This window comes from Hymenobacter oligotrophus (assembly GCF_003574965.1).
Classification (GTDB): Bacteria; Bacteroidota; Bacteroidia; order Cytophagales; family Hymenobacteraceae; genus Solirubrum; species Solirubrum oligotrophum.
Genome location: NZ_CP032317.1, coordinates 1,030,495 through 1,144,518 on the forward strand (window position 1 = coordinate 1,030,495; position 114,024 = coordinate 1,144,518).

Here is a 114,024-nt window from a genome sequence, read left to right on the forward strand (position 1 = left end):
CGGGCAAAGCGGAGGTGCGCCGTTTCGGGTAGAGCTTCGGGCGTGGCGTGCAAAGGAGCGGCGCGCGCAATCATGCTCCACTGCGGCAGGCCGGCTTGGTTTACCTCATGGTTTACCAGCTTGGCTGCCAAGGCCAGGTCGCGAAGCAATTGCGAAAACTCCCCGGTGGCGGCCGGGAATTCGCCTTGCTTCTGCATAATGTAACGTTCGAGGGTAAGTCCTACGGGCAGGTCGAGGTCGTCGTCGTTCAGCATAAGCTGCAGCAAATCAGCGTGAGTAGTGGTAATACGGGGCCGGCGTGGCCGAAGATGAAGGCAGCCGCGAATTGGCCGATGGCAGCCGCGTTGGTCGCAAAAAACGTAAAAAAACTCCGCAAGTAATTGCCGGTGAAGTCGCACTGACCGGGCAGCGGCCATTGACTATGCCTGTGCCAGCTGCCTGGGGCCAAACCAGGCCGACTCACCTAGGGCAAGGGGCGGGGCTGAAGCCGGTTATCATAGGTGCGGGCTGCCTGTGCGGCGGGTCTGCTGTACCGTGGCCGGAGGGTTGTACGCCGCTGCGAATTTGAGCCCTTGCGCAACTCGCAGGCTGCAAGCGCAGTACTATGTTGATTGTTCAACCAAAACACATTCCCACCATGGCTAATTACGATCGGCACCGTGATGAAGACCGCGACAACCGCGGCCGCAATCAGTACTCGGATTACCAGAATCGGGACCGCAGCCGCTTCGGCGACGACCAATACCAGCGTGGCCAGAACCAGCAAGGCAGCGGGCGCTACAACCAGTCGGATGACGACGACAACACCCGCGGCGTAAGCGGCCGCTACGGCTACAGCTCGGGCTCGTCATCGTCGTCGTACGAGGGGCAGCGTGGCGGTGGCTACGGCCAAGGCCAGCCCCGCGACCTAGGGCGCTACGGCAACCAAAGCGGCATGCAAGGCAGCCAAGGCTACTCGGGCCGCAACAGCATGAGCAACTACGACCGCGACGACTACGGCCGCGGCATGAGCAACCGCCACGACGATTACAACCGCGGCAGCATGGGCGGCTACGACAACGACCGGCGGAGCGGAAACGCCTCGTCGTACGGCAGCTCGTCGGGCTATGACCGCTCCAACTACGGTTCGTCGCAGAGCTACGGCTCGGGCAGCAATTACGCGGGCGGCTACGGCAACCAGAACCGTTACGGCAACTCGGGCAGCATGCAGCAGGGGGGCTATGACAACCAAAGCGGCATGGACCAAGGCAGGAGGAATTATGGCTCGGCCGACGACTACAACCGCGGCAATATGAGCAACCGCGGCATGGGCAACTACGGCAGCAGCAACACCGGCGGCATGGGCTCGGGCCGCTCCAACTACGGCAACGACTACATCGATTCGAACTACGACGAAAACAGCCGTTACCGCACCAACCGCGACCACGACAACTACGACCGCGACAACGACCGGGGCGAACACCGCGGTTTTTTTGGGCGCATCGCCGATTGGTTTGAGAGCGACGACGACCGCAACCGCCGCTAAGCCGCCGGTCGCAAGCCAAATAAAGAAAGGCCCGGGCAATTGCCCGGGCCTTTTTGCGTGTTGCTGAGCTAAGAGCTAGGTATCACCTAGGGGCCTGGTGCGGCGGCGCATCAAACCCCGTAAAATTCAACGCCCCATCGGCCGAAGCCGACAGGGCGCGAAAGAATAGTTTTGGTGCCGTAAAGGTAAGCAAAGATTCGGAAGCCGCAACCCGGCCTTGTGCGGCGCTTTGTACGGCGGGTTTTGCGTTACTTCGTGCTTCCGATCATTGTTCGGCACACGTGCATGCAGCTTGTTGAAGTAAGTACGCCGGCCCACGCCCGCGAATTTTTGGAGTTTCCGCCCCGCGTTATCTACGCCCACGACCCGAACTACATCCGCCCGCTCGATCAGGATGTAAACGCGGTGTTCGACCCGGCCAAAAACAAGCTGCTGCGCAACGGCGAATGCCAGCGCTGGTTGCTGCTCAACCACGCCGGCCAGACCATCGGCCGGGTGGCGGCCTTTATCAACCGCGAGGCCGCTTTTCCGGCCGAGCCGGAGCCCAGCGCACCCGATTCTGCCGACCAGGCACCGGCTTCTTCTACAAAAGGCATCTTCCGCAAGATGGGCGGCATGGGCTTCTTCGAATGCATCGACGACCAGGCCGCGGCCAATGTGCTGCTCGATGCCTGCCGCGACTGGTTGGCCGCCCGCGGCATCGAGGGCATGGATGGCCCCATCAACTTCGGCGACCGGGACAAGTGGTGGGGGGTGCTCACGCAGAACTTCGGCTCGCCCATTTACGGAGCTAGCTACAACCCCGCCTACTACGAGCCGCTGCTGCGCACCTACGGGTTCCAGACGTTTTACAAGCAGGTAACGTATTCTCGCTCCGTGGCAGGCGAGCTGCACCCCTCCATCATGAAACGGGCCGAGCGCATTGCCCACGACCCGCGCTACGAGTTTCGGCACATGCGCCGGCGCGAGTGGCGCAAGTACGCGGCCGACTTCCGCGACGTGTACAACAAAGCCTGGGTAAAGCACGGCGTCAAGCCCATGTCGGAGGAAGCCTCGGTAAAGATCATGAAGAGCATGCTCGGCATTCTCGACGAGAAGCTGGTGTGGTTTGGCTACTACGACAAACAACCGATTTCCTTTTTCATCAGCCTGCCCGAAATCAACGAGGTTTTGCGCCGCTTCAACGGCAAGCTGGGGTGGTGGCAGAAAATCCAGTTCAAATACCACCAGCTGCGCAAAACCGTGAAGACCATGTTTGGGGTGGTGTTTGGGGTAGTGCCCGAACACCAACGCAAGGGCGTGGAGGCCGCTATGGTCTACGAATCGGCGCTGGTGATTCAGAAGCCCGGCGGCTTGCCCTACACCCACACTGTGCTGAATTGGATCGGCGACTTCAACCCAAAAATGATGTCGGTAGTGGAGCTGCTCGGCGCCACGCCCTGGCGCGAGCACCACACCTTGCGTTACTACTTCGACCGCACCCGTCCCTTTGAGCGGCACCCTGTCATCGACTAAGCCCTAGGTGCCCGGTGCATGCGGCGGCCTGGCCACCTAGGCCGGCCGGTGCCACCGGTGCCCCCACAACTGTTACTTGCATGCACGCACTTGCTCCCGATGAGCTGATTACGCGCACCGCCGCGTTTGTCGAAGAGAAATTTGCCTTCGAGGGCTCCGGCCACGATTGGGCGCACATCCGCCGGGTATGGCTGGGCGCGCGCGCATTTGCCCGGGCCGAAGGGGCCGATACCCTCGTAACCGAACTAGCCGCCCTGCTCCACGACATTGCCGATTGGAAGTTCCACGGCGGCGACGAAGAAGCCGGACCTAGGGCCGCGCACGCTTGGCTTAGCAGCCTAGGTGCCGATGAGGCGTTGATAGCCCGCGTCGAGCAGATCATTCGGGAGGTTTCGTTTAAGGGCGCCGGCGTGGCCACGCCCGCCAGCACCCCCGAGGCTGCCTGCGTGCAGGATGCCGACCGCCTCGATGCCATCGGGGCCATTGGCGTGGCGCGGGCGTTTGCCTACGGCGGGCACAAGGGCCGCGCCCTGCACGACCCCAGCGTACCGCCCGTGCAGCACGGGACATTCGCCGAGTACAAAAACAACGGCGGCCCCACCATCAACCATTTCTACGAAAAGCTCTTGCACCTGCGCGAGCGGCTTCATACCGCCGCGGCCCGCCGCGTGGCGGATGAGCGGCATGCTTTCATGGAGCAGTTCCTGGCGCAGTTTCTGCGGGAGTGGGAGGGAAGCGACTTGGAACGTGAATAAAAAGCCTGTTTATATCCAATTAACCGGCACAAAACCGGGTGTTTTTGCGTTGTTTTGTCGCAAGATGAAAATGGACTTTCGTTTGATTCGGCTTGGCTTGGTGCCCGGTATGTTGCTGCTTGCGCTGCTGGCCGGCTGCCGCACTTGCCCCATGGTTTCGTGCCACGTGCGCAAGGTGCACTACCACAACCAAGTGAAGTACCGCGGGCAACCGATCTACAAAAAGCAAAACCCCTCGATCGGTGAAAAGATCAAAGTGCACAACCAGCCCGACGGTAAAATGCACAACAACCGTAGCAAGCCAAAACCGTGATTACGCTAGGAAAAACGGCTTTTTTTCGGTATCTTGCCCTCTTAAATCCAACTTTAAACCGGGCGCCGCAACCTCAACAGTAAGAGGCGCGGTGGCCTTTCGTTTTGTCTAATGGCTGAAGGCGAAAAGATTATTCCCATCAACATTGAGGACGAGATGCGCGGCGCGTACATCGACTACTCGATGTCCGTTATCATCTCGCGTGCCTTGCCCGATGTGCGCGACGGCCTGAAGCCGGTGCACCGCCGTGTGCTTTACGGCATGAGCGAGCTGGGCGTATCCTACAACAAGGCATACAAGAAAAGCGCCCGTATCGTAGGGGAGGTGCTGGGTAAGTATCACCCGCACGGCGACTCCTCGGTATACGACACCATGGTGCGCATGGCGCAGGATTGGTCGTTGCGCTACCCGCTCGTCGATGGCCAGGGCAACTTCGGCTCCATCGACGGCGACTCGCCGGCGGCCATGCGTTACACCGAAGCCCGCCTCAAGCGCTTGGCCGATGAGCTGCTCGGCGACTTGGACAAGGACACGGTTGATTTCCAGGCTAACTTCGACGACTCGCTCGAGGAGCCCTCGGTAATGCCCGCCAAATTCCCGAACCTGCTGGTCAACGGCTCGTCGGGTATTGCCGTGGGTATGGCCACCAACATGGCGCCGCACAACCTCACGGAGGTAGTGGACGGCATCGTGGCTTACTTGGCCAACCCCGAGATTACCGTGCAGGAGCTGATGGAGTACGTGAAGGCTCCGGACTTCCCTACGGGTGGTGTCATTTACGGTTACGAAGGCGTACGCCAGGCCCTGGAAACGGGCCGGGGCCGCATCGTAATGCGCGCCAAAACGCACTTCGAAACCACGCCCACCGGCAAGGAGCAAATCATCGTTACCGAGGTTCCCTATATGGTGAACAAGGCGGCAATGATTCAGCGCACGGCCGAGCTGATCAACGAGAAAAAGATCGAGGGCATTTCGGACCTGCGCGACGAGTCGGACCGCGACGGTTTGCGCGTGGTGTACGACCTTAAGCGCGATGCTGTGCCACAGGTGGTGTTGAACAACCTGTTCAAGTACACCCAGCTGCAGTCGACGTTCGGCGTGAACAACGTGGCCCTGGTAAAAGGCCGCCCCATGACGCTGAACCTGCGCGATTTGATCGTGCACTTCGTGGAGCACCGCAGCGAGGTTATCATCCGCCGCACCAAGTTTGAGCTGGCCGAAGCCCAGAAGCGTGCCCACATCCTGGAGGGCCTGCTGATTGCGCTCGACCACCTCGACGAGGTTATTGCTCTCATTCGTTCGTCGCGCGACCCGGAACTGGCCCGTGCGCAGCTCATCGAGCGGTTTGCCTTGAGCGACGTGCAGGCCCGCGCGATTCTGGACATGCGTTTGCAGCGCCTCACCGGCCTCGAGCGCGACAAGATCGTGAACGAGTACCAGGAGCTGATGAAGCTCATCGACCACCTGAAGGCCGTGCTGGACTCGCCCGAAATGCAGCGCGACATTATCCGGACCGAGCTGAGCGACATTCGCGACCGGTACGGCGACTCGCGCCGCACCGAAATCGAGTACGCCGGCGGCGACATCGACTTTGAGTCGCTGATTGCCGAGGAATCGATGGTAATCACCATCTCCAACGAAGGCTACATCAAGCGCACCTCGCTCGATGAGTACCGTGCCCAGGGCCGCGGTGGCCTAGGTTCGCGCGGCGCTTCATCGAAGGAGGCCGACTTCACCGAGCACCTGTTTGTGGCATCCACCCACGACTTCCTGTTGCTCTTCACCGAAGGCGGCCGCTTGTACTGGATCAAAGCCTACGAACTGCCCGAGGGCGGTAAAGCAGCCAAAGGTCGTCCGATTCAGAACCTGATTCCGGAGTTGGCCAACGACCCGGTGCGTTCGGTACTGAACGTGCGCGATTTGCGCGACCCCGACTACGCCCAGAACAACTACCTGATGTTCTGCACGGAGCAGGGCACCGTGAAGAAAACCACGCTCGAGGCATACTCGCGCCCTCGTGCGGCCGGCATCAACGCCATCACCATCAACGAAGGCGACCGTCTGCTCGACGTGCAGCTCACGACGGGCAGCAGCGAGGTTATCCTGGCCTCCAAGCAAGGTCGAGCTGTTCGTTTTAACGAAGCCAATGTGCGCCCGATGGGCCGGACGGCGGCCGGTGTACGGGGTATCACCCTAGCCGAAGACGCGGACGACCGTGTGGTGGGTATGGTGTGCCTGGCCGACCCGAACAAGGAACTGCTGGTGGTATCGGAAACGGGTTACGGCAAGCGCAGCCCCATCGACGACTACCGCATTACCAACCGCGGCGCCAAAGGGGTAAGCACCCTGAAGGTGACCGAGAAAACCGGCGCGCTTGTTGCCATTAAAGATGTCAACGACGACGACGATCTGATGATCATCAACCGCTCGGGCATTACCATCCGTTTGCGCGTGGCTGATGTTCGCTCGATTGGCCGCGCCACGCAGGGCGTACGTCTGATCAAGATCAACGAAGGCGACGAGATTTCGTCGGTGGCGAAAGTAGCCGCCGAAGACAAAGAGCTGGAAGAGGCCGAGTTGGCCGTCGAACAGCAGGAGGGAAGCCCGCTGGAGCTGGCCTCCGAGCAACCCAACGATGTGGAAACCCTAGGTGCCGAGTAACCCTCGGCACTTGGGGCAACCCACAACCGCACTAAACTTTCACCACAGTATTCTCTTCTTCCAACTGCTATGAAGAAAACACTTCTGACGGTTCTGGCCGCGCTGGCTATTCAAGTGGCTTCGGCACAGAACTCGGCCGTTACCAATGCCATCCTCATGCAAAAGCAGGGCACGCTCGACAAGGCGCGCACTGAAATTGACAAGGCCATTACCCACGAAAAAACCAAGGACAAGGCCAAAACCTGGTACACCCGTGGCGAAATCTACGAGGGCATGGCCCAGAGCCCGATTTACGGCAAGGCGCTGCAACCCGGCGAAGGCACCAAAGTAGCGTTCGAATCGTATCAGAAAGCCATTGCGCTGGAAGGCAAAGACAGCGACTACGGCAAGCAGGCCACGCAGCGCCTCGAAAATATCTACGGCATCGCGTTGAACTCCGGCGTGGAAAGCTACAACGCGCAGAAGTACGACGACGCGTTGGCTTCGTACCGCATGGCGCAGCAGATTAAGCCGCAAGACACCACCGCTTTGCTGTACGCTGCCTACGCCGCCGAGGCCAAGCAAGACCTAGGGCAGGCCAAGGAAAACTACGGCAAGCTGATGGCCATCAACTACAAGTCGCCGCAGATGTACGGCCGCTTGCTGCAAATTGCTCGCCAAGAGAAGAACGAAGCGGAAGCCAACAAAGTCATTCAGCAAGCTTTGGTTGCTTACCCGAACAACAAGCAGTTCTTGCTCGAAGATCTAAACATCGCTCTGAGCTCGGGCCGCGGGCCGCAGGCAATCGAGAAAATTCAGAAGGCCATTGCCGCCGATCCGAACAACTCGAACTTGTACTCGGTGCTCGGCTCGGTACACGAGCAGAACAAGCAGCCGGAGCAAGCCTTGGCGGCTCACAAAAAAGCCGTTGAGCTAGACCCGAAGAACTTCGACTCGCAGTTCAACATCGGTGTTTATTACTTCAACAAAGGCGCCGATATCTTCAAAACCGTTAACAAGATGGATTTGAAGACTTACCAGGCCAAAGGCAAGACCATGGAAGCCAACGGCAAGAAGTTTATGGAACAGGCTATTCCGTACTTCGAAACCGCCATGCAGCTCAACCCGAACGAAGCAGGCGTGCGCAACGCGCTTCAGAAAGCTTACACTAGCGTTGGCCGCAAAGCCGATGCTGAGAAGTTGATGAAATAGGGCCTAGGCCCGAAGCAGCCCAGTCGGTAAATTGGGCTGCTTTTTAAAAGCATTACTTAACATAATATAAATTATAACACTAATGTTATTTAGTTCATCTGGGGCTACTATTCGCTGTTTTACATGTCATTGGCATGTGTCGCTGCTCGTGCAGCTACTATGTTCATTGGTGTTGGATTCACTTTACACCTAATCTGTATCTATCTAGTCGCATTCTTTGGTTCGTTTCACCCTTGTTGTGTGTTGGAATTTGCGCTGGTCACTCAAGCCACGTTGGCTGGGCTCTTCTTTGAATTAATTGGCTAATCGCCATACGTTTTGTCTGTTAGATGAATACTCACGGCTTTTGACACCCGTGCTTGATGGAGTAGTTTGACACCCACCTGCAAGTCTGTTTAATCTGAGCTTACTTGTTTTTCAACCTTACTGAGCTAATTACCAATTTACGTTCGGTTTCTTCAGGCTATTGTGACTTGATTTCTGCTTGGTCTGTGTGTCAAGCGGAGCATGGCCCCTTTTATTTAAGGCATTTTGCGCTTGTCTACATCGATTACTTATTAGCAGGCATTAAAACGTATGCAGCAACCAATTGACTTAATAGACGGCGTTTATTCCTTATTAGACGGGCTGTGGTGCTAATCTCCCTCCTGCTTCCCGCCCTACGTTAGATAGATTTTTATTCTGTTACATGTATTCCTTTTGGGTATATATCATTTCTATACCCTATTAGCATATGAAAGTATAAAAAGCAAAAAATAGCATATAATTTTTATTACTTTTAGTGCTTTTTATTACTAATTTCCTTATATTTACTACCACACTATATAATATGCCTAAGACCATAGACTACCCCCGAACTACATACCTTTCAGCTTGGGAGGTCTCAGAAATCGTTGATGACACTGGTGGCAAGTGCTCTATTGACGCATGTGCCCGTAAGCTCAACCGAAAAGTGAGCGGTAGCTTCAAGGCTATCCTGGGTTCGGCTGTTAAGTTTGGTTTACTTACCAGCAAACGAGAGATGCTTACAACCACCAATTTGTTTAGGCGGATAAAACACGCCTACGACAAACAGGAGGAGAAAATCTTTCATCGCGAGGCATTCTTGCATCCGCCGCTGTTCGCGCACATATGCCGCAAGTTTCGTAACCGCGAATTGCCCGTGCATATGTTTGATGTGATGCTGGTAAGGGAGTTTGGCGTAGAAGAAATCAACGCCCAAAACGTTGCACGAGCCTTCGTTGAAGGCGCTCGAATGGTTGATGTGCTAGACGAACGCAACATTATAGCCGACATCGACCAGATGGCCCAGGCCGTTCCGCGCAGGGATATTGCCAGCCCGGAGATGAATTTGAATCTCTTCCGTCCGGATGAAGATAAACCGGCGTTGAGCCCGGCTGTTACTTCCGGCTACTCGAATGCTACCAGCACCGACGCGGTTTCAAGTTTGTTTGGACTAAGCCCGGGGGTAACTCCCGTGGCGCCGGCAGTACCGCCGCAGGTTGGAACAAGCAATGGCGTACCATATATGACGCCGTCGACGCATGCGCAGGCTGCCTCCGCGAATGTCCGCGTGGGCAATACAATGGCAGCGGCACCTGCTACACAGACCGAGGCCCCAGTATATAATGCAGTGCCTGTAGCAAACGCCGCTGTACCGCCCCAGCATGAACACGTACCTGCGATTGATACCGCGCCAGCAGAAACCCATTCCGCCTCTTATGCCATTCGGATTACGGGGCCTGGGTTGGACAGCCAGTTATCGGTGCAAGACGAAGCCGACTTAGCGATTGTGCATGCGCTCTTGGAAAAGATACGCAAGCACTTGCCTAGGTAGCCTACAGGGACGTGAATAACCGGGGCGGCATGAATGGGCACTACCTACCCTACCGCCGCTCCATTCATTTACTCCTGGAACATTATTATGTTAAGCAGGGCGTTGCTAACGCTCCATTACTAAGTTCAGGTACCACTTGCCGTCGGAATGGCGGTTCCCTAGGTTAAAGCTGTCGAGGGTACAAACCCGGAAGCGTTGCTGCCACGATTTCGGTACTGCCGCTTCGGCGCGCTGAGCGGCGTATACCATGACGGGCAAACGCCGGAACGGAATGGTGTCGGGTGACGCAGAAATGAGCGGCACTGCCCTACCGGCTCCCCAAACCCATTTCACCTGCATGGGACTCAGCGCGTACACCGGCAGGTTGCGGAGCTCTGGATGCTCGGCCACCACTACCGCTTGCGGGCGAAGACCAGCCTCCTGCCGGCGGGCGCGCCATTCGGTATAGGCAGGCAACAGCAAAGCGGTTACGGTTACCACTGCTGCAACACTGGCCACCACAGCGCCGGCTGCCATACGCCTAGGTAGTGCCAGCGCAAGCCCGGCAAACAGGGCCATACAAACCCCACCCACAGCCCAGAACCGGACCGACGCAGGTTCGAAGGAGGGTAATTTTGCCCAGGCCAAGGCAAGCGGCGTACACAGGCAAGCCAAGGCCAACACCCCTACCCATGCCCGCAGCAACCATGTGTCGGGGCGCCGGAGCTGTAGCTGGCTCACGGAAAGCCAATGGCGCAAGAGCCCGGCCACCAACAAAGCCAGCGGCGGCAGCACCGGCAACAGGTACCGTTCTTTCTTCTCGGGCACCACCGAGAGCAACGCAACCGTCAGCAGTGCCCAGGCCACGGCGAAGGCATACGGCACGTAGGGTTGGCACCGGGGCCGGGCGTACGGCCAAACCAACGCCCCTAGGGCCGCCAACGCCCACAGCCCCATAAAAACCGGAAAATTCAGGTAGTACCAAAGCGGCTGCACGTGCCGGCTGGCCCACGAGCTGCTTTCGGTTTGCGCTACCTGCGCCGCCTCGGCGGCGTGGTGCAAGTACACATACAAGGGCCACGCCCCCGCTACCAGCACGCCCACGGCCGCCATAACCAACAGGCCCGCTTTACAACGGCGCAGGTTGGCTGAATCGAATTTCCAGAGGTAAGCCAACGCAAAGGGCAGCACCATGCCGTAGAGGGCCACCGGGCCCTTGCTGAGCGCTGATAAACCTAACAGCACACCCGCCAGCCCAAACCACCCCCACCCGTAGGCGGGTTGCTCGAGCCCCCGTGCAAAGGCCGCCAGAGCGCCGGTGGCAAAGCAGTACGCATACACGTCCCACCCGTTGCCGTCGCGGCCTACGGTGAGCAGCAGCAACGAGCTGGCCAACACCAGCGCCGCCAGCCAAGCGGTGCGGCCTGCGTCGGCGGGCGGGGTAAGCTGGCGGGCCAGGGCCCAGAAAAACAACACCAGCAGGCAGGCCCCCACAGCCGAAGGCAAACGCAGCAGCCCTAGGTCGGTGGTGTTGCCGGTAAGCTGCATCACCCCTGCCACCAGCCAGGTTGGCAACGGCGGCTTGGCAAGGCGAAGCTCCCCATTAAGGGTTGGCAGGAGCCACGAGCCGCCAGCGTGCATCTCGCGGGCGGCCACAAAATTGCGCGCCTCCATCAGGCCTATTTCGGGCGCGCCTAGCTCGGCAAACAACCCAAACCCAAGCACCAGCCCCAACACAACCCACTGCACCCAGCGGCGCGGCCAGCCCGCCGCCGCAAACAAAGTGTTGCCCATAGTTATTTAGCTGCCTGCCGTTAGTACGAAACTCGTGCGTAAAAGCTGCGCAGTGCCCACGCTAGGCGGCCTGTCATTTCTTATACCTTTGCTGGCCTCATGCTTACCCCTGTTTCTGCTCCCAACTACATGCCCACGGTTCTGGTTACCGGCTGCGCAGGCTTTATCGGTTCGCACCTTTGCGAGCGGTTGCTAGCCGACGGATTTCGCGTGTACGGGCTCGACAATTTCGACCCGTTCTACCGTCGCGAAACGAAAGAGCAAAACCTGACCGGCTTGTTGGGCCACCCAAACTTTGGGTTTGCCGAGTTGGACTTGCGCCACGGCGTAGAAACCCTGAACGCAGCGTTTCCCGACGAAACACCCGACGTGGTAGTGCACCTGGCGGCCAAAGCCGGCGTAGGGCCATCGGTAAACGAGCCCGCCGCTTACCTCGATAACAATGTGGTGGGCACCACCCACCTGCTCGAATGGATGCGCTTACGCGGGGTGCAGCGCTTGCTATTTGCTTCGTCGTCGTCGGTATACGGCAACACGCCGCGCCGGCCATTCCGCGAAGATGAACCCCTGCTGGCTTCGTGTATTTCGCCCTATGCGGCCTCCAAACTGGCCGGCGAGCAGCTAACCTACACCTACCACCACCTCTACCAGCTGAGCGTACTGAACGCGCGCTTCTTTACCGTGTACGGGCCGCGCCAACGGCCCGATTTGGCTATCCACAAGTTCATTCGGCTGCTGCGCGCTGGCCAACCCATTCCGGTATTTGGGGATGGCACCACGGCCCGCGATTATACCTACGTAACCGATACAGTAGATGGCATTGTGCGCGGGGTGCGTTACCTCATGGCGCAGGCGCGGGTGTACGAAACCATCAACCTGGGCAATAACCGCCCAATACCCTTGCTCGAGCTGGTTGCCGCCGCGGGCAAAGCCGTTGGCGTAACTCCCGAGTTGCAGTTTCAGCCCATGCAAGCCGGCGACGTTGAGGTAACCTTTGCCGACATCAGCAAAGCGCAACAGCTGCTCGGCTATAACCCGGCTACCTCGCTCGAAACGGGGCTGCAGGCGTTTGTGCACTGGCTTGATGCCGTACCCGAGCCCGCGCAAGCCTAAGGCAAGCAGCTACGCTTAAACTTTCCCCCTAGGTACCACTCACGCCGTGCGCTATCTGGCCTGCACTTCCGGTTCCTCGATGGGCGCTGCATTGGCAGCCGCTTCGGTGGTGGGCTGCTGAAGTTCGCGGCGGAGCAACACGATGTTGCGGGCATACACCACCGTACCGAAAACGTTGCCCAGTATCAGCACCGCATCGTGGCGCAGCGCAGCGTACACCAGAATCATCACGGAGCCGACGAAGCTAACCAGCCAGAAACCCAACGGCAACACCGACTCTCCTTTGCGCTCCGAGTAGAGCCACTGGTACACAAAACGCAGCAGGAACACCGTTTGCCCCACCGCCCCGAGCAGCAACCACCCCCCCGGAATGCGCGAGGAAAGCATGGCTTGCAGGCTGAAATGCGGCGTGCCGGCCACAAACCAACCTAGGGCTGCCAACGGAAACGCGTAGGCCGCAAACCGAAACACCGGCGTGAGCTTGCCCCACTCGCCCAGCAGCTGCAGGTTGCGGATGTAAATGGCATAGCTGATGACTTGCGCCCCCAGAATGATGGGGTCGTGGCGCAGCATGCCGTAAATGATCATCAGAAACGACGACACCAGGCTGATTTGCCAGAACACACTGGGCACCAGTACCCGCTTGGCCCGCTCGCTCTGAACCCATTGCACCACAATGCGGCTCGAGAAGAGCAGCTGCGACGCAAGCCCGATCAGCAGGGCAACGGTTTCGGTTTTCATGCCAGCGGGTGCCACCTAGGCGGCGTGGTGGTGCTTCTCTCCGATTTCGTAGTTCTTCCAGCGCGAGCGAATCCAGCGGTAGCCGAAGGTATCCACCAGGGGCTTCCACAACCGGTTCCAGAGGTTATACTTGGCCGTGCCGGCAAAGCGCGGAAAGTGCCGCACCGGCAGCTGCTTTACCTTGCCGCCTTGCAACTGCACCAACGCACCCAGGAAACGGTGCATGCCATGGAACAGCGGAATGCGCCGGGCGTATTCCGTTTTGAGGATCTTGAGCGGGCAGCCCGTATCCACAATCCCATCGTTAATCATTAACCGCCGAAAATTGTTCGCGATTTTCGACGAAAGCAGCTTCACCGGCGAATCCTGCCGCTTGGCCCGAATGCCCGTTGCCATATCGTACTCGGGCAAAAACGGCAGCAGCTCCAGGAAGTCCATGGGCGTGGTCTGGATGTCCGAATCGATGTAGCCCACCAGGGTGCCCCGGGCATGGTCGATGCCGGCTTTGATGGCCGTGCTTAGCCCGCGGTTTTGGGCCAGCGAAACGAACTCGTAGCGGGTGTCTTGGCGGCAGATGTTGCGCATCAGCGCCAAGGAGCCGTCGGTGGAGCCGTCGTTGACAAACAGCACGGTAGTAGCCACCGGGGTTACTTCCAGAAACTTGTTCATCTCGGCCACAAACTGCTGCAGGCTTTCTTCTTCGTTGTAAACCGGCACCAAAACGGTAAACGACTGCGTGGCGAGGTAGCGGGAGTTATCGGGCATAACTTAGAAAACGGCCTGCAAGGTAGGCAGGAAATCGGGCTGCATTGCGTGCGCAGCCGCTCACCCGATGCCGGGTGCGGCATTGCGCCACGCTGGCATTTATTTTAACGCTGCTATATAGCAAGGCCGAAGCAGGCGTTGATGGAATGCTATACACCTAACAAATTTGATGAAGCACGTTTTAATCGCATCTGTTGCGGTCCTGTTCGGCCTTGCACCGGTTGTCGGGCAGGCACAATCCGAACCAAGCGTCGGGCCAGTTCAAACCACGCCTGCGGGCAAAGCGCATGCCCTTAAGCTGGGGCTGCTGGGAAACTGGAACCGGGGTGTGATGCTCAGCTACGAACGCCAGTTGGGGGCACATTCGAGCCTACAAGGCGGGGTGGCCTATTGGAAGAGTTCGTACCGTGGCTTTACCCGAACAAACTTGCATGAGATTTCCGTTGAGCTAACCTACCGGCGTTACTTGCAGTCGAGCAAACCTGTTCTTATTGGTTGGTACGCCGCCGGCGGAGTTGTTTACCTAGGCAACAGCTTCAGCCGCGGTAGCGCGAGCAGCTCGGAGGATTGGTACCACGATGGCCAAGCCCTTAAGCTGAACATCGGCCGGCAATTTCAGCTTGGCCAGCGTTTCACGTTTGATATAAACCTAGGGCCGAGCATGGCCTTTGCGGTAATTCGCCCTTACAAGTACGATCCGCAACTGCAGAGCTACCAACCTGCCGAGCGCAAAAAGCTTGTTACCAACACCGGCCTGGCCGCGGCGCTGCAGTTTGGTTATCGTTTATAGGCCTGGATAAACCAGTTGGCAAAGACAAAGCCCGGCCGGAAGTGTTCCGGCCGGGCTTTTCTCTGCCGGTTTCCATCCGTCTTAATCGCGGCGAGTTCCGGCCGATATTGTGCTGTGGCGTTGGCGCAGCACCTCCACCACATCTTCAATGCCTAGGTTCGAGGCGCGGAGCAGCACCAGCAGGTGGTACAGCAAATCAGCGGCTTCGCCTTTCAGGCCTTCGCGGTTGCCTGCTACCGCGTCGATGACCGTTTCTACGGCCTCCTCGCCTACTTTCTGGGCAATCTTCGGCATACCCTTCTGAAAGAGCTTTACCGTGTACGAATTGGGTTCTTCGTCGGGGTGTTGCTGACGCCGGGAAACCAAGCGCTCCAGCTCGGCCAAAAAGCTTACCGGGGCCGTGGGCAACGCTGCTTGCTCCTCCTGCTCGAAACAGCTAACGGTGCCGCGGTGGCACGTAGGGCCGTCGGGCCGGGCCCGGATGAGCAGCGCGTCGTTGTCGCAGTCGGGGTGCAGGCTTACCACGGTTAGGTAGTGGCCGCTGGTTTCGCCTTTCGTCCAGAGGCGATTCTTGGAGCGCGAGAAAAAGGTAACGCGTCCCTCCTGCTCGGTTTTGCTCAGCGCCTCCTCGTTCACGTAGCCCAGCATCAACACCTGCCCGGTGTCGGCGTCCTGCACTACGGCCGGAATCAGCCCGCCCATTTTTTCGAAGTCTAAAGTCATTTGAGTTATCAGTTGTCCGTTGCCGGTTGCCAGTGACCGGATTTGAGTTGTCCGATGTCAGTGCCCATGCAAGTCAGGATAAACTGACAACTGGCAACCGACAACCGACAACTCATAATCTTACCGGCAGGCCGGCGGCCCGCAAGTGCTGCTTTAAATCAGGAATGCCGATTTCGCCGAAGTGGAAGATGCTGGCCGCCAAGCCAGCATCAGCCTGGGCTTGCTGAAACACGTCGGTAAAGTGCTCCATTTTGCCCGCCCCGCCCGAGGCAATTACGGGTACGCTCACGGCCTGGCACACGGCACCGGTTACATCCAGCGCAAAACCATCCTTGGTGCCGTCGTGGCTCATGGAGGTAAGCAGCAGCTCGCCGGCCCCGCGCTCGGCGGCTTCGCGGCACCACGCCACGGCATCGAGGCCCGTAGCTACGGTACCGGCGCGGGTATACACCTGCCACCCGGCTTCGGGCGTGTGGCGGGCATCCACGGCCACCACAATGCACTGCGAACCGAAGCGGCGGGCCAGCTCATCAATCAGCTCGGGGCGCTGCAAGGCGGCCGAGTTAATCGAAACTTTATCGGCCCCGTTGAGCAACAGCGCTTCCACATCGGCCACGGCGCCAATGCCGCCGCCTACGGTGAACGGGATGTCCAGCTCGCGGGCTACGTCGCGCACCAGGGCCACCAGCGTTTGCCGCTTCTGGTTGGTGGCGGTTATATCGAGGAACACCAGCTCGTCGGCGCCCTGCTTCGCGTATTGCGACGCCAGGGCTACCGGGTCGCCGGCGTCGCGCAAACCCTCGAAACGGATGCCCTTCACGGTGCGGCCGTCCTTTACATCGAGGCACGGAATGATGCGTTTGGTCAGCATCTTCTTTAGGTTGAAAGTACAGAAAGGAACCTAGGCTACGAACCGGCTGAGGTCTTCGAGCCGAATGGTGCCCTCGTATATAGCCTTGCCGATGATGGCGCCGTACATGCCTACTTCGGCCAGGGCCTCCACATCGGCAATGGTGGTTACGCCACCGCTGGCTACCAGCTGCGCTTGCGGCAGTTCGGCGCGTAAGGCTTTGTAAGCACCAAGGGACGGGCCTTGCAGCTTGCCATCCTTGCTGACGTCGGTGCACACAAAGGTGGCGGCGCCGGCGCCTAGGTACGCGGCCACAAACTCGGCCAGGGTCCGCTCCGATTGCTCGGCCCAGGCGTTGATGGAAATGTGGTTGTCGCGGAAGTCGGCACCGACGATGATGCGCTCGGCCCCGAAGCTGCGCAGCCAAGCCTGCACGGTGTCGGGCTCGCGCACGGCAATGCTGCCCGCCGTGATTTGCGCCGCGCCGGCATCGAAGGCTTGCCGTACGGCTTCCTCTTGCTGCAAGCCGCCCCCAAAGTCGATGATCAGGTTGGTGTGGCGGGCAATGCGCTCGAGCACGGGCAGGTTTACGGGCCGCTTAGCGCGGGCGCCATCAAGGTCGACGAGGTGCAGGCGGCGCATGCCGTGCTGCTCGAAACGCTGAGCTACGGCCAACGGGTCGGAGTCGTACGTGGTTTGCTGCGCAAAGTCGCCCTCGGTGAGGCGTACGCATTGGCCACCGATGAGGTCGATGGCGGGAATGATTTCCATCATGCTGGTATGGTGTTCTGGCGGCCCTAGGTTAGAGCGCCAAAAAGTTCTGAAGGATGCGGGTACCTACTGGGCCGCTTTTCTCGGTGTGGAACTGCACCGCGTAGAAGTTGCGGTGCTGCACCGCGGCACTAAATGGCGCCGGGTAAACTGCTTCCGCAATGGTGTACTCGCCTACCGGGGCATAGTAGCTGTGCACGAAATACACGAAGTCTTCCTCGCGCAAGCCTTCGAACAACGGCGTGCGCAGCCGTTGCAGGTTGTTCCAGCCCATGTGCGGCACTTTGTGCTGGGCATCGGGTGCGAAGCGCTTTACCTCAAAGGGCAAAATGCCGAGTAGCTGCGTGTCGCCTTCTTCGCTGTGCTGCCCCAGCAACTGCATCCCCAGGCATATACCCAGGAATGGCTGCTCGAGCGTAGGCAAGAGTTTGTCGAGGCCTTGGGCGCGGAGCTCGTGCATGGCCGAAGCTGCCTCGCCTTCCCCCGGAAACAAGATCTTGTCGGCCCGTCGGATGACGTCATGATCAGCGGTCAGGGTTGCTTGTACGCCTAGGCGCTCCAAGGCAAACAACACCGACTGAACATTGCCGCCTTTGTAGTCAATTACTGCTATTTCCATTTCGTTATACCAAATGTTTATACAAATGAGAAGGCGGTAATGAATCCGTGTTATGCTACACAAGTAAGTCTCTTAGGCAGCTTTCCCATTTGTATAAACATATGTTTAAGCCCTACAGAACGCCTTTGGTGCTAGGTATTTCCATCTTAGCAGCATCACGCTGCAGTGCAGCTTTCGTTGCTTTGGCTACTGCCTTAAAGATGGCCTCAATCTTATGGTGCTCGTTGTCGCCCTCGCACTTTATATTGAGGTTGCAGCGGGCTGCGTCGGAGAAGCTTTTAAAGAAATGGTAAAACATTTCGGTAGGCATGTCTCCTACTTTTTCGCGCTTGAACGTGGCATCCCACACCAGCCATGGGCGGCCCGAAAAATCGATAGCCGCTTGCGCCAACGAGTCATCCATGGGTAGCAAGAAGCCGTACCGAGCTACTCCACGCTTGTCGCCGATGGCTTGGTTGAACGCTTCGCCGATGGCAATGGCAGTGTCTTCAATCGTGTGGTGTTCGTCGATGTGCAAGTCGCCTTGTACCTCTACCAGCATATCGACGCCGCTGTGCTTGGCCAGCTGATCAATCATGTGGTCAAAAAATCCGAGGCCCGTTTTTATGCTGTGCTTCCCGCTGCCGTCGAGGTTCAGCTCCACCCGAATTTTCGTTTCGTTCGTGTCGCGTTGTACCACGGCCTTGCGAGCGGGCAAACGCAGAAACTGGTATATCGCATCCCAGCTAGTTGTCGTCAGTGCCGCGCGGTCGTCGCGGAGTTCGTCGCTGATCAGGATGGATTGGCAACCTAGGTTCTCGGCTAGCTGCACGTCGGTAATCCGGTCGCCGAGCACGTAGGAGTTCGGCAGGTCGTAACCGTTGGCCGCATCGAGGTACTCCGTAAGCATGCCAATGCCGGGCTTGCGCGTCGGCAGGTTTTCGTGCGCGAAGCTGCGGTCGATGTGGCTACGCACAAACTCCACCCCTTCGCCGCGCAAAATGTCGAGCATCAGGTTTTGGCAAGGCCAGAAGGTGTCCTCCGGGAACGACGCCGTGCCCAGGCCATCTTGGTTTGTTACGAGCACCAACTCGTAGTCAAGCTCGCGAGCGATGCGCGCCAGGTTGCTGATGGCCCCCGGCAAAAACTGAAACTTATCGAAACTATCGACCTGCTGGTTGGGCTGCGGCTCTACCAAAATGGTACCGTCGCGGTCGATGAAAAGCACTTTTTTCATGTGAAAGTCGCAAGACCTAGGGCCTCGCGTTGGGAAGTAGTTGAACAAACAAAGCCGCCCCGCTGCCAATGAGAGGGGCGGCTTATCTTACCTAGGCAAACTGCTGCAGGGCTTCGAGCAGTTGCTCATTCTCGGCGGGCGTGCCCACCGTCAGGCGCAGGCAACCCGCGCAGCCTGGCTGGGTAGTGCGGTTGCGCACCACGATGCCTTTGCCGAGCAGGTACTCATACACGGCAGTGGCATCGGGCCGGAAGCGGACGAGCAAGAAGTTGGCATCGGATGGAAACACTTCTTCCACAATGCCTACTGCAGGCAGCTGCTGCTGCAACCACGCGCGGCCGGTCAGGAGTTCTTGCCGCATTTGCTCAAAGCGGGCCGCGTCGCGCAGGCCAGCAAACGCATGCTGTTGCGTAGCCTCCGAGATATTGTAAGGAGGCTTGATCTTGTTGAGGTAGCCAATCAGCTCGGCCGATGCGAAAGCCATACCCAGGCGCAGGCCAGCCATGCCCCAGGCCTTCGAAAACGTCTGCAGCACCACCAGGTTGGCAAACTCGTCGAGGCGAGTGGTCCAGCTCGGAGCGTCGGCAAAATCTACGTAAGCCTCGTCAACCACAACAATACCACGGAAGCCGCGCAGGATTTGCTCGATGGCATCCTGGTGCAGCAGGTTGCCGGTGGGGTTGTTGGGCGAGCACAGAAAAACAACTTTCGCATCCGAGGCCAACACCTTATTAATAACCTCGGCCGAAAGCTGAAAATCGCCCGTGAGCGGGATACGCTCAATGGCCACGTCGTTGAGGTTTGCGGCCACCTCGTACATGCCGTAGGTGGGCGGCAGAATGGCAATGCTATCCTGGCCGGGCACGCAAGTAAGGCGCAGCAGCAAGTCGATGGCTTCGTCGGAGCCGTTGCCCAGGAAGATTTGCTCCGGACGGACGTGCTTGAGCTTGGCTACTTCGGCTTTCACGGCGCGCTGCAGCGGATCGGGGTACCGGTTGAACGCCTGCGGCCCCACCGAGCCCAGGCTGTTTTCGTTGGCATCCAGCATTACCTGCGCCGTGCCCTGAAATTCGTCGCGGGCCGAAGCGTAGGGTTTCATGGCCCGGATGTTGGGCCGTATGAGTGAGTCGAGGTTCATTAGAGAAGGACGAATGAAGAAGGAGGAATGAAGAATTACTTCAATAAGCATGAATCAGGCGGCAACGAACAACCCATGTGGCCGCCCGCTTCCTTATTCATTCCTCATTCTTCCTTCAGCGAAGCCAAGCGCAGCGTTACTGCTCGGGCGTGGGCGCGCAAGCCTTCGGCCTCGGCCATGGCTTCGACAACGGGGCCTAGGGCCCGTAGACCGGCTGGCGTGATGCGCTGGAAGGTTATTTTCTTCACGAACGAGTCGAGCGATACGCCGCTGTAGTTGCGGGCGTAGCCGTTGGTGGGCAGCGTGTGGTTGGTACCCGAGGCATAGTCGCCAGCCGCCTCGGGCGTGAGGTGACCTAGGAACACCGAGCCAGCGCTGGTTACGCCCGCGGCCATGGCCTCGGCGTTTTCAACGGCCAGAATCAAGTGCTCGGGCGCGTACTGGTTCGAGAACAGCAGCATTTCCTCGGAGGTGCGCAGCAAAATGGCGCGGCTTTCGCGCAAGGCCAATGCCGCTACTTCGTGCCGGGGCAACTCGGCCAACTGGCGTTGTACCTCGGCCGTTACTTGCTCGAGCACGCGCGGCGAGTTGGACAGCAACACCACTTGCGAATCGGGCCCGTGCTCGGCCTGGCTCAGCAAATCGGCCGCCACGAACACGGGATTCGCGGTTTCGTCGGCAATTACCAGCACCTCCGAGGGCCCAGCGGGCATGTCGATGGCCACGCCGCGCTGCGCGGCGAGCTGTTTGGCGGCCGTTACGTAGCGGTTGCCCGGGCCGAAAATCTTATCGACGGCCGGTACGCTGGTGGTGCCGCCCGTGAGTGCGGCTACGGCTTGGGCGCCCCCGGCTTTAACGATGGTATCGATGCCGAGCAGCTCAGCCGTGAACAAGATGACGGGGTTAACGGAGCCGTCTTTGCCGGGGGGCGTGCACAACACAATTTCGGGGCATCCGGCCAGGCGCGCGGGCACGCCCAGCATCAGCAAGGTGCTGAACAAGGGCGCCGTGCCGCCGGGTATGTACAAGCCCACCCGCTGCACCGGCACCGAGCGGCGCCAGCACTCCACGCCGGGCATGGTTTCGAGGCGCAGCTCGCCCTCGCGCTGGGCCGCGTGAAAACGTTCGATATTCTGGTAGGCCTGCCGAATGGCGGCTTGCAAGTCGGCGGGTACTTGGGCAATGGCCGCGCGCACCTCGCCGGGCGAAACGCGCAGGCTACCTAGGGTTGCTCCGTCGAGCACGGCGGCGTAGTGCAGCAACGCCTCGTCGCCGCGTTGGCGCACGTCGTCGAAAATTTCACGCACCCGCTGCTCCACCTGCTTCGCTTCGCCTTGGGCCGGGCGCTGCTGCAAAGCAGCCCACTCAGCCGGCGAAGGATATTGAATGATTTGCATGTGTTAAGTTTTAGGTATTAGGGCCTGGGGCTTAGGTTGTGGGTTATAAGCGGTTTCGTCTCCGAGCCCTAAAACCTGACACCTAAGCCCTATAACCTAACTAATCATCTTCTCGATGGGCAGCACCAGAATGCCTTCGGCACCCACGGCTTTCAGCTGATCCGTAACATGCCAGAAGTCGTCCTCATTTACCACCGATTGCACCGAAACCCAGCCTTGCTCAGCCAGTGGCGTAACCGTGGGCGACTTGATGCCGGGCAGCAGCGCCTTCACGGCATCGAGCGACGCTACGGGGGCGTTTAGCACAATGTACTTGTTGCGGCGCGCGCGGCGCACGGCCTGCATCCGAAACTGCAGCTGTTCCAGCAGGGCTTGTTTTTCGGCCGACAATGCGCGGTTGGCAATCAATACGGCCTCGGAGCGGAACACCGTTTCTACTTCGCGCAAGCCGTTGCCCAACAGCGTGGAGCCCGACGATACAATGTCGCAGATGGCATCGGCCAGGCCAATGCTCGGCGCAATTTCCACGGAGCCGCTGATGGTGTGCAGGTTGGCCTGCACGCCGTGGCCGGCGAGGTAAGTACCTAGGATTTGCGGGTACGAGGTGGCAATGTTCTTGCCCTGCAGGTCGGCTACTGAGGCGTAGGCCTCGCCGCGCGGCACCGCCAACGACAAGCGGCACTTGCTGAAACCTAGGGGTTCCACTTCCAGCTCGGGCAGGCCGGCTTCTACCAGCACGTTCTGGCCTACCACGCCTAGGTCGGCCACGCCATCCTGCACGTAGCCAGGAATGTCGTCGTCGCGCAGGTATAAAATTTCGAGGGGAAAATTGGTGGCTTCGGTTTTGAGCTTGTACGAGCTGCTAACGAAGCTAATGCCACACTCGCGAATCAACGACAAAGAGTCTTCGCTGAGGCGGCCCGATTTCTGGATTGCCAGACGGATCATGAACAAGAAACAATAACAACGGGAAACGACGCCAGCCAGCAGCCAATGCGGCCGAAAGTGTACGCTGAACGCCAGAAAATGAAAAGGGGTGCCGGAAAGCAACAAACCCTAGGTGGGTTGTGCACTGACCAAACCGGCTGGGGCGACGTAGGTTCGGACCGTAGCCGAACGCTTATACGTAAGTTATTCCTCTCCCGTGGAGGAATGGTGGTGATGATGGCCAGCATGCCCGTGTGCGGCAGCCCAACGCGGGGCAACCGGCAACATAGAGGGGCGCAACAAAGCAGCGAGGGGCATGCGGCAGGGATGAGTTGCGCAAAGGTAAACAGCGGAACGATTTTCGCAAGTGCAGTTTTTTTGGCACCCGCCCGAATTTAACGGCCACATGATGATGTGGTTTTAAACCCTGCGGCTTTCGGCATGTCGTATCTTGGCACTAGAAATCCCGCCCCGAACGTTGCTACCCTACCACCTGCATCAGCTTATGTCGCGCGTATTGTGTTTTTTTCTGGCGTTTGTGTTGTGTATATCGGTTGCCCAGGCGCAGCAGTTTACCCTGCCGCAGGCCAGCCCGCATGCTTTCGTCAGCCAAACCGTAGGCCTCACCGAAATAGCCGTCGATTACCACACCCCCGCCGTGCGCAACCGCGCCATTTGGGGGCAGCTGGTGCCCTACGACCAGGTGTGGCGCGCCGGGGCCAACGAAAACACCATCATCTCCTTTACCGATTCGGTGCGCATCGGCAACCAAACCGTGCCGGCCGGCAAGTACTCGCTGTTTGTGCTGCCCTCGGCCGAGCACGACTGGCAGTTTATCCTGAACAAGGTAACCACCCACTGGGGCGCCGAGGGCTACGACGCCAAAGAAGACCAAGTGCGCGTGCCGGTAATGCCCGAGCAAAGCACCATGCACGAAACGCTGGTGTACTGGTTTTCCGACGTGCGGCCCAACTCGGCCAAGCTCAACCTTTCGTGGGAGCAAAAAACCATTTCCGTTACCATCCGCACCAACGTGCACGCCAAGGTGCTCAACGCCATGCAGGCGGCCCTCACGGAGCGCCCCAACGATCCGCAACTGCTGGCCCAAGCCGCCGATTACCTTATCCAGAACCGCATGGAAGCCGAACTGGCCCTGCGCTACATCAACCGCGCCATCGAGCTCAACGACAGCTACACCAACAATTGGCTGAAGGCTCGCCTCATGGCGCAGAAAGAAGACTACCTCACGGCCGTTGAAATTGCCCGCCGCGCCATTAAAATGGGCGACAAAGACGATGAATCGTTTAAGCACCAATTGCCCAACATGCGCCTGGCGCTAACCGAATGGCAGTCGAAAGCCTACTAGCACCCAAGGTGTTCCGCACGAAAAAGGCCGCAGCAGCGGCCTTTTTTGTGGGTACCGGCCGCGGCCTTTGGGTTAAGTAGTCAGTCGAAAACAACTTTTTGCATTTGGGCGTCATGCTGAGCAAAGCCGAAGCATCTCTGCCGCTTCGTCCGATAGCATTTCAACGAAGCGGCAGAGATGCTTCGGCTTCGCGGACGCCAGATGGGCATGACGTACTTTCCGGCATAAGCTTAACTTATGACGAGCACTTAAAACCGAGCAATAACCCGCAGGTTGATAACGCGCTGCGACAGGTAGTTCGGCACGCCGTAAGTGGTGCCGTTCAGGTCCTGAATGTAGCTGTAGCCGGCCACGTTGTTGGCGGCCAGCACGTTCAGCACTTCCAGCCCCATCCAGATGCTTTCGGGCTCGTAGAAGCGGCGCTGCTGGTCGGTGCGCAAACTGAGCACTTTGGAAAAGCCAAGGTCGACGCGCTTGTAGCTGCGGGTAAGCTTGCTGGTGCCGCGCAGCTCGGGCAACCCGGGCGGGCTGAACGGCAAACCGGTACCAAACACCACGTTCACGTAGCCGCGCACCGAGGGGTTGTCGGGCAGGTGGTCCTGGAAAAAGATGCCCAGGTTCAGGCGCTGGTCGCTGGGCCGCCGGATGTAGCCCTTTTCCTTCTGGCCGATTACGTTACCTAGGGAGTCGTACTGCGTGATGACGTCGCCACGCAGGTTTTCGCGGGTAGTCAGCACCCCCAGGCTAAACCACGACTCGGCCCCGCGCACAAACTCGCCGCTGAAGCGCGCATCGAAGCCAGCCGCGTAGGCCGTAGCCAGGTTTTGGCCGAAGTAACGCAGGCGCACGTTGTCGACATCGTACGGTACGACGTCGGTGAGGTACTTGAAGTACGCTTCGGTGGTTAGCTGAAACGGCCGGCCGGCGGCTTTTAGGCGGTATTCGCTCCCTGCGATGAAATGCACGGAGCGTTGGGCCTTCAGGTCGCGGTTGAGCACGCCCACCTGGTTGCGCAACTCGCGGTAAAACGGCGGCTGGTAGTACAAGCCCGCAGCCGCTTTGTACGACAACCGCGGGTTGCGGCGGCTGATGGCCGAATACTGCACCCGGGGGCTTACCGCAAGCTGGTTGTTGACGGACCAATAATGCAGGCGCACGCCGTAGGTGAGCGTACGCAGCGAATCGAGCCGCCAGGTGTGCTGCCCGTAGCCCTGCACCCGCGCCGACTCCAGGTTCAAATCGGTGCGCAGGCGGGTAAAACGTTGCACCGGCACAAAGTCGGCCGAATCCACAAAGGTGTACTCGTCGAGGCGGTCGTCGATGTTTTCGCGCCCGCCCTTCAGGCCGAAGCGCAGCGTGTGCCGCTCCGTGGGCTGGTACGTTGCGCGCGCCTCGAGGCTGGCAATCCAGGCGTTGAGGCGGTTGCGCGAGTGGTCGAAGCGCGAGCCGATGTCGCGTTGGCGCACGGCTTGGTTGAAGGTGCGCGAGCTAGGGTCGCGGTCGATATCGGCCAAACGGTACGCGGCTTCCACATCCCGAAACTCCCATTCGCGCGTGAGCAGTCCGCCGGCAATCAGCTCGCCGCTGAGCTTGGGCGTAAAGTGGTGCGTCAGGTTCAGGCCGCCTTGGTACGTATCGTACTGCATGCGCTCGTAGCCGGCGTACCCGATAAACAAGCGCTGAAACTCGTTGGTGCCGGTGCTGAATGTAACCTGGCCGCTTTGAGGCGCAAACCGAAAGTTGTTGCGCGCGGCCGAGGCCAGCAGCCCCAAGCTGGTGCGCTGCATATCGCCCTGCGGACCTAGGCCCGCCCGCACGTACACTTGCCCGTCTAGGAAGGTTGGGTCGTAGGCGCCCTGGGCGCTGCGCAACGAACGCAGCACGTACTGGGCGTTTTTGTAGCGCGCCCCAGCCAAGTAGCTTACCCGCCCCGACTTCGAAACCGACTCGACGTGGGCTGCCCCGCCTACCAAACTGCCCGTTACCGATGCGGCATTGCGTTGCGGCTGCTTGTACTCGATGTTGAGCACCGACGACAGCTTGTCGCCGAAGCGCGGCTGCCACCCGCCCGATGTAAAATCGACCCGCTCCACCAAATCGGGGTTCACAAAGCTCAGGCCCTCTTGCTGCGCGGCCGTTACCAAAAACGGCCGATAAATCTCGATACCGTTGACGTAAACCAGGTTTTCGTCGTAGTTGCCGCCGCGCACCGAGTACGTGCTCGTTAGCTCGTTGTTGGCCACTACGCCCGGCAGCGTCGTCAGCACTTTGTTGAAGTCGCCGAACGCCGAGGGCACTTCTTTGATGGCCCGCGGATCGAGTTGCGTAAGGCTGATTTGCTCGCGCGTGTCTTCGCCGCGTTGGCCGCGCACCGTTACGTTATCAATGGTGCGGGCACTGCTTTGCAGCGTGAGGCGCAGCGCAGCCCGGCCGTCGGTTAGCTCTTGCGGCTGAATGGTGCGGCGCAGCGTGGTGTACCCTAGGCGGCGCAATACCAGCACCAGCGGCCGGCCGTTGGCAGGGCGCGTTGCCGTTAATCGAAACTCGCCGGATGCGTTGGTGTTGGCCCCGGCGGCCTGGCCTTCAACGGCAATGGCTACTTGCTCCAGTGGCTGGCCGTTGGCCTCGGTCACGGTGCCTCTCAGCTCGATGCGTGCAGCCGGCTGCTGCTGCGCAAAACCCGCCGTAACCGATACCGCAGCCGCAGCTGGCAAGCACAACAAACCCCGCACCACCACTACCGGCCACACGCGCTTTCGACGACGACGACTTGCGCCCATTAATTATTGGCCGTAACGGCTGCGGTTAGCTGCGCCCGCAAATCGGCCAGCGTGGCCACCGGGTCGGGCGAGTTGAAGACAAACGAACCGGCCACCAGCACATCGGCGCCAGCTTCCACCAGCGGTACGGCGTTTTGTTGGTTTACGCCGCCATCCACTTCAATCAGGGCTTCGGAACCGCAATCGGTCAGCAGCTCTTTTAGCTCGGCTACTTTTTGCAAGGTGTGCGGAATAAAGCTCTGCCCGCCAAAACCCGGGTTCACCGACATCACGCATACCAAGTCCAGCTCGGCCGCGATATCCTGCAGCACCCAAGCCGGCGTGTGCGGGTTCAGGGCAACGCCCGCGCGGCATCCCAGCTTTTTGATTTGCTGAATGACGCGGTGCAGGTGCGGGCACGCTTCGTAGTGCACCGTAATCACCTCGGCGCCGGCATTGCGAAACGCCTCGAGGTAGTTCTGCGGATCTTCAATCATGAGGTGCACATCGAGCGGCTGCTGGGCGTGGCGCTTGATGGCCTCGAGCACCGGAATGCCGAACGAGATATTCGGCACAAACCGGCCGTCCATGATGTCGCAGTGCAGCCAGTCGGCGGCGCTGCCGGCGAGGCGCTCGGTTTCGGCTTGCAGATTGGCAAAATCGGCGGCCAACAGCGAGGGCGCCAGCAAGGGAGCAATTCGGCGAGGTGTACTCATGCCACGAAGTTAGCAAAGCCCTGAATAGGTTGCGGCTGCCGGCGCCCGCGTTTGGCGTTCGGCTGGCCCTAGGTAAAAACACAAGCCCGGCGCGCGGGCCGCGCGCCGGGCTTGGTGCCAATTGCCTGCCGGCAGCGGCTACTGCTGCACAAAGCGCACCGAGCGGGGCGGCGTGTCGCTGCCCGCGTACACCGTGCAGTTGTACTGCCCGGGCTTCAGGCTACCCAGGCGCAGCGGCACTCGTTCGCCCATTGGGGGCGGCAGCAGCAGCTCTTTCACCAATGCGCCTTTGGCATCGGTTACGCGCACGCGCAGCGCCTTGCGCCGGAATGCCTCGGGCAGTTGCAAAGCCAGCTCGCGCCCCGCCGGGTTCGGGAAAATGCTCATCTCGCCGCCCGGGTTGGGGCCGGCTTTGGCCGACAACGGATTGTTTGGGTTCAGCAAATTGTAAGCCCGCGTAAAGCTCGGTATGCCGTAGCCTTGCAGGTTGTCGGGGCGGTTGGCCTGGGTGGCGCTGCGCTGCAGCCACTCAATTACTTGCTGCGCCGAAAGCGTGGGGTTGGCTTGCCAGAAACCAGCCGCCATGCCTGCCGTAATGGGGCACGCGTAAGAGGTGCCGTTGCCGCGCTGCACTACGTCGCCCACGTTCACAATTACCGAGCCTACCCCCTGCGCCGACACGTTGGGCTTGATGCGCCCATCGGCCGTAGGGCCCAAGGAGCTGAAAACGGCCTGTTGCCGCAAGGAGTCGACAGCGCCAACGGTTAGCACTGAGTCGGCATCGGCCGGCGCCCCGATGTAGCGCCAGCTGTTGGCCCCGTCGTTGCCGGCCGAGTTTACCACCAGTATGCCCGTGCGGGCCGCCATGGTAGCGGCGCGGCTGGCAATGGCGGTGCGGCCGTTCATGTCCTGGTATGAGTAGTCGCGCGAGGGGGCATCGAAGGTGTTGTAGCCAAGCGAAGAGCTGATGATGTCGACGCCCACCGAATCGGCGTACTCGGCGGCCAGCAGCCAGTTCACTTCCTCAATGTGTTGCTCCGAGCGCGTATCCTCGGTTATCATGAGGTGGTAGCTGGCCTTGGGCGCCGTACCGATAAACTTGCCGGGTTGGTTGCCGGCCATGGTTGAGAGGCACAGCGTGCCGTGGGTGCTTTTCTCAAATACCGTCTTATCGCGGTCGACAAAGTCGAAGGTGCTCAGCAAGCGGCCTTCGTTGCGCATCGATTCGAATATGCCCATCCGATCGACGCCGGGGAAGCCGGCATCGAACACGGCAATGTGCATGCCCTCGGCGCGGTAGCCCGCCTTGTGCATGGTTACGGCCCCGAGCATATCGGCCTGCCAGAAACCCAGGCCGTAGCTGGGGTCGCGCTCGGCCGTGGTGCGGGCTGCGGTGGCCGGGGCTGGTGCGGCGGGCGGCGCGGGCGTAGCCGTGGCGGTGCGGTTGAGCGTGTTGGCTGCCCGCACAAACGGCAGGCCCTGCACCCGACCTAGGGCCGCGGAGTCGCACTCCACCACGGCAGCATTGAACCACCGCGAGGTATAGAGCACGCGCACGCCCGCGGTGCTTTTAAGCTGCGCGGTGTAGCCCGGCGACACCGGCAAATCGCGCGGTTGCACAGCAATGCCTTGCCGCTGCCGGCGCTGCAGGGCCCGCTCCGACAAAAAATCGCGCGGTTGGCTTACCGTAAACGGCGTGCCCGCTTTGTCTTTGAAATAAATAAGGTGCCGGCGAACGGTGGCAGTAGGGCGTTGTGGCGGTGCGGCGGCGTAGGCTACCGTTCCGGCGGCCATTCCGAGCACGACCCACAAAATGGAGGTGCGCATGTGCGTGAAAAATCGAAACCCTGACAAGATACAGAATAGAACATATGCCTCCACTCCGGCAGCGTGCCCAGCTAATACACGCCAGGCCAGAGCCTAGGTTCCTTGCCGATGGATGAGTTGCTTCACCTAGGGCCAAAAGCAAGCCCGCTTACCCAAGTCGGGTAAGCGGGCTTGCGCGGGTTGTGGCTGGCTGTGCGCTGCTAGGGCAGCAAGGTTTCCTTGTGGTCCCAGCCTTGCTCGATGTAATCGGTACCGATGGAGCAGGTACCGCTTGTGCCCTGGCAGTAGTCGTACTTGATTCGTTCGCGGTACACCGGGCCGATGCCCTTGGCATATACCTGGCGCACAGTGTGCCGGTAAATCTTAAACAACGGGTCGTCGCCTTCGTCGAAGGTGCTCACCGTGGTTTCGTAGCTGCGGCCGCCAATGCTCAAGGGCATGCCCACTTCCTCGTAGCGGCGGTTGAGGTCGTCGATGGTTGCCTGCGGATCGTTGGGCGCAACGAACGCCTGCTTGTTCCACTCGGCGCCGGCCCGAACCGGGAAGATCAGCTCCACGGTGCGCACGTTGCTGCGCGTGAGCAGCAGGTTGCGGTCGTTTACCGTTAGGGTATGCACGCTGTCGGGCTGCCACTCGGCGGTGGCGTTGGGCCGCACCGAGCGCAACAGCTTATAGGTAAGTTTGCCGGCGGCGTCGCGGTAGGTTTCGGTTATTTGCTCGCGCACTTGCGAAGTGCGGCTGCTGCTTATTTGGTTGTTGCGCCACACGCGGTCTTCTACCTGATAAATGCGGGTGGTGCCCACCGCCAGCGGGTAGTAGTCCTTGCCTAGGTCGGTTGGGGCCTCGGTGGTATTGTCGCAGCCTGCCAGGGCCAACCCCAGGGCCAGCGCAGCAGCAGCATAAACTCGACGCAGCATCATTGATAACGGCAGTTAAACGGTAGCCTTGGCTCCTACTACGGCAGCGGAATGGGCGCGGCCAACGCGGCCGGGCTACGCTCAATCCAGCCACCGCCCAGCACGTCCTGACCGTCGTAGAACACAGCGGCTTGGCCGGGCGCAATGGCGTGCACGGGCTCCGGAAAGTAAACGTACATCTTTCCCTCCTTCTCTTCCAAAAAGGCCGGGGCGCCCGCGTGGTTGTACCGCACTTTCGTGAAAGCCAGTACCAAACCTTGCCCTTCGAGCGAGGCAAATTTGCCCATGTTCAGGCGGCCAACTACCGTAGCGGTGCGGGCCAGCTCGTCGTGGTTGCCGAGTACTACTTCGTTTGTTTCGGGGCGAATTTCGACCACGTAGGCCGGGTAGCCCAGCGTAACGCCCAAACCTTTGCGCTGGCCGATCGTGTAGAACGGGTAACCCTCGTGCGTGCCTACCACGGTGCCGTCGGTCAGCACAAACTTGCCGCCGCGCACGCGCTCCTCCAGGCCCTCCACGCGGCGCTTCAGGAAGCCGCGGTAGTCGTTGTCGGGGATAAAGCAGATTTCGTAGCTCTCCGACTTATTTACCAGCTCCATAAAGCCGCGGTCGGCGGCCATTTGGCGGATTTCCGACTTACGCAGCTTGCCCAGCGGGAATATGGTGCGGGCCAAGCTCTCTTGCGATACGCCCCACAGCGCGTAGGATTGGTCTTTGCTTTCGTCGAGGCCTTTGCTGATTACGTAGCGGCCGTTTTCGTGGCGCACGTTGGCGTAGTGGCCGGTGGCAATGTACTGGCACCCGAGCTGATCGGCGCGGCGCAGCAAAGCATCCCACTTAATGTGGGTGTTGCACAGCACGCAAGGGTTGGGCGTGCGGCCGGCCAAGTATTCGCCCACGAAGTCGTCGATTACATGGTCGCCGAACTCGTTGCGGATGTCGATGATGAAGTGCGGGAAGCCCAGCTGCACGGCCACGTTGCGGGCGTCGTTGATGGAGTCGAGCGAGCAGCAGCCGGTTTCTTTTTTGGAGCCGCCGGCCGTGGCGTAGTCCCAGGTCTTCATGGTCATGCCGACCACTTCGTAGCCTTGCTCGTGCAGCATCACGGCTGCCACGGACGAATCGATGCCGCCGCTCATCGCGACGAGGACGCGGCCTTTCGACGGCGTCGGGGTGGTATCTGGAGTCATAGAGTAGCGCCCGCGAGGTCAAAGTTCGCGGCCGAAGCGACAAAGGTAACACAGCTTCGCCGCTCGCGGTTTCCTACCTTTGTTTGGTTTTGGGTGATGGGTGACACGAAACACGTGACACGTGTGGTTGTGCTACCGGCCCCATCACCGGTCGTTTGTTACCTAGCACGTGTCACCCACCACCTGTCACGTGTTACCTGTCACCTGTTACTCTCCTGCTGTGTCACTGCTCACCTCTGTCATCGTTCGTGGTATAAACAACCTGTCCGACGCGCGCTACTGCGCCGGCATGGGCGCCGATTACATCACGTTCCGTCTCGATCCGACTTTGCCGGGCGCCGTTACGCCCGCGCTGGTAAAGGAGCTGAGCAGTTGGGTGGCCGGGGTGCAGTTGGTGGGCGAGTTCGATACCTTGCCAATAGAGGAAATCAACACCTTGGCGCAGGAGTGCGGTTTGCAGAGCGTGCTGCTGCACAAGCAGCGCCGCCCCGAAGAAATGGCGGCGCTTTCGGTTCCGGCGTTGGTGCTGGTAAACTGGATTCCGGACATGCTGCCCGAAGACGTGGATAACCGCTTCCGCTCCTTAGGTCAGCACACCACCGGTTTTGTGTTGGCCGACTTGCCACCGCAGCCCCTCACCGAGTTTCAGCTGGCCCACCTTACCGAGCAGGCCCGCAGCTACACTATTTGGCTGGCGCCGGGCTTTGCCAACGGCAGCGTGCGCGAGTTCGTGGAGAAAGTGCAGCCGCAAGGTCTGGTGCTCGAAGGCGGCGACGAAATTAAACCCGGCCTGCGCGACTTCAGCGAAATGGAAGCCGTGTTCGAGGAACTGGAAGTGGAGTAGCGCTTAGGCGTGGCGCTAGGCCATAACGGCCGTGAGGCTTAGCATTGGCTCGGCCAACCAGGCGGCCCCTTCGGCCCGCACGTACTGCGCGGCCGTTGGCGCATCCAGCTCTTTGCTCAGCAAGCGCCAGGCAACAAACCCGTCGATGTGCACGGTGGCCTCGGGCTGGCCAGTTGCCTCGGCTTCCAGGGTCCAGTTTTCGGGCCCGCGGCGCAGCGCCCATTGGTAGGTGCGCGCTGGGGTAGTGATTACCACGCGCAGCTGCGTACCCTCGGGCGCCTCCACGTTGCGGTAGTGGTGCGGCAAGGCCCGCAGCGAGGTTTGCAAGTACGGCTCGTACAGCTCGGGTTGCAGCAAGCCGGTTTCGCCCCGGCCCACTGCCTGCCTGATTTGCTGCTGGTGGTGCCACTTTTCGGTGTACTCGCGCGCCACATGAAACCAGTTCAGCGACTCACTCTCGCCCGCCCAACCCACCGAGAAAGCCGCCGGCGCCCACGGGTCGAGGGTTTCCAGGAAAGCCACATACTCCTGCCCCGATTGCTCCAGCAACTGCATTACCACCGCGGGGCTTAGGCGGCGGGTAGCCGTTATCCAATCGGCGTTCAGCTGGTTCAGGAAGCTCACTAAGCCTTGGTAGCTGCCTAGGTCGCCGGTGGGCTGTACGCCAAAGTACCCATCGCGCAGCATTGAGAGCGTACGCAGGTTGCCGTCGAGCAGGTGCAGGGCCACGTCCATCACGCGCCAGCGCGGAGCCAGCGTTTGCCGCTCCCACTCCTCGGCCGACAAACTGCGCAGCAACGCCAGCAGCTGCTCATCGAGCTTGGCAAACAACGGAAGCGTAACGATGGTCGGCTGCTGACTCATGCTGACAAGCGTTGGGTTATTCGAAGGAAAAGTGCAGGTACTTGATGGGCACGCCCAGCTCGCGGTACTTCCGCTCGTAGGTGGTCTGGATATCGTAGGTATGCGGCAGCAGGCCCGTGGTTTGGTACAGGTCGCGGGTGAACACCAGGTTGGGCGCGTTGCGCTCCTGCAGTAGCTCGAGGGTGTACTCGAACAGCAGGTCCGAATCGGTTTTCAGGTGCACCAAGCCGCCCGGGCGCAGAATTTGGCGGTACAGCTCCTGAAAGCGCGGCGCCGTGAGGCGGCGCTTGGTGTCGCCGAGGCGCGGGCGCGGATCGGGGAAGGTAATCCAGATTTCATCCAGCTCGCCGGAGCCAAAGTGCTCCAGCAAGGTTTCGGCGCGGGTACGCAAAAAGCCCACGTTGGTGAGGCCTTGCTCCTCGGCTAGTATGCTGCCGCGGTGCATTCGCTCGCCTTTGATGTCCAGACCTAGGAAATTGCGCTCGGGGTAGCGCGCCGCCAGGCCTACGGTGTACTCGCCTTTGCCGCAACCCATCTCCAGGGTAATCGGGTGGTTGTTGCGGAAGAACTCCGATTGCCAGCGGCCGCCTAGGTTGGCGAAGGTGTCTTTGCCGGGTTCTACAATGTCGGCGCGCTGCGCATTGTCGGCAAAGCGCTTCAGTTTTACTCGACCCATGAAGGGAAATCTGTGCGGTTGAAAATTTGAATGCGGGCGGCAAGCTGCCGCGTTGGGTGCCCTAGGTGGTTTTAGGCCTCGGGGGCGTACAAGTCGGGCACTTCGGCCACCACAAAGGTGCTGCCGCCCACAAAGATGGCATCATCGGCCGAGGCTTGCTGGCGGGCTGTGGCCAGCGCCGCCGCCACCGAGCCGCAAACCGTGCCTTGCAGCCCTGCTTCGCCGGCTTGCTTCGCCAGTTCTTCGGCCGGCAGCGCCCTGGGTATGTTGGCGGCGCAAAAGTAATACGTAGCCTCGGTTGGCAGCAGGCGCAACACCTTGCCTAGGTCTTTATCATTCACCATGCCCAGCACCACGTGCAGGCGCTGGTACTCCAAACGCCCCAGCTGTTGCACCACCATCCGGATGCCGGCCTCGTTGTGGCCGGTATCGCACACGGTAATGGGCGCCTGGCCAATTACCTGCCACCGCCCGCGCAAGCCGGTAAGGCGGCGCACGTTGCGCAGGCCAGCCAGTATGTGTTCATCTGTTATCGTAAACCCCTGCCGGCGCAGCTCCTCTACCACGGCCAACACGCCCGGCAAGTTCAGGCGCTGGTAGTCGCCCACCAGGCCTAGTTCTGCCTCCTCAAACCATACTGCTTCATCGCGCCACACGCGCACGTGCTGGGCCGCGGCGGCGGGGTCGTCGCGGAGCAGCTCCGCGCGGTAGTGCTGGTCGGCAAAGCTTAGCGGCGCACCTAGGGGCTGCGCTTTTTGGCCGAATACCTCGGCCACTTCGGGCTGCGTCTGGCTGACAACGGCTGGCACACCGGGCTTGATGATGCCCGCCTTTTCCGAGGCTATCTGCGGCAGGGTGTCGCCCAGTATGGCCTGGTGGTCGTAGCTGATGTTGGTGATCAGCGAGACCAGCGGCGTAATGATGTTCGTCGAATCGAGCCGTCCGCCCAGGCCTACTTCTATCACGGCAATGTCTACCCGCTCGGCCGCAAAGTAGTCGTAGCACAAGGCCACGCACATCTCAAAAAACGACGGCTTCTCCTGCTCAAACAGCCCGCGCCATTGCTTTACCCAGCTCACCAAGTAGTCGGGCGTCAGTTCTTGCCCATCAATGCGGATACGCTCGGTAAACTCGCGCAGGTGCGGCGAGGTGTACAAGCCGGTGCGGTAACCGGCACTTTGCAAGATGGCCGCCAACAGGTGCGAGCTGCTCCCCTTGCCGTTGGTGCCGGCCACGTGCACACTTCGGAAGCCGCGCTCCGGATGACCTAGGGCCTGCACCAACCGCTGAACACCTTCCAAGCCTTTCTTGAACCCCGCCGATCCTACCTTTTGGAACATAGGCAGTTGTGCGTACAGGTAATTGAGCGTCTGGGCGTAAGTCATGGTACAGGCTAAGTAGGGCCACAAAAAAACGCCGCGGGCCGGATAAATCCGACCCGCGGCGCTTGCTGAAGCCAAAATTACTTGCCGCCGATGCGGTAGGTAATGGTACCGGTGGCGCCGCCATTGCCGCTGCCCACGCGGCGGAAGGTGGCTTTGTTCTGAATCATGTCGCGGTAGAAGTTGGCTACGCGGGGTGTTACGCTGGAGCCCGTTACCGTTACCGACTCCACGTCGCCGTTCTCATCGATCTTGATTTTGAGCGTCACGAAACCTACTTCGTCGGAGGGGTCCTGGTCGTTGGGTTTGTTGTCGAAGGCCCAGCCGGGCATGTTGAGCTTGCCGCTGCCGAAGCCGCCGCCGCTGCCGCCGCCTTCGCCGGGGTCGCCGCTGTAGGCTTTGCCGCTGTACGTACCGCGGGGGTCGCCTTTGTCGCCTACCGTGCCGGGGTCGTCGCCGTTGTTGTTGCCGGCGGGGTTGTTGCTGGTGCCCATGGTGCCGTTGCCGCCTGTGTTGGCCGCCGCGCCCCGGGGCGTAAACACGGCCCTGGGATTTACCTTAGGCTTTTCGGGTTCGGGTTCCTTTACCGGCTCTTCGCGGGGCTTGGGCGAAGGTTTCTCTACCGGCGGAATCTTCACGTCGGTTTCTTCGGCCTCGCTCGTAACCACCTTCTCGGGCTGCGCGTCCTCGGTGGGCGTTACGGGCTGCCGGGCCTGCTGCGGCTCGGGGTCGGGCTGCTGGGCGGGCGGGCGGCTATCTTCCCGGCTCGGCGACTCGTTGGCCGGGGCCGAAGTCTGGTTGTCGCCAAAGCCGGTTTCGTCGAGGCCGTAGTTTAGCTCCACTCCGCCGCCGCCCGTCAGCACAATGTCCTCGGGCGGGTTTTTGAACACGATCAGGAAAAACAGCAAAGCCAGCAAGCCGTTCAGCACAACGGTGCCGATAAGGGCCTCGCGGCGGTGCTCGTGGCGAAATTCAGCGGCCATGGGCGGTGAATTTTGGAAGTTACTAGGTGATGTTGCGTCGGGTAATGTAAACAACGCGCCCCGGTGCGTCTGGGGTTCAGCTCACCGGGGCAAGGGTTGTACGGAGTGTGCAGGCAAGCCGCAGTGGTTATTTGCCGCCTGTTTGCTCGGCCGCCGTAGCCATTACCATCCGAATTTTAAGCCGGTTTCCGATTTCCAGGATGTCAACCAGCTTCTGCACGTTCAGCGACTTGTCCACGCGCAGCACGGCGGTGGGCGTTTCGAGGCCTTTTACGCGCGTGGCCAGCTCCTGCTCCAACTCTTGCGACGACACCGGCTTGCGGTCGATGAAGTACTGCCCGTTGCCATCTACCGATACGGTAATGGGCTGCTTCATGGCCTGCTTGCCCGAGCGGGCATTGGGCAGCATCAGCTTAATTACGTTGGGGTTCACCATCGTCGACACGATCAGGAAGAACAGCATCAAGAAGAACATGATGTCGTTCATCGAGCTGGTCTCGACGTGTGAGGAAAGCTTACGACGGCGGCTTAAATCCATCGGTACGTTTAGTTAGGCTTGAAATGCAGATGAGTGGCTTAGCAACAACCGTGCTCGGCCACTCATTCACTATCGCGCTAGTTGTCCTGCAGAATGTCCATGAACTCAATGGCCGAGTTCTCCATGCGGAACACCAGGCGCTCCACCATGATGCTGAGCCAGTGGTAGCCTACGTGGGCCACCATGCCCACAATCAGACCGGCGGCCGAGGTTACCATTTTGGTGTACAAACCGCCCGAAATTTGGGCAATGCCAAAGTCGCCGGTCGAGCTGATGGCGTAGAAGATGTTGATTACGCCGACGATGGTACCCACGAAACCCAGCATGGGCGCGATACCCGCGATGATGCCCAGGATGCTGATGTTCTTCTCGAGGCGGGCAATTTCTACTTTGCCTACGTTCTCTACGCTCGTCTCAATCTCCTTCAGCGGCAGGCCAATGCGGCGGATGCCCTTCTCGATCATGCGGGCCAGCGGCGAGGCCGTTTGGGCCGTCAGCATTTTGGCGCCCTGCAAATCGCCCTTCACCATTAGGTTCCGGATCTGGTTCATGAACCCCTCGGGCAGCGCGGCGGCTTTCCGGATGGTGAGGTAACGCTCCAGAATGATGTAAACCGAAACCGAGAACAGCAGCAGAATCGGAACCATGATCCAGCCCCCTGAAAGATGAGGTCGATTACCGAGAGCGAATCGGGCTGAGCGGCTGGAGCGGCCGCAGCAGTGGCGGCCGGGTTGGTGGTGGAGTCGGCCGCAGCGGTGGTTATCTGCAGCAGAAAGGGTTCGAACATGCTAATATGGGTAAACCTGAATTTCGTTGCCGAACTGCTTGCGCAGCGCCGGCAGGTTTCGCTGAGCAGTGGCTTTGTCGGCGAAATCGGCAACGGCAACGCGGTACTTTTTAGTATTTACCACGCCCCGATGCCCCCAACGCGGCATCAGAATTTTGGCGACGTGGCCTTTGCTGGCGTAGTTGCTCTGCACTTTTTCGGCACCCGCGAACGAGTTGAAAGTGGCTTTCACTACGTACCAGCGGTTCGAAACGCCCTTTACCAGCACGGGTTTGCCAGTTACAGCCGGGCGGCTTTCGGCAGCAGCTTTCGTTGCCGTAGCTACCGACGCAGCCTTTGGGCCCACCGTTGCAGCAGGCTTTGCTTTGGCAACGGGTGCTGGTGCTGCCTCTACGGGCTTGGCAATTTCGGGTTGTGCTTCGGGGGCTCCGTCGGGCACTACGGCTTCGGCCCAAGCCGGCGAAGCTAGGTTAGCGGCCTGAATGGGCCGAGCGGCTTCGGCATCACCTTTGAAGAAGCTTATCTTCCAGTTTTCCGGGATGTTACCTAGGCGCAGCGCAATCTGGTATTGAGCTGTCATCACCAACCCCAGCGACACCGCAAACAAGGCCGACGTGGCCAGTTTGCGCAGGCGGCTGCGGCGCACCGGCGCCAACACCGGCTCCGGTGCTTGGCGGCTCCGCTCGCGGGCCAGCACGGCGTCGGTTACGCGCACCGGGCGCGAGGTTAGCTCGGGCAAGCCAAAGCTGGCGGCCAGCAGGTTTTGCTGGCCCGTGAATTCAAAATCGAGGCCGCGGCCGGGGGCGCGGCGAAATACGCCAATGCCGGGCAGCTCCGTACGCTGCTGCTCATCTAGCTCCTGCTGCATGTTGGCCACGGCTTCGCGCACTTGCTGGCGCGCTTGCGGAGCCCCAATGCCGTAGTGGCGGCTAATGGCATCAACCAGCAACCCGTCGTTGCGGGTGAGCGATTGGTTGAAGGCCACGCGTTTGGCCGGCGGCGCCAGCGTATGGCGTACCGGGTGCAGGCGGGCGGGCTCGTAGTCCGCAATCAGGCCGCCAAAATCGGGGATAATTACACAGTCGTGGTCCCGAAGCAGGTGCTGAATGTGGTCGGTTAGCTGCAAAGTGTAGAGGTTAAGCGGTACGAAGCAGTTGAGAGAGCTGGGCCGGACAATCCCCTTTTTGCCACCCGAGCCGCCGTTCTGCCCACTTCGGTGGCAGCCCGGCGGCTCGGCAACGTGGCTGTTATCAGCTGATTAGAACTGGTAACCTAGGCCTGCCAGTATGTTTACGCCCTTGGTTGGATAATTCAAGAAACGCTCGTACTTGCGGCCTAGTAGGTTGTTGCCCAAAACAAAGAAAGACAGATTTTCTGAAAAGCGGTAATCGGCGCGCAGGTTCAGGTCGATTACCGAGTCGGTGGGCCGCACCACGTTGTTGAACTCTGCGGGGATTGTGGCAGTACGACGCAGCACCGAGCCGTAGCTCGAGCTCAGCACGTACAACTCGCCACCCAACATCAGCTTGTCAGCGGCGTTGTACGAACCGAAGAACACGCCCTGGAAGGCCGGCCGGTGATACGCTTTTTCCAGCGTCTTCACTTTGTAGCCGTTGTAGTCGAGCTTGGTACCTACCCGCACGCGTTCGGCGGCGTTGTAAATCAGCTCGCCGTGGATGTTTACCAGCTGGGTAGCCTTGGGGTCGTACACCAGGTCGAACTTGGTGGAGTCGCGGCGCGAGTTGTTGTAGAAGTACAGGTTACGGTCGTTGGCCAAGGTTACCTTCACCGAAGTTTGCAGCGAACGAGCCGGCGCGGCATTAAAGCCGAAAAACAGCGTCGGGCCGCGGCGGGTATCGGCCACGCGCTGGTTGGGGCCCAGCCAGGCATTTTCCTGCGTCAGGTCGTAGAGCGTAACGCGCTGCAGGCCGCCACCCAAGCCGCCGAACAGCACAAACTTGTCCTCCACTACCGCATAGCCCAGGCGCACGGCGGGCATCACCGAAACCTGGCTGGCATTGTTGATGGTGTCGCCGGTGTAGCCCAGCGTAGCCCCTACCGATACATCCAAGCGGCCCGCAATGTTCTGCTCGAACGCCGGCGTTAGCTGCACAAACGGGCGGCTCACGGTCAGCGAGTCCTTTTGCGAGATGAACGACAGGTCGCCATCGATGCGCACGCGGCCTTTCTCCGTCACGTAGTAAGCCGTGCGCAGTTGGGCGTACAAATCCGACTCCTTGGCCTTGAAATTGTCTTTCCAATAGCGGAAACCACCGGCCAGGTCGTACTGAAACTTGGCGTCCCGGTCGCGGTTGCGCAAGAACAGTTGGGCATCGGCGCGGTAAAACACCTGCTTGATGCTGTCTTTTTCGGGCTTGCGCTCGATGTCGGGATTGTAGCCGTAGAAGTTGGCCCGGTCGCGCCCTAGGTTCAGTTTGGCACCTAGGGTCGTGGCACCCCGGTACATCTCGCCGTTCAGGTTCAGGCGGCTTTGGCTGGTGGCGGAGTTTTTGCCATCAACCGGCCCACGTGCCGAGGACAAGTGGCGCAAGTCGAGCCCGAAGGCGTGATCTTGGCTGCGGGTGGTATGAAAGTGCGCTTGCCCCAGCAACGAGGCGTAGTTGCCCACGCCCACGCGGGCGTAGTTGCCTTGCAGCGGCTGCAGCTCCTCCTGCTTGATGGTGAGCACCCGCACCGAGGGGTTCAGGTTTTGGCTCGGCAGGCGAAAATCGGGGAAGGTGTAGCGAACGGTGCGGTCAGGCGTGGCAGCCGGGGGCAGCACTACCTTGTCGTAGTTGCGGGCCGCTTCGGGTAGCTGGTTTTCCCGCTCCTTCACAATTTCGATTTCCGCATCCTCGATTTTACCCCCGGTGCGCGGCTTGCCTGTTTGGGCCGCGGCGGGCACGGCTGCGGCCGCAAGCAGGGCCGCTAAGGTTAGGCGTTGGGAAGAACTAACGCTCATGTATGGCTTGGGCTTGGCGCCTACCTAGGCTTCGTGCGATGCTTCACACCAACCTAGACAGGCCATTCAAGTACAATTACTTATTCGTTGAAATCAGCTTCACTCCTACTCATCCGAGCCGTTAGCATCCTGCTCGGGTGCGGCCGTATCGGTGTTGGTGGTATCGGCAGGCTGCGTTAGCGACTGGCGCAGGTTGCCGAGCTTACCGGCCGGCTTGGCCGGGGCTTTGGTGCCGCTGGTCCCCGGCTTGGTAGTGGCAGGTTTGGTGCTGCCTTTGGGGTTGGAGGGGTTACTGGCTTCCAACGCGGCCAAGCGCTGCTTGGCCCCTTCTATCACCTCGGCCACCGGGAATTTATTCTCGATAAGCGAATTGAGCGTGGTGCGCGCCTGGAAGATTTCGCCCTGGTCTTTGTAGATGTCGGCAATCAGCAGAAAAGCCCGGCCCACCCACAAGTCGAACTGGCTAAAGCTGGTGTTCAGCTTGAAGGCGGCATCCAGCGCGGGCTCGTATTTCTTTTGCTGATACAGCACCTCGGCCAGCAGGTACTGGGCCTCGGCTCCGCTCACGTCGGTGGCTTTGGCGGCATTAGTCAGGCTGGTTACGGCTTGGTCGAGGTTGCCCGCTTTGTAATCGGCTTTGCCGATGTACAGCGTAGCCGTATTGGCCACCGTGGGCGTAGCGTTGCCTTCGGCGATTACCTCGTTGGCTACGCGGCTGGCACCGGCAAAATCGCCGGCTTCGTAGTAGCTGCGCACCACACCTAGGCCCGCCGTGGCCCGCTCGCGGCGGTTTTGGGTGGTCTGGCGCAGGCGCTCGTAGTACTTGGCAGCCTCGGCGTAGTTCTTGTTTTCAAACTCCAGGTCGGCCACGCGGCTTACGGCCCGGTTCAGGTACTCGCTCTTGCCTTCTTCTACCACGGCGCGCAGGCGCGGCAGGGCGTCCTGTTTGTTGCCGGTTTTCAGGTACGAGTCGGCCAGGAAGAACCGGGCATCAGCGGCCAGCGAGGTGTTGCTGTGCTGCTTCAAGTAGGTTTCGAGGCGCGGAATGGCCTGCGGGTACTTTTCGGCTAGGTAAAGCGACTTGGCGGCTTCAAACTCCACGCTCTCCACGGCTTTGTCGTCGGGGTTGGTAGCTTTGAACTGCGCCAAATACTGGTCAAATTCCTCCGTCTTGCCCAGCGACGACAAGCTTTCCTGCAAGCCATAGATGGCGTTGGAGGCCGCTTTGCTGCGCGGGTACTGCTGCAGCACCTGCTTGAAATCGGCCGCGGCCTTTTCGTGTTGCTGCAGGTTTTGGTAGGCAATGCCCCGGCGCAGCAGCGCCTGCGGCACCAGCGGCGAGTTGGGGCGGTTGCTCACCAATCGGCTGAAGCCCTCCACGGCCGGCTGGAAGTTGCCGTTCTCGAAATCGAGCTGGGCCTGCTGGTACACCGCGTCGTCGGCGTAGCGCGAGTTGGGCGAGGTGCGCAGCAGGGTTTGCAGGGTTTTGGCCGCGTCGTCGCGTCGGCCCATCAGCCCCAGCGTTACGCTCTTCTGGTAATAGGCAAAGTCCTTTTCGGCGGCGTTGGCCTGAATTACCTTGTCGTAGAGTTCCAGCGCCTGCGCGTAGTTTTTGGCTACGTAGTAGGTATCGGCCAGGCGCAGCGTGGCATCGTAGTAGTTGGGGTCGGTACCGGGCTTGGCATCTTTGTCCGATACGTACTGCTGAAAGTACGGGCGGGCCTGGTCGTACTTCTTGGTGTTGTAGTACGCGTAACCCAGGCCGTAACGGGCTTTCTGGTCGTAGTCGGTTTGGGCGGCGGCGCCGTCGCGGGCGGTGCGCAGAGCAGCGGTGTAGCTCTGGATGGCCTGCGGATACTCTTGGTTGAGGCTGTACACCTCGCCGCGCAGTACCTCGGCCGCGGCGCGCAGGGCGTCGTCTTGCGGGTAGCGCAGGCTCTTCTCGAGCAAGGGCTGCACCTGCTGATACTGCCCGTTGTTGTAGAGCGTAGCGGCCTGGTAGTAGGCTACGCGTTGGTACGTGGCGTTGAGCTTGCTGGTGCGTTCGTCGAGGCCTTCGAGGTAGCGCAGGGCCCGGGCGTAGTCGGTGCTGCTCAGGTAAGCGTCGCTCAGCAGGTCGTCGGCGGTGGCGCGGTTTTTCGAGCGCGGGTATTTCTTGCCGAAGTCTTCCAACGCCGATACAGCCTCGGCGGTGTTGCCGAGCTCGTAGCTTACCTGGGCGTACTTCAGGGCGGCGTTTTCGGCTACTTGCTTGTCGAAGTTGACTTTGCGGGCGGCGTCGAACGAGTTCAGGGCCTGCTGCTTGGCGTTGGTTTGCAGGTAGCTCAGCCCTAGGTGATACGCGGCGTTTTGGCCCAAAGAGTCGCGGCCGGCAGCCACGGTTTTCAGCGAGCCGATGGCGCCCTTAAAGTCGCCTTGCTTGAAGTTGGCGTAGCCGATTTTGTACTGCACCATCGGCTCGATTTTCTTCCGGCCGGCGGCGTATTTATCGAAGTACTCGGCCGCGCGGGCCCAGTCCTGCTTCTGGTAAAACGCATCGCCCACGAGCAGCTGAATCTCATCGGCCGATTGTGGCGGCGGCGTTTGGGCCAGCGCCTTGGTGCCGTACTCAATCAGCCCGTTCATGTTGCCCTCTTTGTAGTAAATCTGGCTCATGATGGCCGGTACTACGGGGCGGTAGGCATCGTTCTGCTCGGCCACGCCTAGGTCTTGGCGGGCCCCGGCGTAGTCGCCGGCACGGTAGGCCAAGTAGCCGGCGTAGTAGCTGCTGGCGTAGCGAAACTCGTGGTTGCCTTGCTTGTTGCGGTCGAAGATGAGTTTGGCCTTGTCGAACTCCTTCAGGGCAAAGTGGCTGTAGGCCTGCTTAAACTCGGCCTCGGCGCGTTGTTCGCCCGTGAGGTTGTCGGCCGCCACGCGGGCGAAGTAGTCAACCGCGCGCTTGTGGTCCTTCTTATCGAAGTAAAACTTGCCGAGCTCGTAGTAGGCCGAAGCCGCTTTGGGGTGCGCCCGGTTGTTTTCGGCAAAGGCCAGGATGCGGCCTTCCGAATCGGGATGCAGCAGGTACAGGCCGCTTACGGCAAAGTAATACTCGGCGTCGGCGGTACGGTCGCGCACGTCGCCGGTGCGGCGCGGCACGGTTTCGAGGTACTGCTGAAACGACGTTTGCGCCGCGCCGTACTGGCCGCGGTCGAACAGCTCGAGTCCCTCGAAATAGTAGCGTTCTTCGTTGGTGAACTTTTGGGTATGCTGGGCTTGCAGGGCCAGCGGCGTCGTGGCGCTGAGCGAGGCCGCCAGCGCCAGGCGAGGAAGTAACTTCATTGGCAGAGCGTAGCGAAGGGCGGGCCGCGCGGGCCCGGTTAAGCCAAAAGTAGGGAAAAATGCCTGCGGGTTGCGGCAGCTTGGCGTCTTTCAACGCTTATACGGCGGTATCTGGTATTCGACGCGGCCTGCCTAGGTCCGGAAAGCCAAACACCCACCCGGCACCTAGGCGCCGGGTGGGTGTTTTGGTGGGGCAGCTTGGGCTACACCTCGCCTTTAATCCGGGTATCAAACGCAAACTCCTCGCGGGCCACAATGCGGATGCGCGCAAAATCGGGGTGGCGGCTGTGCAGCAGGTAGTTGCTTTCCTGCGGCACAATCGATGAAGGCACGCGCAACACGGCCGAGCGGCGGGCCTCGTACCACGCGCTGCCTAGGGGCTGGCACACGGCGTAGCGGCTGGCTTTTTCCCAGCCGGCGGGTAGCTGCTCCAGCTTGATTTCCTCGATCAGCAAATCGTCGGGTACGTCAATCACCAGCACCCGAAATTGGTCGTTGAGGCCTTCGCCGCTGCGGTGCACCACGTTTTCGAGGCAAGCCAGGGCGCGGCTGCTGGCCGCGTAAATAACAAACTGGTCTTTGTAATTCCAGCGGGCGCGGTAGCCCGAGGCAAACAACCCATCGGCGTACTTGGCCAGGCAAATGCGGTAGAGCAGCACAGCTTGGGCGTGGGGTTACGATAAGTCGCCGTGGGCGATGCGCTGCAGCTCCTCGGTTACCAGATCGATGCCGCCGGTGGTTTCGAGCAATTTCAGGGGCACTTCGCCATCGAGGCCGTGGGCGGGTTTATCGAGCCAACGCAGAAAAGCCGCGGCTTCGCCGAACACCTCCACGCCTAGGTTGTAGAGGGCAATGATCTTTAGGGTCTTCTCGCTGCTGGCGGGGCTGAGCGGCTTTTTCTCCTGCGAGTAGTTGCGCAGGGTTTTCGTCGACAGCTCGTAAATGGCCTCCAGCTCGTTGGCTTGCAGCTGAAACGCCTCGGCTACTTCGAACGCGGTGGTGGCCGGCACGCCCTTGCGCGCCTCCAGTACGAGGGCAAACGCATCTTGCCCGGTACGGCCCCAAGCCGCCCATTTCTTGCGGAGCGCTACGGGTAGCGCCGCCAGGTCTTTGTGTTTGGTGCTTGCCGTTGTCATAGGTGTGGTTGTAATTGCGCCGAAACTTATGGAAATTTTTCCTTCTAACGCGGAAAAATTTCTTTTGGGTTCCCTAAATCGAAACTCAAGCGCCCTGCTATGATAGAGCGTTCAGACCAAAGGGACACGAGAGGACTTACCTAATTTGCTATCATGAAAGAACTAGTCAATGCCATTATCAACGCACACCTAGATAAAGTACGTGTGTTGGTACGGACTAACCCGGAGTTGCTCACACAACAGACACCAAACGGTTACACCCCTGTGGAATTGGCCAAGGCCAAAGGACACAAAAAAATTGAAACAGCAATTGCCCGTGCTACAGGCGTGCCAGAGTGCTATACTGCTGACGAGTTGCGTCAGTTACTCGTCGACTACGTCGCTTGGCTCAGCGAGGAATACTACGCCGCCGGTTGGTATGACTCTATTGAATATAAATTATGGGCGTTGGTAATACACGACAAATTGGAGTGCACCCATCAGCAGTGGTGGAGAAAGCGTATCGGCACCGAAGAACTAGCTGATTTGAAGTTCCTTTCCGAACGAACCCAAGCCTGGGCCATGTGGAACGATGAACATCCAAACGACCCGGACGCAGAGGATGTCTTGGTCGTGGCTTTGATAGACTGGCAACCAATGTATAACGCTTGGAGAGCTAAGCACCTGTCTTCCCGAACTTAGGATAACGAAGCACGTTATCGGCTGTCGTATGCAATAGTCTACTTACCCCACCATCACCGCTACTGGCACTTGCGGGTGCAGTATCATAAACACCAATTCCTGCAGGATATCTGCCTCCGACATCGAGCCCGACTCCACGCCTTTGCTCTGCAAATCGGCGCGGCGGATCAGGCGGATGATGTCGCGGGTGCGTTGGTATGGAAACACCTTCAAGGCCTGCTGGTACTCTTTCTGGGCGTAGCTGTTGGCCACACCTATCTTCTTCCAATCGGCCGGCGAGGGGTTGGACAGGGTGTGCAGCTGCAACAGGCGCAGGAAGAAGTTAAACAGCAGCGTGAGGTTGGGAATAAGCGGGTTATCCTTGGGGTTGAGGGCAAAGTGCTGCACAATGCGGTTGGCCTTCAGCACATCGCGCATGATGAGCGCCTTCTGCAGCTCGAAGATGTTGTAGTCTTTGCTGATGCCCACCATGCGCTGCACGGTGGCCGCGTCGATGGGCTGGCCGGGCTGCAGGTTGAGCTCCATCTTCTGGATTTCGCCCAGCAAGCGCCCTAGGTCGGCGCCGATGTACTCGCTCAGCAGCTGCACGGCCTCGTCGTGAATGGGGCGCTGGCGCTGCTTCATGGTATCCTTCAACCACTGCGGCACTTGGTAGTCGCGCAGCTTATCGGAGGTGAGCAGCACGGCGTGCTCGGCCATGATTTTGCCGAGCTTCTTGCGGCCGTCGAGGCACTTGTGCTTGTGGGCCAGCACCAGCACGGTGCTGGGCAGCGGGTTTTTCAGGTAAGCCTCCAGCATAGTTTGGCCCGCATCGGCTTCGAGGCCGGGCAGGTTCTGGGCTTCCTTTACAATCACCACGGTGCGCTCGGCCATCATCGGAAAGCGGCGCGCTTGCCCAAGCACGGTGGGTATGTCGGTATCCTTTCCGTAGAGCACCACTTGGTTGAAGCCCTTGTCGGCTTCGCTCAGCACGTTCTTCTCGATAAAGTCGGAAACCAGATCGATGTAGTACGGCTCTTCGCCTTGCAGAAAGTACACCGGCGCAAACTGCCGCTTTTGCAGCTGCTGCATGATTTGGTCGGCGGAGAGCTGAGGCATGGGGTAAGCTGGGTCGTCGTCGTGTGGGTGAAGGCCGCTGCAGCAACCTAGGGCAATGCAGCACTTGCAAAGGTAACCTAGGCGCGTACCTTTCGCAGCATATTCGCTTTGGCCTATGTCGGTTGTTCTGCCCCCCATTGCGCACCGGCGGGTGCGCGTCGATGCGCTGCTGCTCGGGTTGGCGCTGTGCAAGTTTTTGCTGCAGTTTCTGCTCTCGGGCCGCTACGGCCTGCACCGCGACGAGTACCTGTACCTCGACATGGCCCACCACCTGGCTTGGGGCTACAAGGAGATTCCGCCGCTGCTAGCGCCTTTCTCGTGGCTGGCGCAGGCGGTACTGGGTCACACCATCTGGGCCGCTAAGTTCTTCCCGGCGCTGTTCGGCAGCCTTACGGTGCTGCTTACCGGCCTAATCGTGCGCCAGGCCGGCGGCGGGCGCTGGGCGCAGGTGGCTGCGGCGGTGGCGGTGGCGGTGTCGCCGGTATACCTGGCGATGCACGGCTTGTTTCAGCCCAACTTCCTCGATGTGTTTTTCTGGACGCTCTACGGCTTTTTGGTGGTGCGCTTCGTGCACACGCACGAGCCCCGGCTGCTGCTTGCCCTAGGTGTGTGCATTGGCTTGGGCATGCTGGCCAAGTATACCACGGCGTTTTACGTGGCCTCGCTCCTGCTGGCGCTGCTGCTCACGCCCGCCGAGCGGCCGTGGCTGGCTACGCGGTGGTTTTGGCTGGCGGTAGGCGCGGCGGCGCTCATCTTTCTGCCCAACCTCGTTTGGCAGGCTACGCACAACTGGCCCGTGCTCGGCCACATGAACAAGCTGCAGGAAACGCAGCTCACTAACGTTTCGCCCATCGACTTTCTGGTTGAGCAATTGCCCATGACGCTGGCTGGCGCGGGCCTGTGGCTGGCCGGGCTGTGGTTTTGCTTTACCCGAGCGGGCAAGCCGTACCGCCCGCTGGCTCTGGCCTACTTTTTTGTAATTGCCTTGCTGCTGCTCAGCCGCGGCAAAAACTACTACGCCGCCGCCGTGTACCCGCCCCTAATGGCCCTAGGTGCCGTGTACCTCGAGCGTAAAAGCCGAGCAGCATTGGCTGGCACCCTAGGTATTGGGTTGCTGCTGAGCCTGCCCATCGTACCCGCGTTATTGCCGGTACTTTCAATCGATGGCCTGAGCCGCTACGTGCAGCGCGTCTCGGTACTCGATGCCCTCACGCGGTGGGAAGACGGGCAGCAGCACCACCTACCGCAGGATGTAGCGGATATGCATGGTTGGGACGAGTACGCCCCGTTGGTGCAGCAGGCGCTGGCCCGCCTTACGCCTGCTGAGCGTGCCCACTGCATTGTGTACGGCGACAATTACGGCCAGGCTGGAGCCCTCAACTGGTACGGCCCAGCCCTAGGTCTGCCACGCTGCTACACGCTCAACGGCTCCAACTCCTACTGGATGCCCGCGCCCGAAACCGTCAGTGCTTTCATCTACGCCAACGAGGGCTACGGGCCCGAGGACCTAAAGCAGGTATTTGGCAGCATGGAGGTGGTGGGCCGGGTGCAAAGCCCGTACGCCCGCATCCGAGGCAGCGAGGTGCTGCTGTTTCGGCAGCCCAAAACCGACCTAGGCCCGTTCGTGCAGAAACGCATCACCGAGGCTCAGCAAGGTTTCGAGTAGTGCAGCGCAGGCCTAAGCCCGGGTTATCCCAAACAATTTCGTGGTTCACTCCGACACACATTATAGATCGTTCACGCAGGCACGGGCTGAAGCCCGCGCTACATCGCCCGTTTTGGCGCTTACCTTTGCGCGAAATACAGTTGGCCGTTGTCAGTTGCGAGTTGTCAGTTTACGCTGACTTACGCGAGTACTGACAACCGACAACTTGCAACTGACAACGGAATGAACCTCATCGACGAACTGCGCTGGCGCGGCATGTTTCACGACATGATGCCCGGCACCGACGAGCACTTGCTCAACAACGGTCCCGTAACCGGCTACATCGGCTTCGACCCCACCGCTCCTTCGCTGCACATCGGCAACCTGGCTACCATTATGCTGCTGGTGCACCTGCAGCGCGCTGGCCACCGCCCCGTGGCGTTGGTAGGCGGCGCCACCGGCATGATCGGCGACCCCTCGGGCAAATCCGCGGAGCGCAATCTGCTCGACGAAGAAGCGCTGCGCCGTAACCAGGCGGGCATTCGGGCGCAGTTGGAGAAGTTCATCGCGTTCAACGATTCGCCCACGGGCGCGGTCGTGGTCAACAACTACGATTGGTTTAAGGAGTTCGGCTTTCTGCAGTTTCTGCGCGAGGTAGGCAAGCACCTCACGGTAAACTACATGATGGCCAAGGACTCGGTGAAGCGCCGCATCGGTGGCAACGAGGATACCGGCGCCGAGGGCATCAGCTACACCGAGTTCAGCTACCAACTGCTGCAAGGTTACGACTTCTTCCACCTCTACAAAACCCTAGGTACCACGCTGCAGATGGGCGCATCGGACCAGTGGGGCAACATCACCACCGGCACCGAGCTCATCCGCCGCATGACGGGCGGCGAAGGCAAAGCCTATGCCCTCACCGGCCAGCTCATCACCAAGGCCGATGGCACCAAGTACGGCAAGAGCGAAACCGGCACCGTGTGGCTCGATGGCTCCATGACCTCGCCGTACCAGTTCTACCAGTTCTTCCTCAACGCCGCCGACGCCGATGTGCCGCGCCTCATCCGCGTGTTCACGCTGCTGAGCAAGGAAGAAATCGAAGTCCTCGAAGCCGAACACGCCCAGGCACCCCACCTGCGCACCCTGCAAAAGGCACTGGCCAAAGACGTGACCATTCGGGTGCACGGCGAAGCAGCCTACGAAGCGGCCCTTTCGGCCTCGCAAGTGCTGTTCGGCGGCGGCGAGCTAACGAGTCTCGACGAAGCTACCCTGCTCGACGTGTTTGCCGGCGTGCCCCACGTGGAAGTTCCGCGCGCTACGCTGACGGAGCAAGGCGTTATCGGTTTGCTTAGCGAAGCCACCGGCGGCACCATCTTCCCCTCCAAAGGCGAGGCGCGCAAGATGATCCAAGGCGGCGGCGTGAGCCTGAACCGCGAAAAAGTTACTGCAGAGCAGCAAGCAGCCGAGGTACCCTTGCTGCTCGATAAATACATCGTGGCCCAGAAGGGCAAAAAGAACTACTACCTGCTGAAGGTTACGGATTAAATACACCAGTCATCCTGAGCAAAGCGAAGGACCTTATCACGTCAGATAGAAATTACTATCCCACGTGATAAGGTCCTTCGCTTTGCTCAAGATGATCAATTGAGGATGTGCCAATACCACAAACAAAAAGGCCCCGCCAACCGGCGGGGCCTTTTTGTTTGACCTAGGGTTCGGCAAAGCGAACCTTACCTTTCTAGGTCAGAAATAATCCGTGATTACTTCTTCTTGGCAGGAGCAGCCTTCTTGGCAGCACCACCGGCAGCAGCGCCGGTAGCTTTCTTGGCTGCACCGCCAGCATTGGTAGCGCTTTCGCCACCGCCCGAGTTCTTCATGTTCTGAACTTCCGAACGGATTTCTTGAGCCATGTTCTTCAGCTCCTGCATGCCTTTGCGCACACGCGTGCCAGCAGCGGAGTTGTTCTTGTCGTAGAACTTCTCGAAGTCAGCTTCCAGCGACATAACGAGGTCACGCAGTTTGCCAAAATTATTAGCCATGAGAAAAAAGAGGGGTTAGTGGTGTGAAACAAGGTTTTGACCGGGCCTAATATACGGGCATTTCAAATCAAAGCTAATTTTCGAAAAAATTTTTCGATGCCGATTGCAGCGCGTAGGCCAACATTTGACCACCCAAAAGCTGCATTTTTGTTTTTCGACCCAGCCCCCAACCTCTCCGATAAGTACAAAAACAAAGCCACCCGCTGCGTTAGCAACGGGTGGCTTTGCCTGTGGGCCAAAACGGCGTTTAGGCCGTTGCAGGCTGTTTTGAGTACAGGCCTTTGTCGAGTTTGGCGGCAATAGCTTCGAACGCGGCAATGGTCTGGTTCACGTCGTCGAGCGTGTGCACGGCCGTCGGGATGAGGCGCAGCATGATCACGCCCTTGGGAACCACGGGGTACACCACGATCGAGCAGAAAATGCCGTAATTCTCTCGCAAATCGAACGTTAGCTGCGTTGCGTCCGGAATTTCGCCGTTCAGCAGCACCGGCGTTACGGGCGTGGTGGTGGTACCAATGTTGAAGCCTTTCTCGCGCAGGCCACTTTGCAGCGCCCGTACAATCGTCCAAAGGTTTTCCTTGAGCTCGGGCTTGGTGCGCAGCAGCTCCAAACGCTTCAGCGCGCCCACTACAAGCGGCATCGGCAGCGATTTGGCGAAGATTTGGCTGCGCATGTTGTAGCGCAAATATTCAATTACCGGCTCGGGGCCGCCCACGAAGGCACCGATGCTGGCCATCGACTTCGCGAACGTCGAAAAATAAAGGTCGATGCCGTCCTGCACGCCCTGTTCTTCGCCCGTACCGGCGCCCGTGGCGCCCATCGTGCCGAAGCCGTGGGCGTCGTCAACGAACAAACGGAAGTTAAATTTCTCCTTCAGCGCCACCACGCCGCGCAGGTTGCCTTGGTTGCCCGACATGCCAAACGCGCCTTCGGTAATCACCAGAATGCCGCCGCCGGTTTCCTGTACCAGCTTGGTGGCACGCTCCAGCTGCTTCTCGAGGCCGGCCATGTCGTTGTGCGGAAACACAAAGCGCTTGCCTTGGTGCAGGCGCACACCGTCGATGATGCACGCGTGCGACTCGGCGTCGTACACAATCACATCGTGGCGCGATACCAGCGCGTCGATGATCGACACCACGCCCTGGTAGCCAAAGTTCAGCAGCAGCACGTCTTCCTTCTTGATGAAGTCGGCCAGCTCCGATTCCAGCTGCTCGTGGTAGTTCGAGTTGCCGCTCATGATGCGGGCACCCATGGGCAGCGCCATGCCAAATTCGGCGGCAGCGTCGGCGTCGGCTTTGCGCACCTCGGGGTGGTTGGCCAGGCCTAGGTAGTTATTCAGGCTCCAGGTCAGAACCTCTTTGCCTCGGAAAATCATGCGTGGCTTGATTTCGCCCTCCAGCTTGGGGAAGGTGAAATAACCGTGCGCGTAGTGTGAGTGGCTGCCGAGCGGGCCGCGGTTGGCGGCAATTCTCTCAAAAATGTCCACGCGGGGATGCTTTGGGGTGAGGGTACCGAAAAAAGACTGGTCCATTCCAAGGAGGAATACAGCCAGTGCGGCGCAAGTTACGAAACCGCGTTCAGCCTACGCTAGTTAGCCGCACGGTTATTCGGCATGGCGAGTAATAAGGATTGAGGTAACAGGTGACACGTAACACGTGACAGGGGGCAGGCGCCCTAGGTCGTTTGTCCTGTCGAGCGGCAGCGGGACATCTGGTGCGGTTCGTTGAACGACGCTAATAGATGTCTCGCTGCCGCTCGACAGGACAAACGGGATTTGCCCGCACCACTTACCCGCCACCTATTACTCATTACCTGTCACCTGTTACCTCATCACCTATCACGTGTCACCTCAATCCTTATTACTTTCGGCCCTCCAACCTTGCTCCCTCCCCTTGCCCCCTCTGGCATGAAGAAAATTACCAAGCTGCTCGTCGCCAACCGTGGCGAAATTGCCCTGCGCGTGCTGCGCTCGGCCCGCGAAATGGGCCTGAAAACCGTGGCCATTTACTCCGAAGCCGACCGCAACGCCCTGCACGTGCGCTACGCCGACGAAGCCGTGTGCGTAGGCCCGCCCGCTTCGAAAGACAGCTACCTACGCGGCGACAAGATTATCGAGGTCTGCAAGCAGCTCGGCGTCGATGCCATTCACCCAGGGTACGGCTTTTTGTCGGAAAACGCCGAGTTCGCGCAGATGGTGAAAGAGGCCGGCATTACGTTCGTGGGCCCCTCGCCCGAGGCCATGAACATCATGGGCGATAAGCTCTCGGCCAAGCAGGCCGTGAAGGCCTACAACATTCCGCTGGTGCCCGGCACCGACGAGGCCATTTCGGACGTGGAAGAAGCCAAACGCATTGCCACCAGCGTGGGCTTCCCCATTCTGATCAAAGCCTCGGCGGGCGGCGGCGGCAAAGGCATGCGCTTGGTGCACGCCGAAAGCGAGTTCGAAGAGCAAATGCAACTGGCCGTTTCGGAAGCTACCTCGGCCTTCGGCGACGGCTCGGTGTTTATCGAGAAGTTCGTAACGGGCCCGCGCCACATCGAAATTCAGGTACTCGGCGACGAGCACGGCAACATCGTGCACTTGTTTGAGCGCGAGTGCTCCATTCAGCGCCGCCACCAAAAGGTAATCGAAGAAGCGCCGTCGTCGGTGCTCACGCCGGAGCTGCGGGCCGAAATGGGCCGCTGCGCCGTGGATGTAGCCCGCGCCTGCAACTACACCGGCGCCGGCACCGTGGAGTTTCTGCTCGACGACAAGCGCAATTTCTACTTCCTCGAGATGAACACGCGCCTGCAGGTGGAGCACCCCGTAACGGAGTGCATCACGGGGCTCGATCTGGTGAAGGAGCAAATCAAGGTGGCCCAGGGCCTGCCCCTCTCCTTCGGCCAGAATGACCTAGGGATTACCGGCCACGCCCTAGAGCTGCGCGTGTACGCCGAAGACCCGCAGAACAACTTCCTGCCCGACATCGGCCGCCTGCAAACCTACGTGCGCCCGCAAGGCCCCGGCGTGCGCGTCGACGATGGCTTTGAGCAGGGCATGGACATCCCGATTTACTACGACCCGATGATTGCCAAGCTCGTAACCTACGGCAAAGACCGCCAAGAGGCCATCGAGCGGATGCTGCGCGCCATTGAGGAGTACCAGATTACCGGCATCGAAACCACCCTAGGTTTCGGCCGCTACGTACTCACGCACCCGGCCTTCGTATCCGGCGACTTCGACACGAACTTCATCAAAGAGCATTTCCAGCCCAGCGTGCTGCAACAGCAGCCCAGCGACGAGTTGGCCAAACTGGCCGCCGTGCTGGCCGCCAAGCTGCTGACGGAGCAAAAAGGCGCCGCTGCGGCAAATGGTTCGGTTGCAACTGGCCCAGCGGTTGCGGTTTCAAATTGGAAGAAAAACCGGCTGGCGGGCCGTTAGCGCTTGCTGACACTCGGTAACAAAAACGCCCGGCTAGTATTAGCTGGGCGTTTTTGTTATTTTCTCTATTTATGGCTGGCTCACTGTTAGGGGAAGCCTACACTACAACGACTTAGATGGACGCTGTCCAACTTGTTTAGTAGGAGTGCTTTTTGAATATGGAAATCAACTTTATGATAACTATCAGAAGAACCCTAATGGTAGTTGTATGGACAATGGGGTGAAGAACATTAATGTTATAGGACTTGTTGTCTCTGCAATCCCTGGAGGAGGACTTCTGCGAACTGTGGCTTTGGAAGACGTTAAAAACTCTGTTTCATACACGGTCAAAGAAGGCTTCCAAGTTGATAAGGACGTAACAGACGTAGCTCTGGCTACTGTCAAGGGTGCTGTTATTGGAAAGATTAGTGATAAAGTGATAAGCTAGCTACAGTTGGCACTGGTGCAGCAACAAAGCTGGCTAATAAAGAAGCACAAAGCGCCGCTAGAGCAGCGAACAGAAATATTGCGAAAGCAGGGAACAGTCGTTCGGCAACACACACACGTAATGCAGCTTCTGCTCAAGGTCGAGCTAACGTAGCACGGCAAAAGCAAGTTATTCATAACGCAGCAAATAAGGTTGCAGGTAAAATTATTGATGCAACACCTGAGGCTGTCAGAGCCAAGACCTCAGAAACTACCCTGACGAGAGCAGTAACCCCACCTGCAAAGCCTACAAAACTAGTGCATTAGAAAAATGGATATAAAAAAGAAAAACAACAAATACTACAATTATGGCCTTATTGTAGTATCTATAATAGTTATTGCTTTGTGCGTTAATTCCTATATCTATCAAAAAGAAAAGATCAAAAATAGTAACGTAGTTGCTGCTAAAATAATCTGGTCGGGCAAACCCTCAGGTATTCGTGTTGGCCCTGATCAAATAGGCTGTTCTTACCGCATCAAAGGCACACTTTATGAACATAGTTTTGAAAAAAGATCAATTAAAGTATCATCAAATTCCTGTGTTGAATTGAAATATAGCGTTGATGATCCAAGTGTAGCTGAGTTAAATTATGATAAAGGTTCTTTTACATGCCCATTACCAGATGATTGAGGTGCGTTTAAGAGTATTGTAGGCTTCCCCTAATAGTGGGTCAGCCATAAATAGAGCCGTTACAGCAACCCCGACAAATCCCGTACACCTAGTGCCCGCTCGGCCGTGAAACCTTCGCCAAACTCCACCCCAATGATGTGGCCCATTTCGCGGGCGCGGGCTTCGAGGAAGTGCCAGAACTCGGGCGAGGAAATGTAGGTGTGCGGCTGCCCGTCGTTGCCGACGTTGAACTGCGAGGCGAAGGCGGCAATGGCTTCGCGTTTTTTCGCCCAGTGCGGCGTAATGTCAACCACAAAATCGGGCTTGATGTAGCGGTCCTGGATAAAGTGGTACACCTGCTTGGGGCGCCAAGCCTCCTGAGGTTGCCCATCGGCACCTAGGGTTTCAATCATCTTCAGACCAGCCAGGAAACACGCATCCGACTCAAGCTGCGAGCCGCGGCCGTGGTCGGGGTGCCGGTCGTGCACGGCGTTGAGCAGCACGATATCGGGCTGGTAGCGGCGCACGGCGCCGATGATGGGCAACTGATGCTCGCGCTCGTTGCGGAAAAAGCCATCGGGCAGACCTAGGTTCTCGCGGGCGTGCAGGCCCAGCACCTTGGCGGCAGCAGCGGCCTCCTGCGCCCGAATTTCGGGCGTGCCGCGTGAACCTAACTCGCCGCGCGTCAGATCAACAATGCCCACCTTTTTGCCTTGGGCCATGGCGGCCAGCAGCGTGCCCGAGCAGCCTAGCTCGGCGTCGTCGGGGTGCGCCGAGAGCACCAGGATATCTAGTTTCATGTGGTTGTCAGTTACGAGTTGTCCGTTGCCGGTAGCAAGTGTCAGCCAGAGCTGACAACCGGCAACCAACAACGGACAACTATTTACTTAATCCGCAGCGTACGGCCGGGGCGCAAGGTGGTTTTGCCGGTAATGCCGTTCAGCCGCCGGATCTGGGCCTGCGAAACGCCGTACTTGTCGGCAATTTCCGAAAGCGTGTCGCCGGAGCGGATGCGGTGCGATACGGTGCGGCGCGCGGCCGTGGGCTGGTGGCTGGCAGCCCGGGCGCGGGCGGCGGCTTTCATGCGGGCGGCCTGGCCCGCGTAGTTGAACAGCGCCGCCGTGATGCGCAAGTTTTCCTCGCGCAGTTGGTAATCGGGGAAATCGTACACCTGCTCCGGGTCGATGGGGTTGCCCTCGTAACGCACCTCGTAGTGCAGGTGCGAGCCGGTGCTGCGCCCGGTGTTGCCGCCCTTGCCAATGAGCTGGCCGGCCTTCACGAAGGTTCCGGGCTTAACCAGCTGTTTGCTCAGGTGGCCGTACAGCGTTTCGAGGCCGTTGTAGTGGCGCACCACCAAGTAGTAGCCGTAGCCGCCGCCGTCGTAATTGGCCACACGCACTACCCCGTCAAAAGCGGCTTTTACCGAGTCGCCGGTGTCCAGATCCAGGTCGACGCCGTAGTGCCAACGGTAGCCACGCCAACCAAAATCCGAGGTGAGCGGCGTGGTATTGAGCGGCATGCGGGCGTAGCGCTGGCGGGGCTCGTCGGTGAGGCGCAGCGTGAGCGTATCGCGCAGGCGGCTGGGGTCGCGGCGGTACGGGTTGATGGAGCGCGTATCCCAGATGGAATAATAGCCCGCCACCTTAATCCACGAGGAGTCAATCAGCACCTCTTCCGAAACCTCCACAATGCTTTGCTCCCCTAGGTTCAGGGTGCTGGTGTCTTCGCTGACAATGCTGAGCGGCTTGGCCGGCCGGAAGATAGACTTTGCCGCTTCGGAGTTTTCGTCGGGGAGTTCTTCCGTTTCTATCAGCACCGTGGTATCGGGCCGTACGTAGCGAATTTTGGGCGCCTTCACCCGAAAGAAATCCTTGGGGGTGCCGGCTTTGGCCTTGGGCTTTGCGGAGCGACGGCGCTGGGCCGTGCCCGTGTCGGGTGCGAGGCACAGCAGCAAGGCCAGCAGTGCAAGCAACCAGAGTTTGAACGTGTTTGACAAGTGCAATGTAAACTGGGTGGAGCCCCAGGGGCCACGCTCGGTAGCGCAGCCCTAAGGGTTTGCAAAGGTACACAAGCCTCAACAAAAGGGCCGCCCTGCCTACAGGCAAGGCGGCCCGAACAAACGGCCGAAGTACAATTTTAGTGTACGCCCAGGGCGGCCAGGTACCGCTCGGCATCGAGGGCAGCCATGCAGCCGGTACCGGCTGCCGTCACGGCCTGCCGGTACACAAAGTCCTGCACGTCGCCGCAGGCAAATACGCCGTCGACGTTGGTTTTGCTGGTGCCCGGAATGGTTTTCAGGTAGCCCTGCTCGTCGTGGTGCAGGTACTCGCGGAAGATAGACGAGTTGGGCTCATGGCCAATGGCCACAAAGAACCCTTCAATCGGCAGCTCGCGGGTTTCGTGGGTCAGCACGTTTTTGACGCGCACCGCTTCCACGGCATGTTGGCCCAAAATCTCGTCGGTAGCGGTGTTGAAGAGCACCTCGATTTTGGGATTATCCAACACACGCTTCTGCATAATCTTGGAAGCGCGCATCTCCCCTTTCCGCACCAGCATGTACACTTTGTTGCACAGGTTGGCCAGGTAAGTAGCTTCCTCGGCGGCCGTGTCGCCAGCACCTACAATGGCCACGTCCTTGCCGCGGTAGAAGAACCCGTCGCAGACGGCGCAGGCCGACACGCCCGAACCGTTTAGGCGCGCCTCCGACTCCAACCCCAGCCATTTGGCCGAAGCGCCGGTAGCAATAATCACGGCATCGGCCGTAATGGTGTGCTTTTCGTCGATGGTAACGCGGTGCGGGTGGCCCGAGAAATCAACGGCCGTGGCAATGCCGTACCGAATATCGGTACCGAAACGCTCGGCCTGCTTCTTGAGGTCTTCCATCATCTGCGGGCCCATTACCCCGTCGGGGTAGCCGGGGAAGTTCTCCACGTCGTTGGTAATGGTGAGCTGCCCGCCGGGCTGCAGGCCTTGGTACATTAAGGGGCTCAGGTTGGCGCGGGCCGCGTAAATAGCAGCCGTGTAGCCTGCCGGGCCCGAGCCTATAATCAACAGCTTAGCGTGTTCGGTTTGGGTATTATCCTCGCTCATTTCGAGTGGTTCCAATTATATCAGGAGGCAAAAGTAGTGTTATATGCCGACAGAAGCTCGTCGGGTTCACCGGACCCACGCGTAAGCGTCGGCTGCTAACTGGCGCCTGCCCTGGTGCGCTTAAGCGCGTGGGCAAGCGGCCGTGCCGAACGAACAAGCTGAAGGCGATGCTGCGCTTTCCTGCTGCATGCGTATTCAACAGTTAAGCACACATCTTTGTCACCGTAAGCCTGGCTTTATATTGTTGGCCATTACACGTACACTTGCTGCCAAGCATGCACCGGCTGTCAAGACCTAGGGCGCCCCACAAAGGCCGGAACACCAACCTCTAGCGGTCGGCGGCCCGCTTTGCCTAGTACTCGCGTAGGCAATGTCCTCGCCCAAGCTGGAGGCAGCCGAGCGCCAACGTAGCCAATAAAGCCATTGACTGAAGCAAGCTCCTCGGCAGTGTTACGCTGGAGGCCAGCTGTTCCGCTCCGTACTGGCTTAGCTCACCTAGGGTGCTAAAATGACTGTCGGGCACAGAATAAGAAACAAAAACCCCGACCACAGGGCCGGGGTTTTCAGAATTAATGTGGCACCTAGGGCTTAGCCCAGGTAAGGCTTCAACGCTTTCGAACGCGAGGTGTGGCGCAGGCGGCGAATGGCCTTTTCCTTGATCTGGCGTACCCGCTCGCGGGTCAGGTTAAACTTCTCGCCGATTTCTTCCAAAGTCAGCGAGTGTTCACCGTTCAGGCCAAAGTACAGCGTAATTACGTCGGCTTCGCGCTTGGTGAGCGTGCTCAGGGCGCGTTGCACTTCCTTGCGCAACGAGTCGGTCATCAGACCGCTGTCGGGCGTTTCTTCGTCTTCGTTTTCGAGTACGTCGAGCAAGCGATTTTCCTCACCTTGCACAAACGGCGCATCCACCGACACGTGACGACCCGAAATTTTGAGCGTGTCTACCACTTCCGAGGTAGTCAGCTCTAATACTTCGGCAATTTCTTCGGGCGACGGCTCACGCTCGAACTTCTGCTCAAGCTCCGAGAACGACTTGCTGATTTTGTTCAGCGAACCTACCCGGTTCAAGGGCAAACGAACAATACGCGACTGTTCGGCCAAAGCCTGCAGGATGGACTGACGGATCCACCAAACAGCGTACGAAATGAATTTGAAACCGCGGGTTTCGTCGAAGCGCTTCGCAGCTTTGATAAGGCCCAGGTTGCCTTCGTTGATCAGGTCGCCCAACGATAGGCCTTGGTTCTGGTATTGCTTGGCCACCGACACCACGAAGCGGAGGTTGGCCTTGGTGAGCTTTTCCAGCGCCTGCTGGTCGCCTTCCTTAATGCGCTGTGCCAGCGTTACCTCCTCGTCGGGAGTGAGCAGATCTACCTTACCAATCTCCTGGAGGTACTTATCCAGCGATTGGCTTTCGCGGTTGGTAATCTGCTTGCTGATTTTTAACTGTCTCATTGGGGACGGGCGCGGAAGTAAGTAAAAAGGTGCAGGTTGGTTATTCCAGGGTTAACCGACGGAACCGCGGTCAGATGGGGCTAACGCGCCCATCCGACCGAAAGTTCGTCTGCGTGGGATACTGACGCAGTTTGTGGTATTAACGGTTGCCCTGAGGACGATCCGACCGCTCACCACGCTCCGGACGCGGCCCCCGGTCGGGGCGCGGTCCACGATCGGGGCGCTCCGAGCGCTCCGGCCGTTCGCTGGGCTCTACATAGCCTTCCGGCTTGGGCAGTAGGCTCTTCATCGACAGGCGGAATTTGCCCGTCTTCTTGTCGACCTCCACCAACTGCACTTTTACTTCCTGGCCTACCTGCAGCACGCCGTCGAGCGAGGGCAGGCGGTCGTAGCTTACTTCCGAAATGTGGAGCAGGCCGTCTTTGCCGGGCATAAACTCCACAAACGCGCCGTACGCTTGGATCGAACGCACCGTGCCGTCGTAGGTTTCGCCAACCTCGGGCGTGGCGGCAATGCCGCGGATGCGGCTTACCGCAGCGGCCATGTCGTTGGCGTTCGAGGTGTAGATGTACACGTGGCCTTTCTCGTCCTTCTCCTCAATGGTGATGGTCGCGTTGGTATCCTTCTGGATCTGCTGCACCACTTTGCCACCCGGGCCGATGATGGCACCGATGTACTCCTTGTCAACCAAAATCTTGGTCGAACGCGGGGTATGCGGCTTCATGTCTTCGGCCGGCGCGCTGATGGTCTTGGCCATTTCACCTAGGATGTGCAGGCGGCCTTCGCGGGCTTGGTGCAGCGCCTTGGTGAGAATTTCGTTCGACAAGCCCTGGATTTTGATGTCCATCTGGCAAGCCACGATGCCCTTTTCGGTACCGGTAACTTTGAAGTCCATGTCGCCTAGGTGGTCTTCGTCGCCCAGGATGTCGGACAGCACCGCGTACTCGCCGGTTTCCTTGTCCTGAACCAAGCCCATAGCAATGCCCGAAACGGCGGCCTTCAGCTTAATGCCAGCGTCCATCAAGGCCATCGACGAGGCACAAACCGTAGCCATCGACGACGAGCCGTTCGACTCCAGAATGTCCGACACCACGCGGATGGTGTAGGGGTTTTCTTCTTCCGAAGGCAACACTTTCTTGATCGAGCGCATGGCCAGGTTGCCGTGGCCTACCTCGCGGCGGCCGGGGCCGCGGTTCGGCTTCACTTCGCCGGTCGAGAAGGCCGGGAAGTTGTAGTGCAGCATAAACTTGTTGTAACCCGACACCATGGCCGAGTCCACAATCTGCTCGTCGAGCTTGGTACCTAGGGCTACCGAAGTAAGCGACTGGGTTTCGCCGCGCGTAAACAGGGCCGAACCGTGCGCACCGGGCAAGTAGTTTACCTCGCTCCAGATCGGGCGAATTTCCGTCAGCTGACGACCGTCGAGGCGCGTACGCTCCTTGATCATCATGTCGCGGATGGCCTTCTTCTCGGCCGAGCCGTAGTAGCGGCCGAACATTTTCATGTCCAGCTCGGGGTTTTCGGCTTGCAGCTCTTCCACCAAAGCCTTGCGGATGGCCCCAAAACCTTCCTTGCGGCCGGCTTTGCTGGTGTTGCCCGACTTGGCAACTTCGTAGGCTTTCTGGTAAACAGCCTCCGTAATGCGCTGCTTCAGCTCGTCGTTTTCGTCGTACTTGGGGTACTCGCGCTTCACGTGGGATTTCTCCACGGCGGCGCTCAGCTCCTGCTGCACCCGAACTTGCTCTTTAATGGCCTCGTGGGCGAAGGCAATGGCCTCAACCATTTCTTCCTCGCTCACTTCGTCCATTTCGCCTTCTACCATGGCCACCGAGTCGATGGTAGCACCCACGATCAGGTCGATGTCGGCACGCTCGATGTCCGAAGTCTTGGGGTTGATTTGCAGTTGGCCGTCGATGCGAGCTACGCGAACCTCCGAGATGGGGCCGGCGAAGGGAATGTCCGATACCGATAGCGCAGCCGAGGCAGCCAAAGCGGCCAACGCATCGGGCTGTACGTCCTTATCGGCCGAAATCAACGAAATCATCACCTGCACCTCGTAGTGATAGTCCTTGGGGAACATCGGGCGCAGAATTCGGTCGACGAGGCGCGATACCAGCACTTCGTAATCCGACAGGCGGCCTTCGCGGCGCTGGAACGAACCAGGGATTTTGCCGGCACCGCCGAATTTCTCCTGGTAGTCCACCGACAGCGGCAGGAAGTCAACGCCTTCGCGCTGCGAGGGCTGCGAGACCACCGTGGCGAGCAGCATGGCGTCGCCGAGGCGAACCACGACAGCACCGTCGGCGAATTTGGCCAGCTTGCCGGTTTCGATAGAAATCTGCCGGCCATCCGGCAGCGTGATGTGTTTGGTAACCGCGTTGTAAGGAGGCATTCCTTCAGGGTAGCTTTTGATGATTGACAGCTTGGGGCAGCGAAACCAGACCTGCGCGCAGGTCTGGAAATTCCGGCTCTGTTGTAAAAGAACGCGCCCGGCCAACAAGGTGTGCCGGGCAGCGCAAAAAAAGTAGGGAACCCGGCCGGCGGGCTCCCTACTTTCCTGGAGTGGGTTACTTACGGATGCCCAACTCCTTGATGATGGCGCGGTAGCGGTTGATTTCGCGGTTCTGGAGGTAGTTCAGAAGGCGACGGCGCTTACCTACCAGCTTGAGCAGGCCCAGACGGGTCGAGAAGTCTTTCTTGTTGACTTTGAGGTGCTCCGTCAGGTGGTTGATGCGGGTGGTGAACAGCGCAATTTGCGATTCGGCCGAACCGGTGTCGTTTTTCGACTTGGCAACGCCGTGCTGTTCGAAGATAGCCTGCTTGGCTTCGGTAGTGAGTTTCATCTGCAGATAGGGAGAAAGCCCCGTCTTGGATTAAGATGTGTGGAAATAAGAAAAACGCGGGCTACACAGCCTAGCGTGGCCGCAAAGGTAAACAAAAAACCGAAGCAGCCCAACCCCGCGGCCGATCAGCCGGCCACCGGCTCGGTGCGCTTGCCAAACCAACGGGGCAGGCGGCGCGACAAGCGGTACCAAAAATCCACTTCGAACAAGCTAGAGTCGCGACGGGCTTGGTACAAAAAGAACAAGCCGGCCGGCAGCAATACGCAATTGGCCATCCACATGCCCAGGCCCACGGGCATCACCGATTCGCGCCCGTATTTCTCGCCGATAATGGACACGACGTAAAACACGATAAAGAACAGAATCGAGACGAGGACCGGCACCCCCAGTCCGCCTTTTTTGATGATGGCACCTAGGGGCGCTCCAATCAGGAACATCACCAGAATAGCCACCGACTGGGTGTACTTGCGAAACACCTCAATGCGGTAGTTGGCGGCCTCGCGGGCGGTGCTGCCTAAGCGCTCGGCGTAACTGCCCACAAACGAACGCGTGTTGCGGGCGCGGTTGGCGGCGTTTTGCACCATGTGCGCCGTAAGCGCAGGCAGTGGTTTGGTGGGGAGCTGCAGTTTTTTCAACCGCTTATCCAGGGCTTGGCCGGTGGTGTCGAAGCGTTCGTACAGAAAATACGGATTGACTTGCCCCGCCACTTGCTTACGCTCGCGGTGCAGCTGCCGGTGCAGCGAATCGACGAAGCCCTGCAGTTGCGGAATCGTCAGCATGATCTTGTTTTCCTTGAACAGGTCTTCCTTGGTGCGGTCGAGGCTGAACGAGGCCAGCGAGAAAATGATGTCGGTGCGGTCGAAGCGCTGCTGCACGAAACCGGCCCCGGTACGGTCGCGGGCCGTGGGTTGCTCCACGTACTTGCGCCCGTGGAAAAGCTCCAGCCCTAGGTACTGCCCGTTGTAGCGGGTGGCCATGCGCCCCGAGTCGGCCAGCATCATGGCCACATTGCCGGTGTTGCCGCTGTGGTCGTAAATCATCACGCCGTAGAGCTTCTCCCCATTTTCGCCGCCTTTGCGGTTTACCTTGATGGTGAAGCCCGGAATACCGCTGTAAAAAACGCCCTCCCGAATATCCAAAGCGAGCTTTTGTTGCCGCACGTCCCACAGCAGGCTATAGGCTTTCAGGTTCGCTTTGGGCACAATGGTGTTGTTAAACCAAAACGCAAAACCCGCCAGCAGCGCGCTAAAAAGCATCACGGGCCGCAGGATACGCACCAACGACACGCCCGAGGTTTTGATGGCCGTTAGTTCGTGGTGCTCCCCTAGGTTGCCGTAGGTCATCAGCGACGAGAGCAACACCGCCAATGGCAGCGAAATGGGCACAATCAGCACGCTGAAGTACATCAGCAGCTGCAGGATAACGCCCGTGCCCAAATCCTTCCCGACGAGGTCGTCGAGATATTTCATCATGGTTTGGGTGAGGAACACAAACTCCACTACCGCAAACGTGAGCAAGAAAGGCCCAATAAAGGCCCGCAAAATCAGCTTATCAAGTTTCTTCATGCGCCAGAGTAGGCCGTTTAGGCACCCAACGCCCAAACGGCGGCAAAGGTATGCCGTGCCAGCTCCGCAACCTTCGGGCCAGCAAAAAAGGAGCAAGTGCCGCCCGATTGGGGGCGGCTCCTCTCCGAGTTTGCCAACAATCGTAATGTAGTTTTAGCTCATCCGCCTACCAATTCGCGCAGGTTCTGCACGAGGTTGTCCCACATTTCCTGCAGTTCGATGTCGTCGGTTTCTTCCGAGTAGTCCACAATGCGCAGGTAGATTTCCTGGGTTAGCTCCGACGACTCGATCATAAAGTCGAGGTAGTTCGCGTCGGGCATGTGGCCGCGGTCGGGCGTCAGGAATACGTAGCGTACCGAGCGGTTGGTGCGCTGCGAGGTTAGCTCGGCCAAGTGGTGCTGGTTGTCCCACACGAAGTCGAACGTGTGTTGGTTAAGCATAATCACGTCCTGGCAAAACCACTGCCGCAGGCCCGAGGCCGAGGCCAGATACGGGTAAAGGATTTTGGGCGACGCGTTGATGGGGTACTCCTGTACGAAGCGGTGTTTAGAGCGAATGGCGGAGAGAGGCATAGATAATTGCAGAAACCAACAAAAATTATCGCCGCTGGCTTTCAGCCACATTGACGGCTGGCGGCAAGATACACGTAGTTTTTTTCCGTCAAAGGTTGCACTGCGTTAAATCTTCGGTTTACCTTTGCGCCACTAAACCACGGCGGGGTAGCTCAGTTGGTTAGAGCACAGGATTCATAACCCTGAGGCCACGAGTTCAAATCTCGTCCCCGCTACAATGCAAAACCGCCCTTCGGCAACGAAGGGCGGTTTTTTGTTTTCGGCTATGTCGTGCTTATATACTGCCCGAACGAGCGGTACCCACTACCATCTAGGCGTGTGCCCTACCCCAGGCAAGCTAGGCCCGTGACTTAGGACCTGTGGAGCGAGGCCTAAGAGGCACGGCTTCGCTGAGACGAAACCCCACAGCCGTTACTAGCAAAGCCACCTCTCCACCCTACCACCGCGACCAAAAAGCCCCAAACGAACAACGCCCAGCTGCAGGAGCTGGGCGTTGTTGCTAGGCAGAAAAAGCAAAGCTTACGCTTTTACTTTCTCGATGATGGATTTGAAAGCCTCGGGGTGGTTCAGGGCGAGGTCGGCCAGAACTTTGCGGTTCAGGTCGATGCCGGCCTTCTTAAGGCCGCCCATGAACTGTGAGTACGACAAACCGTACTGACGGGCGCCGGCGTTGATACGCTGGATCCAGAGGGCACGGAATTCGCGCTTCTTAACCTTACGGTCGCGGTACGCATACAGCAGACCTTTTTCAACGGCGTTTTTAGCTACCGTCCATACATTCTTGCGACGGCCGAAGTAACCTTTGGCCAGGCGCATTACCTTTTTGCGACGGTGGCGCGAGGCCACGTTATTGACGCTTCTTGGCATAACCTACTTGTTTTTGGCGGCCGGTGCCTGCTTACTAGTTAAGCGGCTTGGCTAATGACCGGACGCCGGGTTAAAAAATGATTTCAGCGGGAGACGAATCCGCCGCTTAGAGAACCAGCATGTCCTTTACGCGCGACATATCAGCCGAGCTTACCAGGGTCACGTGGGTCAGGTTGCGCTTGCGCTTGGTGCTCTTCTTGGTCAGAATGTGCGACTTGTACGCGTGCTTACGCTTTACTTTGCCCGTGCCGGTCAGCGAGAAACGCTTCTTGGCGCCGGACTTAGTTTTCATCTTCGGCATTGTGAAACAGTTAAGAAGTAAAACAACAACGGCGGCCGGCTGCCTAGGGCCGGCTCGCCTGAAAGTCAATAGCGGCTCACGCCGCGGGGTAGCTCAGGTTATTCAGCAGCCTCGTTGGTAGCCGGTGCTTTTGCTTCCTTGCCTCCCTCTTTGGGAGCTGCAGGCTTAGCAGCAGTGGCAACAGGTTTAACAGCGGCCACTTTGGGGGCTAGGTACAGAAACATGCGTTTGCCCTCCAGCTTGGGTAGTTGCTCTACTTTGGCTAGGTCCTCAAGGGCCTGCGCAAACTTAAGCAGCAAAATTTCGCCGCGTTCTTTGAAGACGATAGAGCGGCCCACAAAGTGTACGTACGCTTTGATTTTGGCACCCTCGCGCAAAAACTCTTGCGCGTGCTTCAGCTTAAAGGCAAAGTCGTGGTCGTCGGTGTTGGGTCCGAAACGAATCTCCTTCACCACCACCTTCGTCTGCTTGGCCTTCATCTCGCGGGTGCGCTTCTTCTGCTCGTACTTAAATTTCGAGTAGTCGATAACGCGGCATACAGGCGGAACAGCCGTAGGAGAAATCTCCACGAGGTCCAGACCTTGTTGCTCGGCGATTCGGCGGGCTTGGTCGGTGGAATAAATGCCCTGCTCCACGTTTTCGCCTACCAGGCGTACTTCGCGGGCCGTAATCTTGTTATTGATTTTGAACGGCTCCTCCACTTGGCGCGGAGGGAGGCGGCGGTTGGGGGTTCTGATACGATTATCTGTTTAGGTGAAACGAGATCGGCCAAACAACTGGATAGTGCCTGCGTGGCAGCTGAGCCAACTATTTGAGCGGGCGAATATCCGGCAATTTTCCGGAACGACAAAATTCAGCCCGTCGGAAACGCTGTTTCCGACGGGCTGCGCAGGTTTGGTTGCCTGCAGGGTATCAAACGGCTAGTGCGCGGCTACGGTTCCGCGGCCGTTCATCAATTCCTCTACCTGCTCCTGAAAGTTGCGCACAAACGCCTCGATCGGCATGGAGCCTAGGTCGCCTTCGCCGTGGCGGCGCACCGACACGATGCCGTTGTCGGCTTCTTTCTCGCCCACTACCAACAGGTACGGTACCTTTTGCATCTCCGCATCGCGGATTTTGCGGCCGATGCGCTCGTCGCGCTCGTCGACGGTGCCCCGCAAATCGGCCTGCTGCAGCTGCTCCTGCACGCGGCGGGCGTACTCGTGGTATTTGTCCGAAATCGGAAGTACGATGAACTGCTCCGGCGCGAGCCACAGCGGGAAGTTGCCGGCGCAGTGCTCAATCAGCACGGCCACGAAACGCTCCAGCGAGCCAAACGGCGCGCGGTGAATCATGACGGGGCGCTGGCGCGAATTATCAGGCGCCACGTACTCCAGATCGAAACGCTCGGGCAGGTTGTAGTCTACCTGAATCGTGCCGAGCTGCCATTTGCGACCTAGGGCATCGCGCACCATGAAGTCGAGCTTGGGACCGTAGAACGCGGCCTCGCCGAGCTCGGTAACGGTGCGCAAGCCGCGCTCTTGCGCTGCCTCCTGAATAGCTGATTCGGCAGCCGCCCAGTTCTCGTCGGTACCGATGTATTTCTGCTTGTTAGCCGGGTCGCGGAGCGAAATCTGGGCCGTGTAATCTTCAAAGCCCAGCGCCCGGAACACGTAGAGCACCAAGTCGATAACCTTGATGAACTCCTCTTTTACTTGATCCTGACGGCAGAAGATGTGGGCGTCGTCTTGGGTAAAGCCACGTACGCGGGTTAGGCCATGCAGCTCGCCCGATTGCTCGTAGCGGTACACCGTGCCAAACTCGGCCAGGCGCAGCGGCAAGTCGCGGTACGAGCGCGGCTTGGTTTTGTAAATCTCGCAGTGGTGCGGGCAGTTCATGGGCTTGAGGAAGAACTCCTCGCCCGGGTTCGGCGTCTTGATCGGCTGAAACGAATCGGCGCCGTACTTCTCGTAGTGGCCCGAGGTAACGTACAGTTCCTTGGCACCGATGTGCGGGGTAACCACGGGCAAATAACCCGCTTTCACTTGCGCCCGGCGCATAAATTGCTCCAACCGCTCGCGCAGAGCCGTGCCTTTGGGCAACCACAAGGGCAAACCCGCTCCTACCCGCTCCGAGAAAGCAAATAACTCGAGTTCCTTGCCCAGCTTGCGGTGGTCGCGCTTGCGCGCTTCCTCCAGCTTGTGCAGGTACTCCTTCAGTTCCTTGTCTTTGGGAAAGGTGATGGCATAGATGCGGGTAAGCTGCTTGTTCTTCTCGTCGCCGCGCCAGTAAGCGCCCGCTACGTTCAGGACTTTCGCAGCTTTGATGTTGGCAGTATCGGGCAGGTGCGGCCCACGGCACAAATCCGTGAAATTGCCTTGCTGGTAGAAAGTAATGCTACCGTCTTCCAGGCCTTCAAGCAGGTCGAGCTTATACGGGTCGCCTTTTTCCTGAAAGTAGGCAATGGCATCGGCTTTGCTTACCTCGCGGCGCTCGTAACGGCTTTTGTTTTTGGCGAGTTCGAGCATTTTCTGCTCGATTTTGGCGTAGTCATCGGGCGAGATACTACGGCCTTCGCCAAGGTCCACGTCGTAGTAAAATCCGTTTTCGATGGGCGGTCCGATGCCGAATTTTACGCCCGGGTACAAAGCCTCCAGCGCCTCGGCCAGCAAGTGAGCTGAGGAGTGCCAGAATGTATTTTTCCCCGCTTCGTCATTCCACGTGAGAATTTCAAGCGTGGCAGAGTCGTTGATGGGGCGGTGCAGGTCACGGACTTCGCCGTTGACACGCACGGCCAAGGCGTTGCGGGCCAGGCCTTCGCTGATGCTGGCGGCTACATCGTAGCCGCTCGCACCAGCTTCGAACTGGCGCACGGAACCGTCGGGGAGCGTGATGTTGATCATAAACGTGCAATAACAGCAGTAGCCCGCAAGTTAGCAGCTTCGCGGGCAGAAAACACGTTTGCGACCAAAACGCGCTTTGCAGGCGCTCTTTGGGCGCTACCGCGGAGTGAGCAAGGCAGGCGCCCGCGAAGGCAAACTATCAAAACTGAGGGCGGGCGCTACGGGCGCGCGGCGCGGCAAAGGGGGCGCGCCGTATACCTCCTTCAAAGAGTCGAGCACGGGCTGCGGCAACCGCTGACCCACTTTCCAGACTTTGAAGGTGTAGTGCTTATCGCCAGGAAATTGCTTGACCAACTCCCGGTAAGCCACCCAGGCTTGTTGCGTCTGGCCTGCCCATTCGTAGCTCTCGGCCAGCATTTGGCCAATGTTGGGCAAGTATTGGCTGCGCCGCCGGGCGCGGCGCAAATGCGGTATGGCTTTGGCGTGCTGCTTGGCCTTGTAGTAATAAAGACCTAGGCGGTAGTCGGCGCGGTATAGGGCCGTATCGAGCCTGATTGCTCGGGCGTACTGCCGGGCCGCGCTGTCGGGCAAAGCCGTCAGGTCGAACACCCGGCCGCGGTCGTACCACAACGGCGCGTATTGCCTGTCAACGTGCAAGCCTCGCTCGACCAACGGAGCGGCCTGCGCCGGTTGGCGGTTGGCGTTCAGCAGGTAAGCCAATTGGTGCAGCACTTCGGGTTGCCTAGGTACCCGGGCGGCGCTTGCGCGTAGGTAGTCGAGGGCCTGCACGGTATCGCGCAATGCAGCGTACACCAACCCTTTGTAAAACAGCGCCGATGCATTGTCGGGTTGCTCGCGCAGCACCCGGTCGAGGTAGTCGAGCGAGGTATCGTAGCGGCGGGCGGCCAAGTGGGCTTCGGCCAGCAGCAAGTGCAAATCGGGCGGGTTGTAGCCGCGCTTTTGCGCATCGGCCGCGGCGGCCACAGCCGCTTGCAATTGCCCTTTGGTACGCAAGGCGCGGGCCTTAATCAAGTAAAACTCGCCCGGTGCATCGTCGAGTTCGATGGCGTAATTGATGTCCTGAACGGCGGCATCGGTTTTGCCCGCAGCCAAGTGAAAGCTGGCGCGGCGGGCGTAGAGCACGGGGTTGCGCGGTTGTTTGGCAATGGCGCCGTTAAGTTCGGCTGCCTGCACATCGGGCCCGCTCCGAACGGTTCTGAGGTCGACCATGCGCTCGGTTTGCGAGCGGGGTTCTCCCTCGCCGCAGGCCAGCAGCAACGGCCCAAGTGCCCAAGGCAATAATAAACGGTATACGCGCAGCACTACAGCTCAGGTGAGAGAAACCCAAAGGTACGGCTTGCGCGGTTTGCTCGCTACGGGCAAGGACCGCCTAGGTCGGCAACCTACAGGCAGACCGGGCTACTCGCCCACCGAAGCGGTGGTTTGCTCGCTGGCCTGCAGCAAAGCCTGCAACACTTGCGCATCGCGCTGGTATACATCTGGCAGGGTACGGATTTCGGCACTGTCGTCGGCGTGGCAGGTTAAGTACCGGATATAGATGGGCATGGGGTTGCGCAACGGAAAGTACTTGCTGTAACCGCCGTACACGCTGTCCCACATACGCTCTATTTGCCGCTGGGCCCCGGCGCCGTAATCGCGCCGGAGCAGAAACGCCGCCAACTGAAACGGTTTTTCGAGCCGAATGCAGCCGTGGCTGAGGGCCCGCCGCGGCGCGTTAAACAGCTTGCGGGCGGGGGTGTCGTGCACAAAAATATCGTGGGTGTTAGGGAAACGAAACACCACGTTACCTAGGGCATTGTCGCAACAAGCCGTTTGCCGAATGGTGTAGCGGAAGGTTTCGGGTGTTACCTGCTTCCAGTTGATTTTGTGCGGATTGACTTGCTGCCCTTGCTGGTTGTAGAGTACGTAATTGTTGGCCGCCAAAAAGCCGGGTGCTCGCCGCAACCGGGGCAAAATTTCGTTTAGCGCTATGCTGCGCGGTACTTTCCATTCGGGGGAGGTCTGAAAAAACCGCACGTGGCTGTACACCTCCGGCGTGGGTGTTGGCACGCCGCCTACTATCACCCGATGACTACGCACCACGGCGGGCCCGCGCACAATCTGTAGGGTGTAGGCCGGTATGTTGACCACCAAGTAGGCCGAATCGTTTCGGGGCTCCCAGCGCAAGCGCTCCAGGTTAACTGCCACTTGGTCGCTGATTTTGCGCGCAGCGGCTGTGTCGGTGCGAATCAGTTTTTGCCACGCCCATTGCAGTCGGGCGTAGCTGCGGGTGGTGGGCTGCAAGCGCAACAGTTCCTGCTCAAACTGCGGCGTACGCCGTGCGCGCAATAGCCAAGCCACCCCGTCGAAAACACTGTCGGGCGCGTAGGCCAATGGCTGCAGGGTAACTGGGTGCAAACGGCCCCGGCGCAGGTGCGTGGCTAGTTTCAGCAAACCCGCGGTAAGCTGCAACTCGGCCGCCACACGGCGTTGCAACCGTGCCTCGGGGGTTTTGGCCGCTTGCAGCGAGTCGAGGTTGAGCTCTATTTCGCGGGTTTGATAATCGGCGGGGTTTAGGCCAAATGCTGGCGCCCGGCGCAGTATTTTCAAGCCAGCGGTGGCGGCGGGCAATAGTTCAGACTCAGTAGTCCAAGCGGGCGCAAAGCCTACTTCGGTATAAAAGCGAAGCACTTCGTTATGGAGCACCGCCGGAAGCCCGGCCGCTTTGCCCGATAGCGCATGCCTAATTCGTTCGCTGGTTTCTACGTCGGTTTGGCCCGGCGCCGACGCTGCCACCAACAAGAGCACTGTTACGCCAACGCCCCGCAGCCAAGAAGTAAATATTCGTTGGCTCATAGAGGCCGGGCAGCAGGAAAATTACCCTAACGTGCCTTTCCTAAAATAACGGATGCGAAGACCAGCCGCTAGCTTTAATCAAGATTATTTTATACCTGAATGATATTCAACGCACTGTCATCCCTTCTCCAGCTCATCGAGGAGGCGGCGACACCGGCGGCTCATTTCCAGTTCTTCGCTCGTCATGGGTAGCAGCGAGGCGGCCTCGTGCAGCACTTGCATAGCCGGTTCGCGCAGGCCTTGGTTGGAGTACACGCGGGCCAAATCGTAGCAGTACTGAATGCGGCATGGATCGAGGGCACGGGCCTGGCGCAGCGCATCCATGGCTTTGGTATTGGAGGCGCCGGCGGGCGAACCACCCAAAAACACCCGGTAGTAAGCCCGCTCAATGGGATTGAGGTGAGCCACGCGGTAGTTCCAGCGGCCGAGCACCTGCCACGCATCCGAGAGTTCGGGGCTATACTCCACGGCCCGGTACACGTAGGGCTTCATGCTCTTGTACAAGCTTAGTCGGTACCGCGCACTCTGGATAGTGGCCTGTTGCGCCAACGACAACGCCACGGCGTAATTGGCTTCGCCGCCCTTGGGGTTCACGGCGTAGGCCCGGTCGGCGTACTGGCGGGCGGCGGTGTAATAATTGCCGCGGCGGCTTTCGTCGGTGTAGCGGCTGCCAATGCGGGCACTTAGCACCGCCGCTTGCCACAGGGCCTCGTAGTTGCGCGGAAACGCACTCAAAATATGCTCGTAGCGCGTAAGAGCGGCCGTTTCGCGGTATTGCTGTTGCAGCGCGCGGGCTTCCGAAAGCAAGGCCGGCACATCAAGCGCAGAAGGCGGTTCGGATTTAACGGGGTCGCCGGCGCGTACAGGCGCTTTTGCGCACAAACAAGCGCCTCCAATAAGCAGGAGGTGCGGCAGTGCGGCGAAGCGGCAAATAAACTTCCGGGGCATGAGCAGCTCGGTGCTTGTAAGCGAGGGTTGAGTAAGATACGCAAAAGGCGTTTGAAAAGCTGCACAACAGCCCGGCCCGGCTAAGCACCCCCTGGTTGTAGGGCTGCCGCCGGGCCGGGCTTTATCATGGATAAGAGTGCTGCCTAGGTTCCGAACAAGGTCATCTGCGATTTGGGCTTGCGCTGCAGCAACGCCTGCGCCCGCTCTACTTCCTCCACCGAAATTTCAACCGGCCCTAGGTCTTCGGGCAAGGGTTCTTCCTCGGCAACCGGGGCGGCAGTGTTCGGACGCGGAATCGTGGCCGGTCCTTTCTTTTTCACCTGCTGCTTGCGCTCGGGCTCGGGGCCTTCGTCGGTGAGCAGCTCTACCGAAAGCACCTTGAAGTAGTTGAGCTTGTTGCCCATGGCCTTCCAGCCTTTCACGTCAATGAACTCGTGCAGGTGGATGCGTTCGGCAAGCTTCTCCCCTTTCTTTTCCTTCTGGACTTTCAGCTCGATTTCGGGCACCACGCCGCAAGTGGCGCACACCAGCTGCGAGCCTTTGGTTTCCGGAATAAACAGGAAACGCTTGCCCACGGTGCTCGTTTCGATGCGGAAGCGCTTGACGTAATGCAGCTTGGATTCACCCTCGATGTACACCGCGTTGATGACGGTATCGGCCTCGAACTTGCGGAGCAACACCATGTTACGCAGGTCGAAGTGGATGGCCGGGTCGGGCAAGGTCAGCTCGTACGAACCGTCTTTGTACACGGCCAGCACGGTTTCGTCGGTGTCGAAGGTGCCCAGGAAACGGCCGTGCCCGCCGGTGTTGAGGCGGCCCACTACCTCGTCGAAGAACACCTCGCGGCCACCTAGGGTCGAGTCGCCCCTCGATTTCTGCGTGATCTTTTTCACGGGCTGCTTCGTCACGATGTTGCCCATCGAGCCTTTGCCCTTGATGGCCAGCTCGGCAAAATCAAAGTCGAACTGCTTTACGCGGGCCGGGGCTTTGTCGGAGAGCTGCACCGCCACAATCTCCGACTCCGAGTTGGGGTTGGCCGTGAGGTACAGCACTTTCGAGCCTTTGCCGCCCTTGGTCAGGTCGTAGGCTTTGTCGCGCGTGATGCCGGTTACCAGAAAGCGCTTGGCGTAGCTAATGCCCGACGGCCCGTCCTGGTAAATCATGTTGTACACCAGGCGGTCGTCGTTTTTGTTGTAGATGCCCACGTGCAGCACGTCCTTCCCAACAAAGGTCTTTTCGGCAATCTTGGTCACTACAAACGTGCCGTCGCGCTTGATGGCGATGATGTCGTCGAGGTCGGAGCAGTCGCACACGTGCTCTACCGCCTCATCCTTTTTAAGGCCGTAGCCCACAAAGCCGTCCTGTCGATTTACGTACAGCTTTTGGTTGGCCACAGCTACCTTTTGGGCGGTTACCACATCAAAGGTGCGCAGCTCGGTTTTCCGCTCGCGCCCCTCGCCGTACTTCTTCAGCAGCCCCTCGAAATACCGAATGGCGTAGCGCGTGAGGTTGGCCAGGTTGTCGGCTACCTCGGCCAGCTCCGTTTCCAGCTTCTGAATGTACTCATCGGCCTTAAAACCATCGAACTTCGAGATGCGCTTGATGCGGATTTCGGTTAGGCGCGTGAGGTCGTCGTCCGTGATGGGGCGGCGCAGCACCACGCGCGTGTCGTTGGCTTTTTCCTTTTCGCCCGCAATGCGCACGTATTTCTTCAGGCCCGCATCAATGGTCTGCAGAATTTCTTCCCAGGTTTCGCACTCCTCGATTTTGCGGTAGATGCGGTTTTCGATGAAGATTTTTTCGAGCGAGGCACCGTGCCATTTCTCCTGCAGCTCGTCTTGCCGAATTTCCAGCTCGCGCTCGAGCAGGCGCAACGTTTTGTGGGTGCTCAGGCGCAGCATGTCCTCCACCGACACAAAGCGGGGCTTGTCGTCGATGATGACGCAGGTGTTCGGCGAAATGGAAATTTCGCAGTCGGTGAAGGCGTACAGCGCGTCCATCGTGAGGTCGGGCGACACGCCGGCGGGCAAGTGCACCTGAATTTCCACGTTGGCCGCCGTGTTGTCGACCACCTTTTTGATCTTGATCTTGTTGGCTTCCGAAGCCTTCACGATGCTCTCCATCACGCCCGTAGTGGTCGTGCCGTAGGGCACGTCGCGGATGATGAGCATGGTTTTATCAACCTTCTCGATGGTGGCGCGCAGGCGCAGCTTGGCCCCGCGCAGGCCGCCGTTGTAGTTGGTAATGTCGCAGAGGCCGCCCGTCGGGAAATCGGGGTACAGCACAATGTCACGGCCCTTGAGCACGTCGATGGAGGCCTTGCACAACTCGCGGAAGTTGTGGGGCATAATCTTGGTGCTCAGGCCCACGGCAATGCCCTCGATGCCTTGCGCCAGCAGCAGCGGAAACTTAACCGGCAGCGTTACCGGCTCGCGCTTGCGCCCGTCGTAGCTGGCTTGCCACTCGGTGGTGTCGGGGTTGAACACGACATCGAGCGCAAACTTGCTCAGGCGCGCCTCGATGTAACGCGGCGCGGCGGCGCCGTCGCCGGTACGCACGTCGCCCCAGTTGCCTTGCGTTTCAATCAGCAGCTCCTTTTGCCCTAGGTTCACGATGGCGTCGCCGATGGAGGCATCGCCGTGCGGGTGGTACTGCATGGTTTGCCCGATGACGTTGGCAACTTTGTTGAAGCGGCCGTCGTCCATCTCTTTCATGGCGTGCATGATGCGGCGCTGCACGGGCTTTAGCCCGTCTTCGATGGCCGGCACGGCGCGTTCCAGAATTACATAGGAGGCGTAATCCAGAAACCAGTTCTGGTACATGCCGCCGATGCTGCTGATGTCGTGCACGGTTTCGCCCGGCGTAAAGTCGGCGTCGCCGAAGGCAGGTGCCTCTTCGTCCTCGGCTGGGGTTTCACCTAGGGCTTGCGGTTGCTCGTCGCCGTCGGGCGCGGCGGCATCGGTTGTCGCTTCTTCGGCGCTGGCCGACGGCTGAGCCGTTTCGGCGGCGTCGGAATCAAAATCGATGGTGTCGCCGGCGCCAAACAACTCGGCGGAGGACTGGCCGTTCTGGTTCAGGTCGTCGGCGGCGGGGATGTGGTTGTCGTCAGACACTCGCGGGGGTGGCGTAGGCCACGTTATGTTCTTGTACCTCTCTTTGGTGGCAAACCCGCCACCAAAGGCTTGTTAAAACAACGCCTCGACTGGTTTGGTGCGAAGGCGCGACACGTAAAACTAAATCATCGGCGAAAGCAAAAGCTACGAATAAAACAGAAAGGTGCCGCTGGCTCAGCCGGAGGTTTTGCACAACACAAACGGTACCGGTTGAGGGCCAGCCGGCCGTGAGCGGAGTTCAAAATTACCGGTTGCTACCCAGCGCACAACTATTTGCAAGCGCCTTGGGAGCAATAAAGTTCCTAAATTATTTAGCAATTTTCAACCCGAAAAGCTGTTTTATTTGCTACCAAAGCCATAATTAACAGCATTCAAAGCCAGCCACACAACCAATTTGGTTAGCATATTGAGCGCCGAATACAATAGATTTGGGATAAAGCAGCTCATACTAACAAGCGCTTGGACTCGGCAAGCATTCGGGAAGACAAGCCAACGCGGGAAAAGTGCAAAAACGTTTGCCCGCTACTCAAACCAATACACCGCAAATTGCGTGCATTTACCGGGGCTGCTTTTTACCTCTATGTGGCCGCCGCGCGAGTGCACAATGCGCTGCAGCAAGTACAGCCCCACTCCCGCCCCGGCAATGTGCGGGTGCTGCCGATCGAACACCTGAAACGTACCGTCTTCGGATTGTTTGGCACTCATTCCTAAGCCGTTGTCTTCGACGCGCAAAAACGGAACGCCGCTTTCGGAAAGCCCACTGCTCAGCCGGATTACCGGCGTCCGTTCGGGGCTGGTAAACTTGAGGGCGTTGCTGATAAGGTTGTGCAGCACGCTGCGCAGGTTGGCGCGGCCGTAGAGCAGCGTTGGCGCCGTATCGAAATCGAGGTGAATGTCGGCGTTGGTGTCGAGTACTTGCGCCCTCAGGCCCAGCAACACCTCCTCGGTAACGTGGTGCAGATCGAGCAGTTCGGCGGGGGCCGCCAATTGGCGCTGCTCCTGCACGGTGGCGGCCAACTCCTGCAACGTAACCTCGAGCTGACCTAGGGCTTCGTCGAGCATCCCCAGCATCAGCGCCGCTTCTTCGTCTTGGAAAGTGGCCGTGCGCCGAAGTTCCTCAAACAAGCCGCGCAGGTTGTGCAGAGGCTGTTTTAAATCGTGCGAGGCCGTGTACACAAACGTGTCCAGGTCGCGGTTGGTGCGGGCCAGCTCGTCGTACTGGGCTTGCAGCACCTCGCGCAGCTGGTGCTGGTCGTCGACGTCGGTGCAGGTGCCAAACCAACGGGGGCCACGCTCGTCGGAAAGTTGCCGCGCCCGGATGATGTGCCAGCGGTATTGCCCGTCGTGGCGGCGCATGCGGTACAGGCCTTCGTAATCCTGCCCGGTGGCCACGCACTGCACCCAGCGCCGGGCAGCTCCGGCCTGCTCGCTGGGCTCCAACAAGGCAACCCAAGCGGTGGGCCCTAGGTCGGCGGAAGAGAGGCCGGTGTACTCGGCGGTGTGCTGGTTGTAGTAGTCGGTGAAGCCGTTGGCATCGGCTGTCCAAATCAGCTGCGGAATGCTGTCGGCCAGAAAGCGCAGCTCGGCCTCGCCGCGGCGCAGCACATCGGCCAGTTCGCGTTGGTCGTGCACTTCGGTAACGGCCCCGTGCCAGAACACGGGCTTATCGGGGGCGTGCAGCTCGGGCAAGGCGCGGCTGAGTACCCAACGGTACTGGCCGTCGTGGCGGCGCAGGCGGTACTCGTAGCTCCAGCCCACGCCGGCTTTGCGCGCCGCATCAGCTTGGTACATCACGCGCAGGCGGTCGTCGGGGTGCACAAGCAACAGCCATACGATGTTCAGATCGGCGGTAGTAGGCTGGCCCGTAAAGTAGTACCACTGCGGGCTAACATACTCGTAGGCACCGGCGGCATCCACCGTGAAGATAATTTGCGGAGCCGTTTCGGTGAGCACGCGCAGGCGAGCATCGAGGCGGCGGGTTTCGCGTGCCAATTCGTGGGCGCGCTGCTGGGCGGCGGCTTGCTCGGTTACTTCGGTAGCAAAGATCAACAGGCCCTGCACGCCCGCGTGGTCGTCCTTCAGGGGTTCCAGCGCAATGTCGAAGTAGCGCGTGGTGGCCTGCTCGGTGGCCGAGGCCGGCAACTGCAAGCCGTGGGATTTGGCCACGTAGGGCACGCCGGTGCTATACACCTGCTGCATCACCTGCACCAGATCGGGCGTCAGCACGTGGGTTTGCTCCACCAAGGCCAAGGGCGAGTCGGCAGACACGCCGCCGAGCAACGCCTGCATGGCCTCGTTCACGAACCCAAACTTCAGTTCGGGACCAAGCAGCGTGGCAATGCCGGCGGGTACGTGTTTAAGGATATGCTGAAGTTGCTGCTCGTGCATGGTGCGCGAAAGCTTTGTGGCTATTGATAAAGTCGATTGGCGCACCCGTAACCCTAGGCCCCCAGGCAAGCCCCGGGGTGTGGGCACCTAGGGCGTGGGCAACTAGGCTTGTTGGCCGCTGCCGGAGTCATCCACAACCGGCGACGCGGGGGCGTTGTTGCCGAATACCGCTTGGCGCACCAGGTCCAGAATCAGTGCGTCGGCAATGGACAAGTTCTCCGGCGACTCGGGCAACCCATCGGGCAGCAGATAACCCGTTAGCTCGTCAAAAGCCTGGGGTTCGATTGCATGAAACGCCATCGACCAACCCGCAAAGCTGCGCGCGTCTATAGTTTTGTCGGCCAGTTTTTGCACGTGCGAATGCCTTCCGTCGCGCGAAATGCGCTCGTACAGCGGGTCTAATTGCTCAGGTTCGCCTTCAATCAGCTGGGCGATGTTGCCGTGGCTGTAAAACAGCACCCCGGTAACATCCAGGCGAGCGTTGTCGCGGCGGCATTGCTCGAGCAGCTCGTGCAAGTCCTTGTCCGAAAGCGGACGCACGGCCCGGCTCATGTAGATAATGTGATTCATGCGGCAGGTGGCGCCGACCGGCCCTAGGTAGGCCAGGCCAAGCAGCCAGGCGGGCAGCAGCCCAAGTGGGTGTGGTGTGCTTGCAAGATACAGCGCCGCGGCAACAACGGGCCGGCGCGCCCTCGGCGGGCTCTAGGCGCTAAAGCGCGCAAAGCCCCGGACCAGCGGCCCGGGGCTTTGCCGAATGTGGTGGCGTGCTGGCTAGGCCACCTCGGCCTCCAGCACGGTTTCTTCGGGCAGCGGCGCGTCGCCGGCTACCAGGTCTTTTTCCATGCGCAGGTTGTCGATGATGAAGAGCTGGCGGTCGGGCGTGTTTTTGCCCATGTAGTACGTCAGCAGCTTCTGAATCGAGCGGTCCGATTGCAGAATGACGGGCTCGAGGCGGATGTTGTCGCCGATGAACTTGCCGAACTCGTCGGGCGAAATTTCACCTAGGCCTTTAAAGCGCGTGATTTCGGGGTTGCGGCCCAGCTTACGAATGGCCGCCTGCTTTTCGCGCTCGTCGTAGCAGTAAATCGTTTGCTTTTTGTTGCGCACCCGGAACAGCGGCGTTTCCAGGATGTACACGTGGCCGTTGCGCACCAAATCGGGGAAAAACTGCAGGAAGAAGGTGAGCAGCAACAGCCGGATGTGCATGCCGTCCACGTCGGCGTCGGTGGCAATTACCACGCGGTTGTAGCGCAGGCCCTCGAGGCCTTCCTCGATGTTGAGCGCGTGCTGCAGCAGGTTGAGCTCCTCGTTTTCGTATACGATTTTCTTCTTCATCCCGAAGCAGTTCAGCGGCTTGCCGCGCAAGCTGAACACGGCCTCCAGCTCCACGTTGCGGCTCTTGGTAATGGAGCCCGAAGCGGAGTCGCCTTCGGTGATGAACAACGTCGTTAGCGCTTCCTTGTCCACGGCCTTGCCTTCGCCGAAGTGGAAGCGGCAATCACGCAGTTTGCGGTTGTGCAGGCTGGCTTTTTTGGCCCGCTGGTTGGCCAGCTTTTTCACGCCGGCCATGTCTTTCCGCTCCCGCTCGCTCTGCTCGATGCGCTTTTTCAGCGCCTCGGCCGTTTCGGGGTTTTTGTGGAGGTAGTTGTCGAGGTGCTCCTTTACAAAGTCAACCACGAAGTTGCGCACCGTAACCGAGCCTTCGGGCTCCATCACGATGGAGCCGAGCTTGGTTTTGGTTTGCGACTCGAACACCGGCTCCTGCACCCGAATGGCAATGGCGCCCACGATGGAGGCCCGAATGTCGGAGGCGTCGTAATCCTTTTTGTAGAACTCGCGCAGCGTTTTCACGATGCCCTCGCGGAAGGCAGCCAAGTGCGTACCGCCCTGCGTGGTGTATTGCCCGTTCACGAAGGAGTAGTACTCCTCGCCGTAATCGTTGCCGTGCGTCAGGGCCATTTCGATGTCGGTCCCCTTCAGGTGAATAACGGGGTAACGAATGGCATCGGGGTCGGTTTTGCGCTCCAACAGGTCGCGCAGCCCGTTTTCGGAGTGGTACTTCTGCCCGTTGAAGTTGATGGTGAGGCCCGCGTTCAGGTAGGCATAATTCCAGAACTGGCTTTCCAGGAAATCCGGAATAAAGCGGTAGTTGCGGAAGATGGTCGGGTCGGGCTCGAACGACATCAAAGTGCCGTTGCGCTGCGAGGTTTTAACCGGCTTGGAGTCGCTGATGAGCTGGCCGGCCTGAAACTCGGCCGACTTCATTTGGCCGTCGCGCACGCTTTGCACCACAAAATTGGTGCTGAGCGCGTTTACGGCTTTAGTGCCCACGCCATTCAAGCCCACCGACTTCTGAAACACCTTCGAATCGTACTTGCCGCCGGTGTTGATCTTGCTGACCACGTCGACAACCTTGCCCAGCGGAATGCCGCGCCCGTAGTCGCGCACGGTTACGCGCTGGTCGGTAATCTTCACGTCGATGGTGCGGCCGTAACCCATCATGTGCTCGTCGATGGAGTTATCCATCACCTCCTTGACGAGGATGTAAATGCCATCGTCGGGCGAAGATCCGTCGCCCAGCTTGCCGATGTACATACCCGGGCGCAGCCGGATGTGCTCGCGCCAATCCAGCGAGCGAATAGAATCCTCGTGGTAGCCGTGGTCAGGCGCCGCAGCGGCAAGCGGTAGTTGTTCTTCAGCCATTCTTAAATCCTTCAACCCATTTTTGGTGTAAAATAACGCAGAAACGCAATGTTTACCGCGTTAGCGCAGCGGCTCTGCCAAACTATTTTTTTTGGCACAACTGCATTGCACCTAACCCTGCTGGCAGGCCTTAGGTTCACCCAAAAATGCGAAAATAAGCCCAGCTTTTCAAGTATCGACGCCCTTCTCTTCTCCCAATTTTATTAGCAAATGTCGCAACCCAACCACCACTTTCCTGGGCACCCTACTCCCGTAAAGCCGCCCGAAATTAAATGGCCGCCCGCGGTGCTCTACAGCATGATTTTGCTGGGGTTGGTGCTGCTGGTGTGCACGCTTAAGGTGCTCGACGGCGTGCTTCTCCCGATTTTGTTTTCGGGGCTGCTTTCGCTGCTGCTGCTGCCGCTGTGCCGGCGCCTCGAGGGCTGGGGCGTGCCCCGCCTGCTGGCCATCATCCTGTGCATCCTGCTCATCTTCGTGTTTTTGGCCGGACTGGTTTACTTGTTCGGCTCGCAGATTGTGCAGTTCCAAGAGGAGTTGCCCAAGCTGCAGGCCAAGTTTGCCGAGTATTTCGATCAGGTGCAGCAGTTCCTGAGCCGCAAGTTCAACATGCAACCCGTGAGCAAGGACCAGCTCATCGACCAGTCCATCGACTCGGTGCGCAAAAAGGCCGGCGGCTACCTAGGTACCACCATCAACACCACCACCGGGGTGCTAAGCGTGTTGGCTTTGGTGCCCATTTACATTTTCTGCTTTTTGTACTACCGCGACCACCTGCGGCAGTTTCTGTTCCGGTTTGTTTCGCCCGACAAACGCAAGGAAGCCCTCAACACCCTCGACGGCGTGCAAACCGTGGTGCAGGCATACATTACGGGCCTACTCACGGTAATTTTAATTGTGGCCGTGCTCAACGCCATCGGTTTGCTGGTGCTGGGCGTGAAATACGCCATCTTCTTCGCGGTATTTGCCTCGGTGCTGGCCGTTATTCCGTACATCGGCATTGCCATCGGGGCCACACTGCCCGCGCTCATTACGCTCGTCGAAACGGGCTCGGCCGGAAAGGCACTGGCCGTGGTGGGCGTGTTTATGGTGGTGCAGTTTCTCGAAGGCAACTTCATTACGCCTACCATCACCGGTTCAAAGGTGAGCATCAACCCCATGGCGGCCATCGTCGCACTTATTCTGGGTGGCGAGCTGTGGGGCACCCCAGGCATGATTTTGTCGATTCCGCTGGTGGCGGTGCTCAAGGTGTTTATGGACGCTTACAAGCCGCTGGAGCCGTTCGGGTTTTTGCTCGGCGACGTGGCCAACGGCCAAGACAACCAAACGCAGGGCGCGCTGGAGGGCGAGCCGGGCAAGCCCAAAGGCTTCCGCGGCTTCTGGCTTAAGCTCGTGGGCAAAAGCTAAACCGCACAAGGCCAACCACCTGCCAAAAAAGTGCAAGCCAAGCCGCAACCCTAAGCCCAACCTAAAAGTATAAGCCCCCTGTAAGCGCTGCTGCTCAGGTAGCGGCGCCACAACCCGCTCCCAACCCAACACCTAAAAACCAAGACCGTCATGGCCGCTATTAATTCTGACGCCGCCCGGGCCTTCAACGACCTGGTTGAAATCAATAAAACCGGCGCTAAAGGCTACCAAGAGGCTGCCGAAGGCGTATCGAACCCGCAACTGAAATCGGAGCTGAGCCGCCTGAGCCAGCAACGTGCCCAATTTGCTTCGGAACTGGAACAACAAGCCCGCCAAATGGGCGTTGATGTAACCAACAGCAACACTGTAGAGGGCGTAGTAACCGACGCGGTTGCCGCCGTACACCGCGGCTGGATCAACCTAAAGTCGGTTATCACGGGCCAAAACGACTCAGCCATTCTGGGCGAATGCGAAACCGGCGACTCCGTAGCCCTCCAAGCTTACGAAACCGCCCTGAAGTCGCAAAGCCTGTCGGGCCAAGCCTCGTCGATTATCCAAAAACAGCACGGCGAAATTCTGGCCGCTAAAAACCAGGTTACGCAGTGGAAAGGCGCCAACAGCTAGGGTTAACCTGGCTGTTGAGAGAAGGGACGGTCTGCTGAGAAGCAGGCCGTTCTTTTTTGTTTTAAGGCTGCCAGGCCGCCAACGCGCGGCCGCGGGACTTTTCGCCTGCTAATTTTGTTATCACCAGCTACCGCACCTCTTTAGCTGCTGCTGATTTGTACGCCATCATCGACCTAGAAACCACCGGGGGTCAGCCCACGCAGGACCGCATCACCGAAATTGCCATTTTCATCCACGATGGCGAGCAGGTGGTCGATTCGTTTAGCACCCTGCTCAACCCCGGCCGCCCCATCCCCTTCTACATTCAGCAGCTCACGGGCATTACCGATGAGATGGTGCGCGACGCGCCGCACTTTCATCAGATAGCGAAGAAGGTGGTGCAGATGACGGAAGGCTGCGTGTTTGTGGCCCACAACGTGCGCTTCGACTACTCTTTCCTGAAAAAAGAGTTTGCCGACCTAGGGTATACCTACTCGCGCAAAACCCTTTGCACGGTGCGCCTCAGCCGCTCGCTGATACCCGGCCAGCCCAGCTACAGCTTGGGCAAGCTGTGCGCCAACATTGGCATTGAGCTGAACAACCGCCACCGCGCTTTCGGCGACGCCGAGGCCACGGCCATCCTGTTCGACCGGCTGCTTAAGATAAGCCAGGTAGCGGAGGCGCCCGGCTACGAGGCCGCCGCCCCCGCCGATAAACTGGCCGCCGTAGATGCTTCGGCCCCGAGTGGCCGGCCGGCCAAGCAACCCACCGCCCGCAAAGTGGCAGCCGTGCAGCAGGCCATTCGCACGGCGCTACTGCCGCCGCTCATCACGCCCGAAAAAGTAGCCTCGCTGCCGCAGGAAGCGGGCGTGTACTACTTCCACGACGAGCACGGCGAGGTGATTTACGTGGGCAAGAGCATTAATATTTACAAACGCATTCAGCAGCACTTCGCCGTCGATTACAAGTCGCGCAAGTCGCTGGATTTTAAGAACTCCATTGCCGACATCACTTGGGAGCTCACGGGCTCGGAGCTGGTGGCATTGCTGCACGAGTCGTGGGAAATTAAGCGCTTGAAACCGCAGTACAACCGTGCGCAGCGCCGCTCGGTGTTTCCGGCGGGCATTTACTTGCGCGTGGATGAAAACGGCTACAAGCGCCTGTACTACGGCCGCGCTGATGCACGCAACAGCGAAATTCCCATTATTGCGTTAGGAAACCAGTTCAAGGCCAAGGGCTTTCTGTACCACAAGGTGGCCAAGTACAACCTGTGCCAGAAGATGTGCGACTTGTACAAAACCACCGGCTCGTGCTTCGATTACCAAGTGCACCGCTGCAAAGGCGCCTGCGTAGGCCTGGAGCCGCCCGACGAGTACAACGCGCGCGTCGACGAGGCCATTGAAAGCATCACCTACGAGCACCAAACCTTCGTAATCATCGGGCAGGGGCGCCGCGCGGGCGAACGGTCGGTGGTGGTGGTGGAGCACGGCCGCTACCTAGGGTTTGGCTACATCGACGAAACGTTTACCGCCCGGCGGTTTGAGGCGTTCAAAGACGTTATCAAGCCCCAGGTCGATAACAAAGACGTGCAGCAGATTATCCGGCAGTACATGCGCACCAAGCACAAAGACAAGGTGAAGGTGTTCGCCTAGGTGCCCGGCGCCCCAAACAGCGCTGGTACCTAGGCCAACGCGGGTTGCCTTCGTGACGCGCTTCAAGCGCGTATCTAAATTCCTGGCGCGAGTCTTAGCCCGCAGGGCGCGACTTGTGCCGTGCAACGTTCGGGAGTCTGCAGACTCCCGAACGTTGCACGATACGGCCTAGGTGCGATTGTCATTTTATTACCCAAGAGCACTTGTTGGCTAAACGTAGCTCTAGGTGTCGTGCGCGGCACAGGAGTCTAGAGACTCCCCACCGTGCCGCGGCACGAGTCGCGCCCTGCGGGCTAAGACTCGCGCCAGGGATGTCCCGCATTTTAGTACAAGCGGTGCCGAAGCAGCCAGCCGGCCCCGTCGTACTCGTTGGCTTTGGGCTGATACGGCTCCACGGCAACCAAGCGCTTATCAACCCGCACAACGTTGCCGTCGCCGGAGTCGAGGAAGGTAACGCGCATGCGGGCGTTGCGGCCGGGCTGCGTCTGCCGAACCAGGTCTTGCCCTTGGCCGTCGTAGAGGTAAATGCGCAGGCGGCGGTCGGGTTGCCCAATCACCTCAAATTCGTCGTTGCCACCTAGGCCGAACAAGCGGATATCGGCGGTTTGGCGGGCATCGAAAAGCCGCGCACCAAGCAACATTCCGCGTCCGTTCGGCTCGCGGGTGTACACGCGCACCCACGCGCGCCAGGGGCCCGCGGCCTCTACCACAAACCGCTCGGGCTGGTCGGTGCCCGGGATTTCGACGTGGCGAGCGAGCTGCCGGTAAAACTCTTCGGCCACCATAGGCAGCTGTTCGCGGCGGCTGCGTAGCTTGTCGGTAAACTCGGCGCCCGACAGGGAATAAATCTGGCGCGGCCACACCTGCAAGGCTTCGGCAATTACCTCGTCGGGCAGCGCGCGGCGCAACGAATCGGCGACTTCGCGAAAGTCTTGCTCGCTTAGGTACACCAGCAACGACTTATCCATGGGCCGCGCGGCGCGGTTAAGGCCCTCTACATCGTGAAGGTGAATGGTGCGCGTAAACGTCTGGTAATTGGTTTTTACGAAACTGATAACCCGCGTGAGCACGCCGTCGTCGAACTTGAAAAACGCGTGGTCCCGGTCGCGCGGAATGGGCCGGTAAACAGTGCTGCTGTCGGGTTGCCGAAACGCGGCCCAGCGCCACTGGTCTTCGCGCCGGCTCCAGTCGCCCAGCCACATATCAAACAAGCGGCTGCGCAGGTAACGACGCGCATCCACGCGAAAGCGCGGCGAGGCCAGCAGCTGCCCAAACGCCTGGCGCGAGCTAACTACTTGGTTGGAGTTGCCGAAGCTGGGCTCGGCGCTGAGGTTGCCCTCGGGGCGTTCCTCAAACAAGTATAGCGCGTGCCCAAATGCCGCCCGAAAGCTGCCCAGCGCGGGGTCGTCGGCTACGTACACCAAGCGCGGATTGGTGTGGTACACGCCGGCCGCCCGCGCCAGCCGGGGCACGATGTACGCCCCGTACGGATGAATCACGCTGGTTTGGTCTTTCATCAGGCGGCCCACCACGCCGTCGCGCAGGTTTTCGGGCAGGGCAGCGGTAGCATCTTTGTCGACGGAGCGCAGCACGTACTGGCGTCCATCGGGGGCCAGCAGGCGCAGGTTTTGGGTTTGAAAGCTGCCGCCTTCTTTCACCGGCACCAAACCGCCGGGCACGGCCGTACGCAGGTTGAACACAGGCGCCGCCACGGGGGTAGCCCATTCCTGCCGGTAATGAAAGCCCCAAAACAGCTGGTGCAGCCACCCGCGGTTGTAGTGGGCGCCTGCCGCTACCTGCACCACCGAATCGGGCCCGATGACGGGCGGTGCCGCCTGGGCCGCTGCCGGCCGGGCCGACACGGGCAGCCCGAGGGCCAGCAAAAGCAACCGGAAGGTAGGTAACAACGTCAGCAAGGCTCTGGAGTAACAGGAAAACCAAGCATCCCGAGGGGTAGCGGCAGGCTCTTATACCCCCAGCGTAGCGCGGCGGTTGTGCCGGAATAATGAAAATTCAGCCGTTTACTGCCCAGTTGCGTTGAAGGAAGCAGCACTACTGCCACACCTCTGCCCTTTTTGCCCCATGACGAGCCGATCCTCCGGTTCTGCGCTGCTGCTGCTTGGCCTGCTAACGGCCGGTTGCGCCCGGCAGCGCTTTTTTCAGCCCGATGCCCGCGTGCCGGGTGCGCAAGTGCGCACGGCTTCGCCCGATAGCGCCCGCGTAACGGCCGGGCGCCACTACCGCCGTGGCTTTTTGCACCAAGCACTGTTTGGTCAGCACTACCGCCCCGTGTGGGCCCAGCCCGTTACGCTGCCCGTACTCGACCTAGGCCGCGTAGTACCCGGCGGGCTAACGCCTGGCAAAATCGGCGGCGGGTTTCAAACAACGAGCATGACGCTGAACAGCCCCAGCGGCCGGGCCTACGCCCTGCGCAGCCTCGACAAAGACCCCTACAAAACCTTGCCCAAGGTGCTGCGCCATACGTTTATGCTGAACGTTGTGCGCGATGCCACTTCGGCTGGCAACCCTTACGGTGCCTTTGTGGTGCCGCCGCTGGCCCAAGCGGCAGGCGTGCTGCACACCACCCCGCGCCCCTTTTACGTGCGCGCCGACGAAACCCAGTTGGGCGAAGCTTCGGAACGCTTTCGGGGGAAGGTGGTGCTGCTTGAGCAAAAATTTGAAGGCAAAGACGACCTAGGGCTCAAGTTCGGCCCCGGCGCCGTGGATCTGGAAGAAAGCGACGACGTGCTGTCGGAGGTGTACGCCGATGCCAAACACCGCCTCGACCAGCCGGCGTTTTTACGCGCGCGCCTGCTCGATTTGTGGCTCGGCGACTGGGACCGGCACGAAGGCCAGTGGGATTGGGTGGCCTACGAGCAGCCGCAGGGCCGCACCCTGTACCGCCCCGTACCCATCGACCGCGACCAGGTGTTCTTCCGGTTTTCCGACGGCCTGATTTCCTGGCTGATTAGCCGGCCGTGGGCCGTGGCCAAGTTCCGCACCTTCAAGCCGCGCTACGAAAGCATCGAAGGCTATGCGCGCAACGCCCACTTTATCGATGCCCGGGCGCTTAACGAGTTGCCCCTGGCGCAATACCAGGCGGCGACCCGGGCCATGCAGCAGGCCCTTACCGATGAGGTTATCAGCCAGGCGGCCCGGCGGCTACCGCCCGAGGTGTACCAGCTCGAAGGCGCCCGCCTCGAAAACGCCCTGAAAGCGCGCCGCGAAAAGCTGCCGCAGGCGGCCCTCGAGTTCTACCGCTTGCAGTCCCGCGAGGTACTAATTCCGGGCACCGATGAAAAAGAGCGTTTCGTGGTCGATCGGCAGAGCGATACGCTTACGGTGGTATCGGTGTTCAGCCTCTCCGACGACCAGGAAAAACCTGAAACGCTACTGTATCAACGCGGTTTTCGGCCCGCCGAAACCAAGCGCTTGGTGCTGCACGGCCTAGGTGAAGAAGACGTGTTTGAGGTAAAGGGCAAGGTGCGCCGCTCGCCCTTGGTCGATATTTACGGCGGCCCGAACGAAGATCGGGTGAAAGACGAATCGCGTGTGGCGGGGCTGCGCCGCAAAACGCGCTACTTCGATACCAAACGCAACAACGAAGTGGAACCCGCACCCGAACTCAACATCAAAACCACCCGCGGCGTAGCCTCCTACGCCTTCGACCGCGACGGTTCCGGAAGGTAGATTCAGTTGAGGAGTTGACGAGTTAGGGAGTTTTGAGTTTTACAAGAGGCTGGTTTTAATGAATGTGAGCGTATGTGCAAACCGAGCAGCGTAGTCGCTCGGCTTGCTGACCTCTCCTTAGGTCCGACTTACGACCCTTTCAAACTCACAATTCCACCAAATCGCTAACTCATAACTCCTCAACTCCTAAACTTCGGAGAGCATGTCGAGCACCAAGTGCTCGGTAGGCGACAGTAGGTCGTTTTCGGTGGGGTCGGCGTCGTGGCGGCGCAAGTAGTCGATGAGCTTATCCGAGGTGAACAGCTCTACTACTTGCGGATGGATATAGTACTTGGAGCACACGGTGGGCGTGTTGCCGAGGTTTTTGGCCACGTCCTTTACGGCTTTTTTCAGCACTTTGTCCTTGGGCAAATCGGGTTCCTCGTGCAGCACGCTTTCGAGGCATTCCACCATTTTAACGGTGCCGCCCCAGGTGCGGAAGTCTTTGGCCGAAAGGGCCAGTCCGGTGGCCTCGCGCAGGTATTCGTTCACGTCGCCCGATTCCAGCTCCTGCCGGTGGCCGTCGGCATCAAAATACTGAAACAAGTGCTGACCGGGTATTTCCTTGCACTTCTGCACCAGGCGGGCCAGCTTACGGTCGTGCAGGGTTACGTCGTGAGCCACGCCTTTTTTGCCCACAAAGCTGAAGCGAATATCAGCGCCGTCTACTTTCACGTGCTTGTCGCGCAGCGTCGTTAGGCCGTAGCTCTTGTTTTTCTTGGCGTACTCGCGGTTGCCCACCCTGATAAACGACTGGTCCATCAGCGTAAGCACTACGGCCACTACTTTCTGCTTGTCGAGCTTGGGCCGACCTAGGTCCTTGCGAATGCGCTGGCGCAGTTCGGGCAGCTTTTCGCCGAAAGCCCGCAAGCGGCTGAATTTGGTAAGGCTGCGTGCCTGGTCCCAGAGCGGGTGGTAGATGTATTGCTTGCGGCCCTTGGTGTCGCGGCCGGTGGCTTGCAGGTGGGCGTTGGCCGTGGGCGCAATCCATACCTCCGTCCAGGCCGGGGGTATCACCATGCCGTTGATGCGGCCCATTATTTTTTCGTCGGCCACGGGTTGGCCCTTCGCGTCGAGGTAGGTGTAAGCGCCGTCGCGGCCGGGTTGGCGCGCAATGCCGGGCTTGGTATCGGTTACGTAGCGCAGGCCAGCCAGCTCGGCTTGCATGGCGGGGTCTTTGTAAAGCTCGTGCACGTCGGTGTCAACGGGCATCAGCTTTTTCTTTTTGACTTTGGTGCGAAGGGTGGTTTGGGCGGAAGCCATGGCGTAAGAGAGCAGTAAAACGCTGGATGCCCACGCAAGCGGCGCAGGCCTTCTTGCATACGTGCAAACAACTGAGCGGAGTTGTTTCCGGGCCCTAGGTGGGCGCTGGCCGGCCCGCCCTTGGGGGCTGATGAAGCTGGTGCCCCTGCCCAGAAGCCCAAACTGAGCTTAGTGATTTTGGCTTGCCGATGAACGCGTAGCGGACCGGTAGCCTTTGCTGCGCTTCGGGCCTGATGAGCCTGAATAGCCAAAGATGACGGAGGCCAAAGTCCATCAAAAAGTACCTAGGCAGCGGATTAATGCAACGTGAAAAGCTGGCGCCCGTATCGGAGCCCCGAGCACTTTGGCACCGTTTTTTCTTTCAGTTCCATCAGCCGCTCGGCTTTTACCATTCCTGCCTTTACTCACCACCTATGTTCCGACGTTCCTTTCTCCGCCTATACCTGCTGGGTGCCATGGCCCTTGGCCTAGGTGCTACCACCTCCTCCTGCACCGATGAAAACGGCAACCCAGTGCTCTTCAGCGTCGAAGACGACAAAGCCTTGGGCGAACAAGTTGCCCGCCAAACCGACTCGACGTACCGCGCCAAGGGCCAGTTGCTCGAGCGCACCAACCCGCGTAACGCCCGTGCCTACCAGCTGCTCGACGGCGTGGTAAACCGCGTGCTGAACTCGGGCCAGTTGCAGTACCGCAACGAGTTTCCGTGGGACGTCAAGATCATCAAAGACGACCAAGTGCAAAACGCCTTTGCCACGCCCGGTGGCCACATTTACGTCTTTACGGGGCTGATTAAGTACCTCGACAACGAAAGCCAGCTGGCTGGCGTGCTTGGCCACGAAATTGCCCACGCCGACCGTCGCCACACCTCGCGTCAGCTCCAAAACCAGTACGGCATCAGCTTGTTGCTGAGCGTGGTGCTGGGCGAAAACCCCAACCAGCTGGCGCAAATTGCCGCCGGCCTGGGCCAGCTCAAGTTCAGCCGCGACTTTGAGCGCGAGGCCGACGAGTTTTCGGTGGTGTACCTCAACGGCACGGCCTACTATGCCTGCAACGGTACGGCCGGCTTCTTCGAAAAAGCCCAAGCCGAAGGCCAGGCCAGCGGCCCCGAGTTCCTGAGCACCCACCCCGACCCGGGCTCCCGCGTGCAGGCCATCAACGCCAAGGCCACCGAGCTAAACTGCACCAACCGCAACGTGAGCAACTCCAGCTTTCAGGAGTTGAAAAGCCTGCTGTAAGCTACGCAAACCTGTATTGCGCTTAGTTGTAAAGCCAGCCGCGTTGCGCGGCTGGCTTTATTGTTGGCGGTACACACGCACCAGGTTACTGGCCGCGGCGGGCGGGCCGGTTGGTGCCGGCTGGTACTGCACCCAAAACCGGTAGGCACCTAGGGTGCGGTTGTTGTAGCGCAGGCACTGGCGCAGCGTATCGAGCACGGCGCGGGGCAGCACCCGGTTGAAATCGACTTGCACCGCGGTGCTCATTTGCTGGCCCGGCCGCAACACCACGTAGCTCCTAGGTGCTTGCGCGGGTGGGCAGCGCTGGCAGATGGCGGCCGTATCGGTATTGGGCGTGAGGCCGCGTACCACCAAGCCTAGCGCCGGCGTGCAAGCCGATTCGAGCGTATCGGGCAATTGCCGGAGCCGCACGGGCCGCGGGCCGCGGTTACGCAGGGTGGCGCGTAGCCACACAATGTTGTAGGCCGATTCGGTTTGCGCCCGCAACTGCAGCTCCAGCCCATCGGCACCTAGGCCGCGCTGCACTGGCGGCCCCGCGCAAGCCGCCAGCATCAGCCCAACGGCTCCTATCATAACTCTGATCATCAGCTGATAACACAATTTTAGTAAGCCACACCTAGGCAATTGCTCAACGGCAAGAGGCCTTGCTCCGTTGTGTAGCATACCGCCATTTCCAACACACCGCCATGTCGATACTTGACCACCTGAACAACCTGGCCGAAAACACCGACGATTTGCTGCGGCGCGCCCGCACGCGGCTGGGCTTGCTGCACCCGGTGCAGGTGCTGCCCTACCGCAGCTACGGCACGCCCACCCGCCTCTACGTGAAAGGCCGCGTGCTTACCAACAAAGGCATAACCGAGCCCGACCCCTCCGACTCTACCCTGCACAACCTGCTGAACATGTACCGGCGCTTCGACTCGCAGGAAATTCCGGGGGCGCAGCTCTGCATCCGGCCCGGCGACGGCACCGAGCACTCCGTAACCACCGACGAAGAGGGCTATTTCACGCTGAACATCGAGCCGCAGCGCCTGCCCGAACCCGTTGATTACCTGTGGCACCCCATTGAGGTGGAGTTGTTGCAAGCCCCGGCGCCCCTGCCCGAGGTGCGCCTAAGCACGGCCCCGGTGCTGGTGCCCCCGCCCGATGCCGAGTACGGCATTATTTCCGACCTCGACGATACCGTTATTCAAACCTCCGCTACCGATATCATGCGCATGGCCCGCACGGTGCTGCTGCGCAACGCCCGCTCGCGCATGCCTTTTAAGGGCGTAGCTGAGTTTTACCGGCAGCTGCAGCTTGGGCGCAACGGCAAGCGCAACAACCCGTTTTTTTACGTCAGCTCCTCGCCTTGGAACCTCTACGACCTGCTCGAAGACTTCCTGGCCCTGAACGAGATACCGCCCGGCCCCCTGCTGCTGCGCGACATGGCCCTGAAGCGCAAACAGCACGGCGACGCCTCCGAGCACCACGGCCACAAGCTTCGCGAAATCGACAACCTGCTCCTCACCTACCCGCAGTTGCCTTTCGTGCTCATCGGCGACTCGGGCCAGGAAGACGCCAACATTTACCGCGAGGTGGTGCGCCGCCACCCCGGCCGCATCTTGGCCATATACATCCGCGACGTAAACCTGCCCGAGCGCTCGGCCATGGTGGAGCGCGTTTCGGAAGAGCTACGCGGCCACCAGGTAGAAATGCTGCTGGTGAAGGACACCGTTAACGCGGCCGAACACGCCGCTGCCACCGGCTTGGTATTTCAGGAAAGCGTGCAGGCCGTGCAAGCCGAAAAAGAAAAGGACGAAGCCACCCCCGAAGACCCTGGCGAAGTGAATTGAGTTGCCAGTTGCCAGTTGCCAAGGTGTAATCGCATACCCGGAACCTCGTTTAAACAAAACGCCCGTTGCCAAGCAGCAACGGGCGTTTTGCGTTTGTCTCCTTAATATTATCAACCGCCAACTGGCAACTGATAACTAATAACTGACAACCTCCTCAGCTCGAATGATCGGCTACGATTACCCACTGGCCGTTAAGGCGGCGGAAAAGTAACGTAAACCAGCCGCTTACGTCGCCGGCGGCGGGGCGAGCTAGCTGCCAGCGCCCCACCACGTGGGCCGCATCGGCACTGATGGGCCGCACTTGCAACTGCGAAAACGTGAGCTGGCCCATTGCGGCCGCGTCGGGGTAATTGCGGCGGTAGTTATCGAGGGTGCGTTGCCAACCGCGCGTGGGTCCGTTTTTGCCAATAAACAGCAACGAGTCGCTTTGCCAATAGCCCTGCATAAATGCCGCTAAGTCGGCACGGTTCCAGGCGGCGGTTTGGGTGCTCAGCACCGCCCGAATTTGCTGCTCGTCGGGGGCAAAGGACTGGGCCGATGGCGTAACGGGGCGTGCGGCGGTGCAGGCCTGCAGGTACAAACCGCAAAGTGCACCTAGGGCCAGTAGCAAAAGGGTGCGCATGGCAACTTAGTTATCGAGAATGGTGGCAATAAAGCGCGTGCCGCCAAGCCGGCGCATGTTGCGCAACACGCGGCGCTGCTTGGCGCGGGCCTGCGGGCCGGGGTTGCCCGCCCGAAACTTAAGCGGATTGGGCAGCACGGCAGCCAGCATGGCCGCCTGCGAGGGGCTCAGCTGTTTGGCCGGGCGCCCAAAGTGCTTTTGAGCGGCGGCCTCGGCTCCAAACACGCAGTCGCCCATTTCGGCAATGTTCAGGTACACCTCCAAAATGCGCCGCTTGCTCCACAATAGCTCAATGAGCACCGTAAAGTACGCCTCGGCGGCCTTGCGAATGTAGCTGCGCCCTTGCCACAAAAACACGTTTTTGGCTACTTGCTGCGAAATGGTGCTGCCGCCCCGGATGCCGCCCCCCTTCTCGCCAAAATTGTGCTTGGCAGCTTTGATAATGGCATCGGCATCGAAGCCGTGGTGCATCAAAAAGCGCTGATCTTCGGCGGCCACCAACGCCAGCGGCAGCTGCGGCGAAACTTCGTCGAGCGTCACAAAGTCGTAATTGATTTTGCGTGAGGCGCCTTCGGGCAGCAGGCCACCGTAAGCGGCTTCGGGCCGGTGGCTGCGGCGCTCGAGCATCAGCCAGGTGGCGGGCGGCGAAATCCAGCGGTACAGCAGCACCCACACCACCGACACCAGAAACATGGATGCCAGCACTTGCAACGCCACCCGCCGCGCCAGCCGTAGCTGCTCAGCAAACTCTGCCATAGGCCTGTTGGTTTGTTTGGCTCGGCGATGAGCCGGCCTGTTGGCGGCGAAATTAACACCGAACCTCTCCAACCCAAGCCCGGGCATTGTACCTTATGCCCAGCGTAAGCCGCACCTGCCATGTCACTCCGTTTGCTGCCCATTTTCCCGCTCAACCTGGTGGTGTATCCCGGCGAGAAATTGAACCTGCACATCTTCGAGCCGCGCTACCGCCAACTGATAGCCGATTGCGTAGCCCAGAACATCACCTTCGGTATTCCGCCTTTTCTCGACGACAGCCTGCAAATCATCGGCACCGAAATGCGCCTCGTTAAGCTGGAGCGCAGCTACCCCTCCGGCGAGTCCGATGTACGCACCCTAGGTACGGGGCGCTTTCGGGTGCAAGAGGTGCTTAAGCAGGCCCCCGGCAAACTTTACGCCGCGGCCTACGTGGAGGAACTGCGCGACGACCCCACCGCCGACCTGCTGCTGCGGCAGCGCATTACCACGCTCATCGAGCAGCTCTACAACATTTTGGGCTTGCAGAAGCTCTTCATCGACCTCGACCCGGCCTATACCACCTTCGACGTGGCGCACCACCTAGGGCTTACCACCGAGCAGGAATATGAGCTGTTGGCCTCGCTCAGCGAAACCGAGCGGCAGGCCATTGTGCTCGAGCACCTTGAGCGCGTGCTGCCGGTGCTGCAAGAATCGGAGAAACTAAAGGAGCGCGTGCGCCAAAACGGGCACTTCAAGCACCTTACGCCGCCCAACTTTTAGGGCCTGGCGCTGCTTGCGCCCTAGGCGCCTAGGTACGGCCGGGCCGTAAGGGCCTCCGCTTGGCCGCGTTTGCCGTATACCGGGGCGTTTACGCCTCGCACCTTGGCACACGAATTTTCGCCTTACTATTTAGCCGCGTTGGCCGCAGGCCTTATTGTGTTGTGGCTGCTTTACCGCTTTTGGCAAGAGCGGCAGCACCGGCGCCGCCCCTACGTAGCGCCAGCCGCCCGCAGTTGGGCCGCCCAACAACCGCCCGCTTCAGCCCCTGCCCACCGGCTTTGCCTGGTTGGCGACCTAGGCGCCGTAGCCACCGACGGCCACGACCCCGTGCTGAACTTGCTCCGCCGCTGGTTAGAGGATGCCGGCCCGACGGGCACCGTGGTCATCCTCGGCGACAACGTGTACCCCACGGGCATTCCGCCGGTGGGCAACCCGCGCCGCGCCGCCGCCGAGCACCGCCTCAACGTGCAGCTCGATCTGCTACGCGAATTCCCGAGCCAAGTGGTATTTCTTAGCGGCAACCACGATTGGAACAAAGGCCGCGCCGATGGCTACGCCTACTTGCTGGAGCAGGAAAAGTACGTGCACGAGCACCTGCCCGCGGCCCACTACCTGCCCCCCAACGGTTGCCCCGGCCCCGTGGCGCTGCCCCTGGCCGAGGGTTTGGTGCTGATTGTGCTGAACACGCAGTGGTGGGTGCAAAACGGCCCCCGGCCGCTGGGCAAAGGCCAGGGCTGCACCGCCTCCGATGCCCGCGAGCCTTTCGTGCAACTGCGCGAGCTGCTCGAGCAATACCGCAACTGGCGCGTGGTGGTAGCGGGCCACCACCCGCTGTACTCCAATGCTATGCACGGCGGCAAGTTTACCGTCAAGCAGCACGTATTTCCGCTGACGGCGGCGCACAAAAAAGCCTATGTGCCGCTGCCGGTGGTGGGCTCGTTGTTTCCGGCTTACCGGCGCATGCTCGGCGCCGCCGAGGACATGGCGCACCCGCGCTACCGGCGCATGCGGCGGCGTTTGCTGCAAGTGCTGCGCCAGTACCCCGGCGTGGTGTACGTAGCCGGCCACGACCACAACCTGCAGTACTTTCAGCGGCGCGGCGTGCACTACCTCGTCAGCGGCTCGGGCAGCAAAACGGCCTATGTGGAGGCCGGTGGCAAGGCTACCTTCGTGCACGAGCACAAAGGTTTTTTCTCGCTCGATTTTTACGCCGACGGCCAGCTTTGGCTCGACACCTGGGAGCCAGCCGACGCCCAGGGCACCCCGGCACCGGCCGTGTTCCGTTGGGCCTTTGCCACCGGCTTTACTCAGCAGCGGGCGGCGGCACCAGCACCTGCAGGCTCCGCGGCTTAATCTCGATGCGGATGGGCAACGGCAACTGCAACGGCTCGCCATCTACCTGCACCAACGCTTCCGCCTGCCCCGGCACCTCGATGCTGGCGTGGCGGCAGCGCAGGCGGCGGGTGTATTCCGAGTCGTCGAAATCGTTGGTGTAGAGGCGGTACAAGATGCCCGGCGCCGCCGTGGCCGGAAACGGTTCAATCACGCACAGCTCAAAGCGGCCGTCGTCCATGCGGCTATCGGGGTTGATGACCACGTTGCTGCCGAAGGTGCGCGCGTTGGCAATGGTGAGCATGAAGGCTTTGCCCTCCCAGGTTTCCTGATCGGTAACGATGCGGTAGTGGGCCGGCTCGTAGCCCATGTACTCCTGCAACGCCACGCGCACATACGCCCCCGGCCCGCGGGTGTCGCCGGCCGAAAAGCGCTCCACAATCAGGGCATTAAACCCTAGGTCGGCGAGGTGCGTGCTGAACTGGCCACCTACCTCGAGGGTATCAAGCGGCTTTATCTGGTGTTCCCACACCAGCTGCAAGGCCTGTTCGGGCTCTTGCGGAATGCCTAGGTCCTTGGAAAGCCCGTTGCCCGAGCCCAGCGGCAAAATGCCCATCGGCAGTTCGGTGGCCACCATAGCCTGGGCCACCAGGTTCACAGTGCCGTCGCCGCCGGCGGCAAACACGGCGTCGTAGTCGCCGCGGGCTATGTGCTCGCGCAGCTTCTCGAGGTCGTTTTCGCCTGTGGTGTTGAACAGCTCAGCGACGTGGCCCCGACCGGTGCATACTTCTTGAATCAGATCGGTTAGCTCGGCCTTGTCGATGTCGCCCGAAATCGGGTTCATCACAAACAAAAGCCGCCGCAGTTGGGGTGCAGATGAATTCATGGCGGGGGATAGAGCGGCAGTAAGCGTAAAACGTGTTTGCCCAAAAAAAGGCCGAAGCTTGTGCCTCGGCCTGGTTGCTGTTTTGGGTTGGGCTGCTAGCGGCACCTAGGGCTTGAGGCCCGCCGGAATGCCGCTCGGGAACTGCTCGGCAATTTCGCGCTCCAGCACGCCCACGCGGTTGCCGGGGTTGGGGTGCGTGCTCAGGAACTCGGGCCCGCGGCCGCCTCCGCCCGCCTGCTCCAAAATTTGCATCACCTGAATCATGGAGCGGGGGTCGTAGCCGGCTTCGGCGGTGTACTTCACGGCCAAGCGGTCCGATTCCAGTTCGTCCTCGCGCCCAAAGCGCAACGACACCACCTTGGCAATGGCCGCGGCCACGGCGGCATTAGCTATTGAGCTGCCCGGCCGCTCGGGGTCGTAGGCGGCAATGCCGGCGGCGCCGGCCAAGCCCTGCGTCAGCTGTTGTTTGGCTAGCTGCTCGGCCGAGTGGCGACCAATCACGTGGCCTACCTCGTGGGCCAGCACGCCGGCCACTTGGCCTTCCGTCTTCATGTTGCGCAGCAAACCGGCGGTCAGGAATATCTGCCCGCCCGGCAGCGCAAACGCGTTGATGGTGTTTTCGTCGGCCAGCAAGTGAAAGTTGAATTTGTACGGCGACTGCGCCGCGCCCGAGGCCTGCACCAGCGCGGCGCCAATGCGGTCGATGGCTGCTTGCGCCTGCTGATCGGGGTGCAGGCCGCCGTATTGCTGCGCCATTTGCGGCGCTGCCTGCAGGCCCAGGGCAATTTCCTGCTCGGTGGTCATGTTCACGTGCTGCACCTCGCCCGTTACGGGGTTGGTTTGGCGCTTGCAGTAGTAGGTTATCAGCGAAAACCCGGCAACTAGCAGGGCAATTATGTATCGGAGTCCGCCTCTCATGGTGTGTCGGTGCGTGGAAGTAAAACAACGGTGCGAAATATTCGCTGCTAATTCTAACGGAGGCCGCCCAACAGGGTTATGCACCGGCAACGCAGCCAAAACGACAATGCTTGCGTATCAGGCTAAAACGCGCCGGCCCAAAGCTGGTGCCCTTCAGCATTAACTCCTCCGAACCATGAATCAGAAACGAACCTTTGGCTCTTTGCTGACGCTGCTCGGCATTGCGGCCATCATCTACGGCGCCTTGGGCCTGCTAGGCATGGTGGCCCTGAGCAAGATTAACTCGCTGGTGCCCCTAGGCGTTGGCCTCATCTTCTTTTTTGCGGGCATCAGCCTGGTGCGCGCCACCGGCGACCGGCCGGCCTAACGGCCACAGCAAGCTTAATCTCACACGAAAGCGCCCTGCTTCCGGTACCGGAAGCAGGGCGCTTTCGTGTGGTTTTCGCAGGCTTACTGCCCCGCTTGGCCTACCAGCGGCGAAATACCTTGGGTGCGGGCAAAGGCGGGCAAGGCCTCGGCCATGTTCAACCAATTGGAGGCGTACGGCACCGTGGCGGGCCCCTGCACGTACATTACCGAGCCGTTTTTAATTGTTTTAATGATGTCGCCGCTGAGTTGAGGCGGCAAGGCCGGGCAACCCTGGCTGCGGCCCAAGCGGCCGTGCTGCCGAATAAACTCGGGGCGTACGTAATCGGCGCCGTGCACCACCACGGCCCGGCTCAGGGCGTTGGAGTTGTACTTCGGATCGAGGCCGCGCAGCTTCAGCGAGAGGCCGTGTTTGCCGTAGTAGGTTTCGCCGGTAAGGTAAAAACCAAGGCTGCTCATTTCGGAGCCAGGGCGGTTCGAGAACGTGCGGGCCACGTCGGCCCCGGTATTTTTGCCGTGCGCTACCAAGGTGTGGTACAGCAGGCGGGTGCGTTGCAAATCAATTACCCACAGGCGGTTTTGGCGGCTCGAGCGGCTGAAATCAATAACCGTGAGCACGCCGCGCTTGGCCAAACCGCGGTTTTTCAGGTTGTAATAGCCAAGCATGGCCTTGCGCAGTACCTGTACGTTCAGGCCGGTTTGGGCCAGTTTGGCGCCGGCGTACGTCCGAACGAGGTGCTGCTCGAAGGCGGCCATGTAGGCTGCCTGCGTGGTGCCAAGAGGCCGGGTGGGCGGCGCGGCTTGGGCCTGTGGCTGCACGCTGCTCAAAATGCCCAGCAGCCCTAGGGCGGCGTAGCGAATAAACTTCATAAGGCGGAGACGAACGACGAAAGAGGGTGGCTAACGCGTTGCAAGCAAAAATACTAGTTTTGTCCTAACGGATGCCTTCCAACTTTTGATAAGGCCCACTGGTTCCCATGATGTTACAACGTTTGCTACTCACTTTTTCGTGCGCGCTTTTGCTGGTCGGCTGCGGGCAATCGGCGCCAGAGTTGTCGGGCTTCGATGCCACGGCCTGGAAGCAAGACGCCCGCGGCTGCAAAGGCCAACGGCGCGCGCTGTTCAACACGTTGTATCAGCAGCGCGATGCCCTCTACGGCGTGCACATCGGGGCCGTATCGGAGCTGCTCGGCAGCCCCGACGAAGAGGAACTGCAAGAGCAAGTGCAACGCGTGTATTACTACTACCTCGAGCCAGGCGGCCAATGCACGCCGGGCAGCACCGCCCCCAAAAGCCGCCGCCTTATGGTGCGTTTCGGCTCGTTGGGCACCGTTACCGAAATGCTGCCCACCGCGCCAGCACCCGCGCAGCCTTAGCCGCCGCGCAAAAAAAGCGGGCCGCCTAGGTGGGCGGCCCGCTTTTTTTGCGCGGCAGTGGCAATAGGTTAGCCCAAGCCGTTTTCGGTTGGTACCGCGTCGGCTGGCAAAGCATCGCGCTGTTGTTGCTCTTCGCGCATCAGGCTTATTTGCGAAGGTGTAAGGATGCGCTGACACTCCTGCTCGTACTGAGCTTCAAGTTCTAGCAGTTTGGCCTTGCGGGCGTTGGCATCGTTGTGGTATTGCCACTGGATTTCGTCGATGCGGGCTACTTTGATATGATTGATGGCGCGCAGCTTCACCACTTGGGCTTCGGTTAGGCGCAAGCGCTCCGACATGTGCCGCGTAAGGTTATTGGCTTCCACCAACACCGGGTCGTGGCTGGGAGCCGCGGGCTGCGGATCGCGCATCTGCGCGTGAGCCACAGTGGCGCATATGCACAGTAGTGCAATGAGGTAGAATGTTTTCATGGTGGAGGAACAATGGCGGGTATTTAGACCTGAAACGCAGCAACCACGCTTAAGTTGCTATGTTTAATCCAAATATATATTTGTTAAGTTTTAAACCAACTCCCATAAGCAACATTTTTTATAGAGTTCATTGTTCCCGAAAAAGTAGAAAATCGCCGAGCTTTTTTTGCATTTGGCCTAAACAACAAAGCCCGGCCTTTGGGGCCGGGCTTCAGTGATAGCGCTGGGAAGGGCAAGGGCCTACTCCACGTGTTGCAGGGGTTTGTGGTCGGGGCTTTTGAAGTATTGCATAGCAATCAGCGAAATAATCATGCCGCCCCAGGAGCCTTGCAGCACAATGGCCAGGAAGGCGATGGTTACCGACAAATCGAAACCGAAGAGTTGTTCCTCGCGCAACTGTTCCATCAGGTTCGGGAAAACCGAAACGTAGATGACAAAGAACAGCGCAAAAAGCACGGAGCCAACCATGCCCGTCATGATACCGGTGCCGAAGCCTTGCAGGTACGGCATCCGATCGTGGCGCACCCGCTTGAAATGAGCAATCGACAGGCAGATACCAATTACGAGCACCAGCTGATTAAGCCAGCTATAACTCATGTTGGAGGCGAAACCGAATAACGAAGCAACAACCAGATACAGGCTCATGCCAATGGCCGAAAAAATGCCATAGCGAATTGCGTTGCGTTCGGGAGAAAGAAGGGCGTCAGCCATAAGGCAGGTAGTTTTGGTTGTTAGAGAAGGGAAACCTGCCTAGCGGAGTGGTACTCACGGCCTAGGCAAGGCTTGGCGCTTTGTTTCCATAATACTGCTAATGCCACTTCGCGGTTATAGTACTGTCGACTTTTTTGCCCGTTTTTTTCGCGCAAAAGGCTGATAATGAAGTTTTCCGTTTTCGGGATTTTTTAACCGGCCCTAGGTGTTTACCTACCGCTCGAACCATCGGGAGCGTCTAATTTTAGCTACCTTTGCGCGATTTTTAGGCGCCGGTTCGCCCTACCCCACTCCGCTAACTCATTTGCATGATCAGTACCACCAACGTCAGCCTGCGCTATGGTAAGCGCGTGTTATTTGAAGACGTCACCATCAAGTTCATGCCCGGCAACGTGTATGGCCTTATTGGGGCCAACGGGGCGGGCAAATCGACATTTCTGAAAATTCTGTCGGGCGAGATTGAGCCCAACACCGGCTCTGTGGACATGCCCAACGGCGCCCGCCTTTCGGTACTGAAGCAGGACCAGTTTGCCTACGACCAACACGCGGTGCTCCAAACCGTGATTATGGGCCACACCCGCCTCTGGAAGGTGATGGAAGAGAAAGACGCCCTGTACGCCAAGGCCGACTTCTCGGACGCCGACGGCGAGCGGGCTGCCCAGCTCGAAGGCGAGTTTGCCGACCTAGAGGGCTGGAACGCCGAGTACGAGGCCGCCGAGCTGCTTTCGGGCCTTGGCATTGGCGAAGACAAGCACTACACCCAAATGGCCGACCTAGGCACCTCCGATAAGGTGCGCGTGCTGCTGGCCCAGGCGCTGTTTGGCAACCCCGACGTGCTGCTGCTCGACGAACCGACCAACGGCCTTGATGCCGAAACCGTGCTGTGGCTCGAGAACTTCCTCGACGGCTTCCAGAACACGGTAATTGTAGTGAGCCACGATCGTCACTTCCTCGACGCGGTGTGTAATTACATGGCCGACCTCGATTTCTCGAAGATTACCATGTACCCCGGCAACTACTCGTTCTGGTACGAGTCGTCGCAGCTGGCATTGCGCCAGCGCCAGGAGGTGAACAAGAAAACCGAGGACAAGCGCAAAGAACTGGAAGAGTTCGTGCGCCGCTTCTCGGCCAACGCCTCCAAATCCAAGCAGGCTACCTCGCGCCAAAAGCTGCTGCAAAAGCTCACGCTGGAGGAAATCAAGCCGTCGTCGCGCAAGTACCCGTACATTGCCTTCAAATCGGAGCGCGAGGCGGGCAACCAGCTGCTCAGCGTCGAAAACCTGAGTGCTTCGGTTGACGGCCAGGTGATTTTCCGCGACGTCAGCTTCACGCTCGACAAGAAAGACAAAGTGGCCATCGTGGGCCGCGACGACCGCGCCGCTTCGCTGCTGTTCGACATTTTGTTTGAGCAGACAAAGCCTGCCAGCGGGACGTTTAAGTGGGGCACCACCATTACGCCCTCGTACTTCCCGAAGGAAAACACCGAGTTCTTCAACACCGATCTGAACCTTGTGGACTGGCTGCGCCAGTATTCCACCGAAAAAGACGAATCGTTTATCCGCGGCTTCCTGGGCCGCATGCTGTTCTCGGGCGAGGAGTCGCAGAAGAAATCGAACGTGCTGAGCGGGGGCGAGAAGGTGCGCTGCATGCTCTCGAAGATGATGATGGAAGCTGGCAATGTACTGGTGCTCGACGACCCCACGAATCACCTCGACTTGGAAAGCATTACGGCCCTGAACAACTCGCTGCGTGAGTTTGCCGGCTCAATGCTTTTCGCCTCGCACGACTTGCAGTTCATCGATACGGTGGCCAACCGCATCATCGAATTGACGCCCGATGGAATCATTGATAAGCGGATGTCGTACGAAGAATACCTGGCCGATGAGAACATCAAGGCCCAACGCCAACGCATGTACCAAACGGTAGGCGCCTAACGTTTGCGAAGGCCGCGGATGCAACCATCCGCGGCCTTTTTGTTTCTTCACGCATTAAGTCCTTCCCTACTCTTCTCCTATGAAGCGTTTTCTGCTGGCGGCGGCCCTAGGTGCCGCCGGGCTGCTGGCCCCCGGGCACGCTGCCTTTGCCCAACGCACCGATAGCACCTACGTAAAGCCGCAGTTGCCCACCGGGCCGCCCATGGCCCCGCCCCGCCCGCAGCAGCCCGTCCGCCCGGCGCAACCCGCCCCCGCGGCACCGGCCAAGCGTGCCGGCACCCTCGACGACGACAACCGCCCGGCCCAGCCCCTGCCCGGTGGCTCCGCTCAGCCTGCGCCCGCAACCCCGCGCAGCGGCGGCGTGGATGACGACGGGCGCCCGGCCCAGCCGCTGCCCGGCACGCCCGCCCAGCAGCCAGTACCGGCCCAAGCCCCCCCCCGCCCCGGCATCGACGACGACGGCCGGCCTGCTCAAGCCCTGCCTGCCGACGGCGTGGCGCCGGGCGCCACGCTCGAGCAAAAGCGCGAGCCGAGCAAGTATTTTCTGTACACCAACTTCAGCCTGGGCTTGAATTCCAACGCCCTGGGCGGCACCGTATTTAACGTTGGGGCCTCGCCGGCCATTGGCTACCGCCTTACGCCGCGCATCGCCATCGGGCCGGGCTTGGTGTACTCCTTCAATAACTACTCCATTCCGCGGCAGTTTGCTACCCCCGGCGACCCGCGCAACATTTCGGGCCACAACATCGGCGCCAAACTGTTTGGGCAGGTAATCGTGTACAAGCAGTTCTTTGTGCACGCCGAGTACGAGGTGACGCGCGCCGAGCTGATCGGCGACTACGTGGTGGGCAACACCGTGTACGTGAACAAGGTGCAAACCACGGTGCGCACGCCGCTGGCCGGCATCGGCTACCGCCAGCAGTTCGGCGACCGGGTTGCCGGCGACATTGCGGTGCTCTACAACTTCAACGACGGAATGAACGCCAATATCTACGGCCAGCCCGTTATCCGCTTCAGCTTTCTGTTCGACCTGGGCAAATAGCCTTAGGTGCGGCGCACGAAAAAAGGCTGCTCCCAAACGGGAGCAGCCTTTTCGGTTTTTCAGACTCAGGTAGTGCGGCGGCGGTTATACAACCCGCCCGCCGCGTATGAGGCGCAGGATGATGGCGATGATGGCAATTACCAGCAGGATGTGGATCAGGTTGCCCATCCCGAAACCGTCGAAACCAAGGAAGCCAAGGGCCCAGACGATGATTAGTACGACAGCGATGATATACAGAAGGTTGCCCATGGTGGGGGAAGGTTAAGGTGAATGGTGTGGAAGGGAACGTAGCGTCGCCGCCCCGGTTACATCCTGTTTGATGCTTGGCCGGCGAGGCGTTCTGCAGGTTTGTACGCGGCGTCATGCAAAAGGATATAAACCCAAACAAAAATTATTTAAAAATATAGCCATACATCTATGTATATAATTGATAACCTGCACAAAAACTTTCTGGCCGGGGGCCTGTTCAAGCAGCTTGTGCAGCCGCTGCGGGGCATGCCCTAGCTTGGGCAGCCCAACGGTTTGGGTTAGCTTTGCCCGCGCGCCGCGGCTGCGCCGCGTTTTTTCACGCTCATCACCCCTACCTCCCACCACATGCTGAACGTTGCCGTTATTGGCTCGGGCACCATGGGCAATGGCATTGCCCACGTATTTGCCCAGTATGGTTTCCCGGTTACCCTGATCGACATCAACCAAGCGGCCCTCGATAAGGCCGTCCTGACCATTACCAAAAACCTCGACCGCCAGGTGGCCAAAGGCTCCTTAACGGAAGACGACAAAACGGCTACCCTAGGTCGGCTGCGGCCCAGCACCTCGTTGGAGGAAGGCGTGCGCGAGGCGGGCCTGGTGGTAGAAGCCGCCACCGAAAACGTGAGCATCAAGCTGGACTTGTTTCGGCAGCTCGATGAGCTGACCCCGGCCGACTGCATTTTGGCCTCGAACACCAGCTCCATCAGCATTACCAAAATTGCTGCCGCTACTAAGCGCCCCGACAAGGTAATTGGCATGCACTTCATGAATCCGGTGCCCGTAATGAAGCTCGTGGAGGTTATTCGCGGTTACGCCACCTCCGATGCCGTTACGCAGCAAATCATGGAGCTTTCGCGCCAGCTGCAAAAGGTACCCACCGAGGTAAACGACTACCCCGGCTTTGTGGCCAACCGCATCCTGATGCCCATGATCAACGAGGCCGTTTACTCGCTGTTCGAGGGCGTGGCCGGCGTGGAGGAAATTGACACGGTAATGAAGCTGGGCATGGCGCACCCCATGGGCCCGCTGCAACTCGCCGACTTTATCGGGTTGGATGTGTGCCTGGCCATTTTGCGCGTGCTACACGAAGGCTTGGGCAACCCCAAGTATGCCCCCTGCCCGCTGCTTGTAAACATGGTAATGGCCGGCCGCCTGGGCGTAAAATCGGGCGAAGGTTTTTACACCTACACGCCGGGCTCCAAAGACCTGGTGGTGGCCCCGCGGTTCGCCAAGTAATGGCGGCACCTAGGCGACTCATTAAGGAGCAGACCCAGGCCGCGGCCTGGGTCTGCTTTTTTTGGTACTTATAAAGCCGGGTTACCCGCGGCCTCGTAGGTAAGCCAACTTGGTCCGAATCCGATGCTCAGTAAACTTTCAGGCCGAAATACGGCTTATGTACGTATGCAACGCTATCTGCTTGTGCTGCCCCTGCTGCTAGGCTTGGCCCTTGGCGCCGTTGGGCAAGCAAAACCTACTTCAAAATCAGCAAAACGAATGGAACTCGCAACGTTTGGCGCCGGCTGTTTCTGGTGCGTCGAAGCCGTTTTTCAGGATCTGGATGGTGTCGAGAAAGTCGTGTCGGGTTACGCCGGCGGCCGCATCGCCAAACCTACTTATAAGGAGGTGTGTTCGGGCCTTACCGGTCATGCCGAAGTGGTGCAGCTAACCTTCGACCCCAGCAAAATAAGCTACGACGAGCTGCTCGAAATTTTCTGGAAAACCCACGACCCCACCACCCTCAACCGCCAGGGTAACGACGTGGGCACGCAGTACCGCTCAGTTGTTTTTTACCACACCGACGAACAGAAGCGCTTGGCCGAGGGCTACAAGAAAAAGCTCAACGACGCTAATGCGTTCGGCAAGCCGGCCGTGACAGAAATCTCGGCCGCGCCTACCTTCTACGCTGCCGAAAACTATCATCAGGATTACTACAACCTGAACATGCAGCAGCCCTACTGCCAGTTTGTGGTAAAGCCCAAAGTAGACAAGGTGCGCCAGGTGTTCGGCGACAAATTAAAGCCCGAGGCCAAGCGCAAAGCGCTGTAACCTTCGCAAGTAAAAAGCCCGGTTAAGCGCCGGGCTTTTTTTGTGCTTTGCCCTGCCCTAGGTGCCTTGGCGCCCCAACTTCTGCCCGCAGCCATCCGTAACAAATGCGGCCGCATTGTACCCACATCAGTTCCCACCAACCCCCTTAATACTTACCAAGCATGGGCAAATGCGTGCTTATCATTCATGGCGGCGCCGTTAATACCGATCCGGCTACCATTCCGGCCGAAAAAGAAGAACAGCTAAAGCGCGGCCTACTAGCGGCCCTCAGGGCTGGCTATGAAATATTGGAGCGCGGCGGGCACGCACTCGATGCCGTGGAGTCGGCCGTGAAAAGCATGGAGGACAACCGGCTCTTCAATGCGGGCCGAGGTGGCATGTTCAACATCAACGGCGAGGTAGAAACCGAAGCCTCAATAATGGATGGCGCTACGTTGCGCGGCGGAGCAGTCAGCGGCCTGAAGCTCGTGCGCAACCCGATCAGCTTAGCGCGCACCGTGATGGATAAGTGCAAGCACACCTTCCTCACAGCCGAAGGCGCTCAGGAATTTGCGTTGTCGCAGGGCTTGGCGCTGCAAGACCCCAATTACTTTAAAACCGACCAACAAAGGCAAGAATGGATGGAAATCCTGCAAGAAGCCGAAGTTGAGCACGACAACAAGCACGATACCGTGGGTGCAGTGGCCCTCGATATGCACGGGAACCTCGCCACTGCTACCTCAACGGGCGGCATTGAGGGCAAGCTCAGGGGCCGCGTGGGCGACAGTTGCATCTTTGGCGGCGGGGCATACGCCAACAACGAGGTATGCGCCGTTTCCTGCACCGGCGATGGGGAAATCATCATGTTGGCGAACGTAGCGCACGAGGTGTACGCGCTTCGCAAGTACAAGAAAATGACCATTACCAAAGCGGCCCAAGCGGCCGTGGAGATGTACGCCGACAAGCTCGCCGGCGACCGGGGCATTATTGCTGTTGACCCCGAAGGGAATATTGCCATCGAGTCGAACACCAATGTGTTTCGGTGCGCTTACCTAGTTGATGGCAAGGAGCCCTTTGTTGCTGTTTGGAAGGAGGAGCTACAAGAACACTTCAAGTAGTACTCTTGCCTGCTCGCCCACAAAAAAAGCCCGGCCACCTAGGCCGGGCTTTTTTGTTGTTGGGCGACCAATGCTACACGGCCACGTTGTGCTCGCGCAGTGCGTCGTTGAGGGAGGTTTTGAGGTCGGTGCTGGGCTTGCGCTGGCCGATGATGAGCGCGCACGGCACTTGGAACTCGCCGGCCGGGAACTGCTTGGGCAACGAACCCGGAATTACCACCGAGCGCGGCGGTACGTAGCCCCGGTACTCTTTGCCCTCGGGCGTGCTGACGTCGATGATGCGCGTGCTGCCGGTAATGGTTACGCCAGCGCCGATTACGGCTTCTTTGCCGATGTGGCAACCTTCAACCAAGATGCAGCGCGAGCCAATGAACGCGCCGTCTTCTACGATTACGGGTGCGGCCTGCACCGGCTCGAGCACGCCCCCAAGGCCTACTCCACCCGAAAGGTGCACGTGCGAGCCTACCTGCGCGCACGAGCCCACGGTAGCCCAGGTGTCGACCATGGTGCCTTCGCCCACGTAGGCGCCAATGTTTACGTACGAGGGCATCATGATGACACCCGGCGCCAGGAAAGCGCCGTAACGCGCTACGGCCGGCGGCACCACGCGCACTTGCTGCTGGGCGTAGTTCGTCTTGAGCTTCATTTTGTCGTGAAACTCGAAAATGCCCAGCTCGGTGGTTTGCATTTGCTGCAGCGGGAAGTACAGGATAACGGCTTTCTTCACCCAGTCGTTTACCTGCCAGGTGCCGTCTTCCTTGGGTTCGGCCACGCGCAGCTGGCCGCGGTCGAGGTGTTCAATTACGGTCCGAATGGCCTCTTGCGTGGTTGCATCCTGCAGTAGGCTGCGGTCGTTCCAGGCGGCTTCGATGAGAGAATGCGTGTCGGTCATGGTAGCTCAGTGTAGAGGTAAAACAGCCGCGTGTTGCGTACGGCCGCGCGAAAGTAGTACGTTTGGCCTTGTGCATCCCTCTTCGCGCCCTGCTCCTGTCGTTTTATTGGCTTCGGTGCTCAAGCCCGTCGACGATACGCGCATGTACGAGAAGTTTGGGCGCACCTTAGCCGAGGCCGGGTATGCGGTACACATTGCCGGCCGTGCTAGCAAAGTGGGCGCCCCACCTGCGGTCATTGGGCTGCACCCCATCTTCAGCGGTTACCGCCTTTCCCTAGGTCGCCTGGCAGCGCAGTGGCGCTACTGGCAAAGGCTGCAGCAACTGCAGCCCGACCTGGTGATAGCGCACGCCCCCGAGCTGCTGCCCGCTACCTTACTGTGGCGCTGGTTCGAGCCCAAGCGTGCGTTCGTGTACGACGTACGCGAGAACTACGCCCTCAACATCCGCACGCAGCAGGTGTACCGCGGCTGGCTGAAACGCCTGCTGGCCAACGGTGTTGCGGCAATCGAAAAAGCCGCCATGCGCCGCGCGGCCGCTGTGTTGCTGGCCGAGCGCAGCTACGCCGAGGAGCTTGGCTACTTGCCCCGGCAGCATACCCTAGTGCTTGAGAACAAGTACGTAGCACCGCCAAACGCGTCTTTGCCTGCCGCCGCGCGCTTTCCTATTAGCCTACCACCTAGGGAACAGCCGCTGCGCTTGTTGTTTTCGGGCACGTTATCCACCCTTACGGGAGTGTTCGATGCCATCCGGTTTGCCGACCAGCTACGCACCGTTTGGCCCCGCTTGCAGCTTACCATCATTGGGTACTGCCAGCAACCGGCCGAGTTGCAGCGGTTGCAGCAGCTTGCGTCCGCCAACCACAGCTGGCTTACGCTCATCGGCGGTGCCGAACCCGTGCCGCACGCGGCTATTGTGGCTGCCATCGGCCAGCACCACCTAGGGCTGCTGCCCTACCAGCCGCACCCCAGTACTTGGCGTTGCATTCCGACTAAGCTTTATGAGTACATGGCCAATGCGTTGCCCGTGCTGATACCGCCCAACCAGCTGTGGGCAACTGAAATCCGGCGGCTCTCAGCGGGCTGCGTCGTACTTTTTGATGCTTTGCTGAACGCCGACGAACTTGAGCAATTAGCTTGCGCGCTCATCAACGAAAAGTACTACCCGGCCGGGCCCGCGGCCGACGCGCTGTGGCAGAGCGAAGCGCCGCGCCTGCTTGCCGCCGTGGCTGCCGCCCTGCCGCCACCCCGGGCGGCAACTAGCCACCTAGGCGCTGCGTTGTAAGCGCGGCACTAGTTATTATCTTTGACGCCTTTTTGCGCGCTTTCCCCGCCCCGACCCCAACCCACACCCCCATCATCATGCCCCAACTCCGTAGCTCTGAAATTGCCGGCGTAGGCCACTACGTACCCTCGCGCGTGGTTACCAACGCCGACCTCGAACAAATGATGGAAACCACCGACGCGTGGATTCAGGAACGCACCGGAATCCAACAGCGCCGCTGGTTCAACGAAGGCCAAGACACCACCGCCAACATGGGCGCTAACGCCTCGCGCATGGCCCTGGAGCAAGCCGGCCTGACGCCCGAGGACGTGCAGTTGATTGTGTTTGCCACGCTCTCGCCCGATTACGTGTTTCCGGGTTCGGGCGTATTGCTGCAGCGCGAACTGGGTATTAAGGAGAACATCCCGGCCATCGACGTGCGCAACCAGTGCTCGGGCTTCATCTACGCCTTGTCGGTAGCCGATCAGTTCATCAAAACCGGCATGTACGATACCGTGCTGGTGGTAGGCTCCGAAATTCACTCCTCGGGCCTCGACAAGAGCACCCGCGGCCGGGGCGTGTCGGTAATTTTTGGCGACGGCGCCGGCGCCGTTGTACTGCGCCCCAGCACCCGCGAAGGCCACGGCATTTTGAGCACGCACCTGCACGCGCAGGGCGAGTTTGCCGAGGAGCTGATTACCGTGGAGCCCGGCTCAAACAAGGACAACCGCGTGCAAGTAGTGCTCGACAACCCCGAAACCATGTACCCCTACATGAACGGGAATACCGTGTTCAAACACGCCGTAACGCGCTTCCCCGAGGTAATCATGGAAGCCCTCAACGCCAACGGCTACCAAGCTTCCGACATCGACCAACTGATTCCGCACCAAGCCAATTTGCGCATTACCCAGTACGTGGGCCAAAAGATGGGCCTCGGCGAAGACAAGGTGTTCAGCAACATTCAGCGGTACGGCAACACCACCGCCGCCTCGGTACCCCTGGCCCTGAGCGAGGCCCTGCAGGCCGGCCGCATCAAGCGCGGCGACCTGGTGTGCTTGGCCGCATTCGGCTCGGGCTTTACCTGGGCATCGGCGCTTATCAAGTGGTAGCATTAGCTCCGGTATGCTGCGGTTGAAATGCAGCGTCATTGCGCGAGGTCGACGGATTACGTCGGCCTCGCTTTTTTTTGGGACCTTTGCCCCGAGCTCTGCCAACCCTAGCCAGAATTCGTTATTGCTAATTCAGATTTCGCAAAGCCTTGCCCAGCCACACCGAGGAAAACTACTTAAAGGCCATCTACAAGCTGTCCGAAGCCGAGCCCGGCGCCGAAGTAAGCACCAACCGCATAGCCGAGGTGCTGCACACCCGCCCGGCCTCGGTTACCGACATGCTGCGCCGCCTAGGTGAAAAAGGCTTGCTGAGCTACCAGCGCTACCGCGGGGTATTGCTCACGCCCGAGGGCAGGCGGCTTGCTTTGCTAACCATTCGCAAGCACCGCCTGTGGGAGGTTTTTCTGGTGCAGAAGCTGGGCTTTGCCTGGGACGAGGTGCACGAAGTGGCCGAAGAGATGGAGCACATCAGCTCGCCCCTGTTGGTGCGCCGCCTCGATCAGTTCTTGGGCTTTCCGCAGGTCGACCCGCACGGGGACCCGATACCGCGCGAGGACGGCGAGATGCACCGCCCCGAGCACTTGTTGCTCTCGGAGCTGCAGCCCGGCCAAAGCGGCTTGCTCGTGGCCGTGAAGAATACCTCCCAGCCCTTCCTGCAGTACCTCAACAAAGTAGGCCTAGGCTTGGGTTGCGAGGTTAAAGTACTGGACAAGATATCCTTCGACAACTCGCTAGAGATTAGCATCAACCAAGCACCAAAAACCCAAATATCAGCCGAAGTGAGCCGCAACCTATACGTTACCGCTTAGCTTTTCCTCAGGCTCGATTATTCCTGCTTCCGCCGTGCTGCCACCTGCTCTTTCCGATACCATTGTTGCGCTTTCCACGCCGTCCGGCGCGGGTGCCATTGCCGTAATCCGCCTTTCGGGCCCGGCCGCCATCAGCCTCACCGATGAGGTATTTCGGGGCAAGAAGCTGGCCGACCAGCCGGGACACACGCTGCACTACGGTACCATTCGGGACGCCGAGCGCCTGCTCGACGAAGTGGTTGTGAGCCTGTTTCGGGGGCCGCACTCTTACACGCGCGAAGACGTAATCGAAATCAGCACCCACGGCTCCGATTACATTGTGCGCGAACTGCTGGCCTTGCTGGTGCGCCGCGGCGCCCGCCTAGCCGAGCCGGGCGAATTTACCAAGCGGGCTTTCCTGCACGGCGCCCTCGATTTGGCCCAGGCCGAAGCCGTAGCCGACCTTATTGCCGCCGACTCGGCCCTGCAGCACCGCGTGGCGCTTAACCAAATGCGCGGCGGTTTTTCGCGCGAGCTGAAAGACCTACGCCAACGGCTTATCGACTTTGCCGCCTTGCTGGAGCTAGAGCTAGACTTTGGCGAAGAAGACGTGGAGTTTGCCGACCGCACAGGCCTGCAGCGCCTGCTCATCGAGGTACAGACGCTGGTGCAGCGCTTGCTGCGTTCGTTTGAGCTGGGCAACGTCATCAAGAACGGCGTTACGACGGTTATTGCCGGGCGCCCGAACGCCGGCAAAAGCACCCTGCTCAATGCCTTGCTGAACGAGGAACGCGCCATTGTATCGGCCATACCGGGCACTACGCGCGACTTTATCGAGGACGAAGTGAGCCTTGAGGGCATCAAGTTTCGGTTTGTGGATACGGCCGGTTTGCGCGAAACCACGGATACCGTTGAGGCAATGGGCGTAGAGCGCACCCGCCAACGCGTGCAGCAAGCCGCCGTGGTGCTTTACCTGTTCGATTTGGCCACCGCTACCCCCGCCGAAGTAGCCGCCGATGTTGCGGCACTGCCGCTGCCTGCCGGTGCCCACCTGTTGCTCGTTGGCAACAAGCTCGACGAAGCCCCCGCCTCGGCGGTAGCGGCCATGCAGGCAGCTCACCCCGCGTTGCTGTTGCTTTCGGCGGCCAACCACGATGGGCTCGACGCCCTGCGCGAACGGTTACTGGCCACCGTGCGGCGCGAAGGACTCGATGCCGGCGCCGCCACCATAGTAACCAACTTGCGCCATGCCCGCTCGCTGGAGGTGGCGCTGGAGGCCCTAGGTGCCGTACAGAGCGGTTTGCATCATGGCCTCGGCACCGAGCTGGTGGCCTCCGATTTGCGCCGCGCCCTAGGTGCCCTTGGCGAAATCACCGGCGACATCAGCACCGACGATTTGCTGGGCAGCATCTTCACGCGCTTTTGCATCGGCAAATAAGCCGCCGGCCTAGGTGGCGTTAGCGGTGTTGTTCATATCGCAACGCCGGCACAGTTTGGCGCAACGTGGTTAATTCTTCGTGGATTAGCGCTTTGGCATGGCCGGCGGCCAGCGCCTCGTGCAAGTGGGCTTCCGAACGAATGCCGATTACGGCCGAGGCCACCGCAGGCTTCTGCAACACCCAGCGCACCGTAGCGGAGGCGGCACTGCGTTGATGGCCTGCCACTTGCTGCAACACTTCGGCTGCTTTCGCTACTTGTTCGGCCGAGTGCCCTAGGTACGCTTGGGGTGCTTTGCCCAGCAGCAGGCCTTGGGCAAGGCTGCCGCGGGCCAGCACGCTTATTTGCTTTTGCTCAAGCAGTGGCAGGCACGTTTCCTCGGGTCGGCGGTCGAGCAGGCTGTACTGCATCATCACGCTCGTTGCATTCGAACGCTCGGCGTACGCTCGGATAACATTGGGCCGAATGGACGAAATGCCGTAGTACCGTATTTTTCCTTGCTGCTGCAGCATTTCAAACGCTTCTATCGTCTCGTCGATGGGGTCGTCGATAGTGCCGCCGTGCAGTTGGTACAAGTCAATGTAATCGGTGCCCAGGCGCCGGAGGCTGTGTTCCACGGCTTGTAAGATGTGTGCCTTGCTTGGGTTCCAATCCCAGCCGCTGCCGTCGGAGCGCCATTGGTTGCCTACTTTGGTGGCAATGATTACTTTGCTGCGAACGTCGCGGAGCGCGGCCCCAACGAGTATTTCGTTTTGGCCTTGGTCGTATAAGTCGGCTGTATCGAAAAAGTTGATGCCCTGCTCGAAAGCACTGCGCAACAGCTGCGAACTGTAAGCCTGATCGAGCGTGAGCGACATGCAGCCGAACCCGATTTCGCTTACGCGCAGTGCCGATGTTCCAAGGTGATTGTAGTTCATGTGCGGGCCAATGTCGGATAGTGCAACAAGCAATTGCACCGGCGCTTACGCTCCCGCCCGTGGCGCAACCCAAATGCGGGGCCGGGGGCGCCCGGGGCGGCAGCAAGGCAGCTAGCGGCAGCCGATTATAGCTTAAATATTTTTTAATTCGCTACCCAATACTTGATAGGTTCTGGCTGGCATTCAAGCCGAAACAACCCGGCAGCTTTATTTGTACTACACCTGGCCACGTGCAATTGCATCTTTAGGTTGTACGACAACAGCCTAATTGCGTACTTCGCCTTTGTACGCACCCACTCCTGTCCACTAATCTGTTTGTAATGGCAGAAACTGCTGAAATTATCCTCGACGGCCAAACTTATCAGCTGCCGGTCGTGGAAGGCACCGAGAACGAAAAAGCCCTCGACATCAACAAACTCCGCGACCAGACGGGCTACGTCACGCTGGATTCGGGCTACAAAAACACCGGCGCTACCAAAAGCGCTATTACCTTCCTCGACGGCGAAGAAGGCATTCTGCGCTACCGTGGCTACCCCATCGAGCAGCTGGCCGAGCAGTCGACGTTCATGGAAGTGGCTTACCTGCTGATCTACGGCAAGTTGCCGAGCGAGCAGGAACTCACCGACTTCAACAGCCAGATCATGCGCCACACCCTCGTACACGAGGACGTGCGCAAGATTTTCGACGGCTTCCCGTCGGGCGCGCACCCCATGGGCGTGCTTTCGTCGCTGGTGTCGGCCCTCACGGCCTTCTACCCCGAGTCGCTCGACCCGAACCAGAGCCAGGACGAGGTAAACCTGAACATCAAGCGCCTGATTGCCAAAATCTCGACGCTGGCGGCGTGGTCGTACAAGAACTCGGTGGGCCACCCCGTAAACTACCCCAAGAACAAGCTCGACTACGTGTCGAACTTCCTGCACATGATGTTCGCTTTCCCGACGGAGGACTACGAAGTCAACCCCGTGGTTACG

Annotated in this window: 98 protein-coding genes, 1 tRNA gene and 2 pseudogenes (2 of these 101 cut by a window edge); 38 read left to right on the top strand and 63 right to left on the bottom strand. The window is 59.7% G+C overall.

The genetic code is table 11. From position 1 onward, the window contains the following. Positions 1-266: the beginning of a class 1 fructose-bisphosphatase gene (locus D3Y59_RS04330; RefSeq protein WP_240410526.1), read on the bottom strand. Its footprint begins 757 nt before the window's first position; only the first 266 of its 1,023 coding nucleotides appear in the window; the start codon lies at positions 264-266; the stop codon falls past the left edge of the window. Positions 267-637: 371 nt separating this feature from the next. Between D3Y59_RS04330 and D3Y59_RS04335 the strand changes: the two genes are divergently transcribed. The 7 genes from D3Y59_RS04335 (at position 638) to D3Y59_RS04365 (ending at position 9,797) form a co-directional block, all read left to right on the top strand. After that, positions 638-1,525 (top strand): hypothetical protein, encoded by an 888-nt coding sequence (locus D3Y59_RS04335; protein ID WP_162910537.1) that lies wholly within the window; start codon positions 638-640, stop codon positions 1,523-1,525. A 285-nt stretch (positions 1,526-1,810) separates the two neighbouring features. Continuing rightward, the gene (locus D3Y59_RS04340; RefSeq protein ID WP_119443940.1) at positions 1,811-3,040 is read left to right on the top strand and encodes a hypothetical protein; all 1,230 of its coding nucleotides are present in this window, start codon (positions 1,811-1,813) and stop codon (positions 3,038-3,040) included. A gap of 80 nt (positions 3,041-3,120) precedes the next feature. Continuing rightward, positions 3,121-3,795: an HD domain-containing protein gene (locus tag D3Y59_RS04345; protein ID WP_119443941.1), complete on the top strand. Its 675-nt coding sequence runs from the start codon at positions 3,121-3,123 to the stop codon at positions 3,793-3,795. Positions 3,796-3,865: 70 nt separating this feature from the next. Beyond that, on the top strand, positions 3,866-4,108 hold the full coding sequence (locus D3Y59_RS04350) for a hypothetical protein (protein ID WP_162910538.1): 243 nt from the start codon (positions 3,866-3,868) through the stop codon (positions 4,106-4,108). 111 nt (positions 4,109-4,219) lie between these two features. Further along, complete coding sequence (gene gyrA, locus D3Y59_RS04355) at positions 4,220-6,769, top strand: DNA gyrase subunit A (protein ID WP_119443943.1); 2,550 nt, start codon at positions 4,220-4,222, stop codon at positions 6,767-6,769. 69 nt (positions 6,770-6,838) lie between these two features. Further along, positions 6,839-7,960, top strand: a complete 1,122-nt coding sequence (locus tag D3Y59_RS04360) for a tetratricopeptide repeat protein (RefSeq protein WP_119443944.1) — start codon at positions 6,839-6,841, stop codon at positions 7,958-7,960. A gap of 829 nt (positions 7,961-8,789) precedes the next feature. Then, positions 8,790-9,797: a hypothetical protein gene (locus D3Y59_RS04365; RefSeq protein WP_119443945.1), complete on the top strand. Its 1,008-nt coding sequence runs from the start codon at positions 8,790-8,792 to the stop codon at positions 9,795-9,797. Between the two features lie 105 nt (positions 9,798-9,902). On the opposite strand, the gene D3Y59_RS04370 is transcribed toward D3Y59_RS04365, so the two are convergent. Next, on the bottom strand, positions 9,903-11,570 hold the full coding sequence (locus tag D3Y59_RS04370; RefSeq protein WP_119443946.1) for an ArnT family glycosyltransferase: 1,668 nt from the start codon (positions 11,568-11,570) through the stop codon (positions 9,903-9,905). A gap of 99 nt (positions 11,571-11,669) precedes the next feature. On the opposite strand from D3Y59_RS04370, the gene D3Y59_RS04375 reads away from it, so the two are divergent. Next, on the top strand, positions 11,670-12,683 hold the full coding sequence (locus tag D3Y59_RS04375; protein ID WP_240410528.1) for a GDP-mannose 4,6-dehydratase: 1,014 nt from the start codon (positions 11,670-11,672) through the stop codon (positions 12,681-12,683). A gap of 51 nt (positions 12,684-12,734) precedes the next feature. On the opposite strand, the gene D3Y59_RS04380 is transcribed toward D3Y59_RS04375, so the two are convergent. Beyond that, complete coding sequence (locus D3Y59_RS04380) at positions 12,735-13,424, bottom strand: lipid-A-disaccharide synthase N-terminal domain-containing protein (protein ID WP_119443947.1); 690 nt, start codon at positions 13,422-13,424, stop codon at positions 12,735-12,737. Between the two features lie 15 nt (positions 13,425-13,439). Next, on the bottom strand, positions 13,440-14,189 hold the full coding sequence (locus D3Y59_RS04385) for a glycosyltransferase (RefSeq protein WP_119443948.1): 750 nt from the start codon (positions 14,187-14,189) through the stop codon (positions 13,440-13,442). A gap of 169 nt (positions 14,190-14,358) precedes the next feature. On the opposite strand from D3Y59_RS04385, the gene D3Y59_RS04390 reads away from it, so the two are divergent. Beyond that, positions 14,359-14,979 carry a DUF3575 domain-containing protein gene (locus D3Y59_RS04390; RefSeq protein ID WP_119443949.1) on the top strand — a complete coding sequence of 207 codons (621 nt, stop codon included), beginning with the start codon at positions 14,359-14,361 and terminating at the stop codon, positions 14,977-14,979. 81 nt (positions 14,980-15,060) lie between these two features. On the opposite strand, the gene hisIE is transcribed toward D3Y59_RS04390, so the two are convergent. From hisIE to hisG, 8 genes are all read right to left on the bottom strand, one after another. Next, positions 15,061-15,702 carry a bifunctional phosphoribosyl-AMP cyclohydrolase/phosphoribosyl-ATP diphosphatase HisIE gene (gene hisIE, locus D3Y59_RS04395; RefSeq protein WP_119443950.1) on the bottom strand — a complete coding sequence of 214 codons (642 nt, stop codon included), beginning with the start codon at positions 15,700-15,702 and terminating at the stop codon, positions 15,061-15,063. A 112-nt stretch (positions 15,703-15,814) separates the two neighbouring features. After that, complete coding sequence (hisF, locus tag D3Y59_RS04400; protein WP_119443951.1) at positions 15,815-16,573, bottom strand: imidazole glycerol phosphate synthase subunit HisF; 759 nt, start codon at positions 16,571-16,573, stop codon at positions 15,815-15,817. Positions 16,574-16,603: 30 nt separating this feature from the next. Next, positions 16,604-17,323 (bottom strand): 1-(5-phosphoribosyl)-5-[(5-phosphoribosylamino)methylideneamino]imidazole-4-carboxamide isomerase, encoded by a 720-nt coding sequence (gene hisA / locus D3Y59_RS04405; RefSeq protein ID WP_119446318.1) that lies wholly within the window; start codon positions 17,321-17,323, stop codon positions 16,604-16,606. A gap of 31 nt (positions 17,324-17,354) precedes the next feature. Then, positions 17,355-17,942: an imidazole glycerol phosphate synthase subunit HisH gene (gene hisH / locus D3Y59_RS04410; protein ID WP_119443952.1), complete on the bottom strand. Its 588-nt coding sequence runs from the start codon at positions 17,940-17,942 to the stop codon at positions 17,355-17,357. Between the two features lie 112 nt (positions 17,943-18,054). Then, positions 18,055-19,158 (bottom strand): bifunctional histidinol-phosphatase/imidazoleglycerol-phosphate dehydratase HisB, encoded by a 1,104-nt coding sequence (hisB, locus tag D3Y59_RS04415; protein ID WP_119443953.1) that lies wholly within the window; start codon positions 19,156-19,158, stop codon positions 18,055-18,057. 91 nt (positions 19,159-19,249) lie between these two features. Continuing rightward, complete coding sequence (gene hisC / locus D3Y59_RS04420; RefSeq protein WP_119443954.1) at positions 19,250-20,347, bottom strand: histidinol-phosphate transaminase; 1,098 nt, start codon at positions 20,345-20,347, stop codon at positions 19,250-19,252. Positions 20,348-20,400: 53 nt separating this feature from the next. Next, on the bottom strand, positions 20,401-21,693 hold the full coding sequence (hisD, locus tag D3Y59_RS04425; RefSeq protein ID WP_119443955.1) for a histidinol dehydrogenase: 1,293 nt from the start codon (positions 21,691-21,693) through the stop codon (positions 20,401-20,403). Between the two features lie 96 nt (positions 21,694-21,789). Next, positions 21,790-22,641: an ATP phosphoribosyltransferase gene (gene hisG, locus D3Y59_RS04430; protein WP_119443956.1), complete on the bottom strand. Its 852-nt coding sequence runs from the start codon at positions 22,639-22,641 to the stop codon at positions 21,790-21,792. Between the two features lie 484 nt (positions 22,642-23,125). Here hisG and D3Y59_RS04435 point away from each other — a divergent pair, with 484 nt between their 5' ends. Further along, positions 23,126-23,986, top strand: coding sequence for a DUF2911 domain-containing protein (locus D3Y59_RS04435; RefSeq protein ID WP_119443957.1), 861 nt, complete (start codon positions 23,126-23,128; stop codon positions 23,984-23,986). Positions 23,987-24,234: 248 nt separating this feature from the next. Here the strand turns inward: D3Y59_RS04435 and D3Y59_RS04440 are convergent, their stop codons facing one another. The 5 genes from D3Y59_RS04440 to mnmA form a co-directional block, all read right to left on the bottom strand. Beyond that, positions 24,235-26,766, bottom strand: coding sequence for a TonB-dependent receptor (locus D3Y59_RS04440; protein ID WP_119443958.1), 2,532 nt, complete (start codon positions 26,764-26,766; stop codon positions 24,235-24,237). Next, on the bottom strand, positions 26,766-27,461 hold the full coding sequence (rpe, locus tag D3Y59_RS04445; protein ID WP_240410532.1) for a ribulose-phosphate 3-epimerase: 696 nt from the start codon (positions 27,459-27,461) through the stop codon (positions 26,766-26,768). Before rpe ends, D3Y59_RS04440 begins: the two co-directional genes overlap by 1 nt. A gap of 138 nt (positions 27,462-27,599) precedes the next feature. Continuing rightward, entirely contained in the window at positions 27,600-29,288 is a 1,689-nt protein-coding gene (locus tag D3Y59_RS04450) for a S8 family peptidase (protein WP_119443959.1), read from the bottom strand. A gap of 200 nt (positions 29,289-29,488) precedes the next feature. After that, entirely contained in the window at positions 29,489-30,208 is a 720-nt protein-coding gene (locus D3Y59_RS04455; protein ID WP_119443960.1) for a hypothetical protein, read from the bottom strand. A 35-nt stretch (positions 30,209-30,243) separates the two neighbouring features. Beyond that, the gene (gene mnmA, locus D3Y59_RS04460) at positions 30,244-31,395 is read right to left on the bottom strand and encodes a tRNA 2-thiouridine(34) synthase MnmA (protein ID WP_119443961.1); all 1,152 of its coding nucleotides are present in this window, start codon (positions 31,393-31,395) and stop codon (positions 30,244-30,246) included. Between the two features lie 220 nt (positions 31,396-31,615). On the opposite strand from mnmA, the gene trpF reads away from it, so the two are divergent. Beyond that, positions 31,616-32,239, top strand: a complete 624-nt coding sequence (trpF, locus tag D3Y59_RS04465) for a phosphoribosylanthranilate isomerase (RefSeq protein ID WP_162910539.1) — start codon at positions 31,616-31,618, stop codon at positions 32,237-32,239. 15 nt (positions 32,240-32,254) lie between these two features. Here trpF and D3Y59_RS04470 read toward each other — a convergent pair whose 3' ends face one another. From D3Y59_RS04470 to parS, 11 genes are all read right to left on the bottom strand, one after another. Further along, positions 32,255-33,103 (bottom strand): maleylpyruvate isomerase N-terminal domain-containing protein, encoded by an 849-nt coding sequence (locus D3Y59_RS04470; protein WP_119443963.1) that lies wholly within the window; start codon positions 33,101-33,103, stop codon positions 32,255-32,257. Positions 33,104-33,119: 16 nt separating this feature from the next. Then, positions 33,120-33,779 carry a tRNA (guanosine(46)-N7)-methyltransferase TrmB gene (gene trmB, locus D3Y59_RS04475; RefSeq protein ID WP_119443964.1) on the bottom strand — a complete coding sequence of 220 codons (660 nt, stop codon included), beginning with the start codon at positions 33,777-33,779 and terminating at the stop codon, positions 33,120-33,122. A gap of 71 nt (positions 33,780-33,850) precedes the next feature. Further along, positions 33,851-35,164: a bifunctional folylpolyglutamate synthase/dihydrofolate synthase gene (locus D3Y59_RS04480; protein ID WP_119443965.1), complete on the bottom strand. Its 1,314-nt coding sequence runs from the start codon at positions 35,162-35,164 to the stop codon at positions 33,851-33,853. A gap of 77 nt (positions 35,165-35,241) precedes the next feature. Continuing rightward, on the bottom strand, positions 35,242-36,144 hold the full coding sequence (locus tag D3Y59_RS04485) for an energy transducer TonB (protein WP_119443966.1): 903 nt from the start codon (positions 36,142-36,144) through the stop codon (positions 35,242-35,244). A 127-nt stretch (positions 36,145-36,271) separates the two neighbouring features. Continuing rightward, a complete protein-coding gene (locus D3Y59_RS04490) occupies positions 36,272-36,682 on the bottom strand; it encodes an ExbD/TolR family protein (protein ID WP_119443967.1) in 411 nt (136 codons plus the stop codon). Between the two features lie 77 nt (positions 36,683-36,759). Further along, positions 36,760-37,329 carry a MotA/TolQ/ExbB proton channel family protein gene (locus D3Y59_RS04495; protein WP_205590871.1) on the bottom strand — a complete coding sequence of 190 codons (570 nt, stop codon included), beginning with the start codon at positions 37,327-37,329 and terminating at the stop codon, positions 36,760-36,762. A gap of 141 nt (positions 37,330-37,470) precedes the next feature. Then, on the bottom strand, positions 37,471-38,595 hold the full coding sequence (locus tag D3Y59_RS04500; protein ID WP_119443968.1) for an HU domain-containing protein: 1,125 nt from the start codon (positions 38,593-38,595) through the stop codon (positions 37,471-37,473). Positions 38,596-38,727: 132 nt separating this feature from the next. Continuing rightward, positions 38,728-40,431: a TonB-dependent receptor gene (locus D3Y59_RS04505; protein WP_162910540.1), complete on the bottom strand. Its 1,704-nt coding sequence runs from the start codon at positions 40,429-40,431 to the stop codon at positions 38,728-38,730. 105 nt (positions 40,432-40,536) lie between these two features. Further along, positions 40,537-43,749 (bottom strand): tetratricopeptide repeat protein, encoded by a 3,213-nt coding sequence (locus D3Y59_RS04510; protein ID WP_119443970.1) that lies wholly within the window; start codon positions 43,747-43,749, stop codon positions 40,537-40,539. A gap of 203 nt (positions 43,750-43,952) precedes the next feature. Continuing rightward, a complete protein-coding gene (locus tag D3Y59_RS04515; RefSeq protein ID WP_119443971.1) occupies positions 43,953-44,408 on the bottom strand; it encodes an RES family NAD+ phosphorylase in 456 nt (151 codons plus the stop codon). A 15-nt stretch (positions 44,409-44,423) separates the two neighbouring features. After that, complete coding sequence (gene parS, locus D3Y59_RS04520; RefSeq protein ID WP_119443972.1) at positions 44,424-44,885, bottom strand: type II RES/Xre toxin-antitoxin system antitoxin; 462 nt, start codon at positions 44,883-44,885, stop codon at positions 44,424-44,426. A gap of 153 nt (positions 44,886-45,038) precedes the next feature. On the opposite strand from parS, the gene D3Y59_RS04525 reads away from it, so the two are divergent. Next, complete coding sequence (locus D3Y59_RS04525) at positions 45,039-45,566, top strand: hypothetical protein (protein WP_119443973.1); 528 nt, start codon at positions 45,039-45,041, stop codon at positions 45,564-45,566. Between the two features lie 42 nt (positions 45,567-45,608). Here the strand turns inward: D3Y59_RS04525 and holA are convergent, their stop codons facing one another. Continuing rightward, the gene (gene holA / locus D3Y59_RS04530) at positions 45,609-46,664 is read right to left on the bottom strand and encodes a DNA polymerase III subunit delta (RefSeq protein ID WP_119443974.1); all 1,056 of its coding nucleotides are present in this window, start codon (positions 46,662-46,664) and stop codon (positions 45,609-45,611) included. 115 nt (positions 46,665-46,779) lie between these two features. On the opposite strand from holA, the gene D3Y59_RS04535 reads away from it, so the two are divergent. Both D3Y59_RS04535 and tyrS read left to right on the top strand, forming a co-directional pair. Continuing rightward, positions 46,780-48,330, top strand: coding sequence for a glycosyltransferase family 39 protein (locus D3Y59_RS04535; protein WP_119443975.1), 1,551 nt, complete (start codon positions 46,780-46,782; stop codon positions 48,328-48,330). 222 nt (positions 48,331-48,552) lie between these two features. Beyond that, positions 48,553-49,854 (top strand): tyrosine--tRNA ligase, encoded by a 1,302-nt coding sequence (gene tyrS, locus D3Y59_RS04540; protein WP_119443976.1) that lies wholly within the window; start codon positions 48,553-48,555, stop codon positions 49,852-49,854. 320 nt (positions 49,855-50,174) lie between these two features. On the opposite strand, the pseudogene D3Y59_RS18775 reads toward tyrS, so the two are convergent. Next, a pseudogene (locus tag D3Y59_RS18775) lies at positions 50,175-50,348 on the bottom strand (histone H1); the annotation flags it as partial. Positions 50,349-50,595: 247 nt separating this feature from the next. Continuing rightward, positions 50,596-51,834, bottom strand: a complete 1,239-nt coding sequence (locus D3Y59_RS04550; protein ID WP_119446320.1) for an aminotransferase class I/II-fold pyridoxal phosphate-dependent enzyme — start codon at positions 51,832-51,834, stop codon at positions 50,596-50,598. Positions 51,835-52,254: 420 nt separating this feature from the next. Here D3Y59_RS04550 and accC point away from each other — a divergent pair, with 420 nt between their 5' ends. From accC to D3Y59_RS18200, 3 genes are all read left to right on the top strand, one after another. Continuing rightward, entirely contained in the window at positions 52,255-53,769 is a 1,515-nt protein-coding gene (gene accC / locus D3Y59_RS04555; RefSeq protein ID WP_119443978.1) for an acetyl-CoA carboxylase biotin carboxylase subunit, read from the top strand. 145 nt (positions 53,770-53,914) lie between these two features. Continuing rightward, a complete protein-coding gene (locus D3Y59_RS18195; RefSeq protein WP_162910541.1) occupies positions 53,915-54,196 on the top strand; it encodes a hypothetical protein in 282 nt (93 codons plus the stop codon). Between the two features lie 309 nt (positions 54,197-54,505). Further along, positions 54,506-54,865: a hypothetical protein gene (locus tag D3Y59_RS18200; RefSeq protein ID WP_162910542.1), complete on the top strand. Its 360-nt coding sequence runs from the start codon at positions 54,506-54,508 to the stop codon at positions 54,863-54,865. Between the two features lie 59 nt (positions 54,866-54,924). Here the strand turns inward: D3Y59_RS18200 and bshB1 are convergent, their stop codons facing one another. The 8 genes from bshB1 to D3Y59_RS04595 form a co-directional block, all read right to left on the bottom strand. Further along, a complete protein-coding gene (gene bshB1 / locus D3Y59_RS04560) occupies positions 54,925-55,644 on the bottom strand; it encodes a bacillithiol biosynthesis deacetylase BshB1 (protein WP_119443979.1) in 720 nt (239 codons plus the stop codon). Positions 55,645-55,727: 83 nt separating this feature from the next. Continuing rightward, positions 55,728-56,840 carry a M23 family metallopeptidase gene (locus tag D3Y59_RS18780; RefSeq protein WP_317127419.1) on the bottom strand — a complete coding sequence of 371 codons (1,113 nt, stop codon included), beginning with the start codon at positions 56,838-56,840 and terminating at the stop codon, positions 55,728-55,730. A gap of 140 nt (positions 56,841-56,980) precedes the next feature. Then, the gene (gene trxB / locus D3Y59_RS04570) at positions 56,981-57,934 is read right to left on the bottom strand and encodes a thioredoxin-disulfide reductase (protein WP_119443980.1); all 954 of its coding nucleotides are present in this window, start codon (positions 57,932-57,934) and stop codon (positions 56,981-56,983) included. 588 nt (positions 57,935-58,522) lie between these two features. Further along, on the bottom strand, positions 58,523-59,386 hold the full coding sequence (locus D3Y59_RS04575; RefSeq protein WP_059071387.1) for a sigma-70 family RNA polymerase sigma factor: 864 nt from the start codon (positions 59,384-59,386) through the stop codon (positions 58,523-58,525). Positions 59,387-59,525: 139 nt separating this feature from the next. Continuing rightward, positions 59,526-61,778 carry a polyribonucleotide nucleotidyltransferase gene (gene pnp / locus D3Y59_RS04580; RefSeq protein ID WP_119443981.1) on the bottom strand — a complete coding sequence of 751 codons (2,253 nt, stop codon included), beginning with the start codon at positions 61,776-61,778 and terminating at the stop codon, positions 59,526-59,528. A 175-nt stretch (positions 61,779-61,953) separates the two neighbouring features. Beyond that, complete coding sequence (gene rpsO, locus D3Y59_RS04585) at positions 61,954-62,229, bottom strand: 30S ribosomal protein S15 (protein WP_119443982.1); 276 nt, start codon at positions 62,227-62,229, stop codon at positions 61,954-61,956. Between the two features lie 125 nt (positions 62,230-62,354). After that, a complete protein-coding gene (locus D3Y59_RS04590; protein WP_119446322.1) occupies positions 62,355-63,794 on the bottom strand; it encodes an LptF/LptG family permease in 1,440 nt (479 codons plus the stop codon). Between the two features lie 158 nt (positions 63,795-63,952). Next, entirely contained in the window at positions 63,953-64,366 is a 414-nt protein-coding gene (locus D3Y59_RS04595; RefSeq protein ID WP_119446323.1) for an START-like domain-containing protein, read from the bottom strand. Between the two features lie 141 nt (positions 64,367-64,507). Here D3Y59_RS04595 and D3Y59_RS04600 point away from each other — a divergent pair. Continuing rightward, positions 64,508-64,581 (top strand) — tRNA-Met (locus D3Y59_RS04600). Positions 64,582-64,885: 304 nt separating this feature from the next. Here the strand turns inward: D3Y59_RS04600 and rplT are convergent. The 11 genes and pseudogenes from rplT to D3Y59_RS04655 form a co-directional block, all read right to left on the bottom strand. Next, the gene (gene rplT, locus D3Y59_RS04605; RefSeq protein ID WP_059071382.1) at positions 64,886-65,233 is read right to left on the bottom strand and encodes a 50S ribosomal protein L20; all 348 of its coding nucleotides are present in this window, start codon (positions 65,231-65,233) and stop codon (positions 64,886-64,888) included. Between the two features lie 106 nt (positions 65,234-65,339). Continuing rightward, positions 65,340-65,534 carry a 50S ribosomal protein L35 gene (rpmI, locus tag D3Y59_RS04610; protein WP_119443983.1) on the bottom strand — a complete coding sequence of 65 codons (195 nt, stop codon included), beginning with the start codon at positions 65,532-65,534 and terminating at the stop codon, positions 65,340-65,342. Positions 65,535-65,719: 185 nt separating this feature from the next. Beyond that, positions 65,720-66,271 (bottom strand): annotated as a pseudogene (gene infC / locus D3Y59_RS04615) (translation initiation factor IF-3); the annotation flags it as partial. A 183-nt stretch (positions 66,272-66,454) separates the two neighbouring features. Next, positions 66,455-68,416 (bottom strand): threonine--tRNA ligase, encoded by a 1,962-nt coding sequence (gene thrS, locus D3Y59_RS04620; protein ID WP_119443985.1) that lies wholly within the window; start codon positions 68,414-68,416, stop codon positions 66,455-66,457. Positions 68,417-68,512: 96 nt separating this feature from the next. Then, complete coding sequence (locus D3Y59_RS04625) at positions 68,513-69,586, bottom strand: tetratricopeptide repeat protein (RefSeq protein ID WP_162910543.1); 1,074 nt, start codon at positions 69,584-69,586, stop codon at positions 68,513-68,515. Between the two features lie 189 nt (positions 69,587-69,775). Further along, positions 69,776-71,212, bottom strand: coding sequence for a L,D-transpeptidase scaffold domain-containing protein (locus D3Y59_RS04630; protein WP_119443987.1), 1,437 nt, complete (start codon positions 71,210-71,212; stop codon positions 69,776-69,778). A 117-nt stretch (positions 71,213-71,329) separates the two neighbouring features. Beyond that, positions 71,330-72,028, bottom strand: a complete 699-nt coding sequence (locus tag D3Y59_RS04635) for a tetratricopeptide repeat protein (protein ID WP_162910544.1) — start codon at positions 72,026-72,028, stop codon at positions 71,330-71,332. A 275-nt stretch (positions 72,029-72,303) separates the two neighbouring features. Next, complete coding sequence (locus D3Y59_RS04640) at positions 72,304-75,009, bottom strand: DNA gyrase/topoisomerase IV subunit A (protein ID WP_240410588.1); 2,706 nt, start codon at positions 75,007-75,009, stop codon at positions 72,304-72,306. 786 nt (positions 75,010-75,795) lie between these two features. Beyond that, the gene (locus tag D3Y59_RS04645) at positions 75,796-77,661 is read right to left on the bottom strand and encodes a PAS domain-containing sensor histidine kinase (protein WP_119443989.1); all 1,866 of its coding nucleotides are present in this window, start codon (positions 77,659-77,661) and stop codon (positions 75,796-75,798) included. 102 nt (positions 77,662-77,763) lie between these two features. Continuing rightward, the gene (locus tag D3Y59_RS04650; protein ID WP_119443990.1) at positions 77,764-78,231 is read right to left on the bottom strand and encodes a BLUF domain-containing protein; all 468 of its coding nucleotides are present in this window, start codon (positions 78,229-78,231) and stop codon (positions 77,764-77,766) included. 201 nt (positions 78,232-78,432) lie between these two features. Then, positions 78,433-80,364: a DNA topoisomerase IV subunit B gene (locus D3Y59_RS04655; protein ID WP_119443991.1), complete on the bottom strand. Its 1,932-nt coding sequence runs from the start codon at positions 80,362-80,364 to the stop codon at positions 78,433-78,435. A 210-nt stretch (positions 80,365-80,574) separates the two neighbouring features. Here D3Y59_RS04655 and D3Y59_RS04660 point away from each other — a divergent pair, with 210 nt between their 5' ends. From D3Y59_RS04660 to D3Y59_RS04670, 3 genes are all read left to right on the top strand, one after another. Beyond that, positions 80,575-81,768 (top strand): AI-2E family transporter, encoded by a 1,194-nt coding sequence (locus D3Y59_RS04660; protein ID WP_119443992.1) that lies wholly within the window; start codon positions 80,575-80,577, stop codon positions 81,766-81,768. A gap of 150 nt (positions 81,769-81,918) precedes the next feature. Then, complete coding sequence (locus tag D3Y59_RS04665; RefSeq protein ID WP_119443993.1) at positions 81,919-82,392, top strand: ferritin-like domain-containing protein; 474 nt, start codon at positions 81,919-81,921, stop codon at positions 82,390-82,392. A 155-nt stretch (positions 82,393-82,547) separates the two neighbouring features. Continuing rightward, positions 82,548-84,023 carry an exonuclease domain-containing protein gene (locus D3Y59_RS04670; RefSeq protein WP_119443994.1) on the top strand — a complete coding sequence of 492 codons (1,476 nt, stop codon included), beginning with the start codon at positions 82,548-82,550 and terminating at the stop codon, positions 84,021-84,023. Positions 84,024-84,346: 323 nt separating this feature from the next. Here D3Y59_RS04670 and D3Y59_RS04675 read toward each other — a convergent pair whose 3' ends face one another. Beyond that, positions 84,347-85,939 carry a hypothetical protein gene (locus D3Y59_RS04675; RefSeq protein ID WP_162910545.1) on the bottom strand — a complete coding sequence of 531 codons (1,593 nt, stop codon included), beginning with the start codon at positions 85,937-85,939 and terminating at the stop codon, positions 84,347-84,349. A 166-nt stretch (positions 85,940-86,105) separates the two neighbouring features. Here D3Y59_RS04675 and D3Y59_RS04680 point away from each other — a divergent pair, with 166 nt between their 5' ends. Beyond that, on the top strand, positions 86,106-87,713 hold the full coding sequence (locus tag D3Y59_RS04680) for a hypothetical protein (protein ID WP_119443996.1): 1,608 nt from the start codon (positions 86,106-86,108) through the stop codon (positions 87,711-87,713). A 186-nt stretch (positions 87,714-87,899) separates the two neighbouring features. On the opposite strand, the gene D3Y59_RS04685 is transcribed toward D3Y59_RS04680, so the two are convergent. Further along, on the bottom strand, positions 87,900-89,015 hold the full coding sequence (locus D3Y59_RS04685) for a DNA topoisomerase IB (RefSeq protein WP_119443997.1): 1,116 nt from the start codon (positions 89,013-89,015) through the stop codon (positions 87,900-87,902). A gap of 455 nt (positions 89,016-89,470) precedes the next feature. Here D3Y59_RS04685 and D3Y59_RS04690 point away from each other — a divergent pair, with 455 nt between their 5' ends. Then, a complete protein-coding gene (locus D3Y59_RS04690) occupies positions 89,471-90,250 on the top strand; it encodes a M48 family metalloprotease (RefSeq protein WP_119446325.1) in 780 nt (259 codons plus the stop codon). Between the two features lie 57 nt (positions 90,251-90,307). Here D3Y59_RS04690 and D3Y59_RS04695 read toward each other — a convergent pair whose 3' ends face one another. Continuing rightward, the gene (locus tag D3Y59_RS04695) at positions 90,308-90,823 is read right to left on the bottom strand and encodes a hypothetical protein (protein WP_119443998.1); all 516 of its coding nucleotides are present in this window, start codon (positions 90,821-90,823) and stop codon (positions 90,308-90,310) included. Positions 90,824-90,936: 113 nt separating this feature from the next. Between D3Y59_RS04695 and D3Y59_RS04700 the strand changes: the two genes are divergently transcribed. Continuing rightward, positions 90,937-92,085: an App1 family protein gene (locus tag D3Y59_RS04700; protein ID WP_119443999.1), complete on the top strand. Its 1,149-nt coding sequence runs from the start codon at positions 90,937-90,939 to the stop codon at positions 92,083-92,085. A gap of 154 nt (positions 92,086-92,239) precedes the next feature. Here the strand turns inward: D3Y59_RS04700 and D3Y59_RS04705 are convergent, their stop codons facing one another. Both D3Y59_RS04705 and mtgA read right to left on the bottom strand, forming a co-directional pair. Next, positions 92,240-92,707 carry a YybH family protein gene (locus D3Y59_RS04705; protein WP_119444000.1) on the bottom strand — a complete coding sequence of 156 codons (468 nt, stop codon included), beginning with the start codon at positions 92,705-92,707 and terminating at the stop codon, positions 92,240-92,242. A 6-nt stretch (positions 92,708-92,713) separates the two neighbouring features. Next, entirely contained in the window at positions 92,714-93,463 is a 750-nt protein-coding gene (gene mtgA, locus D3Y59_RS04710; RefSeq protein WP_119444001.1) for a monofunctional biosynthetic peptidoglycan transglycosylase, read from the bottom strand. 120 nt (positions 93,464-93,583) lie between these two features. Here mtgA and D3Y59_RS04715 point away from each other — a divergent pair, with 120 nt between their 5' ends. Further along, entirely contained in the window at positions 93,584-94,222 is a 639-nt protein-coding gene (locus D3Y59_RS04715) for an LON peptidase substrate-binding domain-containing protein (RefSeq protein ID WP_119444002.1), read from the top strand. Positions 94,223-94,324: 102 nt separating this feature from the next. Further along, positions 94,325-95,575: a metallophosphoesterase gene (locus D3Y59_RS04720; protein WP_240410534.1), complete on the top strand. Its 1,251-nt coding sequence runs from the start codon at positions 94,325-94,327 to the stop codon at positions 95,573-95,575. On the opposite strand, the gene D3Y59_RS04725 is transcribed toward D3Y59_RS04720, so the two are convergent. After that, positions 95,526-96,440 carry a diacylglycerol/lipid kinase family protein gene (locus D3Y59_RS04725; RefSeq protein WP_162910547.1) on the bottom strand — a complete coding sequence of 305 codons (915 nt, stop codon included), beginning with the start codon at positions 96,438-96,440 and terminating at the stop codon, positions 95,526-95,528. The two genes, D3Y59_RS04720 and D3Y59_RS04725, sit on opposite strands and share 50 nt — an antisense overlap. Before the next feature lie 105 nt (positions 96,441-96,545). Continuing rightward, positions 96,546-97,358, bottom strand: a complete 813-nt coding sequence (locus D3Y59_RS04730; RefSeq protein ID WP_119444003.1) for a M48 family metalloprotease — start codon at positions 97,356-97,358, stop codon at positions 96,546-96,548. A 175-nt stretch (positions 97,359-97,533) separates the two neighbouring features. On the opposite strand from D3Y59_RS04730, the gene D3Y59_RS04735 reads away from it, so the two are divergent. Next, the gene (locus D3Y59_RS04735; protein WP_059071356.1) at positions 97,534-97,725 is read left to right on the top strand and encodes a hypothetical protein; all 192 of its coding nucleotides are present in this window, start codon (positions 97,534-97,536) and stop codon (positions 97,723-97,725) included. A gap of 83 nt (positions 97,726-97,808) precedes the next feature. Here the strand turns inward: D3Y59_RS04735 and D3Y59_RS04740 are convergent, their stop codons facing one another. Further along, positions 97,809-98,594, bottom strand: a complete 786-nt coding sequence (locus D3Y59_RS04740) for a murein L,D-transpeptidase catalytic domain family protein (protein ID WP_119444004.1) — start codon at positions 98,592-98,594, stop codon at positions 97,809-97,811. Between the two features lie 107 nt (positions 98,595-98,701). Here D3Y59_RS04740 and D3Y59_RS04745 point away from each other — a divergent pair, with 107 nt between their 5' ends. Beyond that, a complete protein-coding gene (locus D3Y59_RS04745) occupies positions 98,702-99,100 on the top strand; it encodes a hypothetical protein (RefSeq protein ID WP_162910548.1) in 399 nt (132 codons plus the stop codon). Between the two features lie 68 nt (positions 99,101-99,168). Here D3Y59_RS04745 and D3Y59_RS04750 read toward each other — a convergent pair whose 3' ends face one another. Together D3Y59_RS04750 and D3Y59_RS04755 are read right to left on the bottom strand one after the other, a co-directional pair. Further along, positions 99,169-99,570 carry a hypothetical protein gene (locus D3Y59_RS04750; RefSeq protein ID WP_162910549.1) on the bottom strand — a complete coding sequence of 134 codons (402 nt, stop codon included), beginning with the start codon at positions 99,568-99,570 and terminating at the stop codon, positions 99,169-99,171. A 240-nt stretch (positions 99,571-99,810) separates the two neighbouring features. After that, the gene (locus D3Y59_RS04755) at positions 99,811-100,281 is read right to left on the bottom strand and encodes a DUF4199 domain-containing protein (protein ID WP_119444007.1); all 471 of its coding nucleotides are present in this window, start codon (positions 100,279-100,281) and stop codon (positions 99,811-99,813) included. A 308-nt stretch (positions 100,282-100,589) separates the two neighbouring features. On the opposite strand from D3Y59_RS04755, the gene D3Y59_RS04760 reads away from it, so the two are divergent. Both D3Y59_RS04760 and D3Y59_RS04765 read left to right on the top strand, forming a co-directional pair. After that, on the top strand, positions 100,590-102,215 hold the full coding sequence (locus D3Y59_RS04760; RefSeq protein ID WP_119444008.1) for an ABC-F family ATP-binding cassette domain-containing protein: 1,626 nt from the start codon (positions 100,590-100,592) through the stop codon (positions 102,213-102,215). A 79-nt stretch (positions 102,216-102,294) separates the two neighbouring features. Beyond that, a complete protein-coding gene (locus D3Y59_RS04765; RefSeq protein ID WP_119444009.1) occupies positions 102,295-103,257 on the top strand; it encodes a hypothetical protein in 963 nt (320 codons plus the stop codon). A gap of 84 nt (positions 103,258-103,341) precedes the next feature. On the opposite strand, the gene D3Y59_RS04770 is transcribed toward D3Y59_RS04765, so the two are convergent. Further along, positions 103,342-103,506, bottom strand: a complete 165-nt coding sequence (locus D3Y59_RS04770; protein ID WP_119444010.1) for a lmo0937 family membrane protein — start codon at positions 103,504-103,506, stop codon at positions 103,342-103,344. 345 nt (positions 103,507-103,851) lie between these two features. Between D3Y59_RS04770 and D3Y59_RS04775 the strand changes: the two genes are divergently transcribed. From D3Y59_RS04775 to D3Y59_RS04785, 3 genes are all read left to right on the top strand, one after another. After that, positions 103,852-104,742 (top strand): 3-hydroxybutyryl-CoA dehydrogenase, encoded by an 891-nt coding sequence (locus D3Y59_RS04775; RefSeq protein ID WP_119444011.1) that lies wholly within the window; start codon positions 103,852-103,854, stop codon positions 104,740-104,742. 258 nt (positions 104,743-105,000) lie between these two features. After that, positions 105,001-105,552: a peptide-methionine (S)-S-oxide reductase MsrA gene (gene msrA / locus D3Y59_RS04780; protein ID WP_119444012.1), complete on the top strand. Its 552-nt coding sequence runs from the start codon at positions 105,001-105,003 to the stop codon at positions 105,550-105,552. A gap of 161 nt (positions 105,553-105,713) precedes the next feature. Beyond that, positions 105,714-106,649, top strand: a complete 936-nt coding sequence (locus D3Y59_RS04785) for an isoaspartyl peptidase/L-asparaginase family protein (RefSeq protein WP_119444013.1) — start codon at positions 105,714-105,716, stop codon at positions 106,647-106,649. 73 nt (positions 106,650-106,722) lie between these two features. On the opposite strand, the gene D3Y59_RS04790 is transcribed toward D3Y59_RS04785, so the two are convergent. Beyond that, entirely contained in the window at positions 106,723-107,541 is an 819-nt protein-coding gene (locus tag D3Y59_RS04790) for a 2,3,4,5-tetrahydropyridine-2,6-dicarboxylate N-succinyltransferase (protein ID WP_119444014.1), read from the bottom strand. A gap of 70 nt (positions 107,542-107,611) precedes the next feature. Between D3Y59_RS04790 and D3Y59_RS04795 the strand changes: the two genes are divergently transcribed. The 4 genes from D3Y59_RS04795 (at position 107,612) to mnmE (ending at position 112,137) form a co-directional block, all read left to right on the top strand. After that, positions 107,612-108,823: a glycosyltransferase gene (locus D3Y59_RS04795; RefSeq protein ID WP_162910551.1), complete on the top strand. Its 1,212-nt coding sequence runs from the start codon at positions 107,612-107,614 to the stop codon at positions 108,821-108,823. 77 nt (positions 108,824-108,900) lie between these two features. Further along, a complete protein-coding gene (locus D3Y59_RS04800; protein WP_119444015.1) occupies positions 108,901-109,911 on the top strand; it encodes a 3-oxoacyl-ACP synthase III family protein in 1,011 nt (336 codons plus the stop codon). A gap of 149 nt (positions 109,912-110,060) precedes the next feature. Next, complete coding sequence (locus D3Y59_RS04805) at positions 110,061-110,720, top strand: metal-dependent transcriptional regulator (RefSeq protein ID WP_119444016.1); 660 nt, start codon at positions 110,061-110,063, stop codon at positions 110,718-110,720. Between the two features lie 34 nt (positions 110,721-110,754). Further along, entirely contained in the window at positions 110,755-112,137 is a 1,383-nt protein-coding gene (mnmE, locus tag D3Y59_RS04810; RefSeq protein WP_394340469.1) for a tRNA uridine-5-carboxymethylaminomethyl(34) synthesis GTPase MnmE, read from the top strand. Between the two features lie 19 nt (positions 112,138-112,156). Here mnmE and D3Y59_RS04815 read toward each other — a convergent pair whose 3' ends face one another. Beyond that, entirely contained in the window at positions 112,157-113,053 is an 897-nt protein-coding gene (locus tag D3Y59_RS04815) for an aldo/keto reductase (protein ID WP_119444017.1), read from the bottom strand. A gap of 320 nt (positions 113,054-113,373) precedes the next feature. Here D3Y59_RS04815 and D3Y59_RS04820 point away from each other — a divergent pair, with 320 nt between their 5' ends. Further along, positions 113,374-114,024: the 5' portion of a citrate synthase gene (locus tag D3Y59_RS04820; RefSeq protein WP_119444018.1), read on the top strand. The gene runs 642 nt beyond the window's last position; only the first 651 of its 1,293 coding nucleotides appear in the window; the start codon lies at positions 113,374-113,376; its stop codon lies off the right edge, out of view.

Bases quoted from the DNA above. Each gene is read 5' to 3' on its own strand.
- hisD (WP_119443955.1), bottom strand. From the start codon at position 21,693: ATGCAAATCATTCAATATCCTTCGCCGGCTGAGTGGGCTGCTTTGCAG.
- D3Y59_RS04535 (WP_119443975.1), top strand. From the start codon at position 46,780: ATGTCGGTTGTTCTGCCCCCCATTGCGCACCGGCGGGTGCGCGTCGAT.
- D3Y59_RS04800 (WP_119444015.1), top strand. From the start codon at position 108,901: ATGCCCCAACTCCGTAGCTCTGAAATTGCCGGCGTAGGCCACTACGTA.
- D3Y59_RS04590 (WP_119446322.1), bottom strand. From the start codon at position 63,794: ATGAAGAAACTTGATAAGCTGATTTTGCGGGCCTTTATTGGGCCTTTC.
- hisA (WP_119446318.1), bottom strand. From the start codon at position 17,323: ATGGAAATCATTCCCGCCATCGACCTCATCGGTGGCCAATGCGTACGC.
- D3Y59_RS04735 (WP_059071356.1), top strand. From the start codon at position 97,534: ATGAATCAGAAACGAACCTTTGGCTCTTTGCTGACGCTGCTCGGCATT.
- D3Y59_RS04595 (WP_119446323.1), bottom strand. From the start codon at position 64,366: ATGCCTCTCTCCGCCATTCGCTCTAAACACCGCTTCGTACAGGAGTAC.
- D3Y59_RS04390 (WP_119443949.1), top strand. From the start codon at position 14,359: ATGAAGCACGTTTTAATCGCATCTGTTGCGGTCCTGTTCGGCCTTGCA.
- rplT (WP_059071382.1), bottom strand. From the start codon at position 65,233: ATGCCAAGAAGCGTCAATAACGTGGCCTCGCGCCACCGTCGCAAAAAG.
- D3Y59_RS04685 (WP_119443997.1), bottom strand. From the start codon at position 89,015: ATGGCTTCCGCCCAAACCACCCTTCGCACCAAAGTCAAAAAGAAAAAG.
- pnp (WP_119443981.1), bottom strand. From the start codon at position 61,778: ATGCCTCCTTACAACGCGGTTACCAAACACATCACGCTGCCGGATGGC.
- gyrA (WP_119443943.1), top strand. From the start codon at position 4,220: ATGGCTGAAGGCGAAAAGATTATTCCCATCAACATTGAGGACGAGATG.
- hisC (WP_119443954.1), bottom strand. From the start codon at position 20,347: ATGCTTATTGAAGTAATTCTTCATTCCTCCTTCTTCATTCGTCCTTCT.
- D3Y59_RS04700 (WP_119443999.1), top strand. From the start codon at position 90,937: ATGTCGATACTTGACCACCTGAACAACCTGGCCGAAAACACCGACGAT.
- D3Y59_RS04645 (WP_119443989.1), bottom strand. From the start codon at position 77,661: ATGCACGAGCAGCAACTTCAGCATATCCTTAAACACGTACCCGCCGGC.
- holA (WP_119443974.1), bottom strand. From the start codon at position 46,664: ATGCCTCAGCTCTCCGCCGACCAAATCATGCAGCAGCTGCAAAAGCGG.
- msrA (WP_119444012.1), top strand. From the start codon at position 105,001: ATGGAACTCGCAACGTTTGGCGCCGGCTGTTTCTGGTGCGTCGAAGCC.
- D3Y59_RS04335 (WP_162910537.1), top strand. From the start codon at position 638: ATGGCTAATTACGATCGGCACCGTGATGAAGACCGCGACAACCGCGGC.
- D3Y59_RS04490 (WP_119443967.1), bottom strand. From the start codon at position 36,682: ATGGATTTAAGCCGCCGTCGTAAGCTTTCCTCACACGTCGAGACCAGC.
- D3Y59_RS04625 (WP_162910543.1), bottom strand. From the start codon at position 69,586: ATGGTCGACCTCAGAACCGTTCGGAGCGGGCCCGATGTGCAGGCAGCC.
- D3Y59_RS04660 (WP_119443992.1), top strand. From the start codon at position 80,575: ATGTCGCAACCCAACCACCACTTTCCTGGGCACCCTACTCCCGTAAAG.
- D3Y59_RS04760 (WP_119444008.1), top strand. From the start codon at position 100,590: ATGATCAGTACCACCAACGTCAGCCTGCGCTATGGTAAGCGCGTGTTA.
- D3Y59_RS04455 (WP_119443960.1), bottom strand. From the start codon at position 30,208: ATGATGCTGCGTCGAGTTTATGCTGCTGCTGCGCTGGCCCTGGGGTTG.
- D3Y59_RS04450 (WP_119443959.1), bottom strand. From the start codon at position 29,288: ATGCGCACCTCCATTTTGTGGGTCGTGCTCGGAATGGCCGCCGGAACG.
- D3Y59_RS04650 (WP_119443990.1), bottom strand. From the start codon at position 78,231: ATGAATCACATTATCTACATGAGCCGGGCCGTGCGTCCGCTTTCGGAC.
- D3Y59_RS04755 (WP_119444007.1), bottom strand. From the start codon at position 100,281: ATGGCTGACGCCCTTCTTTCTCCCGAACGCAACGCAATTCGCTATGGC.
- D3Y59_RS04765 (WP_119444009.1), top strand. From the start codon at position 102,295: ATGAAGCGTTTTCTGCTGGCGGCGGCCCTAGGTGCCGCCGGGCTGCTG.
- D3Y59_RS04525 (WP_119443973.1), top strand. From the start codon at position 45,039: ATGAAAGAACTAGTCAATGCCATTATCAACGCACACCTAGATAAAGTA.
- hisB (WP_119443953.1), bottom strand. From the start codon at position 19,158: ATGAAAAAAGTGCTTTTCATCGACCGCGACGGTACCATTTTGGTAGAG.
- hisG (WP_119443956.1), bottom strand. From the start codon at position 22,641: ATGATCCGTCTGGCAATCCAGAAATCGGGCCGCCTCAGCGAAGACTCT.
- trxB (WP_119443980.1), bottom strand. From the start codon at position 57,934: ATGAGCGAGGATAATACCCAAACCGAACACGCTAAGCTGTTGATTATA.
- parS (WP_119443972.1), bottom strand. From the start codon at position 44,885: ATGACAACGGCAAGCACCAAACACAAAGACCTGGCGGCGCTACCCGTA.
- rpmI (WP_119443983.1), bottom strand. From the start codon at position 65,534: ATGCCGAAGATGAAAACTAAGTCCGGCGCCAAGAAGCGTTTCTCGCTG.
- D3Y59_RS04375 (WP_240410528.1), top strand. From the start codon at position 11,670: ATGCTTACCCCTGTTTCTGCTCCCAACTACATGCCCACGGTTCTGGTT.
- D3Y59_RS18200 (WP_162910542.1), top strand. From the start codon at position 54,506: ATGGATATAAAAAAGAAAAACAACAAATACTACAATTATGGCCTTATT.
- thrS (WP_119443985.1), bottom strand. From the start codon at position 68,416: ATGATCAACATCACGCTCCCCGACGGTTCCGTGCGCCAGTTCGAAGCT.
- D3Y59_RS04575 (WP_059071387.1), bottom strand. From the start codon at position 59,386: ATGAGACAGTTAAAAATCAGCAAGCAGATTACCAACCGCGAAAGCCAA.
- bshB1 (WP_119443979.1), bottom strand. From the start codon at position 55,644: ATGAAACTAGATATCCTGGTGCTCTCGGCGCACCCCGACGACGCCGAG.
- tyrS (WP_119443976.1), top strand. From the start codon at position 48,553: ATGAACCTCATCGACGAACTGCGCTGGCGCGGCATGTTTCACGACATG.
- D3Y59_RS04655 (WP_119443991.1), bottom strand. From the start codon at position 80,364: ATGGCTGAAGAACAACTACCGCTTGCCGCTGCGGCGCCTGACCACGGC.
- D3Y59_RS04695 (WP_119443998.1), bottom strand. From the start codon at position 90,823: ATGATAGGAGCCGTTGGGCTGATGCTGGCGGCTTGCGCGGGGCCGCCA.
- D3Y59_RS04665 (WP_119443993.1), top strand. From the start codon at position 81,919: ATGGCCGCTATTAATTCTGACGCCGCCCGGGCCTTCAACGACCTGGTT.
- D3Y59_RS04360 (WP_119443944.1), top strand. From the start codon at position 6,839: ATGAAGAAAACACTTCTGACGGTTCTGGCCGCGCTGGCTATTCAAGTG.
- D3Y59_RS04790 (WP_119444014.1), bottom strand. From the start codon at position 107,541: ATGACCGACACGCATTCTCTCATCGAAGCCGCCTGGAACGACCGCAGC.
- D3Y59_RS04485 (WP_119443966.1), bottom strand. From the start codon at position 36,144: ATGGCCGCTGAATTTCGCCACGAGCACCGCCGCGAGGCCCTTATCGGC.
- rpe (WP_240410532.1), bottom strand. From the start codon at position 27,461: ATGAGTACACCTCGCCGAATTGCTCCCTTGCTGGCGCCCTCGCTGTTG.
- D3Y59_RS04385 (WP_119443948.1), bottom strand. From the start codon at position 14,189: ATGCCCGATAACTCCCGCTACCTCGCCACGCAGTCGTTTACCGTTTTG.
- D3Y59_RS04725 (WP_162910547.1), bottom strand. From the start codon at position 96,440: ATGAATTCATCTGCACCCCAACTGCGGCGGCTTTTGTTTGTGATGAAC.
- D3Y59_RS04380 (WP_119443947.1), bottom strand. From the start codon at position 13,424: ATGAAAACCGAAACCGTTGCCCTGCTGATCGGGCTTGCGTCGCAGCTG.
- D3Y59_RS04815 (WP_119444017.1), bottom strand. From the start codon at position 113,053: ATGAACTACAATCACCTTGGAACATCGGCACTGCGCGTAAGCGAAATC.
- D3Y59_RS04740 (WP_119444004.1), bottom strand. From the start codon at position 98,594: ATGAAGTTTATTCGCTACGCCGCCCTAGGGCTGCTGGGCATTTTGAGC.
- trmB (WP_119443964.1), bottom strand. From the start codon at position 33,779: ATGGGTCGAGTAAAACTGAAGCGCTTTGCCGACAATGCGCAGCGCGCC.
- D3Y59_RS04775 (WP_119444011.1), top strand. From the start codon at position 103,852: ATGCTGAACGTTGCCGTTATTGGCTCGGGCACCATGGGCAATGGCATT.
- D3Y59_RS04505 (WP_162910540.1), bottom strand. From the start codon at position 40,431: ATGAGCGTTAGTTCTTCCCAACGCCTAACCTTAGCGGCCCTGCTTGCG.
- D3Y59_RS04785 (WP_119444013.1), top strand. From the start codon at position 105,714: ATGGGCAAATGCGTGCTTATCATTCATGGCGGCGCCGTTAATACCGAT.
- D3Y59_RS04470 (WP_119443963.1), bottom strand. From the start codon at position 33,103: ATGAGTCAGCAGCCGACCATCGTTACGCTTCCGTTGTTTGCCAAGCTC.
- D3Y59_RS04340 (WP_119443940.1), top strand. From the start codon at position 1,811: ATGCAGCTTGTTGAAGTAAGTACGCCGGCCCACGCCCGCGAATTTTTG.
- mnmA (WP_119443961.1), bottom strand. From the start codon at position 31,395: ATGACTCCAGATACCACCCCGACGCCGTCGAAAGGCCGCGTCCTCGTC.
- D3Y59_RS04350 (WP_162910538.1), top strand. From the start codon at position 3,866: ATGGACTTTCGTTTGATTCGGCTTGGCTTGGTGCCCGGTATGTTGCTG.
- D3Y59_RS04365 (WP_119443945.1), top strand. From the start codon at position 8,790: ATGCCTAAGACCATAGACTACCCCCGAACTACATACCTTTCAGCTTGG.
- D3Y59_RS04690 (WP_119446325.1), top strand. From the start codon at position 89,471: ATGGCCCTTGGCCTAGGTGCTACCACCTCCTCCTGCACCGATGAAAAC.
- D3Y59_RS04770 (WP_119444010.1), bottom strand. From the start codon at position 103,506: ATGGGCAACCTTCTGTATATCATCGCTGTCGTACTAATCATCGTCTGG.
- D3Y59_RS04680 (WP_119443996.1), top strand. From the start codon at position 86,106: ATGACGAGCCGATCCTCCGGTTCTGCGCTGCTGCTGCTTGGCCTGCTA.
- hisH (WP_119443952.1), bottom strand. From the start codon at position 17,942: ATGGAAATAGCAGTAATTGACTACAAAGGCGGCAATGTTCAGTCGGTG.
- D3Y59_RS04630 (WP_119443987.1), bottom strand. From the start codon at position 71,212: ATGAGCCAACGAATATTTACTTCTTGGCTGCGGGGCGTTGGCGTAACA.
- D3Y59_RS04370 (WP_119443946.1), bottom strand. From the start codon at position 11,570: ATGGGCAACACTTTGTTTGCGGCGGCGGGCTGGCCGCGCCGCTGGGTG.
- D3Y59_RS04750 (WP_162910549.1), bottom strand. From the start codon at position 99,570: ATGAAAACATTCTACCTCATTGCACTACTGTGCATATGCGCCACTGTG.
- hisIE (WP_119443950.1), bottom strand. From the start codon at position 15,702: ATGACTTTAGACTTCGAAAAAATGGGCGGGCTGATTCCGGCCGTAGTG.
- D3Y59_RS04435 (WP_119443957.1), top strand. From the start codon at position 23,126: ATGTCGCGCGTATTGTGTTTTTTTCTGGCGTTTGTGTTGTGTATATCG.
- D3Y59_RS04495 (WP_205590871.1), bottom strand. From the start codon at position 37,329: ATGGTTCCGATTCTGCTGCTGTTCTCGGTTTCGGTTTACATCATTCTG.
- D3Y59_RS04730 (WP_119444003.1), bottom strand. From the start codon at position 97,358: ATGAGAGGCGGACTCCGATACATAATTGCCCTGCTAGTTGCCGGGTTT.
- accC (WP_119443978.1), top strand. From the start codon at position 52,255: ATGAAGAAAATTACCAAGCTGCTCGTCGCCAACCGTGGCGAAATTGCC.
- mtgA (WP_119444001.1), bottom strand. From the start codon at position 93,463: ATGGCAGAGTTTGCTGAGCAGCTACGGCTGGCGCGGCGGGTGGCGTTG.
- D3Y59_RS04345 (WP_119443941.1), top strand. From the start codon at position 3,121: ATGCACGCACTTGCTCCCGATGAGCTGATTACGCGCACCGCCGCGTTT.
- hisF (WP_119443951.1), bottom strand. From the start codon at position 16,573: ATGCTGACCAAACGCATCATTCCGTGCCTCGATGTAAAGGACGGCCGC.
- D3Y59_RS04440 (WP_119443958.1), bottom strand. From the start codon at position 26,766: ATGGGCGCAAGTCGTCGTCGTCGAAAGCGCGTGTGGCCGGTAGTGGTG.
- D3Y59_RS04510 (WP_119443970.1), bottom strand. From the start codon at position 43,749: ATGAAGTTACTTCCTCGCCTGGCGCTGGCGGCCTCGCTCAGCGCCACG.
- D3Y59_RS04480 (WP_119443965.1), bottom strand. From the start codon at position 35,164: ATGACTTACGCCCAGACGCTCAATTACCTGTACGCACAACTGCCTATG.
- D3Y59_RS04705 (WP_119444000.1), bottom strand. From the start codon at position 92,707: ATGCGCACCCTTTTGCTACTGGCCCTAGGTGCACTTTGCGGTTTGTAC.
- D3Y59_RS04745 (WP_162910548.1), top strand. From the start codon at position 98,702: ATGATGTTACAACGTTTGCTACTCACTTTTTCGTGCGCGCTTTTGCTG.
- D3Y59_RS04715 (WP_119444002.1), top strand. From the start codon at position 93,584: ATGTCACTCCGTTTGCTGCCCATTTTCCCGCTCAACCTGGTGGTGTAT.
- rpsO (WP_119443982.1), bottom strand. From the start codon at position 62,229: ATGAAACTCACTACCGAAGCCAAGCAGGCTATCTTCGAACAGCACGGC.